The organism is Paraglaciecola sp. 2405UD69-4, from assembly GCF_047525415.1.
Classification (GTDB): Bacteria; Pseudomonadota; Gammaproteobacteria; order Enterobacterales; family Alteromonadaceae; genus Paraglaciecola.
In genome coordinates this window covers 57672-173014 of the sequence record NZ_JBLIXM010000001.1, presented here as the reverse complement: position 1 = coordinate 173014, position 115343 = coordinate 57672, and the positions used below count along the sequence as shown (strand labels likewise).

102 protein-coding genes, 2 tRNA genes and 1 pseudogene (2 of these 105 cut by a window edge) are annotated in these 115343 nt (G+C 40.2%); 46 read left to right on the top strand and 59 right to left on the bottom strand.

Going from position 1 to position 115343, the window contains the following annotated elements:
• A protein-coding gene (locus ACMUMK_RS00785; protein ID WP_289029661.1) for an NYN domain-containing protein crosses the window boundary here: on the bottom strand, positions 1–469 show its 5' portion. The gene continues 239 nt to the left of window position 1, outside the view; 469 of the gene's 708 nt are visible here — the first part of the coding sequence; its start codon is at positions 467–469; the stop codon falls past the left edge of the window.
• Between the two features lie 340 nt (positions 470–809).
• Here ACMUMK_RS00785 and ACMUMK_RS00780 point away from each other — a divergent pair, with 340 nt between their 5' ends.
• The gene (locus ACMUMK_RS00780; protein ID WP_414699227.1) at positions 810–1238 is read left to right on the top strand and encodes a hypothetical protein; all 429 of its coding nucleotides are present in this window, start codon (positions 810–812) and stop codon (positions 1236–1238) included.
• Between the two features lie 56 nt (positions 1239–1294).
• Here the strand turns inward: ACMUMK_RS00780 and ACMUMK_RS00775 are convergent, their stop codons facing one another.
• The 14 genes from ACMUMK_RS00775 to ACMUMK_RS00710 all read right to left on the bottom strand — a co-directional run bounded on the left by ACMUMK_RS00775 (position 1295) and on the right by ACMUMK_RS00710 (position 18423).
• Positions 1295–1594, bottom strand: coding sequence for a hypothetical protein (locus ACMUMK_RS00775; RefSeq protein ID WP_414699226.1), 300 nt, complete (start codon positions 1592–1594; stop codon positions 1295–1297).
• Positions 1595–1750: 156 nt separating this feature from the next.
• Complete coding sequence (locus ACMUMK_RS00770; protein WP_414699225.1) at positions 1751–4837, bottom strand: DUF748 domain-containing protein; 3087 nt, start codon at positions 4835–4837, stop codon at positions 1751–1753.
• 144 nt (positions 4838–4981) lie between these two features.
• Positions 4982–5641, bottom strand: a complete 660-nt coding sequence (gene larB, locus ACMUMK_RS00765; RefSeq protein ID WP_414699224.1) for a nickel pincer cofactor biosynthesis protein LarB — start codon at positions 5639–5641, stop codon at positions 4982–4984.
• Complete coding sequence (locus ACMUMK_RS00760; RefSeq protein ID WP_414699223.1) at positions 5634–6431, bottom strand: hypothetical protein; 798 nt, start codon at positions 6429–6431, stop codon at positions 5634–5636. The genes larB and ACMUMK_RS00760 overlap by 8 nt, the downstream gene beginning before the upstream one ends.
• A 19-nt stretch (positions 6432–6450) precedes the next feature.
• Positions 6451–7713, bottom strand: coding sequence for a LarC family nickel insertion protein (locus ACMUMK_RS00755; protein WP_414699222.1), 1263 nt, complete (start codon positions 7711–7713; stop codon positions 6451–6453).
• 47 nt (positions 7714–7760) lie between these two features.
• The gene (locus ACMUMK_RS00750) at positions 7761–9047 is read right to left on the bottom strand and encodes a lactate racemase domain-containing protein (protein ID WP_414699221.1); all 1287 of its coding nucleotides are present in this window, start codon (positions 9045–9047) and stop codon (positions 7761–7763) included.
• Positions 9044–9529, bottom strand: a complete 486-nt coding sequence (locus ACMUMK_RS00745) for a gluconokinase (RefSeq protein ID WP_414699220.1) — start codon at positions 9527–9529, stop codon at positions 9044–9046. Before ACMUMK_RS00745 ends, ACMUMK_RS00750 begins: the two co-directional genes overlap by 4 nt.
• A gap of 83 nt (positions 9530–9612) precedes the next feature.
• A complete protein-coding gene (locus ACMUMK_RS00740; RefSeq protein WP_414699219.1) occupies positions 9613–11118 on the bottom strand; it encodes a mannitol dehydrogenase family protein in 1506 nt (501 codons plus the stop codon).
• A 377-nt stretch (positions 11119–11495) separates the two neighbouring features.
• Entirely contained in the window at positions 11496–13109 is a 1614-nt protein-coding gene (locus ACMUMK_RS00735) for an ATP-binding cassette domain-containing protein (RefSeq protein WP_414699218.1), read from the bottom strand.
• A complete protein-coding gene (locus ACMUMK_RS00730) occupies positions 13106–14716 on the bottom strand; it encodes an ABC transporter ATP-binding protein/permease (protein ID WP_414699217.1) in 1611 nt (536 codons plus the stop codon). The genes ACMUMK_RS00735 and ACMUMK_RS00730 overlap by 4 nt, the downstream gene beginning before the upstream one ends.
• Complete coding sequence (gene cydX, locus ACMUMK_RS00725) at positions 14716–14844, bottom strand: cytochrome bd-I oxidase subunit CydX (RefSeq protein ID WP_414699216.1); 129 nt, start codon at positions 14842–14844, stop codon at positions 14716–14718. The genes ACMUMK_RS00730 and cydX overlap by 1 nt, the downstream gene beginning before the upstream one ends.
• 12 nt (positions 14845–14856) lie before the next feature.
• Positions 14857–15993, bottom strand: coding sequence for a cytochrome d ubiquinol oxidase subunit II (cydB, locus tag ACMUMK_RS00720; protein WP_414699215.1), 1137 nt, complete (start codon positions 15991–15993; stop codon positions 14857–14859).
• Between the two features lie 2 nt (positions 15994–15995).
• Positions 15996–17576 carry a cytochrome ubiquinol oxidase subunit I gene (locus ACMUMK_RS00715; protein WP_414699214.1) on the bottom strand — a complete coding sequence of 527 codons (1581 nt, stop codon included), beginning with the start codon at positions 17574–17576 and terminating at the stop codon, positions 15996–15998.
• Positions 17577–17805: 229 nt separating this feature from the next.
• Positions 17806–18423 carry a DUF3365 domain-containing protein gene (locus tag ACMUMK_RS00710; protein WP_414699213.1) on the bottom strand — a complete coding sequence of 206 codons (618 nt, stop codon included), beginning with the start codon at positions 18421–18423 and terminating at the stop codon, positions 17806–17808.
• Positions 18424–18634: 211 nt separating this feature from the next.
• Between ACMUMK_RS00710 and ACMUMK_RS00705 the strand changes: the two genes are divergently transcribed.
• A complete protein-coding gene (locus ACMUMK_RS00705) occupies positions 18635–19957 on the top strand; it encodes a sigma-54 interaction domain-containing protein (RefSeq protein WP_414699212.1) in 1323 nt (440 codons plus the stop codon).
• Between the two features lie 7 nt (positions 19958–19964).
• Here ACMUMK_RS00705 and ACMUMK_RS00700 read toward each other — a convergent pair whose 3' ends face one another.
• The 12 genes from ACMUMK_RS00700 to ACMUMK_RS00645 all read right to left on the bottom strand — a co-directional run bounded on the left by ACMUMK_RS00700 (position 19965) and on the right by ACMUMK_RS00645 (position 33982).
• Positions 19965–21206, bottom strand: a complete 1242-nt coding sequence (locus ACMUMK_RS00700) for a malic enzyme-like NAD(P)-binding protein (RefSeq protein WP_414699211.1) — start codon at positions 21204–21206, stop codon at positions 19965–19967.
• A 214-nt stretch (positions 21207–21420) separates the two neighbouring features.
• A complete protein-coding gene (locus ACMUMK_RS00695; protein ID WP_414699210.1) occupies positions 21421–23418 on the bottom strand; it encodes an EAL domain-containing protein in 1998 nt (665 codons plus the stop codon).
• A 329-nt stretch (positions 23419–23747) separates the two neighbouring features.
• Entirely contained in the window at positions 23748–24974 is a 1227-nt protein-coding gene (locus ACMUMK_RS00690) for a DUF58 domain-containing protein (protein WP_414699209.1), read from the bottom strand.
• A 107-nt stretch (positions 24975–25081) separates the two neighbouring features.
• On the bottom strand, positions 25082–26050 hold the full coding sequence (locus tag ACMUMK_RS00685) for an AAA family ATPase (protein ID WP_414699208.1): 969 nt from the start codon (positions 26048–26050) through the stop codon (positions 25082–25084).
• Positions 26047–27204, bottom strand: a complete 1158-nt coding sequence (locus ACMUMK_RS00680) for a DUF4350 domain-containing protein (protein WP_414699207.1) — start codon at positions 27202–27204, stop codon at positions 26047–26049. Before ACMUMK_RS00680 ends, ACMUMK_RS00685 begins: the two co-directional genes overlap by 4 nt.
• Positions 27201–28742 (bottom strand): hypothetical protein, encoded by a 1542-nt coding sequence (locus tag ACMUMK_RS00675; RefSeq protein WP_414699206.1) that lies wholly within the window; start codon positions 28740–28742, stop codon positions 27201–27203. The genes ACMUMK_RS00680 and ACMUMK_RS00675 overlap by 4 nt, the downstream gene beginning before the upstream one ends.
• Positions 28732–29682: a stage II sporulation protein M gene (locus ACMUMK_RS00670; RefSeq protein ID WP_414699205.1), complete on the bottom strand. Its 951-nt coding sequence runs from the start codon at positions 29680–29682 to the stop codon at positions 28732–28734. The genes ACMUMK_RS00675 and ACMUMK_RS00670 overlap by 11 nt, the downstream gene beginning before the upstream one ends.
• On the bottom strand, positions 29679–30356 hold the full coding sequence (locus ACMUMK_RS00665; protein ID WP_414699204.1) for an RDD family protein: 678 nt from the start codon (positions 30354–30356) through the stop codon (positions 29679–29681). The genes ACMUMK_RS00670 and ACMUMK_RS00665 overlap by 4 nt, the downstream gene beginning before the upstream one ends.
• A 15-nt stretch (positions 30357–30371) precedes the next feature.
• Positions 30372–30962: a hypothetical protein gene (locus ACMUMK_RS00660; protein ID WP_414699203.1), complete on the bottom strand. Its 591-nt coding sequence runs from the start codon at positions 30960–30962 to the stop codon at positions 30372–30374.
• A gap of 33 nt (positions 30963–30995) precedes the next feature.
• Positions 30996–31379 carry a hypothetical protein gene (locus tag ACMUMK_RS00655; protein ID WP_414699202.1) on the bottom strand — a complete coding sequence of 128 codons (384 nt, stop codon included), beginning with the start codon at positions 31377–31379 and terminating at the stop codon, positions 30996–30998.
• 134 nt (positions 31380–31513) lie between these two features.
• Positions 31514–31726: a 50S ribosomal protein L31 gene (gene rpmE / locus ACMUMK_RS00650; RefSeq protein ID WP_133468104.1), complete on the bottom strand. Its 213-nt coding sequence runs from the start codon at positions 31724–31726 to the stop codon at positions 31514–31516.
• Positions 31727–31927: 201 nt separating this feature from the next.
• A complete protein-coding gene (locus ACMUMK_RS00645; protein ID WP_414699201.1) occupies positions 31928–33982 on the bottom strand; it encodes an EAL domain-containing protein in 2055 nt (684 codons plus the stop codon).
• Between the two features lie 294 nt (positions 33983–34276).
• Here ACMUMK_RS00645 and priA point away from each other — a divergent pair, with 294 nt between their 5' ends.
• The gene (gene priA, locus ACMUMK_RS00640; RefSeq protein ID WP_414699200.1) at positions 34277–36457 is read left to right on the top strand and encodes a primosomal protein N'; all 2181 of its coding nucleotides are present in this window, start codon (positions 34277–34279) and stop codon (positions 36455–36457) included.
• 152 nt (positions 36458–36609) lie between these two features.
• Entirely contained in the window at positions 36610–37155 is a 546-nt protein-coding gene (locus tag ACMUMK_RS00635) for an SPOR domain-containing protein (RefSeq protein ID WP_414699199.1), read from the top strand.
• Positions 37156–37212: 57 nt separating this feature from the next.
• On the opposite strand, the gene ACMUMK_RS00630 is transcribed toward ACMUMK_RS00635, so the two are convergent.
• The 7 genes from ACMUMK_RS00630 to rutA form a co-directional block, all read right to left on the bottom strand.
• The gene (locus ACMUMK_RS00630; protein ID WP_414699198.1) at positions 37213–38703 is read right to left on the bottom strand and encodes a CoA-acylating methylmalonate-semialdehyde dehydrogenase; all 1491 of its coding nucleotides are present in this window, start codon (positions 38701–38703) and stop codon (positions 37213–37215) included.
• A gap of 144 nt (positions 38704–38847) precedes the next feature.
• Positions 38848–39378, bottom strand: a complete 531-nt coding sequence (locus tag ACMUMK_RS00625; RefSeq protein WP_414699197.1) for a flavin reductase — start codon at positions 39376–39378, stop codon at positions 38848–38850.
• 34 nt (positions 39379–39412) lie between these two features.
• Positions 39413–40003, bottom strand: coding sequence for a malonic semialdehyde reductase (locus tag ACMUMK_RS00620; RefSeq protein WP_414699196.1), 591 nt, complete (start codon positions 40001–40003; stop codon positions 39413–39415).
• A gap of 38 nt (positions 40004–40041) precedes the next feature.
• Positions 40042–40815 (bottom strand): pyrimidine utilization protein D, encoded by a 774-nt coding sequence (gene rutD, locus ACMUMK_RS00615; RefSeq protein ID WP_414699195.1) that lies wholly within the window; start codon positions 40813–40815, stop codon positions 40042–40044.
• Positions 40816–40827: 12 nt separating this feature from the next.
• Positions 40828–41211 (bottom strand): pyrimidine utilization protein C, encoded by a 384-nt coding sequence (rutC, locus tag ACMUMK_RS00610; RefSeq protein ID WP_414699194.1) that lies wholly within the window; start codon positions 41209–41211, stop codon positions 40828–40830.
• A gap of 51 nt (positions 41212–41262) precedes the next feature.
• Positions 41263–41988, bottom strand: a complete 726-nt coding sequence (gene rutB, locus ACMUMK_RS00605) for a pyrimidine utilization protein B (RefSeq protein ID WP_414699193.1) — start codon at positions 41986–41988, stop codon at positions 41263–41265.
• On the bottom strand, positions 41988–43073 hold the full coding sequence (gene rutA, locus ACMUMK_RS00600; RefSeq protein WP_414699192.1) for a pyrimidine utilization protein A: 1086 nt from the start codon (positions 43071–43073) through the stop codon (positions 41988–41990). The genes rutB and rutA overlap by 1 nt, the downstream gene beginning before the upstream one ends.
• Before the next feature lie 310 nt (positions 43074–43383).
• On the opposite strand from rutA, the gene rutR reads away from it, so the two are divergent.
• From rutR to ACMUMK_RS00555, 9 genes are all read left to right on the top strand, one after another.
• A complete protein-coding gene (gene rutR / locus ACMUMK_RS00595) occupies positions 43384–44052 on the top strand; it encodes an HTH-type transcriptional regulator RutR (protein ID WP_414699191.1) in 669 nt (222 codons plus the stop codon).
• A 194-nt stretch (positions 44053–44246) separates the two neighbouring features.
• On the top strand, positions 44247–44771 hold the full coding sequence (gene hslV, locus ACMUMK_RS00590; protein WP_414699190.1) for an ATP-dependent protease subunit HslV: 525 nt from the start codon (positions 44247–44249) through the stop codon (positions 44769–44771).
• A 69-nt stretch (positions 44772–44840) separates the two neighbouring features.
• On the top strand, positions 44841–46172 hold the full coding sequence (gene hslU / locus ACMUMK_RS00585) for an HslU--HslV peptidase ATPase subunit (RefSeq protein ID WP_414699189.1): 1332 nt from the start codon (positions 44841–44843) through the stop codon (positions 46170–46172).
• A 201-nt stretch (positions 46173–46373) separates the two neighbouring features.
• Positions 46374–47741, top strand: a complete 1368-nt coding sequence (locus ACMUMK_RS00580; protein WP_414699188.1) for an N-acetylmuramidase domain-containing protein — start codon at positions 46374–46376, stop codon at positions 47739–47741.
• A gap of 8 nt (positions 47742–47749) precedes the next feature.
• Positions 47750–48178: a 3TM-type holin gene (locus tag ACMUMK_RS00575; RefSeq protein WP_414699187.1), complete on the top strand. Its 429-nt coding sequence runs from the start codon at positions 47750–47752 to the stop codon at positions 48176–48178.
• A 194-nt stretch (positions 48179–48372) separates the two neighbouring features.
• Complete coding sequence (locus ACMUMK_RS00570; RefSeq protein ID WP_414699186.1) at positions 48373–49977, top strand: ABC-F family ATPase; 1605 nt, start codon at positions 48373–48375, stop codon at positions 49975–49977.
• Positions 49978–50136: 159 nt separating this feature from the next.
• A complete protein-coding gene (locus ACMUMK_RS00565) occupies positions 50137–51321 on the top strand; it encodes a pyridoxal phosphate-dependent aminotransferase (RefSeq protein WP_414699185.1) in 1185 nt (394 codons plus the stop codon).
• Positions 51322–51533: 212 nt separating this feature from the next.
• A complete protein-coding gene (locus ACMUMK_RS00560) occupies positions 51534–52208 on the top strand; it encodes a nitroreductase family protein (protein WP_414699184.1) in 675 nt (224 codons plus the stop codon).
• Positions 52208–52924, top strand: coding sequence for a heparin lyase I family protein (locus tag ACMUMK_RS00555; protein ID WP_414699183.1), 717 nt, complete (start codon positions 52208–52210; stop codon positions 52922–52924). The genes ACMUMK_RS00560 and ACMUMK_RS00555 overlap by 1 nt, the downstream gene beginning before the upstream one ends.
• 6 nt (positions 52925–52930) lie before the next feature.
• On the opposite strand, the pseudogene ACMUMK_RS00550 reads toward ACMUMK_RS00555, so the two are convergent.
• Positions 52931–54532 (bottom strand): annotated as a pseudogene (locus ACMUMK_RS00550) (M28 family metallopeptidase).
• 154 nt (positions 54533–54686) lie between these two features.
• Here ACMUMK_RS00550 and ACMUMK_RS00545 point away from each other — a divergent pair.
• Positions 54687–55505, top strand: a complete 819-nt coding sequence (locus ACMUMK_RS00545; protein WP_414699182.1) for a sugar phosphate isomerase/epimerase family protein — start codon at positions 54687–54689, stop codon at positions 55503–55505.
• 27 nt (positions 55506–55532) lie between these two features.
• On the opposite strand, the gene ACMUMK_RS00540 is transcribed toward ACMUMK_RS00545, so the two are convergent.
• From ACMUMK_RS00540 to ACMUMK_RS00520, 5 genes are all read right to left on the bottom strand, one after another.
• Entirely contained in the window at positions 55533–56183 is a 651-nt protein-coding gene (locus tag ACMUMK_RS00540) for a peroxiredoxin-like family protein (protein WP_414699181.1), read from the bottom strand.
• A 335-nt stretch (positions 56184–56518) separates the two neighbouring features.
• The gene (gene dps / locus ACMUMK_RS00535; RefSeq protein ID WP_414699180.1) at positions 56519–57034 is read right to left on the bottom strand and encodes a DNA starvation/stationary phase protection protein Dps; all 516 of its coding nucleotides are present in this window, start codon (positions 57032–57034) and stop codon (positions 56519–56521) included.
• Between the two features lie 460 nt (positions 57035–57494).
• A complete protein-coding gene (locus ACMUMK_RS00530; RefSeq protein ID WP_414699179.1) occupies positions 57495–58136 on the bottom strand; it encodes an OmpA family protein in 642 nt (213 codons plus the stop codon).
• Between the two features lie 205 nt (positions 58137–58341).
• Positions 58342–59430: a DUF748 domain-containing protein gene (locus ACMUMK_RS00525; RefSeq protein ID WP_414699178.1), complete on the bottom strand. Its 1089-nt coding sequence runs from the start codon at positions 59428–59430 to the stop codon at positions 58342–58344.
• 58 nt (positions 59431–59488) lie between these two features.
• Positions 59489–59854, bottom strand: coding sequence for a hypothetical protein (locus tag ACMUMK_RS00520; protein WP_414699177.1), 366 nt, complete (start codon positions 59852–59854; stop codon positions 59489–59491).
• 378 nt (positions 59855–60232) lie between these two features.
• Between ACMUMK_RS00520 and ACMUMK_RS00515 the strand changes: the two genes are divergently transcribed.
• Positions 60233–61429: a serine hydrolase domain-containing protein gene (locus ACMUMK_RS00515; protein ID WP_414699176.1), complete on the top strand. Its 1197-nt coding sequence runs from the start codon at positions 60233–60235 to the stop codon at positions 61427–61429.
• 242 nt (positions 61430–61671) lie between these two features.
• On the opposite strand, the gene ACMUMK_RS00510 is transcribed toward ACMUMK_RS00515, so the two are convergent.
• Positions 61672–62607 carry a DMT family transporter gene (locus tag ACMUMK_RS00510; protein ID WP_414699175.1) on the bottom strand — a complete coding sequence of 312 codons (936 nt, stop codon included), beginning with the start codon at positions 62605–62607 and terminating at the stop codon, positions 61672–61674.
• A 138-nt stretch (positions 62608–62745) separates the two neighbouring features.
• Here ACMUMK_RS00510 and ACMUMK_RS00505 point away from each other — a divergent pair, with 138 nt between their 5' ends.
• Positions 62746–63234 carry an Lrp/AsnC family transcriptional regulator gene (locus ACMUMK_RS00505; protein ID WP_414699174.1) on the top strand — a complete coding sequence of 163 codons (489 nt, stop codon included), beginning with the start codon at positions 62746–62748 and terminating at the stop codon, positions 63232–63234.
• 271 nt (positions 63235–63505) lie between these two features.
• Here ACMUMK_RS00505 and gorA read toward each other — a convergent pair whose 3' ends face one another.
• Positions 63506–64852 (bottom strand): glutathione-disulfide reductase, encoded by a 1347-nt coding sequence (gene gorA / locus ACMUMK_RS00500; protein WP_414699173.1) that lies wholly within the window; start codon positions 64850–64852, stop codon positions 63506–63508.
• Between the two features lie 242 nt (positions 64853–65094).
• Here gorA and prlC point away from each other — a divergent pair, with 242 nt between their 5' ends.
• The 4 genes from prlC (at position 65095) to ACMUMK_RS00480 (ending at position 69919) form a co-directional block, all read left to right on the top strand.
• Complete coding sequence (gene prlC / locus ACMUMK_RS00495) at positions 65095–67134, top strand: oligopeptidase A (protein ID WP_414699172.1); 2040 nt, start codon at positions 65095–65097, stop codon at positions 67132–67134.
• A gap of 106 nt (positions 67135–67240) precedes the next feature.
• Entirely contained in the window at positions 67241–67930 is a 690-nt protein-coding gene (locus ACMUMK_RS00490; RefSeq protein ID WP_414699171.1) for a DNA-3-methyladenine glycosylase I, read from the top strand.
• A gap of 136 nt (positions 67931–68066) precedes the next feature.
• Positions 68067–68855 carry a hypothetical protein gene (locus ACMUMK_RS00485; protein WP_414699170.1) on the top strand — a complete coding sequence of 263 codons (789 nt, stop codon included), beginning with the start codon at positions 68067–68069 and terminating at the stop codon, positions 68853–68855.
• Positions 68856–68911: 56 nt separating this feature from the next.
• Positions 68912–69919, top strand: a complete 1008-nt coding sequence (locus ACMUMK_RS00480; protein ID WP_414699169.1) for a hypothetical protein — start codon at positions 68912–68914, stop codon at positions 69917–69919.
• Between the two features lie 160 nt (positions 69920–70079).
• Here ACMUMK_RS00480 and ACMUMK_RS00475 read toward each other — a convergent pair whose 3' ends face one another.
• Positions 70080–72425 carry a TonB-dependent receptor gene (locus tag ACMUMK_RS00475; protein WP_414699168.1) on the bottom strand — a complete coding sequence of 782 codons (2346 nt, stop codon included), beginning with the start codon at positions 72423–72425 and terminating at the stop codon, positions 70080–70082.
• A gap of 143 nt (positions 72426–72568) precedes the next feature.
• Between ACMUMK_RS00475 and ubiE the strand changes: the two genes are divergently transcribed.
• Genes ubiE through ubiB form a run of 3 tightly spaced genes read left to right on the top strand, consistent with a single transcriptional unit; the run spans position 72569 to position 75646 of the window.
• Positions 72569–73372: a bifunctional demethylmenaquinone methyltransferase/2-methoxy-6-polyprenyl-1,4-benzoquinol methylase UbiE gene (ubiE, locus tag ACMUMK_RS00470; protein ID WP_414700304.1), complete on the top strand. Its 804-nt coding sequence runs from the start codon at positions 72569–72571 to the stop codon at positions 73370–73372.
• 2 nt (positions 73373–73374) lie between these two features.
• Positions 73375–74010: an SCP2 domain-containing protein gene (locus ACMUMK_RS00465; protein ID WP_414699167.1), complete on the top strand. Its 636-nt coding sequence runs from the start codon at positions 73375–73377 to the stop codon at positions 74008–74010.
• 10 nt (positions 74011–74020) lie between these two features.
• Positions 74021–75646 carry a ubiquinone biosynthesis regulatory protein kinase UbiB gene (ubiB, locus tag ACMUMK_RS00460; protein WP_414699166.1) on the top strand — a complete coding sequence of 542 codons (1626 nt, stop codon included), beginning with the start codon at positions 74021–74023 and terminating at the stop codon, positions 75644–75646.
• Between the two features lie 57 nt (positions 75647–75703).
• Here the strand turns inward: ubiB and ACMUMK_RS00455 are convergent, their stop codons facing one another.
• A complete protein-coding gene (locus ACMUMK_RS00455; protein ID WP_414699165.1) occupies positions 75704–76531 on the bottom strand; it encodes a hypothetical protein in 828 nt (275 codons plus the stop codon).
• Between the two features lie 260 nt (positions 76532–76791).
• Here ACMUMK_RS00455 and tatA point away from each other — a divergent pair, with 260 nt between their 5' ends.
• The 7 genes from tatA to hemB are packed head-to-tail and all read left to right on the top strand — an operon-like array spanning position 76792 to position 82287.
• Positions 76792–77043 carry a twin-arginine translocase TatA/TatE family subunit gene (gene tatA, locus ACMUMK_RS00450; protein ID WP_414699164.1) on the top strand — a complete coding sequence of 84 codons (252 nt, stop codon included), beginning with the start codon at positions 76792–76794 and terminating at the stop codon, positions 77041–77043.
• Positions 77043–77342: a Sec-independent protein translocase protein TatB gene (gene tatB / locus ACMUMK_RS00445; protein ID WP_414699163.1), complete on the top strand. Its 300-nt coding sequence runs from the start codon at positions 77043–77045 to the stop codon at positions 77340–77342. The genes tatA and tatB overlap by 1 nt, the downstream gene beginning before the upstream one ends.
• A 5-nt stretch (positions 77343–77347) precedes the next feature.
• A complete protein-coding gene (gene tatC, locus ACMUMK_RS00440) occupies positions 77348–78091 on the top strand; it encodes a twin-arginine translocase subunit TatC (RefSeq protein ID WP_414699162.1) in 744 nt (247 codons plus the stop codon).
• Positions 78088–78585: a hypothetical protein gene (locus tag ACMUMK_RS00435; protein WP_414699161.1), complete on the top strand. Its 498-nt coding sequence runs from the start codon at positions 78088–78090 to the stop codon at positions 78583–78585. Before tatC ends, ACMUMK_RS00435 begins: the two co-directional genes overlap by 4 nt.
• A gap of 3 nt (positions 78586–78588) precedes the next feature.
• Positions 78589–79401, top strand: a complete 813-nt coding sequence (locus tag ACMUMK_RS00430; RefSeq protein WP_414699160.1) for a TatD family hydrolase — start codon at positions 78589–78591, stop codon at positions 79399–79401.
• Entirely contained in the window at positions 79391–81274 is a 1884-nt protein-coding gene (locus tag ACMUMK_RS00425; protein WP_414699159.1) for a diguanylate cyclase, read from the top strand. Before ACMUMK_RS00430 ends, ACMUMK_RS00425 begins: the two co-directional genes overlap by 11 nt.
• A 17-nt stretch (positions 81275–81291) precedes the next feature.
• Entirely contained in the window at positions 81292–82287 is a 996-nt protein-coding gene (gene hemB, locus ACMUMK_RS00420; RefSeq protein ID WP_414699158.1) for a porphobilinogen synthase, read from the top strand.
• 127 nt (positions 82288–82414) lie between these two features.
• On the opposite strand, the gene ACMUMK_RS00415 is transcribed toward hemB, so the two are convergent.
• The 3 genes from ACMUMK_RS00415 to rhlB all read right to left on the bottom strand — a co-directional run bounded on the left by ACMUMK_RS00415 (position 82415) and on the right by rhlB (position 87155).
• Positions 82415–84292 (bottom strand): diguanylate cyclase, encoded by a 1878-nt coding sequence (locus ACMUMK_RS00415; protein ID WP_414699157.1) that lies wholly within the window; start codon positions 84290–84292, stop codon positions 82415–82417.
• Between the two features lie 86 nt (positions 84293–84378).
• The gene (locus tag ACMUMK_RS00410) at positions 84379–85896 is read right to left on the bottom strand and encodes a guanosine-5'-triphosphate,3'-diphosphate pyrophosphatase (protein WP_414699156.1); all 1518 of its coding nucleotides are present in this window, start codon (positions 85894–85896) and stop codon (positions 84379–84381) included.
• Complete coding sequence (gene rhlB, locus ACMUMK_RS00405) at positions 85893–87155, bottom strand: ATP-dependent RNA helicase RhlB (RefSeq protein WP_414699155.1); 1263 nt, start codon at positions 87153–87155, stop codon at positions 85893–85895. The genes ACMUMK_RS00410 and rhlB overlap by 4 nt, the downstream gene beginning before the upstream one ends.
• Before the next feature lie 104 nt (positions 87156–87259).
• Here rhlB and trxA point away from each other — a divergent pair, with 104 nt between their 5' ends.
• From trxA to ACMUMK_RS00380, 5 genes are all read left to right on the top strand, one after another.
• Positions 87260–87586 carry a thioredoxin TrxA gene (trxA, locus tag ACMUMK_RS00400; RefSeq protein ID WP_348172449.1) on the top strand — a complete coding sequence of 109 codons (327 nt, stop codon included), beginning with the start codon at positions 87260–87262 and terminating at the stop codon, positions 87584–87586.
• A 303-nt stretch (positions 87587–87889) separates the two neighbouring features.
• Entirely contained in the window at positions 87890–89155 is a 1266-nt protein-coding gene (gene rho / locus ACMUMK_RS00395) for a transcription termination factor Rho (protein ID WP_348113560.1), read from the top strand.
• A 281-nt stretch (positions 89156–89436) separates the two neighbouring features.
• Positions 89437–89934 (top strand): 5-(carboxyamino)imidazole ribonucleotide mutase, encoded by a 498-nt coding sequence (purE, locus tag ACMUMK_RS00390; RefSeq protein WP_414699154.1) that lies wholly within the window; start codon positions 89437–89439, stop codon positions 89932–89934.
• Positions 89935–89955: 21 nt separating this feature from the next.
• The gene (locus ACMUMK_RS00385) at positions 89956–91104 is read left to right on the top strand and encodes a 5-(carboxyamino)imidazole ribonucleotide synthase (protein WP_414699153.1); all 1149 of its coding nucleotides are present in this window, start codon (positions 89956–89958) and stop codon (positions 91102–91104) included.
• A gap of 128 nt (positions 91105–91232) precedes the next feature.
• A tRNA-Thr gene (locus ACMUMK_RS00380) sits at positions 91233–91308 on the top strand.
• A 137-nt stretch (positions 91309–91445) separates the two neighbouring features.
• Here ACMUMK_RS00380 and prmA read toward each other — a convergent pair.
• Positions 91446–92327 (bottom strand): 50S ribosomal protein L11 methyltransferase, encoded by an 882-nt coding sequence (gene prmA / locus ACMUMK_RS00375; RefSeq protein WP_414699152.1) that lies wholly within the window; start codon positions 92325–92327, stop codon positions 91446–91448.
• 209 nt (positions 92328–92536) lie between these two features.
• On the opposite strand from prmA, the gene ACMUMK_RS00370 reads away from it, so the two are divergent.
• Positions 92537–93847 (top strand): methyl-accepting chemotaxis protein, encoded by a 1311-nt coding sequence (locus ACMUMK_RS00370; protein WP_414699151.1) that lies wholly within the window; start codon positions 92537–92539, stop codon positions 93845–93847.
• Positions 93848–93921: 74 nt separating this feature from the next.
• On the opposite strand, the gene accC is transcribed toward ACMUMK_RS00370, so the two are convergent.
• The 3 genes from accC to aroQ are packed head-to-tail and all read right to left on the bottom strand — an operon-like array spanning position 93922 to position 96230.
• Positions 93922–95271, bottom strand: a complete 1350-nt coding sequence (gene accC / locus ACMUMK_RS00365; protein WP_414699150.1) for an acetyl-CoA carboxylase biotin carboxylase subunit — start codon at positions 95269–95271, stop codon at positions 93922–93924.
• Positions 95272–95284: 13 nt separating this feature from the next.
• Complete coding sequence (gene accB / locus ACMUMK_RS00360) at positions 95285–95749, bottom strand: acetyl-CoA carboxylase biotin carboxyl carrier protein (protein ID WP_414699149.1); 465 nt, start codon at positions 95747–95749, stop codon at positions 95285–95287.
• 46 nt (positions 95750–95795) lie between these two features.
• Positions 95796–96230 (bottom strand): type II 3-dehydroquinate dehydratase, encoded by a 435-nt coding sequence (aroQ, locus tag ACMUMK_RS00355; RefSeq protein ID WP_414699148.1) that lies wholly within the window; start codon positions 96228–96230, stop codon positions 95796–95798.
• Positions 96231–96395: 165 nt separating this feature from the next.
• Here aroQ and ACMUMK_RS00350 point away from each other — a divergent pair, with 165 nt between their 5' ends.
• Both ACMUMK_RS00350 and upp read left to right on the top strand, forming a co-directional pair.
• Positions 96396–96995 (top strand): ACP phosphodiesterase, encoded by a 600-nt coding sequence (locus ACMUMK_RS00350; RefSeq protein WP_414699147.1) that lies wholly within the window; start codon positions 96396–96398, stop codon positions 96993–96995.
• Between the two features lie 12 nt (positions 96996–97007).
• On the top strand, positions 97008–97637 hold the full coding sequence (upp, locus tag ACMUMK_RS00345; RefSeq protein WP_414699146.1) for a uracil phosphoribosyltransferase: 630 nt from the start codon (positions 97008–97010) through the stop codon (positions 97635–97637).
• Positions 97638–97704: 67 nt separating this feature from the next.
• Here upp and ACMUMK_RS00340 read toward each other — a convergent pair whose 3' ends face one another.
• Positions 97705–99501 (bottom strand): protein-disulfide reductase DsbD, encoded by a 1797-nt coding sequence (locus ACMUMK_RS00340; RefSeq protein ID WP_414699145.1) that lies wholly within the window; start codon positions 99499–99501, stop codon positions 97705–97707.
• Positions 99502–99794: 293 nt separating this feature from the next.
• Here ACMUMK_RS00340 and ACMUMK_RS00335 point away from each other — a divergent pair, with 293 nt between their 5' ends.
• The 3 genes from ACMUMK_RS00335 to ACMUMK_RS00325 all read left to right on the top strand — a co-directional run bounded on the left by ACMUMK_RS00335 (position 99795) and on the right by ACMUMK_RS00325 (position 103029).
• On the top strand, positions 99795–100295 hold the full coding sequence (locus ACMUMK_RS00335) for an FxsA family protein (protein WP_414699144.1): 501 nt from the start codon (positions 99795–99797) through the stop codon (positions 100293–100295).
• A 163-nt stretch (positions 100296–100458) separates the two neighbouring features.
• Complete coding sequence (locus ACMUMK_RS00330; protein ID WP_414699143.1) at positions 100459–102633, top strand: glutamine synthetase III; 2175 nt, start codon at positions 100459–100461, stop codon at positions 102631–102633.
• A 120-nt stretch (positions 102634–102753) separates the two neighbouring features.
• A complete protein-coding gene (locus ACMUMK_RS00325; RefSeq protein ID WP_414699142.1) occupies positions 102754–103029 on the top strand; it encodes a peptidylprolyl isomerase in 276 nt (91 codons plus the stop codon).
• 66 nt (positions 103030–103095) lie between these two features.
• Here the strand turns inward: ACMUMK_RS00325 and arcA are convergent, their stop codons facing one another.
• The 6 genes from arcA to ACMUMK_RS00295 all read right to left on the bottom strand — a co-directional run bounded on the left by arcA (position 103096) and on the right by ACMUMK_RS00295 (position 109829).
• The gene (gene arcA / locus ACMUMK_RS00320) at positions 103096–103803 is read right to left on the bottom strand and encodes a two-component system response regulator ArcA (RefSeq protein ID WP_414699141.1); all 708 of its coding nucleotides are present in this window, start codon (positions 103801–103803) and stop codon (positions 103096–103098) included.
• Positions 103804–103950: 147 nt separating this feature from the next.
• Positions 103951–105576 (bottom strand): sensor histidine kinase, encoded by a 1626-nt coding sequence (locus tag ACMUMK_RS00315; RefSeq protein WP_414699140.1) that lies wholly within the window; start codon positions 105574–105576, stop codon positions 103951–103953.
• 184 nt (positions 105577–105760) lie between these two features.
• Complete coding sequence (glgA, locus tag ACMUMK_RS00310; protein WP_414699139.1) at positions 105761–107185, bottom strand: glycogen synthase GlgA; 1425 nt, start codon at positions 107183–107185, stop codon at positions 105761–105763.
• 65 nt (positions 107186–107250) lie between these two features.
• Entirely contained in the window at positions 107251–108276 is a 1026-nt protein-coding gene (locus ACMUMK_RS00305) for a methyltransferase (RefSeq protein ID WP_414699138.1), read from the bottom strand.
• Positions 108276–108995, bottom strand: a complete 720-nt coding sequence (gene trmB, locus ACMUMK_RS00300; protein ID WP_414699137.1) for a tRNA (guanosine(46)-N7)-methyltransferase TrmB — start codon at positions 108993–108995, stop codon at positions 108276–108278. Before trmB ends, ACMUMK_RS00305 begins: the two co-directional genes overlap by 1 nt.
• Positions 108996–109100: 105 nt before the next feature.
• Positions 109101–109829 carry an alpha/beta fold hydrolase gene (locus tag ACMUMK_RS00295; protein WP_414699136.1) on the bottom strand — a complete coding sequence of 243 codons (729 nt, stop codon included), beginning with the start codon at positions 109827–109829 and terminating at the stop codon, positions 109101–109103.
• Between the two features lie 78 nt (positions 109830–109907).
• On the opposite strand from ACMUMK_RS00295, the gene mutY reads away from it, so the two are divergent.
• The 5 genes from mutY to ACMUMK_RS00270 all read left to right on the top strand — a co-directional run bounded on the left by mutY (position 109908) and on the right by ACMUMK_RS00270 (position 115060).
• Entirely contained in the window at positions 109908–110966 is a 1059-nt protein-coding gene (gene mutY / locus ACMUMK_RS00290) for an A/G-specific adenine glycosylase (RefSeq protein WP_414699135.1), read from the top strand.
• Positions 110967–110984: 18 nt separating this feature from the next.
• Positions 110985–111257 (top strand): oxidative damage protection protein, encoded by a 273-nt coding sequence (locus ACMUMK_RS00285; protein WP_414699134.1) that lies wholly within the window; start codon positions 110985–110987, stop codon positions 111255–111257.
• Positions 111258–111422: 165 nt separating this feature from the next.
• Positions 111423–111498, top strand: a tRNA-Phe gene (locus ACMUMK_RS00280).
• A 415-nt stretch (positions 111499–111913) separates the two neighbouring features.
• Positions 111914–112309: a c-type cytochrome gene (locus ACMUMK_RS00275; protein WP_414699133.1), complete on the top strand. Its 396-nt coding sequence runs from the start codon at positions 111914–111916 to the stop codon at positions 112307–112309.
• Positions 112310–112441: 132 nt separating this feature from the next.
• Positions 112442–115060: an EAL domain-containing protein gene (locus ACMUMK_RS00270; protein WP_414699132.1), complete on the top strand. Its 2619-nt coding sequence runs from the start codon at positions 112442–112444 to the stop codon at positions 115058–115060.
• Positions 115061–115082: 22 nt separating this feature from the next.
• On the opposite strand, the gene rep is transcribed toward ACMUMK_RS00270, so the two are convergent.
• Positions 115083–115343, bottom strand: the end of a protein-coding gene (gene rep, locus ACMUMK_RS00265; RefSeq protein WP_414699131.1) for a DNA helicase Rep. Its footprint extends 1755 nt past the window's final position; only the last 261 of its 2016 coding nucleotides appear in the window; the start codon falls outside the window, past its right edge — the gene reads right to left on this strand; it ends in the stop codon at positions 115083–115085.

The following is a 115343-nucleotide window of genomic DNA, read 5'->3' as shown; positions in this document are numbered from 1 at the left end:
TATTTTTAGGGGGTGGCTCGGGTGTATTAACTTGTACAGGTTCTTCGTCAAGAAATAAGAATCTAGAACAACTATTTACAAAAGCAGCGGGGGTTTTGCGCTCTCCAAAACCTATAACAAACTTACCATCAGCCAAGGCTCGGGTAACTAATGGTGTAAAATCACAATCAGAGGATACCAAACAAATAACATCTACTTCTTTGGTATAAAGCACGTCCATAACATCAATGACTAAAGCCATATCAGTAGCATTTTTACCTTTGGTCAAATCGAATTGCTGTATAGGTTGAATTGCAAATTCGTGCAAAACATCTTCCCAAGGCTTAATACATGCGTTTTTCCAATTACCATAAGCTTTACGAATATTGACTACTCCATAACGAGCTAATTCTGAGAGAATTTTGTCAATTTTTTTAGCGGGTGCGTTATCTGCATCGATGAACAATGCAATTTTATCTTTGTCTTTCATATAAAACTAAAGTCCTTTTAAACGAACAAGGAGTTTAGCTTAATAGCAGCGTTAGATTGTAGTGTTGAATAAATACCTAGGTATACCGCGCATTAGTAGGCTTTCAATAAAAACACCTACGAGTCGCAATGATTTACCCCACAGTAAAAACTATTTGAAGCTATTCAATCTAGCGGTAAATCCATGCATACTCGAAGCAGTGATAAGTTTCCCATTCGGTTGGAGTTAGCTAGGCGGAGATCGTAAAAACCAAAGTTGCCGGGATGTTAACAGGTAATGGAATATATACTCCCGAGAAAAGCTAAAGATAACTCACTTTGTAAACATAGAGATGTTCAGTATGCTAAACACACTAAAGCTTGTTGCAGTAGACGAGCATCATACCCAAGGTGTTCTTTACCAAGTTCAAATAGACAATATACCTTTATTAGATATGTTTACTGAATTTGAATCACGTTATTCAAGCAGTATTAATGGTGCATATACCGACACATTAACGACTGATATTATTAAGAATAATCTATCAGAGGTTGGGAAGTGTTTTACACCACTAGCTTGTGATTGTGGTGAATGGGAATGCTGGTTTATCACAGGTGAAGTATTAACCTATGACGAGTTTGTCTGTTGGGGTAAATGGGTTAATCCTTATCGTTCTGACCGAACCCGTAAAGCAGAAGGTATGTTTTGGAGCTACAAAGAATTCCCCGCCATTGTTTTTGAAGCAAAACAATATCAAGATGAAATCAATCGTGTTTTAGGCAACCAATAAAACTCAAACAAGCGCTAATTGCTGAGCTTTAGCAGGGCATAAAATAGTACGCTATATCACCTTCGCCTTTCTAATGCTGGTATATCAAAATAATCATCTGGTGAGAGTGCTTTTAGTTTGGCTTGGGCTTGTTTACGTTCAGTTCGCGCAGCTAGGGTTTCGCCAAACACTTCTAGATGGGCTTTTTCCATTAACTCTGAGCACTCTAAACGGTCAAGAACCCCTAGCATTTCACCTGCTAATAAGACTCCTTCAACTCTATGCTTTTGCTTGGTACCTGGCTTGCCCTGTTTAGTTAAATTAAACACCTGTTTTAATTGCGACTCGCAAAAAGCAACAAACTCTAGTTTATCCATTATGTTCACCTAATAGTCCATCTACCCTATTCACATCAGCATCCTAAAGCATAATGTTATGGCTGTGAAAATAGGATAAATGGGACAAGAACCTCTGTTAGGTTCTGATTTGTTGTAACAAGTTTTGATGGGCGTCGCTTTCAACGCCCCTATCAATCAATTCGCTTTTAATGTTAATTGCACACTGCTTTCATCACTTGTTAAGTGTTGTCGACTATTAAGTAAAAACAACTTGTTTGGGTCGATATTTCCACTGGTTGTTAAATACAATTTTACCGCTTTGGCTCTATCCTCGGCTAGCTTGGCTAATTCATGGCGCGGAATGTTTATTGCGCTTCTTACTTGATTGTACATAGCAATCATTAAAGCTTGCTCTAACTGCTCATCTGCAATGATTTTTTCGCTATCGTCTCCTTGTAACCTTGCCTTTACCTGTTGCTTTTGTTCTTCAACAGTTTGCTTTGTTGTAGTGGTAAATAAGGTTTTTAATGCTTCTGCTATTGGGCCTGTAAGTGGCGCTGTGGAAGAGCTAAACCCCTCTGGTAGCGCTGGTTCTTGAGATAGTTCTAATACTTGCTGTTGTAGTTTTTGCTCTGCGAGTTCATAGGCATCACTTACTTCATTTACAGTACCTTCAATATCCACTTTGAGCTTGGGGCGCTTTGCTAAGGCCGCAGCTAAAGAGTCTAGCGTTTTTGAGGCAGCTTCATCTAGTTCAGCTTTACCGCTAATAAAAGTGACTTTGTTGAGCTCATCTTCACTACCAACTAAATTTGCTAACAAAGAAAAAGGCGATGTTACTGCTTTGGTTATAATGTTTCCTAGGGCTTTGAATATAATTGAACCAAAACCAAAGCTAGGGTTATCTAAATCTCCCGACACCTCCATGCCTAGGTCAATCACTCCGTTGGCGTCTTGCAGTAAGGCAATTGCCAAGGATAAAGGCAGACTCACAGCTTGGTCTGAATTGATTTTACGGCCTAAGGTGAGTTGGTCGATAACCACTTGGTTGTCTCCCACGAGTTGGTTGTTCTCTAGCTGATAATCCACGTTAAGTGACAGTAAGCCTTTGTCTATAAAGTGCCCCATATAGGTGCCTGAATAAGGATTGACTGAGGTAAGTTCAGCGCCATCAACTGAGAAGTTTAAGTCTAGGTATATTTGCTCTATCAGGGGGTTAACTTTACCTTTAAGCAATACTGGTGCGTATCCGTCTATCTTCCCAGCTAAGTTCACATTTGCAGCGGTATCCGCTGTAGAAGAAAGCGAGCTGATCTTACCATTTAAGGTTTCAATTCCTGCCGCAAATGGAGCCCTTAATGAGTTGTCTTCAAAGTAAGTACTGCCGTCATTGATACTTATATCGTCAATTCTAATGGCCATAGCATCGGGTGCTGCTTGTGGTGTTGCAGCGTCTTCTGAGGCTACCTTTGACTCGGTAGCAGTAGAGGAGTTTTGTACCAGTATGTCACTGATGTTAGTTTTTTTGTCTTTGTAAATTATGAACTTGGCAAAGGGCTTGTCTAACTGCACGGTTTCAATTGAAAGTTGATTTTCCATAGACTGATATTGAATACCCTGAATATTAAGGTCTTGCCATTTGAGTAAGGGCTGTTGTTGCAGTCCATCTATCACATTTAAGTTGGCTATATTGGCGTTACCTGTAAAGGTAATTGGGCTGGTAGTGCCGGCTTCGAATGTCCCTGTTAGCCCTGCAATACCATCTTGCAAGCTGGCGTTTACGTAAGGGCGTATATAAGATTGCAGCTGGGCTAAAGCAAACTGTGTCACTTCTACCGAGCCTGCAAGTTGTTCTGAGGCAGGTTTAATCTCACCGTCACTACTAAAAAAGCCTAACGGGGTTTCAGGGTTAGCTTGTGTATCACCACCTACACCTAAATTTAGACTGTACTCGATGGGCACAGTAAGGCTTGAGTCCACTACCCCCGTAGCTGCATTTAATTCAAACACACGCCAATACATAGCATCAGAAACTTGAGTTTCTTTGAGCTGAATATCACCATTTTTTAACGCAAAAGACTGTAAAATTACGCGCCAACTAGACTCACCGTCTTGGCTGCTTGGGGTATTGGTTGCTTGCTCTGGGTCAGAGGTAGCAGGCTTTGCCCCTGCGGTTTGTTCCGCTGCAGGTTTAGAGGGCGTAAACATTGCTTGTAAGTCTAACCCTTGCTCTTCAAAGTTGGCAGCAACCCAAGGCTTATTGATGATGATTTGGTCCACATCAACTTGTTCGGTATCTGTATCTAAACTGAGATTATTTACGTTTACTTCGGCAATTGTAATTCGGGGTTGAGTACCATCAGATATCGCTAAATTAGATAGGGTGACTTGAGCATTATTAGCACGAAAACGCACCCCTTCTTGCCCTTCAGACAAATGGTAATCTGTATAAAAGTCTAATAATCCATCAGTTAATTTAGCCTCGATAACCTCATTTGATAATGGCCATAAGGGGCTAAGGGCGATAGCCGAAAGGGCAATATTACCTTCAATAGCTAAAGGGGATAATTGAACCTGACCAACAAACCCAAGAGTCCCTCCCTCAGCGGTTTCTATTTGAATATCATAATGATTATCTGGAGTGGCCGTATTTTGACCTTGGGTTACTTTAGATATTGCAGCAAGGCTATCAAACTCAGTTAGCTCAAAGGCTAAATCTGGAAATGCTAAGTCTGTAGCAGTAACTGCGTCAGACAGCAGAACCTCACCACCTTTAAGGGCTAAGTTATTCACTTTAAAGTGAGGGAGCTCAGAGCTCTCTTTAGGTGTATCTTGCTGACTTTCACCTGCGCTTAAATGAGCGAGTATGTCAGAAAAGTTAAACTGGGTTAGCTCACCTTCACTCAACCTAGCTATATGCAGGTATGGCTCATCAATGGTGAAGCTTTCTAAGGTTGGAGTGAAATGCAGCAAGGTTTCCCAAAAGCTAACATCAACTTCCAATAAAGCCACCTTAACAAAAAGCTCGTCACTGCTGCTTTCTTTAATAACAAAATTGGACACGCGAGTGCGCAGTAAAAAAGGGTTAATTCTTACCTTTTCAATGGTGACACTGCGCTGCAGTTTATCACTTAATAACTGCGGCAAGTGGGATTGCAAAATCAACGGGGTGATTAAGCCCCAAATTAGCCCATACACCAAATATGCACTAAATAAATAGGTGGTTATTCGCAACCACTTAGGCTGTTTACGAAATGCTGAAACGAAATGTTTAAGAGTCATAATATTGGTTTAACAAATTTGTTAGTAAGGAGTGAGCGGCCAATTGGCTATAGACTGCAGTAGTTATAAAAAGTTGCGAGAATATTTTAAACTGCACTAAATTGCAGATTTTACTGGTTAAAAGCAGTTAACTACCAGCGATTTCTAACCTTTAGTAAACACATTCATTATCTTAATAGCGGCATTGGCAGCACCGAAGCCGTTATCAATATTTACAGTGAGTATCCCTGGTGAGCATGAGGCTAAGGCGCTAGATAATGCGGCTTGGCCACCAGCCGAAACTCCATAACCCACAGATGTGGGTACGGCGATAACTGGCATATCTACCAATCCCGACAGCACACTGAATAAGGCCCCTTCCATTCCAGCAAGAGCAATAACAATCTTATGTTGTTTGATGTCGTCTAACTTCTCAATTAATCGCCATAGCCCGGCAACCCCTAAGTCTGCATAAATTGGTGCACAATAACCATTAAACGCTAAAGTACGCTGAGCTTCTTTGGCAATAGCTAAGTCTGATGTGCCGGCAGAGACGATACATACATCTGACGATCCTTCTTTTGGCTTTACAAAGTTTAAAATGGCGGTTCGTGAGGCTTGATCGTAATCTAATTTTTCTTGAAAGGAGCTAGGCAACACTTGCCACTGCTCAGTGGTCATCCGAGTGAATAACACTGAAGATTTCTGCAAAATATTGTATTCAATAATAGCTGCTAAATCTGCGTCGCTCTTACTATTGCAAAAAACCGCTTCGGCTATGCCTGTTCTTGATTTTCTGTCTTTATCCCAAACGAAACTATCCATGGGTGACTCCATTAATAAAAGCCGAGCCTTTCTGGTAGCTGCGAATACCTGAGAAAACCCTACCATCTCGGGCGCATAAAGTAGCTAGACGATCAGATAGCTGCTCGAGAACTTCGCTGTCTGGCATGGTATCAATTTCTAGGTAAGTACCTTGATGAGTGATGCGGCAACGAACGTTCTTCACCTCAGGTAAAGCTTGGCGGGTGGACTCTTCAACTTGGTTAATAAAGCCTAAGTCGCCTGCATCAATTTTAATACCGGTTTCTACCCTACTGGCTAAACAGGGCTGGGCTGGTAGAGCGTGAATATCTGACAAGCCGTAAAACTTGGCAATAGCATAAATGTCTGACTTATTTATGTTTGTTGCAACATAAGGATGTTGTACGTTTTGCTCTTTTGCGGCTTCAAGGCCTGGTCTGTAATCGTCTAAATCATCAAGGTTTGTCCCTGAAAAAACCATACCTTGACTACATTCAGCAATTCTTGTGTACAGGTTGCTTTTGCAGTAATAGCAACGATTTACAGGGTTGTTAAGGTAGTTGTCATCGTCAAACTCCCCGGCGTCTATTACCTCTAAATCCCAATTGTAGATCTGTGCGTAATGTTTCACCCTTTGAAAAGCAGCTTGGGGTACGGCGGGGGAAAACGCATGTACAGATTTGACCTTTGCCTTAGAAAAGCGGTTGGCAAGGTAGGCTAACAACATGCTATCTATTCCGCCACTTACGGCGATGGAAAAAGATTCAAATTGATCGAAATAGGCTGTGAGTTTGTCTACTTTTAGCTGCATTAATTTTACTACCTCTAATCTAAGACAATTCTGTCTTGTATTTATGCATGCGCCGCTCGTGCAAACTAGCTAAAGAGATCAACTCATCATGTTCAATTTTTTTAGTATCGGTTTGATTAGGACGACTCACACGTTTAAATGATTGCCCTGCATCGCTCACTAGCTCACGCTTTAGCATAGCTCTGGTTTCAAAACGATAACGTAAACCTATAGTTGTGGTTTGAATAAAACAATAATCGATAACATCTTGATAATGCTTACAATTTGCCATTATTCTAAGAGACTCCATAGCGCGATTTTTTTTGCCTCTTACTGTGTGTACCACAACATCAATCACCCCTTGATGCTTGCGAAGTAAATCAACAGATAGTCCTAGCTCTTCACCTGTCATATCGTCAACATCAAACTCAATGACCACTAATGTGTCTTGCTCTCTATTATCGCTGAGACAATCGAATGACATAGCCCTTAGAATATTTGGCATGCCTGGGAATACTTTCGTCCCTAACCCATAACCCGTTGCTTGCAAGCTTCCTTGGGGTTTTACAGTTAAGACGTTTTTATCTGATAAATAACGCAAAATAGCTGCGCCTGTTGGCGTGATACGCTCACCCTGAATACCATCGTCAAAAAACTCAAAATCTATCAAAATTTCTGCGGTAGCTGGGGCTGGCACTGGGATTAAACCATGTTGAGTATTCACCAAACCGCCCCCTAATGGCAGTTTTGAAATACTCCAAGAACAGCTTGATAAGGCATCTAATATTACTGCACTGGCAATCACATCCATTAACGAATCCCAGTCTGCCAGTTCATGAAAGTGAACCTCATCTAAAGACTTAGCATGTATTTTTGCCTCTGCTTTGGCAATGATAGTCAGTAAATCGATGGCAACTTGTATGACTTCTTTACTTAACCCACTGTTTTTTAGTAATTCACATAAGTAAATATAAGTAGTGTGTTTATGTCCGTGAGAAGCATCTGAGGCTTGGTGGTGATCGTGATGATGCCCAGCATTATGGTCGTGAGAATGGGTATGCTCTTTAGTATCACTTGAAGCACTAACTTGCTGCGCCTGCAGTCTAAAGCGTTTACCGCTAATGCCAGAGTTTATACCCTCAAACAGCTCAGCTTGCCCGGCTTCATCAGGTAATACAGAGGCTAACGCCCCAAGCACTGGCGCAATTAAATCATCAAACATATCTAACATGGCCGATATAAACATATCACCGGCAATGCCACCTACTATATCTAGATGAATATGTGCGTTTTCAGTCTTCATAGGTATGAATTAGCCTTTAATTAGCAAAATAAAATAGCAGCAACACACTAACTATTAAAGGTTTCTTCTGTTGCCCACAAACCTAAAGCAGGATTGCTAACATAAAAAACTTCTTCGCCATCATCTAGGGTATTCCAGCCATTTTTGAGATTTTCGATTGGGTAGCGCTTTACCATTTCATCATAATGACAGTATTGATAATTAACCGACTCTACCTCTTGTTGCGTTAACCCATCACCTGGGCAATACGTCACTTTAAAGCGGTTATTAGTGGTACCGTGAATTAAATGCGCTGCAGCAGACAAGTTACTGGCAAGTTCGGGATTTTGCTGCACGGCTTCTAGGGTTTCATCTGTGGTTTTGTAACCATAAGTTCTTATTAGCTTATCTATCGCTAAGTCTTCACCAAAACGATGTAAAGCTGGCGCTAAAACGATTAACTCGCCGTCATCGGCCATAGCCATACGAGTACGGTAAATAGCCTTATTACCTAACCAAGTGGTTTTAAACTCCGCAGGCTCTAAAAATACGATAGCTTTTTTAATAGGTTTAGATAACAGGTTTAAGTTTAGTTTTTGACTAAGCTCACAAGCGGCTTCATAGGTCTCATTTTGGTTACCACAATACACCCCTTGCAGCGCTAACTTGTCATCCTTTTTACCCAGTACAGTTAAAATAAACTCAATAGGTAAGTGCCGTAAAAATGTATCAAAGCCTTCGTTTAAGGCTTTTCTTACTGGGGTAGAGGTGCGCCCCATTATTCGCTCCATACCATACACAGCCCCCAAGTAATGGGACTTATGGATAGTGTCTTGGCCACCTACACCCACTAAAATATTTTTAGTGTAGTTAGCCATTCCAATTACTTCATGGGGGACGATTTGCCCTACAGATATAATCAAATCCCAAGTACCGTCTAGTAATAATTTGTTTACCGCCACTTCCATGGTGCAATCTAACTTACCTTCAGATAATTCGCCTATACGCTCCTTTGAGATCTCCCCAAGCACTTCCACGTCTGTGCGCCAAAAGTGGGGTAAAAATCTGTCTTTGGGAATGTCAGTGCCAAACATGCTATCAATTTCACCGTTCGACATAGGTTCATGAGTGCCAAGAGCCGGCAGAAAGAAAATCTCTGCTTGGTCTTTTAATTGTTCATAAAGGTAGCTTGAGATAAATCCAGCCTTTGAATAAAAACGCGTAATGTCTGGGGGTAAAATTAGAATCTTTTTAGCATCACTGGCTTTTTGAGCAATAAAATTATCAATAATCTGTCTTAAATCATCGTCAGAAATTGTTTGCTCTGTATCAACATGGTGAATTGGGTAGCTCATTTTTGTATTGCCTTTAAAATTTGCGAAATAATCTCAGAAACAGTGTTTTTCAATAACACGGTAATAGCATCTTGTGGTGGCTCTAAGGTATTCAATTGACTATCTAATAAGGATTCTGGCATGAAGTGGTTATCTCTACTTTTCATACGAGCAGTTAAGGTAGCCTTATCGCCTTTCAAATAAACAAAACGCACTGTGTTTTCAGTAGTTGATGACAAAATATCACGGTAGCTTTGCTTTAACGCAGAACAAGCTAACACCGCGCCACCAGCAGATTCCCAATCGACTATATTATTGGCAAGCAAAGTCAGCCATGGTTTACGATCATCATCTGTAAGGGGAGTACCGCTTGCCATTTTGGCAACACTCTCTGGAAAGTGAAAATCATCAGCGTCATAAAATGGTAAAGACAGTTGCTCAGCCAACTCTTTTCCTATGGTTGATTTTCCACAACCACTCACACCCATCACAATATAAATCATAAAAAAACCTATCCACCTAAAATCAAATTGAAATATAACTAGATTACAACCATTTAAAGAGAATCTTACACGACCTAAGGCCACTACTCTTCGGCAAGATTTAGTCGTTCCAAAAGCTTAACTAAAGCGGCTTTCGCTCCCAACTCAAGTATAAGGGCAACCCAGTACCTAAGGCTTTCTTTAAACTCCGGATAATCCTGCAGACTTTCAGGGAAAATACTATGCACACTTAAATAGGCATCAATGAGCTCATCGAGATTATTGGCATATTGTTTGTAAATACTCGCAAGTTGTTCTGCCCGAGGATCTTGCACTTCAATTGCTACGCCGCTTTCATTAACCCCCATTGTGTACCTAAGCCACCCTGCGATTGCAAAACTCAAAGCGTCGAATGCTTGGTTGTTTTTTAGCTTATATTCCACCGTATGCAACAAACGCTGTGGCACTTTTTGTGAGCCATCCATAGCAATTTGATAGGTGCGGTGGTGTAACTCAGGATTAGAAAATCGTAGTAATAAGTCATCACAATATTTTTGTAAGTCTAACCCTTCAGGGGCCACAATAGTGGGGGCTATTTCAACCTTCATTAGATGGGTTAAAAAGCGGGTTAATTCTGGATTTTCCATGACTTGATGTACGAAATCTAAGCCTGTGAGGTAACCTACATACGCCAAAGAAGAATGGGCACCATTTAGTAAACGCAGTTTTGCATTTTCATAGGCATCGACATCCTTAACAATATTGACCCCAACTTTTTGCCACGCTGGGCGCTTACCTACAAAGTTATCTTCAATAACCCACTGGCTGAAACGTTCTGTTTTTACCATGGCTAAATCATGGTACCCGTATCGTTGGGGAAACATGTCAATATCATCGGCGGTTGTGGCAGGTACTATGCGATCTATCATAGTATTTGGGAACTTAACTTGTGCCTTTATCCAATCAGCTAATGCAGGCTCTATGCTCCCAGCAAACTGTAATACGACTTTAGCGAGGGTTTTACCATTACTCGGTAAATTGTCACAACTTAAAACAGTGAAGGCAGGCAAAGCGTGGTCGCGCCTAAACTTAAGAGCTGACACAATAAAACCAATAGCAGTTTTAGGTGAGTCTAAATTAGCTAAATCATGCTGAATATCTGGGTTTTGTAGGTCAAGATCTCCACTTACCACATCATGACAATAGCCTTTTTCAGTTACCGTTAACGACACAATTTGTGTAGTTTCTGCGGCCATTACATCTAATACTGCTTGTGGGTTTTCTGGAGCAACCAGTACATCTTCAATGGCACTTACCAAGAAGCGGTTGCTGCCACTGGCATCGCTTTCAATAACATTATAAAAACAGTTTTGTGGTACGAGTTGATCACGCACAGTTGCACTACGCAGCGACACCCCAACAATTGACCAAATATCCTCTGCAGCTTTAGCAGCAAATCCATTCACATTATTTGTATAAACAGCCTGATGGGCGCGGTGAAAAGCGCCAATTCCTAGGTGTACAATTTTTGCTGAAGCTTTTTGAGTGCGCAGCGATTCTCCGCTGTATTTTTCGGTAACAATTGCATTGTTAAGTCGCTTAAATTGCATAGTGAGTAACCATTTTTTAAAAGTAAAATTAAATGTTGAAAGCGGATCCGCTAAAGTATACGCCAAGTCCACATGAAGTTGGTGGGCCCAAGGCTTGGATTTCTAGATGTTTGACCACTGAATTTATTTCCCAAGCTTTATAAACCCAGCTTCCTTGCTAGCAAAAATGTACAAAAAGCTAAACCGTTTTATGTTTTCTAGAATATCATGAAAAAGGGAGAGTAGGTCGAGCTTTGCCTATGAAGATATGCAACGGGGTATTTAGGTTTGAAGTAATAGGGAATCACATTCCTTCTACGTACCTATAAAATATCAAAGCAATAGCTTGAGTCTGCCTTTAATATTTATTTTGTGAACTGCCTAAAAGCCTAGTGATTTTATAGACTAGGGTTAGCCTGGTTATTGTGGCTAGTTTTAGCACTCGAGCCCTCAGACTCTAAGGAGCAACACTTCTGAATAAAAAGCCCTTTGGGCAATATGTGTGTGGCTACAAACACGATTTTTTCATTAGCAAGGTGATTTATTATCTTGCTCACTCGCGCAATATTTTCAGCATCTAGGGATTCAAAAGGCTCATCTAAAAGCAGTAAGTTGGCATGACTTAATAAAGCACGGGCTAAACCTAAACGTTTCTTCTCTCCCCCTGACAAAGGTCTACCATTTTCACCCAGCCATTGGTCTAAATTATCAAGGGAGTGTAAACCCACCTCCTTTAATACTTCTCGGATTTTGGCATCAGAAGCCTTTAAGTTAGCAACCTGAAGATTAGCTCTAACCGTGTCTGATAATACATATGGAAACTGCTCAAGGTAAACTGCATCCGATAACAACCCATGCTGACTTGACTTGGTGCGAGTAGCAAACGCTACCTCCCGCGAGCCATGAAAATCAATCAAGCCCGCTAAGGCTTGCAAAAATCTGCTTTTTCCAGCCCCAGAACTACCCACTAATACATTAACACCACCTTTATCAAAGCGGGCTGAGGTCTCGCACATATTGGTATTTATAGGCTGGAAATTAACTACCTCTATTACATTTATTGGATTTGAAATAACCGATAAATGTTGTGAATTTTCAATGGAGGTTTGTATTTCTTTTTTAGCTTCAATATAACTTGCAAGTTGCTTTTGATTAGCAAAAGCTGGAGTTAACCAATCATTTAAAGACAGAATGAGTATTGGTATTACAATAAACTCTGCGCTACCTATATATTGACCTGAATACTGGCTTAGCAGAGTTATCAGTAGCCCCAAGCCACATAAAATCAATAGAAATGAAGCATTCCTAACTTGCCTTTGCTGAAAGGCTTCAAGCGCTCTTAGCTTTTTTAAACTTGGTGAATTGTCATTATAGCTTTGCATCAAATGCCAAATAGGCGCGGCTTCGATATGTTGCAAAATAGCAAATTGCGCTTGTTTTTTAGCTGCAACAATACTAGCACTCACCTTGATCATTGCGATGAGTAACCCCAAATAGATACTCATAAATATCCCTGTAAAAATAAGTACCCCTTGGGTTAGCGGCGCAATCCAAAACAGCGCAACAAGGTTAAGCATGGCCAAGGACAGTGATATTCCAGCATTTTGCCCAACCCAAGCAATCCAAATTGAGGCCACATCTTCACTGTGATGATGCAGAGCATCTAGAGATTGCTCTCTAGACATAGAAACATTGTTTTCTAAACCAGCGAAAATTTTCAATCGCAACGCCGCTAATTTGTTTAATAGATGGTTATGACCCACCAGCATACTGAAATACCCAGAAGCGATACGTAAGATAGCTAAGGCACGTATTACTACTGCAGGTAGCATATAGTTAAATCCTAACCCAGCTATACTGCACGCTGCGATAAACCAAGACGCGACAATTAATATGGCAAGTCCTGTAGCAAAATGAATTAACATCAGCAACAAGGTAGCCAACAGCTTTAAGCCTTGGGGCTTGGTATTTACCTCGGCTTTTGAGGCACAGTTTGCTGAGGTTTCTGTCATTGTATTTCCTTAATTTCACCATGGTTAACCTTCCAACTACGGTTAAACCAAGTGTCTGGAAGCACTTTATGAGATGCCCAAATAACCGTTTTGTGTTGTAATTTTTGATGGATGAGGTTGGCTATTTCTTGGTGTTGCTCAAGAGTAAGGTGGGCAGTAGGTTCATCTAATAAAATGACATCTTTAGGTTTTAGTAATACCCGAGCTAAAGCTAGACGCTGAGCTTCGCCGCCAGATAAAGCGGGGCAATCTCCTAACTCTGTTTCTAAGCCATTAGGTAGCTTGTTTAGCCAGTGATTCAAGCCGACTTGATGCAAAACATCCATCATGTCTTGCTCGGCAACAGACAAATCACCTAAATGTAAATTAAAAGCAACAGACTTATCTAAAACTACAGCTTGTTGTGATAACAAGGCTATCTCACCAGATAACTGGTGTGATGCTGCTCTAAATCCCATTAAAGCCTCAAGTAGTACCGTTTTGCCTTGTCCAGAATTCCCTTGTAAAGATACCCAATCACCGGGTGCTATGGTTAACTTGCTAGCATGCAAGCTAGGCTCACTAACATTAAAGTTTAGCCATGCTAAACCAGTAAAAGTAGCCTCGTTACCCAACGGCTTGTAATCATCAAACAGTTGGGCAAACCTTTCTGCACTGGCCTCGGCTTTTGCTTTTTGATGATAAAAGCGCCCTAACGCACGTAACTCTGCAAACAACAAAGGTGCAGTTAATAGCATAAACAAGCCTTGCTCTAACCCAATGTCAGGGCCAATGTTTATTTCACCTAACATTGAGAAACCAATAAATACGGCGACCAAGGCAATCGCAATAGTGGCAAAGAAATCTAAAACGGTTGTTGATAAGAAGGCGATAGACACAACACTCATAGTTTTACGATTTACAATATTACTCGCATCATTGAGCCTTTTTAATTGATCTTGATGCTGACCGCTGGTGGTAATCAATGTCAGCGCCTTTAGGCGGTCCGAAAACATATCACCCAGACGCTCTAAGGCAATAAAGTGTTTACGATGCAGGGCTGCTGCACCCTTGCCCACCAAAACCATAAACACAGGAATCAAGGGCATAGTCACGCATAAGATAATGGCAATCACATAATTGATTGGAAAGATAACCAATAAAGCCACCACAGGAGCAATAACTGAAAGCCACTTTTGTACACTGTACTGAATTACATAATTAGCAATATCAGTAATATTATTGAGCAGTAATTGCTGCCAATAAGTAGCTGAATGTTGGCGCGTAATGGCCATGTGTTTGTTTTTGAAAACCCCATGGACGCGGTTTTCTAACTCAGTCTCAATTTCATATTTACCAAGGCTTTGCAAGTGATCAGCAAGCCATATCAAGCATACCCAAACTAATGCAGCACAAGCCAAAGGTACAAGCTGTGTTGCCGATAAACTTTGTTGCTCAACAATCACCAAATGCATGGCTTTAGAGAACCACCAAAACACTGCAATTTGAGCAATAAGTTGAAAGAAGCGCACCAATAACACTTTTACTTGGCTTGGGCGCATCTCTTTTGAAATACACCGCAGCCATGTTTGGGCTCCTTGCTCTGGAGTTATTGATGCACTGCTCATTAGTCTTCGTCTTTCGAGTCTAAATCGTTAAGACGGTCCATATCTTCTGTTGCTTCTAACCACATGGCATTAATAATGCCAAAGGAACAAGCTAACAAAACCCCTAAGATCCAAGTGAAATACCACATTTATCAACTCCTTTAATAAAGTACATGAGACTTATTTAAGTCTGCTTGCTTAATGCGACCACGCATTACCCAAAACCCATAAGCGGTATAACTGAGCACTATAGGGACAAAAATACAGGCCACAAAAAACATAGTGTTTAAGGTCAACTGTGAGGAAGTAGCATCCCATATAGTTAAGCTTGCACTTGGCATGATGCTACTAGGCATCAAAAACGGAAACATAGTAAAACCTGCAGTTAAAATAATGCCCGTAATTGCCAAAGCACTGGCTACAAAGGCCCAGCCACTGCGCCCTATATATGAAGCAAAAGCGCAGCTAAGGGCAGCACCTATTCCCAATACCGGAGCCACTATCATCCAAGGATATGTTTGATAATTGTTAAACCAAGCACCACTTACAACTTCAACGGTTTTAGTAAGCGGGTTACTGGTGGCATAACTATCAACAGCAGAGGTAATCACGTATCCATCAACACCTATAGCGAGATAAATACCAGCGAGTGCAAACAAACCTGCTGTGGCAATGGACAAATATATAGATACTATTTGAGTGCGCTTATGCAAAGGGCCATCAGTTTTAAGTAGTAACCAACTAGCCCCATGGTTAAGTAACATGGCTACCGACACTAAACCACTTAGTAAAGCAAAGGGGGTTAATAACCCAAAGAAGTTGCCTTTATAGGTAGACATTAAGGCATCATCATATTCAAACGGCACACCCTGCAACAAATTGCCAAAGGCTACACCAAATATGAGCGCCGGAATAAAACCACCAGCAAATAAGGCCCAGTCCCACGCTAAGCGCCACTTCTTGTGGGGTAACTTAGCGCGGTATTCAAACCCAAGTGGGCGCATCCATAATGCGATTAAGGTTAAGGCTAGGGCCACATAAAACCCTGAAAATGCCGTAGCATATATCATAGGCCAAGCTGCAAATATGGCACCACCAGCTGTGATAAACCACACTTGGTTTCCATCCCAGTGGGGGCCAATAGTGTTTATCATAATCCGGCGTTCTTGGTCTGTTTTACCTACTAAAGTAAGAAGCGCCCCTACACCTAAATCAAAACCATCTGTAACGGCAAAGCCAATTAGCAACACACCAACTAAAATCCACCATACGACGCGAAGAAATTCGTAATCAATCATGATTATGCTCCTTGAGTTTCAGAGTTCATAACGGAAGCCTCTTCGAGGGCTTGCTCAGCCTCTGCAAAGGTTTGTGAAGGCCCCTTTTTGGCATACTTCTGCATTAGGTAGTAGGCAATTACAAACATCACAAAATAGAAGGCCGTGTAAGCAACAAGGGTAAATATGACCTCCCCAACGCTTAAGTTAGAAACAGACGTATGCACTGGCAGTATTTCAGCAATAGACCAAGGCTGCCTACCATATTCAGCTACAAACCAACCAGCCTCACACGCAATCCACGGCAATGGCAAACTCCAAAGTGCCGCTTTTAACAGCCAACGGGGCTTAGTTATTTGATGTTTAGTGGAGTAGTAAAAAGACAAAGCAAAAACGATTAACATGGCAAAGCCTGCCGCCACCATGATCCTAAAGCTCCAAAACAAAGGCGCTACCGGGGGAATACTGTAATCAACTGCCTTTGTGATAGCCTCGTCACTTGGGTTAGTAACGTCATCTGTAAAGGGCTGCAGCAACATGGCATAACCTAAATCATCTTTATGTTGTTCAAATATACTGCGCTCGACCTCAGAAGCTTCGCCAGAACGCACTTTATCTAGTAAGGCGTAAGCTTTGATCCCTGACAAGATACGCTCACGATTAAGTACCTTATGCTCCTGTAATCCCATCACCTCTTCATCAAGAGAGCGAGTGGCAATAATTCCCATGGCATAGGGGATTTGAATGGCGTAATCGACTGTTTCTGTTTCATCATTGGGGATCCCAAAAATGGTAAAATCCGCTGGAGCTTCTTGGGTTTCGTATTCGGCTTCAACTGCCGCTAGTTTCACCTGCTGAACATCCCCTAGCTCGTAGCCACTTTCATCACCTAAAATAATCACAGAGATAACCGACGCCAAACCAAAGCCAGAGGCAATTGCAAAAGAGCGCCTTGCAAAGGCAATATCACGACCTTTCAGTAAGTAATATGCAGAGATAGCTAACACAAAGACAGCGGCAGTCACGTAACCAGCAGAGACTGTGTGTACAAACTTAACTTGTGCAACAGGGTTAAACACCACCTCACTAAAGCTTGTCATTTCCATGCGCATGGACTCAAAGTTAAATTCAGAGCCAACAGGGTGTTGCATCCAGCCATTTGCAATCAAAATCCACAAAGCTGAAAAATTCGAACCGATTGCCACTAACCAAGTTGCCATAAGGTGTTTGACCTTAGACATTTTATCCCAGCCAAAGAAGAACAAACCCACAAAGGTAGACTCAAGGAAGAAGGCCATCAAACCTTCAATGGCCAAAGGCGCACCAAAGATATCCCCCACATAATGAGAATAGTAAGACCAATTCATCCCAAACTGGAATTCCATAGTTAAACCAGTGGCTACACCTATGGCAAAGTTAATACCAAACAACTTGCCCCAAAACTTGGTCATCTGTTTGTAGATTTCTTTACCCGTCAAAACATACACAGATTCCATAATCGCCAGCATAAAAGTCATGCCTAAGGTCAATGGAACAAATATGAAATGAAACATGGCAGTCATAGCAAATTGTAATCGAGATAACTCGACTAACGTTTCGTTCATACCGTTTCTCCTAAAGTGTGCTTGTTAAAAAATAACAAATTGAAAGTATTTTGGATGAGACTTTGCATTAGGTATGCCAAATTCAAAATCAGCGTTAAGAACCTGATTTTAATGGGCTTTTGATGGTACAAGGTTGATCTAGATCAATAAGCAAAAAATAACCACTGCCATTTTTGACAGTGGGCACTAATACTTTAGTTGCAGTGGTTATTCGGCAAAGAATGGGAAGTTATTCAGTGATGGATTTAGTTAATGAGAAGGCCCCACGAATATCACCTAGCCTAAAGCCCGTAGCTACATCTTCAGGATATTGGGTAGTAATTGTTTGTTGCAGTGTTTTATCAACTGAGACTCCATGACATACCAAGCAAATTTGCCCGGTTGGGATCGCTTTCATGTAGCTAAAAGTATCTTGAGTTTGTTGGCTCGTTTCAAGCTTGCCTGCCGGTACGCCTTGTTTAAATAAAGCGTCGAACTGGTTTAAGCTTTCTCGTTCCCAGTCTGATGGCTGGTTATCGGTATTACGCACTTTTAAACTGGTACGTGACACCTGCCAACCGCCTGTCGATAAATTTTTCGCTATCTGCGGAGCTTGCTCTTTGCAAACATTAACACCATTTTCGAACCCACCTGTTTGAATAGCACCAACAAGCGCTTGCTTTAAAGTGGTAGAAAATACTTTTATTTTCTCCTTAGCTTCATTCTCAAGCTGTTTATTAACAAAAACTTCTTGTGACACATTATCTATATGGATTGCCAATTCTGATGGCCTAACTTCCGAATAACTAGCTGTACTTAGTAATAACAAAGTCAAAGGTAATGATTTTGTCTTTAAATGCGCTTTCATAAACTATGAGCTCCAGGGTTAGGGTGTTTGGGTATACTAATTCTATAAATATTAGCAACTAACTCAGACAACAAACAAAACACATGCCATCTCAACTACAGCACCACACAATAGGTAACCAATTGATTTATATAATGAATAAATTTAAATCACATGACCAAAGCTAAATTATTTGTAATTACTGTCAAATTTGGCAAAGTAACAGACAGAAATGACAGTGAAAAATATTTTAAGTATGAATATTTCTATCGTGCAATCGATGATCAACGCAATTGAAAACCCTGCTATTTTTATCAATACCGAATACAAAATTTTAGCGGTCAACCAAGCTTATAGAGATACTTACGACATCGAAGTAACACTCGGTAATAGTCATTGTTATCAGATATCTCACCAGCATGAACAACCCTGTGACAAACATGGTGAAGACTGTCCTATGCAAGCGTGTATAACCACAAAGAGAAGTAGCAGTGCGGTGCATATTCACAATACCGCACGGGGCAAAACGTACTGCGATATTTTAATGAGGCCTGTAAAAGATGAAAATAACATCACAATAGGTTTTTTAGAAATATTAGACCGCATAAATTTTGCTTCAACTGAGTCTGAATCTAACAAAATGATAGGGTCTTCAGCTTCTTTCAAAGCCATGCTAGCCAAGATAAGTCGCGCCGCAAAGTCAGAAATATCTGTACTTTTACATGGCGAAACGGGTACCGGAAAAGAGTTAGTAGCTAACGCCCTACATGAGTCCAGCAGCAGAGCAAACAAACCTTTTGTGATAATTGAGTGTACAGGCTTAAATGAGAATTTATTTGAGTCAGAGCTATTTGGTCATGAGAAAGGCGCTTTCACTGGGGCAACTCACACTAAAAAAGGCCTGATTGAAATTGCTAACGGAGGCACAGTCTTTTTTGACGAAATTGCAGATGTCCCTTTGGCGATGCAAGTTAAATTGCTGAGGCTACTTGAGACCCAATGTTACCGAACAGTAGGAGGAGTAAAACAACACAAAGTAGACTTCCGATTAATCTGTGCTAGCCATCATAATTTACTTGATTTAGTGCAAGAGGGAAGATTCAGAAAGGACTTATATTACCGTATAGCAGGCTTTACTATAACCCTACCCTCATTAGCTACTCGCCAAGAAGACATCCCTTCTCTTGCAAAACATTTTTTAAACAAGTCTGACTCCTGCCATAAAGCCTTTTCTGATAAAGCATTAGGTAAACTTAGTCGTTACCCTTTCCCTGGAAATATCCGTGAACTGAAAAATATTGTGGAGCAATCTGCGCTAATGGCTAATGAAGACATGATTAATGTTGAAGATATACCGGAATATGTTTTTGAAGAAAACACAAAACGAATAGCTGCAACCGAAAAGTTGGTGACAATAGACCAAGCAGAGAAAACCTACCTAAGCCACATTTGTGAAACACAAAGCTTACCTATAGACGAGCTATCTAAGAAGTTGGGCGTTAGCACTCGTACCTTGTATCGAAAACTTAAGAAGTACGACATTAAATATGAATAATCCCAAGCTATATATAACTATCTGGAAGCTTCTCAATCGCAGCAACGCCCGAATCAATGGCCGCTTGAGCCACTGCTTTGGCAACTCGTTGTAACAGCCTAGGGTCCATGGGTTTGGGGATAATGTAATCTTTGCCAAAGGTTAGGCTGTCTAGATTACTGGCTGCTAGTACTTCTTTTGGTACCGGTTCTTTAGCAATTAATCGAATCGCGTCTACAGCTGCAATTTTCATTTCGTCGTTTATTTGTGAAGCCCTTACATCTAGTGCACCACGGAAAATAAACGGGAAGCAAAGCACGTTATTCACTTGGTTGGGGTAATCAGAGCGGCCTGTTGCCATGATTAGGTCATCTCGTACTGAGTGGGCTAACTCCGGTTTAATTTCAGGATCTGGGTTGGAACAAGCAAATACAATAGGGTTAGCTGCCATCAACTTTAACCCATCTGCTGGCAACAAATTTGGACCTGATACACCAACAAAGACATCGGCATTGTCTAGTGCATCTTCTAAGGTGCGCTTGTCAGTATTATTTGCAAATAATTTTTTATGATAGGTCAAATCGTCTCTTCGGGTATGGATAACACCTTTACGGTCAAGCATATAGATATGCTCCCGCTGGGCGCCACATTTGACTAATAACTCCATACAGGCTGTAGCGGCTGCACCGGCTCCTAAACACACTATTATGGCTTCACCAATGTTTTTCCCTTGTACCTCTAAGGCGTTCAACATACCTGCTGCAGTTACAATGGCGGTACCATGCTGATCATCGTGAAACACAGGAATATTACATCGTTCTATTAATGCTTGCTCTATTTCAAAACACTCTGGGGCCTTTATATCTTCCAGGTTAATACCACCAAAGGTATCAGCAATATTGGCGACGGTATCAATAAATTCAGCAGTCGTTTTGTGGGTCACTTCTATATCTATTGAGTCAATATTTGCAAAGCGCTTAAACAATAAGGCCTTCCCTTCCATAACAGGTTTAGAAGCGAGGGGGCCTAAGTTACCTAGGCCTAAAATAGCGGTGCCATTAGAGATAACAGCCACTAAATTACCTTTAGCAGTATATTCAAATGCAGCATTTGAATCGGCTGCAATCTCCCTTACGGGCTCTGCAACACCTGGACTATACGCTAACGCCAAATCTGTCACACTTTGAGCAGGCTTAGTTACTTCAATGGATATTTTTCCGGGAGTCGGTTTAGCATGGTAATCAAGTGCCTGCTGGCGAAAATCAGACATATTTTTCTAAGTCCTTACAAACGATTAAAACGTAAAATATAAACTAGTAACCTAAACAGTATTAAGGGATTACAGTCATAGTTAGCATCACAAAAAGCATTTACAATAATGTAACATGGTTAGCATTAAGTTAATGTTAATTAGGGCTAAATTGATTTGAATACTTAGTATTGATGTAAAAAATACTCACAGAGTATCAGCTCTTAAAGCTTAATTAGGCTGCATCGTAAGCTAATTGAGCTAAATTTGCAGGCTTAGAAAACAAGAATCCCTCCATTTGGTCACAACCTGTCGCAGCTAGAAACTCTACTTGCTCTCGGGTTTCTACCCCATCAGCACACACTTGAATGCCAAGCTGTTTAGCGGCTTTCACTATGGTTTTCACTACTAGTGTAGAGCGCTTAGAAAGCAAAAGATTGTCAATAAGCTGTTTATCGATTCTTATTGTGTTGAGCTCTAAATTGCACAGATACCCTAAGGCAGAATACCCATGACCAACATTATCTAAACCAATACCCACACCAATTTCTTTTAGTTTTTTAAGAAATTCACAAGCAGACTGATAATGGTATAGATATTCCAGCTCAGACAACTTAAATTCAATATTGGCAGGATTAATTTGGTAATAAGCAAGGGTTTTGCTTACCGAGTCAACAAAGTGACTACTTTTGAAGTTAGCAGCTGACAAAGTAATAGAAACTACTAGATTAGGATCTGAAAATTGCTGAATAAGAGGTAAGTCTTGGCAAACTGTAGCTAGTACCCACTCATTAATGACTGAGCTTTTTCCATTTTGGTTAGCAACCAGCATAAACTCACTCTCGGGCACAACGCCCAAGGTTTTGCTATTCCAATGCACAGACAAATCATAGCCAACTAGGACTTCTTCTTTTGAAATCCTAGATTGATAACTTAACCTAAACTCTTCGTTAGCAATTGCATCCTCAATAGAAGCAGCTATGAGTAAATTCCGCTTACTATCTTTCATCATATTGGGAGTAAACATGGTATGTATATTCGTCCCTAAAACTTTAGAGCGATACATAGCAATATCAGCATTTTTAGTTAATTCGCTTAAATTATAATTTGAATCAGATGCCTTAGCTGTCCCTATACTCACAGTTACTTCAAGGCCTTTTTTGTTAACAGTAAAAGGCTTGCAAAAATCTTTTGTTAATCGCTCTACAATATTATGAAGCATAGCGTCAGTGGGTTGACTGTTAAGTAATATTAAAAAGTTTGCTTCATCTAAACGAGCAATAATATCCCCTTCTCGTAAAAGGCTTTTAACTCGTTTACACACTTTAGCAAGTAACTGATCTCCAGCTTCTTGTCCGCAAGCATGATAAACCCCTTTTATTCCTTCCAACTCAAAAGACACAAGTACTGTATCTTGGTTATTGCGCATTACCTTCAACAGTTCTATTCGTAACAGCTCCATAAAAAACTGCCGATTGGGAAACCCAGTTAACCTGTCAAAATTAGCGAATTTCTCGGTGTTTTTCTGCTGTTCTTTCAATGCTTTTGTGAGCTCTCTACTTTTATTACACTCACTATTGAGTGTTTGTAACATTGAATTGAGGCTTTCATTTAGCTCAACTAACTCTCTCTTATCCAAAGTGTCAATTTCAATAGACGGCTCTTTTTTTGACTCTACTCGTTTCGCAAACCTAGCAAGCAATGCTAAAGGTTGTAATAACTTACCTTGAATGGAAAACCCAAAAGCCACAAAAAATATGACTAAAATCATCATTATGGGTAACGCCTGTAGTAACAAATTTCTGGTGTTTGTATTCAGTACTTTGGCGCTATCGCTTACAACCACTATATGATGGTTTAAAAAAACACCTTCCGTGATAACGGTAACGATCAGCATATTGTGATTAATAAATTGAGGTACCCCGATAGGGACGGATTGAGACGCGTTTTTATAATCAAAAGGGTCTACAGCATTAAAGTCTAAACCATCCTTTACAAAAGACGTTTTCAGCTCCCACTTAGCATCGTAAAAAGCTGCATAAGTGATATTTGCAAACTTATCTAAGGAGCTAAATACTTTACTCCCATTTTGTTGAGCCCTGAAAGAATTTGCATCTACTTGGGTTAGCTCTTGCTCCATAAAAGCCGCAGCTAACCTTAACTCACTTGATAAAGAGTCTATAGATATTCGTTTATTCTCGTAAATAGATATAGAAAGAGCGATACAAGACATAACAACAAGTACAAAAGTGAGATAAACAGTAGTAGTACTCTTAATGGAGGAAAAAAACATCATCAAGTCCAAAAAGTGAAATGGAAGAAAAAGAAATAACTTAACCTTAAATTAACATAAAATAAACAACTTAACGCTATTTAGGTTATTTTTATTCACCAAGGGCATAGGTATTCAAGATAAGTCAAAGTGTGGAGGCCATGCCAGTGATATTATTTGTCATGGTTTCTACTTAAAAATTGATTAGGTGGATAAAGTAAGCCTATACACTTTTTAGTTTTTTGTGATTAATTTCTATTGGGTATCTGCAAGCAACTAAAAAATGAACCTTAAAGTAAGCCTGCTTTTTTAACGCTCAAATAAGTGTTGATTACATTTGAAGTAAGTTGTGTAGCAGGGGCATGAACACATATCACCCCTTGTTTTTTAAGGCGCTTAAAATTGTGCTCAATTGACTGATTTAAAACCTGTGCAGAGCTATACATTAAGGCCTGCTCAAAATTATCTACAGGTTCATTAAGGGTGGTTTCGTAAATAGGCTCCGAAATACTAATAACGGCCACTAAGTGTTTCTTTTGAATAATTTTCACCGCAGCCAACAAGTCAGAAAAATCTTCATCTCGCAAACAGCTCACGAGTAAAATAAGCGCCCTTTTAGGCTGCTTTAACAATAAATCCTGTGCCGCTTTAACATAGTCACTGGCAATTTTTTGAGGGTATAAATCGTAAAAGTGGTGCAATATTTTACTCACACTTTGCACGCCTTTCATTTGCCCTAACCAACGGGTTTCACTACCAAAGCTTTGTAAACTTAAGCTGTCACCATTTTTGAGTGCTGAATGAGACAACAAAATAAGCGAATTTAGCGCATGATCAAAGTAGGTCATATCATCATCATGAACACGCATTCTTTGCCCAGCATCGAGCATAATCATTACATGCTGGTTTTTTTCTTCCTGAAATTCTTTAGAGATCAGCTTATTAAAGCGACTAGTGGCACGCCAATCAATTTGCTTTAAGCTTTCGCCCTCGCGATACTCCCTAAGCTGCCTAAAGTCCATTCCTGAGCCACGTAAATTAAACTTCTTCAGGCCCGCTTGGGAGAGGTTAATATTGCCATTTAGACCAGCCATATTCTGAATAGCTAAAAAGTTGGGATAGACTTTTACGTTAGACTCGTTTTCACAAAGCCACGAAAACTGCCAATACCCTAAACTAGACACAAGCCGAAACTCAGTAAAAGATAGGCATGCTAAGCCTCTTTTCTGGGGTTTAACTTTATACTCAAGTTGCAAGGTTTCTTGTGGCTGGATTTGCAGTTCATGGAGCTCAGTAAGCAAACTCCAATCTTCAGGAAAGTGTTCTTCTACATCAAAATTAAAGGCTAACCTATCGTTATTGGTAATCTCAATTTTAACGGTATGCTCGCAGTTAACAGATAAGCTTTGGGGAATATTACGTCTACTTGATAAAATGGGGCGTCTACGACTAAAAATCCAATCAACAGTGATAACAACAGCCACCAAGGAGACTAGCAGGTATGGCAATATGCTCAACTGAGGAATGTCCCAAAAATATCCAACTGTAGGCAGCAAGATACTCAAAAAACAGACTATAAAAAGCTGTCGTAATAATTTTTGGCTCGGTCTACACCCCTTTCGTATCATTGTCTTGGTGCTGGTACTTTGGCAATAATGTCATTTAACACTTGTTCTGTATTGACTCCTGATATTTCTAGCTCAGCTGACAAAATAATTCTATGTCTAAGTACCGGAAAAACCATAGCCTTGATGTGATCAGGTAAAACAAAGCCACTACCTTGCATCAAAGCATAAACTTTAGCTGTTTGAATAAGCGCGATACTCGCCCGCACCCCAGCGCCATGGGCGACGCCTTGCCACTCCCTAGATGCTCTTACTAAAGAAACAGCATACTCAACGATTTTTTCATCTACCAAAACATTAGAAGCGATATCTTGAAGCGACAAAATATCTTCAGCACTCAAAACACTATTGATTGCCTCAACATTATGATTATTTGCGGTCACCCCCTGGGTTAGAGCAATTTCAGCTGTTAGATCTGGGTACTCCACCTGCACCTTCATCATAAAACGGTCAAGCTCAGCCTCAGGTAATGGGTAAGTGCCTTCGTTATCAATGGGGTTTTGGGTCGCTAAAACCATGAATGGTCTATCTAAACTGTAGCTTTCCCCATCCAAGGTAATCTGATGTTCTTGCATAACTTCTAATAAAGCAGCTTGGGTTTTTGCTGGTGCTCGGTTGATTTCATCTGCCAGTAACAAGTTAGTAAAAGCAGGTCCTTTACGCAGTACAAACTTACCGCTTGATACGTCTAGCATAGAGTGACCGGTTACATCAGCAGGCATTAAATCAGGTGTAAATTGCACCCGCTTGTAATTGAGGCTGATGCTTTGCGCCAATGCCCTAATTAACAAAGTTTTGCCTAACCCAGGTACGCCTTCAATCAACACATGACCGCCCGCTAAGAATGCGATAATTACTTGTTCTAATACAGTATCTTGGCCTATCAATATTTGGCTTACATTTTGTTTTAGCAAAGCAATTTTTTGTGTTGCCTGCTGCAAAATATCGTTATCTAAGGTGTCACTCATAACATCTTCCTGAGTTGTTGCAGCCCCTTGATACAGTGGCTGTATTGGTTTTGATTTAGTTCTTTTTGATCAAACATAAGTTGTTCAATCGTCGCGGTTGGCCAGCCAGATAGCTCTTCTAACAGGAGCACTATTTTCTGTTGGTCTGTGCTATTGGTATTGGGCCATTTTTGATTGATTCGTTGTAAAATAGTATTTCGTACTTGAGTTAACATGGTTAGTTGTTGACCTTGCTGCCAATAGTGATTACCGGCCACACGAATATGCTCAGAAAAACGAGAGTTATCAGTTTGATATCCAGCAGACACACTGCCAAACCGCTTTCCAAAATGCCATATGGCTAAAAGGATCAATACACACACTAACCAAATGAATAATGGTGCATGACCATAAAGCAAGGTAAACCAGTGGGGCTGTTCTACAGGCTTAAACAAATAAACAGTATCAGACTCCTCTAACAGACCCAGCATTAATATGGCGTTATCATACTCGTCAATTTGCCAGTTATTCCAAATTTGGACATCTGTCATTAGGGTAACTAACCCTTCTCCTTTATCAAATTGAACAAAGGTGTAACCCTCCTCATTGCTGACAGAATAAAAAGGTTCGAGCTCTTCAGGAAAGGTGATCCGATAAATACTCTCTAAGCTTACTTCAATGGGGTCTCCGTGGGGGTCGTTCATAGAGCTAATTTGCTGCTCATACTCAGAATAAAGGCTTGATTCATCGCCAACCCAGTCCACACCTATACCCAATTGTTGAATCAAGGCATTGGCTCTATGACTATCAGATTGGTCACTTGCATTAACTGATACAATCAAAAAGCCCCCCTGCTCTACCCAGTCCAGCAAGCTTGAAGCTAGTGATGAGGAAATTGCAGCCTCTGCATCCGCCAAAATCACAGTATCTTCTATTTTAGGTGTAATACCGTTATCTTCCTTGGAATACAGGCGCTGATAATCTTGCTCAAACACCATAGTCACATCATGGGTTTCTAGCAGCTTTTGAGTAGCTAAAAAGGGTTGTTGTCTCACTTCTTTGCTTTCAGCGACATCCTTTTCTTTATCGTAAAACTCGATACTTTTAACGACATAAACTGTGACAATTAAGGCCAGCAAAACCAACAAAATAGATTTTAGGTGTCCTTGATTCATGGGGTTTCACCTACTTCTACAGTTAGAAACACTTGCTGCCACTGTGTACACAACTCAGCCATTTTTTCAGCATTTGGCCATCTATGGGCCCAGGCTAAATCAATCCATAATTGAATTAGGCTGGTCATAAAAAGCAAGCTTTCACCCTGAACTTTAGACCTAATCTCAGCCAAACATTCTAGTTCTGTCATGGATTCAGTAAGACTTAAATCATGCTTTTTATATAAGTAGGTTAAACTGCTGACTAGTAACAAAGACAAAACTTGGCGATAGGCTTGCTGCTCTAACAATGCATTTAACTCAGCCGGGATATCACTAGGCAAGCCTTGCTGCTTTTCGTGACGGCTAAATGCAGGCAAGTCTACTTTTTGCTTTTTAAGATCGACTTTAATATTAAGAAGTTTAGCTAACTGGTGTCGGCTCAACCATAACAACCACCCAATGATTGAGATAAACAATACCCACAAAATAACTTCAGCAAACTTGGCTATCACAGCAAAGATTCCCATCCAGTCACTAAGGTCTGCTGGCTCTTCAGGCTCTGAAGACTCCCACTTCCATCCCGTCCAGCGCCAGTCTCTCACCATCTCTTTATTGTGAAATGGAGGGCCTGCCAGTATCTCTTGTAAGCTTTCTTTAATCGCGGTGTGCTTTTTAAGAGCTTCTTCTGATAGTTGAGGCTCTTCTAAGTCTGTGGCCACTTGCTCCACTGCTTGTTCAACATCAGAGGCTTGCGCATATGCAACTGGAGTATCACCTGTGTACCCCATTAACCCCACAACCAAAACAGCAAGCAGACTTGTTTGTTTAGCTGACCACCTATTACGTATCTTTTTTAAACCAATCTCAATATCCCAGCCTTCTAATAGGATCCTTCGATTCAAATAGGCAGCAAACCCTCCACCTATAAACAAAGGGGCAACCACCACTAGGCCAAGGTACCAACAAAAATTATAGGCAATCAAAATAATATTGGACTCAGACCAAATCAATTCGCTTAAATTCCACTCAAACCCCAGAGGCATCAGCATATTCACCAGTATAAGCAGACCCAAGGTGATGAATAGCTCCCAGTGCAGACAAATAAGCAACCACCAATAACTATTATCATCAGTGGTTTGATGCAATAACCGCAGCCGAGCTTTGCGCTTTTCACCTCTTAAACCTTCCAGCTGAGCGACAGGTAAATCAAAGCCTCGACTTGGAGATAAACGTTGCCAAGTTATACTAGATAACCAATAGACCTTAATTTGTGAGGGCCAGGCTTTTAAGGCATCGACTACCGAAACTTGTTGACCAAAAACTTGGCGGCTATGTATATACAATAATCCCCTTTCAAACCAAGGCTTTAATAACCACAAAAGGTACACGCCATATTCAGGACTGAGTAAGGTGAATAACATAAAAAATGGGAGCGTGCTACACAGCATGAATCCATATAAAGGCCACCACCACTGCATGGCCATTCTGCAACCTAAATCAAAGGACTTCCAACTATTACGAGGATGGGTATCTATGGCTAAAGCTTCAATTTTCATTTGGCGCTCGCCTAAATACGTACACTAAAACCCAAACCCAGCAAAAGCCACCGACAGCATATTTCACATAATTTGGAATAGAATGACTAGACGACCAAAATGCTTCGATAAAAGCAGCAATGACTAACATCAAAAATGAACCAAAAATTAAAGGAAATACCTTTTTTGCAGAAGCCTTCATAGCATGTATACGGCTTAATTTTTTAGGTGCAATTAAGCTGTAGCCAATCACAGTGCCTGCTGCCGCTGATATAACAATAGCCGTTAACTCAAAAGCCCCATGGGTAATCACAAAGGAGAAAAACGTATCCTGATAACCTATATTTACTATATGGGCACTCACCACGCCAAAATATAAGGCATTAAAGAGTAAAATATATAGGGCACCAAAACCTAATAACAAGCCGCCAACAAAGGATTGAAAGGCAATAGATATGTTATTAAAGATGTAATAGCCAAACATAATGAAATCACTATCAGATGCTCTTTCTTCTTCAAAGCGCGAATCACTGGGATCATACATTTCTTCTAATTGCACAACTTGAGCATTCGGTAACACATTGCGAATAAACTCAGGCTCCAAGAAGGTAATACCAAACATCAGTAAGGCCACACCATAAAAAAGAATATGGGCCCAAATAATATAAAACCGAAACTCGGTAAGTTGTGCTGGGAAAGTATGTTTCACAAACACCATCAAAGGCATCAAAATACGATTATGAGGCTTATAAAGCTGTTGCTGACCTAACAATAACAACTGGTTTAAATGACTAATTAAAGCAGGACTGTAATGGCGGCTTTTTGCGATGGATAGGTCATGGGTTAATTGCCTGAACATTTTAGGTAAATCATGCTCATCGGAGACTTCAGAAGACTCAAGTAGCTCTTTAAATAACTGCCAGTCTTGCTGTTTTAACTGAATAAAGTCATTCTGCCTCATACTTTACCCACTAAACCTGCGGCCATGGCTTTTAATTTAATCACGGCTTCTTCACCGCGACACTCAAGCATAGGCTCAAGTTGATTAGCCAGTTCCTGTAAGCGCTCTTCGCTAAAGCTGTGACTTCGCTCTGCGTAAGCCACTATAGTTTGTTGTTCCTCTAAGGTAAGTGAAAGGGTGATTTGCGGCAGTTCATCCACAGTAAAATGCTCCACTTTACTGGGCGTATCTTGATACACCACCATAGTACCCGCCACATGGTCACCTATACGTTTAAATTGCTTAGAACATAAAATGGCAACAAAACCACTAAGATAAGCGAAAGGAAGAATATCTATACTTCTAAACAAATTCCGAAGCATTGAGCCCGGCAACGTAATAGGGAGGCCATTGTCATACACCACAACTAAGCCAAAGTACTTTTTACCTGGAGTGGCCCCCCTGTATATCTCAAATAACACAGGGTAAAACCACTCTATACAAAACAGCAAAATGAAAAACAGGCCCTGCCCCATATTGCCGGTAAACTGTAAGGCCATGGATGCTGCAAACAAAACCACGCCTCGTATCAATAAATCAACCACAAAGGCCATAGTGCGAACGCCTATACCGGCTGGCGTCAACATAATATCGATCCCTTCAGGGGTTTCTAGGGCATAGCGGTTGTCTATCATATTAAGGCTAACGTTCTAAGCTGCAGGCAACATCAAGCCAACAACCATTAGCCCCCAAAAAGCGACACCGATAAGCGTAAACACCCAGTTAGCTGCACCAAACTTTTTATTGGTTATACCTTCTGGATCATCATTTAAAATGTTGGCTGTCTTTTGTACAACAAGCATAGGGATAACTGAAGTTAACCCAAAAATGATCCAAAAAAGGCTGTCAAACAACAGGTTTTCAGATATTGAAGGCAGGTGTTCGCTAGCATTTTGCAAAATTTGTAGCACGATATAATACACCGCCAATGGGCCAGCCATCCAAGCTGCTTTAACCGATTTATGGTCTGCTTCATTTTTAATAGTAGAAAATAACGAGTAAACAAAGAACACCTGAAATATTGCACGAAGTACCGGTAAACAGTCGCGATTAGCATTCAACTTTTGTGCTGTCCAATGCTTATAAAACCAATAAAAGCTATACAAATTTAAGGTACAAACAGATAACACAACCATTTTACTGATAGCGGTTGTAAAAAACTCAGGCTTGGCTTCTTCACTATCGTTGGGATTAACTATAAGTTCTGCTTCTGGGGCTTTGTAGATATCATCAGTAGACAAACTAGATTCCTTTTAAAGTATTAAATTTCGGGGTTAAGCTGCAAGTGTCGGGATCAAAATTGCTGCTAATATGCCTATCAAGAAAAAGCCCAGCACTATTAATACTCCCCAAAAAGACCACTTACCTTGCACCCTTTGAAACTCTTCAACACTTTCCCACTTTTTGTTCTGCCACGCCCACTCACGACCTTTAAAACCCAAAACTACAGCCATAATAAAACCAACATAAGGAATTAAGGCGATCAAACCAATCCAAGTAGCATTGCCAAGAGACCAAATCCAACTAAGTAGAAATGCCCCCCAACTCCAACCTTTAACACCATCTGGCAGTGGATGGCCTTTCCCCATTCCAGAATTATTTTCAACTTCAGTATGTAAATTCGCATCAGGGGCAGTATAGACGTTCGACTCAGACAAAAGAGATTCCTTATATATTCAATTTAACTGTATCTGGTTAGCGACTATGACATTATTTTTATGAGATTTAAACAGGCACAAAAAAGGCGCTATTTAAGCGCCTTTCTTTTTAGTCTTCTCAGACTACAAACATTTTACTTCTTTTTAAGACCAGCAAAGCGTTTGTTAAACTTATCAACACGGCCGCCCGTGTCTACGTTACGTTGCTTACCAGTGTAAAACGGGTGGCAAGAAGAACATACGTCTAAGTTAAGTTCTTTTTTCAAAGTAGAACGTACTTTAATTACGTTGCCACAAGAACAGTTTGCTGTCATTTCCTGGTAATCAGGATGGATACCTTCTTTCATGGGTTACCTCTTCGTCAGGCCGTATCGCTATCCAACCCGAAGTTGAACACCATACGAAAATTAAATAAAAACTTTACGTCATAGCGCAAAGTGGCGCGCATATTAATGGAAGGGGCTGAAGTGATCAAGATATTTGTTGTTTTTATCAGCAACAAACAGCAGCATATATTGAATGTTAGCTCCCTTAATTCCTTTTAAAGCTTATTTATCAAATTGCTTCTTTAAGTCCGGTAAGCTTGTGGGTTTAGAAAATAAATATCCTTGCAGTTGATGGCAACCATGGGCTATTAAATAGTCCGCCTGTTGTCTTGTTTCCACTCCTTCTGCACACACTTGCAATTTCAGCTGCTTCGCCATTTGAATTATTGTTGAAGTGATTAAAGTACTTCTTTTAGAGACACATAGATGATCAACAAACTGCTTATCAATTTTCAGGGTGTTTAATTCAATCTTGGTTAAATACCCTAGGGAAGAATACCCAGATCCAAAATCATCTAATGCAATGGAGCAACCCATCTCACGTAATTGAGATATAAACTGATTGGCTAACTCAAAGTTTTCTAAATAAGCAGACTCGGTAACTTCAAACTCTATATTGCAGGTATTAACCTTATATTTAGAAAACATCTCTTTAATGTAATCAACCAAAGCAATATTTTTAATATCAAAGGCAGATAAATTTAGAGATACAACCACTTGATTACTATGCATAGCTAAAATTTTCTCTAGCTCTATACAGACTCTTTTAATTACCCACTTAGTGATGGATAACACCTTGCCGCTGTGCTCTGCAATGGGAATAAACTCTGCAGGAGACACAATTCCCATTGTGTCACTGTTCCATCTGATTAAGGCTTCGTAACCTACAATTTTTCCATCAGAATTGACCTTGCCTTGATAATGAATACTGAATTCATCATTTTTAATTGCGTTTGCGATGGAGTTAGCAATGAGTAAGCGCCGCTTATTCTCTTCCATCATCTCAGGAATAAATAAAGTATGCCTGCTTCGGCCCTCTATTTTGGACCTATACATAGCAGTGTCAGCATTACTAATAAACTCACTTACATCAAAATTTGAATCACTTGCCTTAGCTATACCAACACTGACACCAATTTGCATTTCCCATGTTTGGATTTCAAATGGCACATTTAACGTTCTCACTAACCTTTCGGAAATATCAAACAACTCAAGTTCATTTGGCTCATTATGAAGTAAAATAAGAAACTCATCTCCACCTAAGCGAGAGACTAAATCCCCTTCCCTGAGGCACAACTTAGTGCGCCGACATACTTCCATTAACACCAAGTCTCCAATTTCATGGCCAAAGGAATCGTTAACGCCTTTGAAGCCGTCCAAATCAAAATACATGAGTATTAAGTTTTTCTTAGAGCGCTTTGCTACTGCCAACTCTCTTTTTAAGGTTTCCATAAAAAATTGGCGATTAGGTAATTCGGTTAATGTGTCAAAGTTAGCTAGCTTTTCCATGGCCTGCTGCTGCAACATTAATTTTTCAGTGTGTTCTTTATTCTTTTGGGTTTCTTGATTGATGGTTTCCATCATTTGATTGAGGTCAGAGCTTAATGAAGCAACTTCTCGCTTCCCTTCAATATTAATTTTTAACGAGTAATCATGGGTTTCTTGAATTTTTTGAGCAATATCTGATAAACGAGTGAGGGGATCAAACAACCTTCTTTGTATTCCAAATAAGATACTAATCACAACAACTAAGACGAATAGTGATATTGGCAACACCTGTTGCAGCAGTTTAGCTTTGCTTTTTTCTAACGGGCCATTGGTATCAAGGACAATACACAGATACCCCTGAGGGAAGCGCTCATCACCAACCAGCTTAATTGCAACCAACTCACCTTCGCTTACATATACCCCAGGAGGCTTGCCTTCAAACTTGTGAGACAAAACACTCGGAGCCTGCTTTTTTGGCAACGCAGCTTTACCATAGTAGTTTTGTAGGGGTTGCCAGCGCTGATCATAAATAGAGGCATGTTTAACGTTATTATATCTATCTAACCTAAGTAAAAGTGTAGCAAGCTCAAACTCATCAGGCTGATCAGCCATTAAGGAAAGCAAATCACTGGACATATTTTCTGAAAGAGCGTCTAAATCACCTTTTACAGACTCAAAATACAGTTTTTCATGTTCTTGAAGTGCAAAATATAAAGTCGCTAGGCTAACAATACATATTGCTACCACTGATATTGATATGATGGTGTTTTTAATTGTTTTAAAAAACATAACTAACCCTTAAGTACCGACCCCCAGTATATTCCTTAATCACATCACAAGAATTAGTACTTTCGTCTAGCAAGACCCCCCCCTCAGACTTACACTATAAAACACTGTATTAGATCACAATTATTCTATTCTGTTACAGCCAGCATAAATTGCAAGTTACCCAAATCGCTAACTTTAATAACCTACCTAAAACTATTTCACATGTTAAGATTTACCAATAGTCTGAGCAGTGACTTTAGTAATATGAGTGTTCACTCTTAACTTTAATTTGAATACGGAGCCCATCCTCACCTAATGCATATATTGCACATCGCTCTTCCAATTCCTAAACGAAGATTATTTGATTACATCTGTGAAACTGAGAAGCCTCCCATAGGTACTCGAGTGCGTGTACCTTTTGGACCTCGTAAGCTAATTGGTGTGGTTTGGAAAGTATCTTCAAAATCAGAATGGGATGTATCTAAGTTAAAGCCCATAGAAGAAATAATTGATGACACTCCCGTTCTTAACAAAACCTTACTGAAACTATGTCACTGGTTAACCCACTATTACAAACATCCAATAGGTGACGTCGTACAAACAGCATTGCCTGTTGCTTTAAGAAAAGGTGAATCTAGCTTACCTAAACCCATTACTTTTATTCAAACGAATGCCAAAGGGGCTGAGCTTGATATTGCAGAGTTATCAAGAGCGCCAAAACAACAAAAATTACTTTCAAAGTTACAAGAAGAAGAACTTCCAAAATCTATCGCTAGAACCGACTTTGGCGCCCCTGCTATTAAATCACTATTGGATAAAGGGTTAATAGAAACCCTAGAAAAACAGCCAAAATACCAAAGCAACTGGCAACAAGAGCTTAAGATACAAGACAAACCTCTAGCTAATGTTGAGCAAGCGGTTGCCATTAGTTGTATCGAAGCAGCAATTGGCCAATATAGTAGCTTTTTATTAGAAGGGATAACCGGAAGTGGAAAGACAGAAGTTTACCTTCAAGCTATTGAGTCTGTTTTAAAACAAGGTAAACAAGTTTTAATTTTAGTACCAGAAATCGGACTCACACCACAAACTGTACATCGTTTTAAGTACCGCTTTGGGATTGACGTAGGCGTTTTACATTCAGGGCTGACTAATCCAGAACGATTACAGGTATGGCAGCAAAGTGCCAAAGGCCAGCTAGGTATAGTGATTGGCACCCGCTCAGCCATTTTTACTCCTATGCTAAACCCAGGTTTATTAATCGTCGATGAAGAGCATGATGCGTCTTACAAACAACAAGATGGCTTACGTTACCATGCCAGAGATTTAGCTGTGGTTCGCGCCCATGAAGAAAACATCCCTTTAGTTTTAGGTACTGCAACCCCAGCCTTAGAAACCTTAAACAATGCCTTAACCGGTAAATATCAGCATCTTAAATTACAACAGCGCGCTGGCAATGCCTCAGTGGCAAGCCAACATGTATTTGATATCCGCCAACAACCTATTCGTTTTGGCTTAGCCCAAGGAATGCTAGATAGAATCAAGCAACACTTAGAGCAAGGCAATCAAGTGATGTTGTTTATAAACCGCCGCGGTTACGCCCCTGCGCTGACCTGTCATCAATGTGGCTTTATTGAACAATGTAAACGCTGTGACAAACCTTACACGCTTCACAAACAACTACATAAACTGCAATGCCACCATTGCGGCAGTGCTAAATCCATCCCTAAACATTGCCAGCACTGTCACAGTGAAGAGTTAACATCAATTGGCGTAGGAACAGAACAACTAGAGCACGGCCTCGCAGAGTATTTCCCTAACTACAGTAGCATTCGCATTGATAGTGATAGTGCAAGGGGTAAAAACAAACTAGATAAAATGCTGAACAGCATCAACAATAACGAACATCAAATTCTAATAGGCACACAAATTTTGTCCAAAGGACATCATTTTCCTAACGTTACACTCGTGCTGATATTAGATATTGACGGTGCTCTTTTTAGTGCTGATTATCGGGCTGCAGAGCATTTAGCCCAGTTAATCACTCAAGTCGCAGGAAGGGCTGGGCGGGCAGAGAAGCCCGGCGAAATGTGGTTACAAACCCACGACCCAGCGCATCCATTACTGCAAGACTTAATTAATAATGGCTATGGGCATTTTGCTAGGTATGCCTTACTCGAAAGGCAACATGCCGCCCTTCCCCCTTACACTTTTCAAGGGCTATTTAAAGCCCAAGCTAACAGCGCACAACTTGCCCATGAATTTTTAGCCCAAGTAAGACACTTTTTCGATCACTCAGAAAACGTATTTTGTATTGGCCCCATTCCTTCTTTAATGGAAAAGCGGCAAGGTCAGTACCGCATGCAATTAGTGCTTCAAAGTTCGCAGCGCAGTCACTTGCAACATGCCCTTGGACAACATATCTTGCAAATAGAGAATTTACCGCTTGCTAGCAAGGTACGCTGGTCACTAGATATTGATCCGCAAGATTTTAGCTAGCCTAAATTCTTATCGGAATATTGGTTAATTCGAAACTCAAACTAAGCCATTTAAGTGTCACATAAAAATAATAAAGATACTGATTGAGGAAAATGCCAGTAAAGGTAAAATAATACGTCGTTTCTCTCCCTGTTTTCGGATATATCAGTTTCATGGCTCCTAAAGATTACGTGGCCCGCGGCCGTAATAAAAAACCAGCTCCTCCGCCTCCTAAAGCTTCATTACCTTGGTTAAGAATTATCATCACTCTTAGCCTGCTAGGGTTATTTGCTTATTTTTTATGGAGTATTAAGGGTAAAGCACCAGATACTGAGGCCGAGATTGACACTAGCTCTCAGACGCAAATCGCCGAAAACGGTGAAGCGCTACCCGAAATACCTGAAGAAGAATGGGAGTTTATTAAAACCCTGCCAGAATATACGGTAGAGATTGAGCAGCAAGAACAAGAGCAACCCATTGTTAAAAGGCTAATGCAATGTGGTTCATTTCGAAAAGAACACCAAGCCCAAGAGCTCAAGGCTAAAATTGCGTTTCAAGGTTTAGAGGCCCAAGTGCGCTCCAGCAAAGGATCTTCCGGTGTGTGGTATAGGGTAATTTTAGGTCCTTATGACAGCAAGCGCTTAGCCGAAAAAGACCGCCATACCTTACAAAGAGCCAAAATCATTGGCTGTAAAATTTGGAACTGGAATTTAAATTAGTAAATAAAAAGCAGCACACTCAGTGTGCTGCTTAAGATAAACCATTTTCAGTATTCGTTAGCTAGGAAAGGCGAAGCTCACCCCTTCACGTACACCGCTTGACGGCCACCTTTGGGTGATGGTTTTACGCTTAGTATAAAACCTTACACCATCTGGGCCATAGGCGTGTAAATCACCAAACAATGAACGCTTCCAACCACCAAAACTATGGTAAGCCACAGGCACAGGTAAAGGCACGTTAATTCCCACCATTCCCACTTGAATATTGTCTGAAAAGTAGCGAGCAGCCTCGCCGTCACGGGTAAAGATACAGGTACCGTTACCGTACTCATGGTCGTCAATTAATTGCATAGCTTGCTGCATCGTATCTACGCGGATAACTTGTAACACAGGACCAAATATCTCAGCCTTGTAACTGTCCATATCTTGAGTCACGCCATCAATTAAGGTAGCGCCGATAAAGAAGCCATTGTCAAAACCTTCGACTTTAGCGTTTCGGCCATCGACTACAATTTTAGCCCCTTGTTGCTCTGCGCTGGTCAAATAGCCACTTACCTTGTCTCTGTGCTGGCAACTAATCAGGGGTCCAAAATCATTGCTAGAGTCGGTGTAAGCACCCACCTTAAGACCCGTCATCGCCTGTTTCATTTTGTCTACTAGGGTATCCCCTGCTTTATCGCCAACAGCCACAACAACAGACAAAGCCATACAGCGCTCACCAGACGATCCAAATGCAGCTCCTAATAACTGATTAACCGTGTTGTCCATATCCGCATCAGGCATCACAATAGCGTGGTTTTTAGCGCCACCTAACGCTTGGCAACGTTTACCCGCAGCATTAGCTGTGGTGTAAATATATTCTGCAATTGGCGTAGAGCCAACAAAGCTCACAGCTTTTACTGTGGGGTTAGTCAGCAACTCATCTACGGCTTCTTTATCACCGTTTACCACGTTCATTACGCCATCAGGCAAACCTGCTTCTTTCAATAACTGTGCTATAAACAGGGTAGAACTCGGTGCCCTTTCAGAAGGCTTAAGCACAAAAGTATTACCGCAAACTATGGCTAGAGGAAACATCCATAAGGGCACCATAGCGGGGAAATTAAAAGGAGTAATTCCCGTTACCACACCTAAAGGTTGAAACTCACTCCAAGAATCAATGTTCGGCCCCACATTCTTACTATGCTCCCCTTTTAATAATTGAGGTGCGCCGCATGCAAACTCCACATTCTCGATACCTCTTTGGATCTCACCTGCAGCATCATGGCTAATTTTACCGTGCTCTTGACCAATCAACTCGGCAATATGTTCAGCGTTGTCTTCAAGCAACTGCTTGAACTTAAACATAACTCTGGCCCGTTTTAGCACAGGAGTATTTCGCCATTCAGGATACGCTGCTTGAGCGGTATCGATTGCCTCTTGAACAGTTTTTGCTGATGCCAGCAGCACTTGTTTCTCAACTTTCCCCGTTGCAGGGTTAGTTACATCTTGGGTGCGCCCAGCTGGGGTTACAATTTGGCCCTTTATAAAATGTCCAATTGTTGTCATATTTTTTCCTCAAACACAGCTCTACCGACTACAAAAATATAGCCTTTGGTAAGCTGTGTGGTCTTAATTATAAAATGGAGGTTACTGGCTATTCTTGTTTTTGGTTTTATGTGAATCACCTGCAACCATTGCAATTAAATCAACTTAATCATTTTCTTGGGTTAGGTGGTGATAGCCTCTTTGATAATAAACTAGAGCCCCTGCCTGCTCTTTTTGCTTAATGCCTACAACCTCACAAATAATGACATCGTGGGTGGCCACACTTTTCATTTCTACAATATTGCAATCAAAGGATACTGCGGCTTCTTCTAATACCGGTGAGCCTGTGACTAAGGTTTCCCACGAACCCTCAGCAAAACGCTCAGACATAAGGGCTTTACCACCAAATAAATTTGATAAGTTATCTTGGCCAGCATCTAAAGTATTTACCACTAAACTTTTGGCGTTCTCAAAGGCTTTGTAAACTGATGCGCCACGGTTCAAACACACCAATAAAGTAGGAGGATTGTCACTAACACTACAAACTGCCGTAGCTGTAAAGCCTGCTTTATTTTGTTCTGAACCGGTGGTAACAACACTGACAGTGCCAGGTAAGGCAGACATGCCTTGTCTAAATTCATCTCCAGAAACACACTGCGCTGTGTTCTCTAGTATCACTTCTTTTAATGCGCTCATGGTTACTGAGTCTCCTAGCTTAAATATGTTTGAGTTAAATGATTTTACAAGCTTGCTCGAAGGCTAAGCGAGGTAGGCGTTTATGGACTTTTTCACTGTCGCCATAACCAAGGTTAATCAAAAAATTAACCTTCCATGTGCTGTCTGCGAAAAACGTCTCATTTAATAACTTAGGATTAAAGCCAGACATAGCGCCGCAATCTAACCCCAAAGCACGAGCCGCACTGATTAAATATGCACCCTGTAATGAGCTATTACGCATGGCTGTTTCATAGGCAGCTTCTGGGCTACCCGTAAACCAACTTTTAGCATCAGCATAAGGAAACAAAGTCGGTAGCTCTTCATAAAACTCTTCATCAAAAGCAACAATCACTGTGCAAGGCGCTGTCATAGTTTTATCTAAATTACCGCTTGATATAGAAGGTTTTAGTTTTTCTTTGCCCTCGGCAGAAGTAACAAATACAAAACGAGCAGGGCTACAGTTAGCCGATGTAGAGCCTAACTTAACCATGTCATATAATTGTGTTAGCAGAGCCTCTGGAATAGGCTTATCTTGCCAATGCGAGTGGGTGTGGGCATCGTAAAAAAGTTGCGACAGTGCAGCATCGTCTAAAGGTGTTGTCATGGTTGTTGTTCCAAAAGTCGTTTATTGAATTTAAAAAATTAATTGGTTAAAAATGTCAGCAATTTATCGTTGAATACATCTGGGGTGGTAACCGTACAAGCATGCCCTCCATATTCATAAACCGCCAACTCTGCATTGGGCAATAAATCAGCAAGTACTTGAGATCTTTGCCAAGGCACCAGCATGTCGTCTTTGTTAGCAACCACTAAAGTAGGAGTGCTAATGCTTGCTATATCAGCCTCTATATTAAACTCGCTCAAGGCTTGGATCCTTGCCAATAAGTTTTGCTTATCAGGGAAGGACTCCAGCATGTGCTGCTCTTCTTGTTCGAGCATTTGGATGTTATTCATGATCCAATTTGGTGGATATAAAAACAAAGCTTGCGCCTGTAAATACATTTCAGGGGGGCTGTTATCCAATAAAGACTTTCTGACTCTAAAGCAGCGTAAACTATGCTCGTTTGGGCTACTCCAAGCATTGACCAATACCATACTTTGAAAAAGCGCTGGCCGTTCAACAGCAATTTGCAACCCCACTAAGCCACCTAATGCATGGCCCACAAAATGGCAATCGCTCACATCGATACTATCTAAAAGCGCCAGTAATTCCGTTGCCATTGATTGAATAGAGTAACCACTAGGCAAAACTCCTGGACTGCGACCAGTACCATTTTGGTCATAGACAATCACCCTAAAACTACTTTCTAAGGCTGGTAGTTGTGCTTTCCAAAAGAGTGCAGAGCCCCCTAATCCAGAGCTCAAAACAACAGTCGGCGCATCTGGATGATCAGAGCCAAGTATTTCAAAATACATGTTTAAGCCTTATTAACCTATATGAGCAATACTTGCTATTTCGACTAGTGCACCCGGTTTTACCAAACCACACTGAATACAGTAGCGAGCTGGTTTTTCACCAGGAAAATACTCAGCGTATACTTTATTCAAGGCTGGATAATCATCCCAATTTGTTAGCATTATGGTATTAAATGTTACGTCATCCATAGTGCCACCAGCGGCTTCAACCACTCCTTTAATGGTTTCAAGTACATGGCGAGTTTGCGCTTCTGCATCACCAACATGCACAACATTATTGTCTTTATCAAAAGCTAAGGTACCCGACACATACAAAATATTATCAGCCATTGAACCTGGTACATAAGGAGCAAGAGGTTTACCTGTACCCGGTGGAATAATCGATGTTTTACTCATATTAATTACCTTTATTGTTGATATTGAAAGTGCTTAAGTGCTTTGTGCTAACTAAGCGAGTACTTCACAGAATTCTTCAACGCTAGACACCCAGCCAAAGAAAGTTGCGATATTAAAAAGAGCCGACTCTTGAATCATGTCCGACCCTGCCTGATAAGTTGCATCCGCTAAGACAACGCCAAAATACTCTAAGAAGAAACCATCTCGTAAGGTTGACTCAACACAGACATTGGTAGCGATACCGGTAAATACTAAATTACGGATCCCGCGACTACGCATCATGCTATCTAGGTTAGTGTTGAAGAATCCGCTGTAGCGAGTTTTAGGAATAACAATATCCCCTTCTTGTGGGGTTAGCTCGTCTACGAGCTCGTAATCCCAAGTACCTTTGGCTAAGAGTGTGCCCATAAGCTCTGGGTTTTTACGCATGGTTTTTAAAGCGTTAGATTTATACCAATTTGGCGACCCTGGGCCACCTGCTTCAGCATATTTGTTGTCCCAACCATTTTGAAAGAACACAATAGGCATGTTAGCTTTTCTAGCCGCGGCAATCGCTTTAGCAGTTTGCGCAATAACAGGGCCTGTGCTTGAGATATCAAAGCCAGCCTTGTCTAGATAGCCATTTTTACTGGCGTAAGCGTTTTGCATATCAACCACAATTAGGGCGGTTTCAGTGGTGTTTAAAGCCAATGGCTCTGGCTTGGCTGGCAATATAACTTCATTGGGCTTATCGCCCTTGCAGTAACCTGCAACGGCTAATTCTGTAATTTCAGACATTATTCAGCTACCCCAGCTTTGATATGTTGACGAGATTTCATAAGTGGCTGAATTTTTTGACCGTAATCATCCATACCTTGAATAAAATCATCAAAGGTCAGCAATACACCTTCACATCCTGGAACCGTATCAATTTCATCTAACATGGCAGCAACCGAGGCATAAGAACCCACTAACGTACCCATATTTAGATTAACCGCTGATGTAGGATCAGTCATATCTCGAATATTAGTATCTTTGCCTGACTTTTTATCTGCCGCGCCTTGCTCAGTCATCCAATCTAAAGCAGATTGATCTTTACCGTCTTTATACATTTGCCACTTAGCCATGGCTTTTTCATCAGTTTCATCAGCAATAACCATGATTAATACCACCGAACCAACTTTGCGGCCTTTTGCATCTGCCACAACTTTTAAACGCTCTGCCGTAGGGGCAAACGCAGTTGGCGTGTTTACGCCTTTTCCAAAACAAAAGTTGTAATCTGCATGTTCAGCTGAGAATTCCATACCTGCTGTACTTTGACCTGCACAGATAATAGGGATCTTTGATTCAGGCATAGGCTTCATACGGCAATCATCCATTTTGAAATGTTCGCCTTTAAAATCACTACTTCCTGTTTCCCACAACTCTTTACACACTTTTATGTACTCACCTAAGTATTCGTAGCGGTTAGAGAAAAACTCATCTCCGGGCCACATACCCATTTGTGAATACTCTGGACGTTGCCAACCCGTAATTAGGTTTACACCAAAACGACCATGAGAAATTGAATCAATAGTCGCAGCCATTCTAGCCACAATTGCCGGTGGCATCACTAAGGTGGCTGCAGTTGCATATAATTTTATTTTTGATGTGACCGCAGCTAAGCCGGCCATAAGAGTGAAAGACTCTAAGTTGTAATCCCAAAACTCAGTGTCGCCACCAAACCCTCTTAACTTAATCATTGATAAAGCAAAGTCCATGTCGTACTGCTCTGCTTTTTTCACCACCTCTTTATTCAAATCAAAACTAGGTTTGAATTGAGGTGAAGTCTTTGAAATTAACCAGCCATTGTTACCAATTGGAATAAATACGCCTACGTCCACTATTGCCTCACTTATTTTTTGGTTATTTTTATTACATGGAACTAAGTAAATTTGTTAGCAACAAAGTCACAGTTACAAACTGCTTATTTGTCAAACAATAACTTGACATAGCACATTTCAGACCAAATGGTAAAAAATTATAAATAACAACAAGATAGCTTCAAACCACAAAACAATTTGGACCAAACGGTCCAATATGTTGCGTGATAATCGTGCAGCACCGCACAAAAAAAAGGCAGATGAGAAAGCCTAGATTATTTTAATTAGGAATATTAGAATTCAATGGAGCCAATAAAAGGATTCACCTACCTTGTCAGCGCAAAAAATAACAGCCAATTCAAATACATCCCAAGCATTAGGCGGCACAACTAAACGTAGTCGAGCAAAACTGGATAAAGAGAATGCCATTATGCAGGCTGCTCTAGAGTTGTTTTCTCGTCATGGAGTAAAAGGCACCCGAGTGGAAAAAATAGCTGCTTTGGCTAAGGTATCTAAAACCAACTTACTCTATTATTTCAATAGTAAAGAGCAGCTCTACATAGCAGTCATGCAAAGACTATTACAGGTTTGGCTGGCGCCTTTGGCGAGCTTTAATGAGGATCAAGATCCCATAGAAACCATCAAAGATTACATTAGAGTTAAATTGGAATTATCTAGGGACAACCCTGCCGAGTCTCGATTGTTTTGTATGGAAATGCTTCACGGAGCGCCCTTGCTAGAAGAACAGCTAAGATCTCCACTAAAAGAATTAGTTGATTCAAAAGCCTCGGTTATTAATGCTTGGATCGCTGCAGGAAAGCTAGCACCAATTGACCCTTACCATTTGATTTTTAGTATATGGTCAACCACTCAACACTATGCAGATTTTCGTGTGCAAATTGAATCTATTACAGACAAAAACCTAGATGATCCTGCCTTTTTTAAGAGCACACTTAGCAACCTACAAAATATCATTCTGCAGGGTGTGCACCCCAATTAAGCTAAACTTGGTAAAGGTAGCACCATAGTAGCGACTCCTTACAACACCTTGGATACTTGAAAAAAATCCAATGCTCCCCACATCTAATCCATCTGGCAGCGTTTTAAATTATTAAAGCGCCATAGCCCACTCTTAGCCCTAACAACCATTATTAGCTTAACCCATGGTTGTTAAGAGATATCGAAGGAATTTTTGTGACTACAATTGTATCTGTACGCCGTAATAACCAAGTCGTTATTGCTGGTGATGGTCAAGTTTCACTTGGCAACACTGTAATGAAAGGCAACGCCAAAAAAGTACGCCGTTTGTACCATAATAAAGTACTGGCAGGCTTTGCTGGAGGCACAGCTGATGCCTTCACTTTATTTGAACGTTTTGAATCTAAACTAGAAATTCATCAAGGTAACTTAACTCGTGCAGCGGTTGAACTTGCCAAAGATTGGCGCAGCGATCGCGCTCTGCGTAAGCTTGAAGCGCTATTAGCAGTGGCAGATGAAACCGCCTCTTTTATCATTACCGGAAACGGTGATGTGGTGCAGCCAGAGAATGACTTAATTGCCATTGGTTCAGGTGGAAACTTCGCGCAAGCTTCAGCAATGGCATTACTTGCAAATACAGAGTTATCAGCAAAAGAGATTGCAGAAAAAAGTTTGACCATAGCTGGGGATATTTGTGTATTCACCAATCACAGCCAAACCATCGAAACTATTGATTATTAAAGATCAGCCAAAAACAAAATTTTAAGAGCCACGCTTCAAAAGTCGCTCAGTTTATATAAGGTTTACACTATGTCAGAAATGACCCCAAGAGAAATTGTTCACGAGCTGGACAGACATATTATCGGTCAACAAGATGCTAAACGTGCAGTATCTATCGCGTTACGTAACAGATGGCGAAGAATGCAGCTTGAGCCAGAACTTCGTCAAGAAGTGACCCCTAAAAATATCCTAATGATAGGTCCTACTGGTGTGGGTAAAACCGAAATTGCGCGCCGCCTAGCAAAGCTCGCCAACGCCCCCTTTATTAAGGTTGAAGCCACAAAATTTACAGAAGTAGGTTATGTGGGTAAAGAAGTGGAAACCATCATCCGAGACTTGGCTGATATCGCCGTTAAGATGACCAAAGAACAAGCTACGCAAAAAGTGAAATTTCGAGCTGAAGAAAACGCAGAAGAGCGTATTTTAGACGCCCTATTGCCACCACCCGAAAACGCCTTCGGTGAAAAAGAAGAGCCACAAGACAAAGGCACTAGACAAGTTTTCCGTAAAAAATTACGAGAAGGTCAGCTAGACGATAAAGAAATCGAGCTAGATTTTGCAGCACCACAAGTTGGTGTAGAAATCATGGCGCCTCCTGGCATGGAAGAAATGACTAACCAGCTTCAAGGTATGTTTCAAAACCTATCAGGTAAAGAGAAGAAAAAGAAAAAGCTTAAGGTAAAAGAAGCCTTTAAGTTATTAATCGAAGAAGAAGCCAGCAAGCTGGTTAACCAAGAAGACTTAAAGCAAACCGCTATTGAATCATTAGAACAAAATGGCATAGTTTTCATCGATGAAATTGACAAAATTTGTAAGCGAGAAGGCACTACAAGCGGAGGCGATGTATCCCGAGAAGGTGTACAACGTGATTTATTACCCTTAGTAGAAGGCTCAACGGTTTCAACTAAACATGGCATGGTAAAAACCGACCATATCTTGTTTGTTGCTTCTGGTGCATTCCAAATGAGCAAGCCATCAGATTTGATCCCCGAATTACAAGGTCGATTACCTATTCGCGTCGAGTTATCTGCTCTTACTGCAGAAGATTTTGTACGTATATTGACTGAACCAAATGCTTCTTTGACCGAACAATATGTTGCCTTACTTAAAACGGAAGGGGTTAACGTAACCTTTTCTACAGACGGCATAGAGCACATAGCTAAAGCAGCTTGGCAAGTTAATGAGCGTACAGAAAACATTGGAGCTAGACGCTTGCACACAGTTATGGAGCGTTTGATGGAAGAGATATCTTACGATGCCTCTGAAAGAAACGGTGAAGCAATAACCATAGACGCTAAGTACGTAACCGATCATCTAGATATGTTAGTAGAAGACGAAGACCTAAGTCGTTTTATTCTTTAAAGATTTCCTTTATTAACAAAAGCCCTTGTTTTCAGATAAAACAGGGGCTTTTTTTTGCAAACCAAGCCAGCCTTTCAGATTCACAGCTTCATAAAACTCCCCCAAACTAGTTTACATCTAAGTAAATGCCCTTCTTTATTGAATTTATTGAAACTACCTCTAATATTTACAGTGGACATATTACTAAAAGGACTTAATAAGATGTTAGCAGCCGTGACCCCTTCACTTCTGAATGTACGCAGTATGCCAACCCCAAGCTCAGCTATTTTAGGCCAGTTAACCCAAGGCATGGTCATAAAGGGTGAAGCGCCCATAGACAATTGGATACAGTTTACTTACCAAAATACCTTTGGGTTTATCTCAGCCCACTATCTACAACCAATCAATGATCTAGCCAAACTAACAGGCACAGTAAATACCGATCGCCTAAACGTTCGTGCCGCGCCATCAGCAAGTGCTAAATATTTAGCCACTTTGAACCGCGGAGCTTCAGTAAAAACCTTAGCCTTTGTGAATGATTGGCTAGAAATTGAATTTAATGGCGACACTGCATATGTAGCTTCCGCATACGTAGACTTAGTCTATGTCTCAACTGGTTATTACGCCAAAGTCACTGCTGATTTACTCAATGTACGAGCAGCACCTTTTCGAACAGCCAATTTATTTGGACAACTAGCCCAAGGTGAAACAATTTGGGTAGAAGGGAAACAAAAAAGTTGGAGCCAGATTCGCTTCAATGGCAATAGAGGATACGTGGCCTGTGAATATATCACCAAAATTGAAAGCCAAGAACCTGACCCTTTAATAATTCAAGACTCAGACTACTCCCCCATACCTAAGAGCAACAATAACCAAGACTTATCAAGATTAACCCCAACCACAATCCTAACTGTTACAGGTTCCAATGAGCAACGAAATGCAGCGGCAACATGGAATAAATGGGGGGCGCTATTACAATCACTTAGCACCCAAAAAGAGCTAGATGTGGCCTGTGCTCTCGCCGTACTATGCGTAGAAAGTTCAGGTAAAGGATTCGAACAAAACAACAGTGATCGCATGATCATCCGCTTTGAAAATCATAAGTTTTGGGGCTACTGGGGCAAGTATCATCCGCAACAATATCGGCAACATTTTCGCTACAGCGATGAAAAAGTATGGCAAGGCCACCAGTGGAGGCGAGAACCAACAAGTGAATGGGTAAGTTTTCATGGTCGCCAAACGAGCGAATGGCAAGTATTTGAATTTGCTCGGCAACTTGATGAAAAATCCGCCATGCTATCGATAAGCATGGGTGCACCACAAATAATGGGGTTTCATTTTGAACGGATTGGATATCAATCCGTTATAGAAATGTTCAACGCCTTCTCTAGTAACATCCAAGGCCAAATTAATGGCCTGTTCGATTTCTTTTCGCCCAGAATGCTAGGGTATTTAAGAGATCTGTCATTTACAGAATTTGCAGGTATGTATAACGGCTCAGGGCAAAAACAAGTTTACGGCGACAAAATACAAAAACACTACGCAGCATTTAGAAAAATGATGCCAAATCTAGACAAAACACTTTCCTAGGAGGAAATATGAACGTTTTTTCTTTCATCAGTAATATTTTTGAACCAGCAGTAAAGTTAATAGATGAAGTACACACCAGCACAGAAGAAAAACTACAGCTGCAAAGTCAAATAAAAGCAGTTGAAAACGAGCTTCTAGCTAAGGTGATAGACTATGAAAATCAATTACTCAAAAGTAAAACAGACATAATTACAGCAGAAGCCACGGGGCAATCGTGGATGCAGCGTAATTGGCGCCCTATTACCATGCTGACATTTTTAGCCTTAGTGGTATTTGATAGCTTTGGCTGGTTGCCCAACCCATTGGCCAAAGAAGCTTGGACCTTATTACAAATTGGCTTAGGTGGTTATGTGGCTGGCCGCTCTGCGGAAAAGATGACCCAACAATATTTAAAGGCACGACCTGCCGAGCCTAAGAACGACGCCGCAAAAGGGTAAGAGTATCAGTCAGTGGCAATATTTTTTTGCCACTGACAAACTTAATGATTCAAGCCCCCCTTTCTATTACTGCTCAAAAAACGCTCTAACCAACTCGACTTTTAACACGCACTTCCGTATGATGCGCGCCTTTGTTTACACGACAGCTGTTCGTGTAGGCCCATCTATTTACTTTATCTCTGGACGACACACTTTTGATTTCTACTGCAAATATCACCATGCAATTTGGCGCTGAGCCATTGTTTGAAAACATATCAGCCAAATTTGGCGACGGCAATCGCTACGGGCTTATTGGTGCCAACGGATGTGGAAAATCAACCTTTATGAAAATCCTCACTGGGGAATTAGTTCCCAGTGCCGGTAATGTGTCTATTACCCCAGGAGACAAGGTAGGTACCCTTAGTCAAGATCAGTTCGCTTTTGAAAAATTCACTGTTGTCGATACCGTGATAATGGGTGACACCAAGCTTTGGAAAATAAAGCAAGAGCGAGACGAAATCTATGCTAAGCCAGAAATGAGCGAAGCAGACGGTATGCATGTAGCCGAGCTCGAAACCCAATTTGCAGAGATGGATGGTTACACAGCAGAAGCAAGGGCCGGAGACCTTTTAATAGAAGCAGGCATTGAAGAAGATTTTCACTTTGGTTTAATGTCACAAATTCCCCCAGGGAAAAAGCTCAGAGTATTACTTGCTCAAGCACTGTTTGCTGATCCAGACATACTATTATTGGATGAGCCTACCAACAACTTGGACATTTACACCATTAATTGGTTAGCTGAAGTACTTAACCAACGTAAATGCACCATGATCATTATTTCGCACGATCGTCACTTCTTAAACTCAGTATGTACCCACATGGCTGATATTGATTATGGCGAGTTACGCATATATCCGGGTAACTACGAAGCCTACCAAGCTGCATCATCGTTAATACAAGAACAATTATTAACAGAAAACGCCAAGAAAAGTGCCGAAATGGATGAATTACAAGCCTTTGTTGACCGTTTTTCAGCCAACGCCTCAAAAGCAAAGCAGGCCAGCTCTCGTGCTAGACGCCTTGAAAAAATTACCTTAGATGAAGTGAAGTCCTCTAGTCGTCGCACCCCTAGAATAGTCTTAAAACAACATAAAAAGCTGCATCGCCAAGCCTTAATCCTTGAGCAATTTGGCCATGGTTACGACGATAACCTGCTATTTAAAGATGGCGAGCTTATCCTAGAAGCCGGAGCCAAACTTGCGGTAATTGGAGAAAACGGTGTGGGCAAAACCACCTTTCTGCGTTGCCTAGTTAATGAACTCGAAGCTAAAGAAGGTGTTGTTAAATGGTCTGAAAACGCATCCATAGGTTATTGCCCACAAGACAGCACAACTGATTTTGCAGAAGACTTAACTTTATTCGATTGGATGTCACAGTGGCGCACCCCAAAACACGATGACTTAGCTGTCAGAGCAATGCTAGGCAGCCTACTTTTTAGTGCAGATGATTTTAACAAAAAGGCAAAGGTTTGCTCAGGTGGTGAGAAGAACCGCTTATTGTTTGGTAAGTTAATGATGTCTGATATTAATGTACTGATAATGGACGAGCCTACCAACCATATGGATATGGAAGCTATCGAAGCCCTTAACAATGCCTTAAAGAAATTCGACGGTACCCTGATTTTTGTAAGCCACGACAGGCAATTTGTATCATCACTAGCCACAAGAGTTATTGAAATCAAAGAGCAAGAAGTCATTAACTTCCAAGGTACCTATAACGAATATCTAGCAAGCCGAGAAGAAGCCAAAGCTAGAGCCTAAACTAAATATGGGGTGCACTGCTCACCCCACCCAACACCGGTAATAATTTTATACCATAAGTTTTTCTTAGTGCCCCCATAGCTTTTATATTGGCCCATTGCATAGCTCACAAATACTAATTAGTCTAGGCTCCCAGTATTTTTACAGACAGAGTGGCCGATGAACCAAGATAACAAAAACAACCCTTTAATCGATTCTTCACGCCGTAATTGGCTTAAGTCCGTTGGAATAGGTGCCAGTGCTGTTGCCTTGTCATCTTGTGTTAGCTCAAGTGTTAAAGAGCTTAGCGCTGCAGGAATGAAGACTGACCATTTCCCAACCGCTACGCCTAACGTAAATGACGGTTTGGTTCGCTTATCATCAAATGAAAATGCGTTCGGCCCTTCAGCAAAAGCTGTTGAAGCAATGAAAGGTGAATTGTTTAATCTTGGTCGCTATGCCGATGCCACTGTAGATGTACTTATTAAAAAGATTGCCACTCAAGAAGGCGTATCTGAAGACCAAATTATTGTTACTAACGGCTCATCTCCAATTTTGTTTGGTTATGCAGACTGGATTGTTAAAAATGGTGGCAAATTAGTTACCTCAATGGCGACATACGAAGGTATACCTCGCGGTGCTAAATTCATGGGTGCTGATGTGACTTTTGTACCATTAGACGCGGACATGAATTTTGATTTAGATGCCATCGAAGCTGCAGTGACAGACGACACCACAGCTGTTTATGTTTGTAACCCAAATAACCCAACAGGAACAGTAGTTGATGCCGCTAAATTAACTGCATTTGCTAAGCGTGTATCTAAGAGATGTCAGGTTTTCATTGATGAAGCTTACATCGAAATGACAGATGCATATCCAGCTAACGTTCAATCTAAACTTGTAGCTGATGGTTACAACGTAGTAGTTTGCCGTACATTCTCTAAAATCCATGCCATGGCAGGTCAACGCTTAGGGTATGCAATTATGCCTGCTGAACAAGCTAAGTCTATGGGCCGCTTATTACGTATGGGTGGGGTTAACTACCTAGGATTAGTTGCTGGTATGGCGAGTATGGACGATCACGATAACTTAAATACAATGCGTGAGCGCGTAAAAGTTGAACGTCTTAAATTAACAACAGCCGCTGAAGAGCTTGGCCGACCGTATGCGAAAAACCCACAAGGTAACTTCATTTATATGGATACCGGCATGCCTCATGATGAGTTTGCAGCCAAAATGAAAGCATTGAAAATCAAAGTGGTTGGCAGAACTTGGCCTGGTTACGATACTTGGTCACGGATCAGTGTTGGTACACCATCAGAAACAGATGCATGTGTTTTAGCATTAAAGGCCGTTTACGCTTAGACCGACTTACAATAATAATAATATACCTTCATATAGACCCGAGTAGAGCTAGCAATAGATATACTGAGGTCTACATGAAACACTGCAGCCCAGTCACATTTGACTGGGCTTTTTTTATTCTCAGTATTGAGTTTAAGACTCGCAACTACCATGGTGAATACAACAAAACTTGATAACATAGCCACATATGACAATCCAATGGCCTTCAAGTAATGCAAAACCATAACGCCTCTCCCCTAAATGACTTTATTGAATATCCACCAGCAGAAATGCTACAGCGTTCAGAGCAGTTTTATGCAGATATAAAACGTCGTCATAGCATTCGCCAATTTAGCAGTCGTCCCGTTGATAAAGCTATTATTGAAAATTGCTTAAAAGCTGCAGGTACCGCACCTAATGGCGCAAACCATCAGCCTTGGCACTTTACTGCAATACACTCACCAGAAATAAAAAAACAAGTTCGAGAACAAGCAGAAGCCCACGAACGAGGCTTTTATGAAGGCAGAGCAGGAGAAGAATGGTTAGGCGCTTTAAAGCCATTAGGCACAGACGCAAACAAGCCTTATCTTGAACACGCCCCTTGGTTGATTGCCATTTTTAGTCAGAAAACCAAAGAGTCAGAAGCCGGTCAAAAACAAAATAACTACTATGTACACGAGTCAGTGGGTATCGCCACAGGGTTTCTTATCAATGCTCTACACCATTCGGGTTTAGTCACCCTTACCCACACACCAAAGCCCATGAGTTTTTTATCGAAAATTTGCAAGCGTCCAGACAACGAGCGCCCCTATATGTTGTTAGTTGTGGGATACCCAGCAACCGATGCAACCGTGCCTCTCCATGCTTTGAATAAAAAACCGCTAGATGAAATAGCAAGTTTCATGTAATGACAAATAAACGGCTCTACGCTTATGCGCCACTTTTATTTTCAAGCTTTAGTATGGCTTGTCCAAATTGGCAGGCCAGCACTACAAACAACCAAATATCCGGATGGGATCATCAGTTAAACCCACAAAATATAAGAGTCGTAAGTGATCCTAAAGGTAGTGATGCCAGGGTTGTAAACTTGACCATCACAGAAAATTCAACTTGGCCTAATGGACATACTAGGGCTGAAGTAAAGCATGATGGTTGCGCGACACACGAAGGTGAAAATACATATTTTTCTTGGGAGTTTTATCTAGAGGAACCCATCAAACGCTTTAATCATATAGCCTACTGGGAAACCGCCCACAGCTACCAACAAAGCATGGGATTTTACCTAACACCAAAAATAGAGAACGGAAAGTCCATTACAGAATTGGCATTTTTTAGTAACCAACCTCACCCCAATGTCCATTGGCAAACCATACTTCAAGTAGGTAAGTGGCATAAAATAGCCATGGCAATTACTTGGTCAGAGAAAAAAGAAAACGGCAAAATTAGCTTATGGTTCAATGGGCAAAAAGTAGTGACTCAGCTAGCCGCTAAAACCAAACCAGACACTCACCCTTTATTTATTCAACTTGGCCTTCACAGAAACCAATCAGAAGCACCAATTGATTCTATTTATATACGCAAGGCTAAAGAAACGACTTCATTAGCCTTACTATTGAATAAATAAAGCTAATTAATTCGCTAGATCCGCTTCTCGGGTCGTTTTAAAATCCGATGCCATTTTCCATTTAGGCCAATCCCTAGAATTTGCTAAGGTAGCGGTAATATCTACCATCAATTCTATATCTTGCTTCACACCACCAAGTGACCAATCGCTGGAGTAGTCATCTGCTGCTTTATGATATTTATGGGCAATATAATCTGGGTCAGTATCACCTAAACTCATAAACAACAGGCTTGGTACACCTTGCTTAGCCATTGAAAAATGGTCAGAGCGGAAAAACAAACCATTTTGAGGGCGAGGGTCAAGCTTTACCCTACGATTTTATTTAGCAGTTGCAGCAGCAAGGTAGTCTTCCATTTCTGATAAGCCATCACCGTATTGCAGAATGTAATCCACCTCATCAAGGACATTCATGCCATCAATGTTAACTAAAGCGACCATATCTTTGGTAGCTATAATCTCACCTTTAGAAAACTGTTCAGAGCCAATTAAACCAGTTTCTTCTGCAGTAAAGTTGATAAACAAGATAGACCGCTCAAAAGGGTTAACCTTATGCTTGGCCATTAATATTCTAGCCATTTCTAAAGTGCCCGCAGTACCCGATGCGTTATCAACCGCGCCGTTATAGATAATGTCTCCACTAGGCGTTTTCTTAGTACCAAAGTGGTCCCAGTGGGCCCCTACCAGTAAATATTCGTTGGGATACTTACTTCCCTCAATTTTGGCAATGACATTATGAGAGGTTGCGTGGCTTATGGTATTTTTAAGGGTCAAATTAACATTTTGCTTTAAGGTAACGGCACGAAAGCGTTTACTTAAGGCTTGCTTCTTAAGAGCTTGATAATCAAGGTCAGACTGTTTAAAAATGTCCTCGGTAGCCGCCAATTGTAACCAGCCCATTATGGGCAACTTAGAGGCATTATCAGATGCATCAACAAGTGTATATTTGCTGCCTGTATTAGAGCTTTCTACCACACTCCAAGGGTAAGCTGCAGGGGCGGTTTCATGTACTATCAAGACTGCTTTTGCACCTTGGCGAGCAGCTTCTTCATATTTGTAAGTCCAGCGACCATAGTAGGTCATGGCATTGCCTGTAAATATCTCTGGGTTTTGTGTGGCAAATCCTGGGTCATTCACAAGGACGATGACGGTTTTACCTTTAACATCGACATCAGCATAGTCGTTCCAATTGTACTCTGGAGCATTAATGCCATACCCCACAAATACCAAAGGTGTGTTATCTAATTCTATTTTTTCTGTAATTTGCTCAGTACGAGCCGTAAAGTCTGAGCCAGAAGCGAAAGTTAAATTACCAACTTGCAAGGTCATATTTTGATCTGGAGTAATCTGCGCCATAGGCACAGCTTGATAATAATGCCCTAAAGCCGATTCGCCAACTTTATTGGGGTTAGCCCCAACAAGCCCCATTTTTTGGTACTCGGTTGCCAAATACTCAATCGTAAGGGCTTCACCCTCGGTTAAAGGTCCGCGGCCTGCAAACTTATCAGAAGCCAACACTTTAATATGTTCAGCAACCAAAGGTAAATCAACCGAAAAATGCTCTTTGGGGTCTGCAAAAACAGTAAAATTAATAAGTAAAAAAGATAGCATGAATAAAGACTTAAGACGTAAACCAATAAAGCGGAAAAAGAGTATAGGTGACATTTATAGAATCTCTTAATTATAATAGGGTAAGTTTATCGCACTTGCCTATACACTTCTAAATAAACCGCACCTACCTTACACATTTGATCACGAGACATACATGAAGCTAAATTTCCATAAATCATTCTGGGAAGCCCCCTGCACCACCGAACAGGATTTACACCAATTACTCGAACGAACCCATAGAGATGGGTATCAAGGCACTGAGTTATTTTTACCTTTTTTTGACTTTGATGCTGAATTGACATTGGCAGCCCATCGCCAACATTCCTTAAACATTATTACCGGAATAGCCACAGAGGGCAGCAACTTAGCAGAGCATCTTAGAAGTATGGAGCGGCAGGTTGAAAAAGCCATGTCATTTAATCCTATACTCATTAACAGTCATACCGGCCGTGATATTTTTAGCCTAGAAGACAATCTAGTACTGTTTGAGCATGCTTTAGAGTTAGAGCAAAAATTCGATATTTGCATCACCCACGAAACCCATAGGTTTAGACCTACCTTCAGCACATTTGATACAGAAAAAATCGTCGCTGCATTGCCTGAGCTAAAATTGAATTTAGACATTAGCCATTGGATGGTGGTTCACGAATCCGATCTAAATGACCAATTAGCCCGGTTAAAGAAAATTTTTCCTCAGGTTCATCATATTCATGCCCGAGTGGGATTTGAAGAGGGGCCTCAGGTAACTAACCCACAAGACCCTCTATGGAAAAGCCATGTAGATAACCATGTGAAGTTATGGCAAAGCGTCATAGATTTCGCTAAAAAACGCAATCAAGAAGACTTTACTATCACCCCAGAGTTTGGGCCATTTCCCTACGCCCATGTGCAGCCCCAATCACATCAACCTCTAGCTGATATTTGGGAAGCCAATAACTTTATGCGTAAGCACCTACAAGACAGATTGAGTTAAGCAACTCAATCTGTCTTAAGGCCAAGATTAACTTAATGTTTTAAGCTGCTCGATAACATCTTCTGGCTCGGAACGGTTGCGATAATCAACATCAACAAAACGCCACACAATATCGCCCGCTTGGTTAATAATAAATGTCGCAGGGATAGGTAAAATACTGCCGTTACCGTTATTAATTTTTTCTAAATCTAACCCTCTGTCCTTTTTCATATGCTCGGTTAGTACTTCAGGTACTTGCCATGCCACACCAAAGGCCTCAGCTAATTTTGCATCTTGGTCAGATAAAACCGGAAATGTCAGCTCTTGCTTTTCAACAATACTTAATGACTCGTCTGGCACTTGGGCACTAATAGCCACGAGCTCAGCATTTAGCCCGTGAATTTCTGCTAAGCGCTGACTCAAGGCTCTAAGCTGCAGGTTACAATAAGGGCACCAACTGCCACGGTAAAAGGTCACCACTAGGGCGCCATTTGCTAATAAGTCACTAGACTTCACTTGCTTGCCATTGGCATCAGGTAAATCAAAACTTGGTGCTTTACTACCAACCGCTAAAGCACTATCACCTTGTTTAAACGCTACAGCATCCGCTAAAAGTTTATCTACCTTTTGAGCGAACTCAGGGTTACCTTGGCGGGTTTTATCCATCTGCGCATCTGTTTGACTTCTAAGACTTGTCATTTTTCAACCTAATCAATTATATAGAGGGGATATACTTAAGTTCCCATGAAACACGTATCCAGAAAAACTCATAGTCTGATTTTTCACAGCAGCTAGAGTCGAACACTTATTACTAGATATTGTGTTATAGCACCGTGATTTAAAGGTCATATTAAATATTTATGGACCAGTGCGTTATATGTGACCTATTAGTAACTAAATAAATTCCCTAGCTGAATGAATAAGCAAAACTACTTTTACCCCTCTGCCAAATAGACAAAAAAGTCCCCAACCAAGAACTAACTTTTTATGGGGACAGCACAGAGACAAACTTAATTGAAGAGTAAAGACTTAAATTAAGAGTGGTTCAACTCACCATTTGCAGACTCAAGGTGAGCCCTAACAAACCATTGAAACTGCTCTAACTCTGCCAATTGACCGGTAATAATATCTTCAGATACCGGGTCGATGTCGGCTAAAGCATCGATAGCTTTACGGTGATCTTTGTTAATGCCTATGTAGACATTATCTAAGGCTGACAAATGCTCATTAACCAAAGCTTTACCTAATGCATACTCTTCCCACGAACGTCTATCAACGATTGATTTTGGGGTGCCTACAGGTACTCCGCCTAAGGTTGCGATGCGTTCAGCTAAGGTATCGGTCATTTCTCTAACACTTGCTACCTGAGGGTCTAACATTTCATGGACACTAATGAAGTTAGGCCCCACTACATTCCAATGAATATGCTTAAGGGTAAGCTGCAAGTCAATTAGGGCCACCATTCTGTCTTCTAGCGCGCTAATGGCTTGTTGCGACGAATCATCACTCACACTTGGGGCTGTGAATTTTGCTACTTTTGAAGAATTCATGTTTACTCCTGTAATTTTGTTCTTGGTGAACTTTTTCACTCAAGGGTTAAATCTCACAGTTAAGACTGCAATCCTTGTACCTAATCACAAAATAAATATAAATCACTGTTTTAATTGACTTTTTATAACTTTATTGGTGGAAATATTTTCCATATAAAGCTAAAGCACTGAAATATTTACACCTTAGTATGAGCTATTTACAGTATTGCAGAGCTACTTAAATTCGTGCGATTTGTGGTTCAGTTGCTTAAGGGGGTTATAGGTTCTCTAAAACATGCTTGTATAATCAGAGGGCACTTTGGGCGAAACCGATACTAAGACAGTGCTTTAGTTAGGAAATTAGTAGGTATTGTTTAAGGCATTAAAAACTTAATGCCTTAATAACAAAGCTTTTCACTCGGCAGTTGCCGTTTAAATTTCCTTAAATTACAACTGACCTAGTAGGCTTATTTAATTGAACTTAGCTATCACTAACAGGGATGATATTTAGCTCAACTCGTCTATTTTGCTGTCGCGTAGCTTCTGTGTCATTGCTTGCTATAGGGTCAGTCTCACCCATTCCCAATGTACGAAGTCGTTGGGACTCAACACTTTTTTGTTCTAAGTATCCTGCTACGCTATTCGCTCTATTTTCTGATAACTGCTGGTTAAATTGACTATTACCCACTGAATCAGTGTGACCCTCTATGCTGAGCTTAGTTTTGTCATACTTTTTAAGGATTAATGCCACATCATCCAACACCGGATAAAACGCAGAGCTAATACTGGCGCTCCCCGTATCAAAGGTAAAATTGCCCGGCATGATCAACTTTAACTGGTCGCCTTCTCTAACCACACTCACATTGGTATCAGCCAACTCTTGTTCAAATTCTTGCTCTTGCTTATCCATATAAGAACCAATTGCCGTACCAGCTATGGCGCCAAGTGCTGCGCCCCATACATACCTGCTTTTGTCATTATCTCCTGTACCTTTACCTACCAAAGCACCCACTGCAGCACCTATGCCTGCTCCTTTTTGAGTATTAGTTGATGATGCACAACCGGTAACTAGTGCCAGACTTAAAGATGTGACTAATAGGGTCTTTTTTGTGAATATTTGCATACTTATTTCCTGTATTGACTCAATCAATAAGCTTGATTGCAATAATCAGTCCCTAATAGGCCCCTACCCCAACAAAACAAAAAACCGTTTAAAAACATAAAGTTAAAAAGTTAGCAGGGTAAATACAGAAGTAGTGCAATTAAAATAAGTAAGCTTTACAAAGAAACTGTGAAGAAAACACACAGTTAGCTAATTGACTAAATAGCTAGTTTGATTCTGAGTCTTGAGACAGGCTAATTGACTCGTCAACTGAAATTTCATATTCATTAACAAAGGCGTTATGAAACAAGGAGCGAATTGCATCAAAAGTTGAAATTTGAGTGTTATCTATTGTACCTTCAATGGGCACATTGATAGCAATTAGATTCTTAGCGTCGCTCTCGAATATACTGGCTAAACCGTCTACCAATCCTTCAAAAATCCCAGTGAATAAACCGTCATCGTCTTGATTAATATCTTGCTCCCAACTAAACACGTTAGCGTCATATATACCTGCTTTGACATAACCTTGTACTTCACCGTTTAGCGATGAAATCTCAATTGCTGCATCTATATCGCCTTGCTCAACATCAACAGGGGCATAGAAATCTATGAATTTATCTATGCTCACAACAGGCAACTTCTGCATGCTAAAATCAATATCGAAAGTAGGCAGTGCAGTATCAGGATTTACTGATCCCGCCAAGTTAGCGTTAGCAATACCCATAATATCTGCAGTTAATTGAAAGCTTGCCACTTTATTACCCGAGAATGCCCGAGAGTTGGTAATATTGAGAATTTCACCTTCAACATTTTCTAAATACGTTCGGTTTTTACTGATCTTATCTATATTGAATAACTCAGCTTTAGAGTCAGTGACTACCACCTTGTCTATGCTAATTGGGCTGGCAAAATTAATTAAGGTTAACCAAGTATCAGCCTGAGTGGCCTCCTCTTGTATGCTGTTCTCTTGGTTAGCTTGATCAATAAAAACAAAGGATGCTTGGTCAATGTATACCTCGGCCACTATGTCTCCATGGAATAACCCAGACCACAAGATTGATAAATCTACAGTCTTGGCATACACACTGGGTTGGTCTTGATTAGGCTGCAAATAAAGGGTTAATCCATTTAACTGATAAGCGCCACGAAACAGCGCTAAATCAACATCTTGCACATAACCGCTAATGCCTTCTACCTCTTCTAATTGTTGGTTAATAAGGTCCTTTACTATATAGGGCGCTGCTACTCTAGCCCCCACAATTACAAGCACTAGAGAAAACAACAAAACAGGCATTTTAGTAAAGACTTTCATTCAAAAACTCTTATTTAATTAAATTAATAGGCGTGGCTAAAGAGCGAGCAATATACTGCTATGAACCAATAACACCTGGAAAACCAGAATGCGGAGGTAAGGATAACAATTGGTTGGCTATGGCTAACTCGTATTTTGCAGCCTCAGACACACCGTTATTTAAGTATCTTGAAGCATTTTTAAGGCGCTTTAGCAGCTGCTGGTATCGCAATTGAGATGCAATGTTTGGATCAGATGCCAACGTGTTTTGTGCAGCATTACGCAAACCTTCAACCTCTACAAATAAATGCTCATGTTTAGCTCCACTAAAATCGGCCCTTACATAATTATCTATCTGTTGCACTTCGTTATAAACAAGGGGGCTAGCACCAACCACACCCACTGCAAAGGTACCGGCTAATAGGGTTTTAGTAATCATATTCATAGTGACTCTGCCTCTAAGGTTTAAACATTAATGCACTTAAAATGCGTACATTGAATTTACTAACCTTATTGCAGACGCTATGCCAGTAAGTGTTGAGCCAATTTTTGCAGCAGTAAATTTTAATTATTATTTAAATTCAATTACTTAAAAAATTGGAGGTTATATTTTTAACTACCGAATTTGGCTAACCCAAAAGTGACTTGTGTAATTTTTACGAATATGATGAAAATGATACAAGGGAAATAAAACCATGAGACTTAAAAATATAATGGGTATTATGCGTCCCTAAAATCTAGTTTCAAAAGTGATAGAAAATGGCGTGTAGCCACTAAATTTACACTACAATCCATCACTAAAATTTTTAACAGGGGACTGAATATGAAAACAGGGACAAAGTGGTCACTCAGAGTTTTTTTAACACTGATAATTGTTACAGCAATTGCATGGTGGGCAATAGGCCCAGATTGGCGTGCTTTTTTGGCAGATCCACCTAAAGATACAAGAATTCTTTTTTGGAGCCAAAGTCAACGTGATCAGGGCTTTAAGCTACTCGATCAATTGCCTTGGTTAGTAAAATCTCGCGAAATCACGCCTAGTGAAAATGTCAGACCTTTACCAAAGGGAGATGGAATTTCATTAAGCCAAGATATTAACGCCTTTTTCGAAGAGCAAAATTTATCTGGCGCATTAATATTACACAAAGGCAAAATACGTTACGAAAAGTACGGTTTAGGGCACTCTCCAGACAAGCGTTGGACTAGTTTTTCAGTGGCCAAGTCCTTTACTTCAAGCTTGGTGGGAATAGCCTTAAAAGAGGGGCATATAACAAGCCTTAACGACAAAGTCTCTGAGTATATTGTTGGCCTAAAAGGCTCAGCCTATGACGATGTCACAATTGAACAATTACTCACAATGACATCAGGCGTTGCTTGGAACGAAAGTTACACTGACCCAAACTCAGACGTATCACAATTTAACTTGCACCAAGCTGAAGATGGCTTACCAAATATTGTTAGTTACATGCGCCAACTTAAAAGAGCCCACCAGCCTGGTGAAAAATGGCATTACTCTACTGGTGAAACCAACTTAATAGGAATTTTAGTTGAACAAGCAACAGGCCGTCATCTTGCGGATTATCTGACTGAAAAAATTTGGCAACCCTTTGGAATGGAAAACAAAGCAAGCTGGTTATTAGGCGCAGACGGTTACGAAATTTCAGGTTGTTGTATTCAAGCCAGTTTACGTGACTTTGCACGTTATGGTTTGTTTATATTAGAAGGAGGGATCATAAACGGTGAGTCGGTTTTCCCCGATGACTGGTTAGCAAAAGCCACAAATAAGCACACTGATTTTGGTATAGACGGCAAGGGTTACGGATATCAATGGTGGACCTTTGATGACGGCAGCTTTACCGCCAGAGGTATTTTTGGGCAAACCATTTTCATCGACCCTAAGCTAGAATTAGTCATAGCTTTCAACGGCAATTGGCTCAACGCCAGTGATCCTATATTAAATAAAAAACGCTTTAACTTTATTGACCTAATAAGGGCATCAATAGATGCAGAAACCAATTAAAAAATACATTTAATTTATGTGTTTATTGAAATAACTCAACTTACTCGGCTCAAGGTATGAGCCGAGCAACCCACCCTAATCGCCTCACAAACAAGTAAAGAATATCTAGGCGCTTATTACACTAGAAAAACCAAAGTGCAACCGTCAATGATGGCGCATATTTAACAAAACAGACATGTTAATTCTGTAATTACCCTACATCGTTCCAAACGATGACAACAAACAACAGCATGCTACCCTCTTTATTTCTTTGCACTGGTGATAACGAACAAAATCCCACTACAAATCATCAATGCGCCAGCTACTAATGGGAAAGTCAGGGCTTCACCTAAGAATAGACTTGAAAATAGCAACCCAGTTACGGGTACACCAAGCATGGAAGTTGATACAAAGGTACCGGGCAGTCGCCTACTCGCACTATTCACTGCACAAAAGCAAAATGCCGTGGCCAATGGACCTAAGTAGAGACCAATTACCCAAAGGTCAACGCTACCATCTCCAGTAAACGGACCTTCCATCCAATAGGCCAGAAAAATTAAAGGAATCGTTGCTGTAAGCATTTGCCAAGGGGCCAATTGAAAAGCCGAAGCGGCTGATTTTGAATGGCGTAAATGAATAATACACAAGCTCCAACAAAGAGCTGCTATAAGCAATAATCCATTTGCTATTAAAAGGGTTGAGTTGCTCCAATCAAAGCTAAAAGGATTAAACAAAGTGATCACACCAGTTAACCCAAGTATAACACCTAACCATTGTTTTACCGATAGCGTTTCGCGAAAGAATGCCACAGATAAAGGTAGCACCCACAATGTAGTTGTATATGCAAGGATAGCAGAGCGCCCTGCATCAACTTGTGTCATGGCAATGGAACCGAGTACAGTAAATACCATCATTTGTATTAGGCCAATACTAAATATTAATGGCAGGTCCTGTTTTTTAGGTATATACAGGCTGTTAGTTACTAACTGGAAAAGGAAAAGTGTTGAGCCACCCAATGCAAATCGCGTCATAGAAAACCAGACCGGCGTAATATGATTTAGACCTTCCTTCATAACAGGCCAGTTTCCTCCCCACACGATAATTGCCACAAATAGAAAACACAATGCTTTAGTCCTAGGAGAAAGCAAAGAGATGCTCCAACGGGTTTCGGTATAATTCGATGTAATAACTTTTGACATTGTGAACTCGTATGCGCTGGGTAATGACATAGAAATAGGTTACCTAAAACCACACAGAAAGAGTTTCCTTTTTTTATCGAATAAACACTATTTTCAGTATATATTATCTATTAAAACAAATTTTACAGGGCAATTTTCATGGTTAAGCTGGATAATAAAGATATATCCATCCTCAACAACCTTCAAGTGAACAGTAATATCACAAATGCTGAACTAGCTAACTTAGTGAACTTGTCAGCAACGCCATGTTTTAATCGGGTAAAACGACTCGAAGAAATGGGGATTTTGAATGGCAAGGTCTCGCTTGTCTCGGCTAAGAAACTTGGATTGAATGTGAATGTATTTATTCATATACGCTTGAAAAAGCAGGATGAAGAATCACTTGAATTGTTTGAATCGGCCATCGAAAAATGTCAAGAAGTGATGGAGTGTTATCTTATGACAGGTGACGAAGACTATTTACTGCGAGTATTAGTACCCGATATTCATGCGTTAGAGACGTTAATATTAACTCGACTGACAAAAATCCCAGGCGTTGAAAATATTCGCTCTAGCTTTGCACTCAAGCAGGTGAGATATAAAACTGCCTTGCCACTACCTGAGCAAGGTTTAACGCTTAATTTTTAGCCTCAGCGGTTAATTTGGTGAGCCCACTGAGCGAGCAGAGGCTTTACATTATCAGAATAGGCAAGCGTAAGACTTTTCACAGAGTTTTATGTGATGTGTTTAAGTTATTAAATAACCATCACATCAGGTTAAATAATGAAGGATGAGTTCAAACCATTTTATTTAACCCCATATATGAGGTTATTTAACAATAACAACCATACTAATCTCCGATAAAACTAATCAATAGTATAAAGCAGGCTAGTATGGTTTACATTTTCCAGACTAATAACTACATAGTGACGAACTCTTCACCCGATGTTGGGTGAATTGCCACACAAGCATCAAAGTCTGCTTTGGTTGCGCCCATTTTCATTGCTACACCAAAACCTTGCAAGATTTCGTCCATACCAAAACCAATACCGTGTATACCCACTACTTTTTGGTTTTCACCAGCACAAACTAACTTCATGCGCGTCATTTGACGGTGCTTAGTGACCGCTGTGTACATAGCAGCAAAACCAGACTTAAATACTGTGATGTTATCTTCACCGTATTCTGCTTTAGCTTCTGCTTCACTTAGCCCCATAGTGCCAATTGGCGGGTGACTAAATACCACTGTAGGTATTAGGCTGTAATCCATGTGGGCATCGGTTTGGCCGTTAAACAAACGCTCTGACAACAAACGGCCAGATTTAACAGCAACAGGGGTAAGCTCAACATAACCTATGTTGTCGCCTACTGCATATACACCTTCAACGTTAGTATTTTGATATTTATCAACCTTGATATAACCGCGGTCATCTAGCTCAACACCAATTTTGTCTAAGCCAATTTTGGCTGTCGCAGGTTCACGGCCTATGGCCCAGATAACGCAATCGGTTTCGATTTTATCGCCACTTTCAAACTCAATGGTAAGCGAACCATCAGCATTTTTAAGTACTTGAGTAGGGGTTGCATGGGTATGAAGAGTGGGGCCATCTTGCTCCATTAACTCTACTAATGTTTCAGACAGCATAGTGTCAAAGTTACGCAGTGGCGCATGTTTACGCACCACTAAATCTGTTTTAGTACCAAGGGCATGCATTACACCAGCAAGCTCTACTGCGATATAACCAGCACCCACTACTACAGCACGTTTAGGCTGTTCGGCTAGTTCAAAAAAGCCATTTGAGTCTATGCCTAAATCAGCACCAGGAATATTTGGCTGTACTGGGCGGCCGCCTGTAGCGATTAGTATATGATCAGCGGTATATTGCTTACCGTCTACTTCAACTGTGTTTTTATCAACAAAAGTGGCAAAACCTTTAATTAGGGTTACACCATTTTTTTCAAAACCACCGCCGTAACTTCCGTGAATACGCTTGATATAAGCTTCACGGCTATCTACTAAGGTTTTCCAGTCAAACTTATTCACTGTTACGTCAAAGCCATAGTCTGGCGCATATAAATTAATAGCTTCTGCTACATGGGCACCAAACCACATAACTTTTTTAGGTACACAACCCACGTTAACGCAAGTGCCACCTATGGCAACAGCTTCTATTACCGCGGCCTTTTTGCCGTGTTTAGCTGCGCGATTTGCCGATGCAATTCCACCGCTACCGCCACCAATACATATAAAATCAAAATCTGCCATAAGTCTGCCTTAGTAAAAATAGTAAATAGAAGATAATGCCTATTAGAAAAAATTAACACCGTATTTTCTCAATTAATGTAATCGAGTAAATCAATGTAGGCATACATATCTTTAGAAAGACCTTATTAAAACAAATTAATTGCACAGAGTTAAAATTTTCTAATGGGATAAGTGCTCTGCTATTGAGATTTAATGTAACCAACCCAACCTTTATAATTAAATTAACGTAAAAAGACCTTTTTATGACGAACCCAATAAACGATTTATCTGGCCTGCCTCAATTTTCTGCCATTAAACCTGAGCACATTCAACCAGCCATCGAAGAAGCGATTGCTGCCTGTAAGACTAAAATTTCTGATTTACTCAGCCAAGACAATTACAGCTGGGATAGCCTAGTGGCACCGATTGAAGAAATTGATGATGAGCTAAGCCGTAAGTGGTCTCCTGTGTCGCACATGAATTCAGTGGTAAGTAACGATGCACTTCGTGAAGCACACGATGCATGTTTACCAGCGTTATCAGAGTACGGAACTTGGGTGGGGCAAAATGCCGACCTTTACAATGCCTACTGCCAAATTGAAGCAAGCACTGAATTTGCTGATTTGTCAGAAGCTCAGCAAAAGGTTATTACCCAAGCAATCCGTGACTTTAAGCTTTCGGGTGTAGCTTTAGACGAAGACAAAAAAGCCCGTTATGCTGAAGTAAAAAGTCGTTTATCAGATTTAGGCTCGACCTTTAGCAACAATGTGATGGATGCCACCTTAGGCTGGCAAAAACATATCACTGATAAAGCAGAACTTGCTGGGTTACCTGAGTCTGCGTTAGGTGCAGCAAAACAATTAGCCGAAAGCAAAGAGCTTGATGGCTGGGTATTTACCTTAGACATACCGAGTTATTTACCGGTTTTAACCTACGCAGACAACCGCGAGCTACGTGAAGAAATGTATCGCGCCTATACCACTAGAGCCTCTGAACAAGGGCCAAATGCTGGCAAATGGGACAACACAGAGATAATCAACGAAACCCTAACCTTACGCCAAGAACTATCTAAACTACTTGGGTTTGAGCACTTTGCTGAATACTCACTTGCTAGCAAGATGGCCAACTCTAGTGAGCAGGTAAATGGATTTTTATTAGACTTGGCGAATCGCTCAAAACCACAAGCTCAGCAAGACATTGACACCCTTAACAGTTATGCCCAAGAGCATTTTCAAGCAGGTGAATTACAGGCTTGGGACTTTGCTTATTACAGCGAAAAACTAAAAGAGCAAACTTACAAAATATCTGACGAGCAGCTGCGCCCATACTTTCCCGAAAGCACGGTAGTAAAAGGCTTGTTCGAAGTAATATCAAGGCTATACAAGCTAACGGTCACCGAGCGTGAAGGCGTTGACACTTGGCATAAAGATGTGCGTTTTTACGATATAAAAGACGAGTCAGGCGAGCTAAGAGGCAGCTTTTACCTAGACTTATACGCACGTGAGAAAAAACGCGGCGGCGCTTGGATGGACGAATGCCAAGTACGCAGGCAAAAACTAGACGGTACTCAGCAGTTTCCTGTTGCCTACCTAACCTGTAACTTTAGTGGCCCAGTAGGTGACAAGCCTGCACTATTTACCCACGATGAAGTCGTCACTTTATTCCATGAGTTTGGCCACGGTATTCACCACATGCTTACCAAAATCAATGTGGGCGGTGTATCAGGCATAAACGGCGTAGCATGGGATGCAGTTGAGCTACCTAGTCAGTTTTTAGAAAACTGGTGCTGGCAACCAGAAGCACTTAGCTTTATATCTGGTCACTATGAAACCGGCGAGCCACTACCTCAAACACTATTAGACAATATGTTAGCTGCCCGTAACTTCCAGTCGGCTATGCAAATGTTGCGTCAGCTAGAATTTAGTATTTTTGATTTTAGCCTGCACGAAAACTTTGTAAATGCAGAGCAAACCAATGTGCAAGCATGGTTAGACCAAGTTCGCGAGCAAGTAGCAGTACTAACCCCGCCTAGCTTTAACCGCTTCCAAAACAGTTTTGGGCACATATTTGCAGGTGGCTACGCAGCGGGTTATTACAGCTACAAGTGGGCAGAAGTGTTGTCGTCTGATGCCTTTAGCCGTTTTGAAGAAGAAGGTATTTTTAACCAGCAAACCGGACAGGACTTTTTACACAACATCCTAGAAATGGGCGGCAGTAAAGAGCCGATGGAGTTATTTGTGGCCTTTAGAGGACGTGAACCAGAAGTAGATGCATTATTACGTCACTCTGGTATTGCTGCCTAATGTAGCTAAACGCTAACTCTAAAAAACACCAACTTGCACCACTATGTAAACTTAATTTTATGTAGTGGTGTATACCCTGTTACTGCCCCCAAATATAAATTACACCATGCAAAATTTAGAAAAATTTAAAGACATATACCAGCGAGCCTGCGAACGAAAAGGTGGCCCCAAAGTACTAGAGGCCATGTTAGCAAAACCTTTAACGCCTGCAGAATTACAGCAAATAGGCGACGACCGCTTTTTAGCCGAGTTTACCCAAAAGGTATTTCAATCTGGTTTTGTGTGGCGTGTTGTAAGAAACAAATGGCCAGACTTTGAACGTGCATTTTTTGGGTTTGAGATAGAAAAAGTACTACTCATACCTGATGAAATGTTAGAAAAAAAGGCCGCAGACCCCAGCATCATTCGCAACTTCACTAAGGTGAAAACCATACGCGACAATGCACAAATGATTGACACTGTAGCCCGCGAGCACGGCAGCTTTGCTAAATTTGTAGCTAACTGGCCAACAGATGACATTATTGGTTTATGGGCATTTTTGAAAAAAAACGGCGCTCGCTTAGGTGGAAATACTGGCCCCTATGGTTTACGGGCTATAGGTAAAGATACCTTTTTACTCACCAATGATATTGTCGGCTACTTTACCCAAAGAGGCATAATCTCAGGCTCAGCCCAATCAAAACGCTCACTAACCGCGATACAACAATCCTTCAATGAGTTACAACAACAAAGTGGCCGTTCTTTACAAGAATTAAGCTTAATTATATCCAGAAGCGTTGGGGATAATATTCTCTAGCAAGCGACAAGCAAATTAAAGCTTGTTGGCCTGTGGGTAATTAAATGGACGTACTCGTGTAAGTATTTTATCTTGGTGTATCTGTAAAATTCGGCGTAGCTAATATACTTCATGCTCACAAAAGGTAAGTTTAACCATGCGCAATAAGGAATATCTGTTATTGGTTCAGGAGGGGCATTTAACGCGCTCTGCCTTGATTGGTGGATTAAATTCAATTAGACAATCAAATATTGACGATAATAAGCGAGGGCTCTTTTATTCAGGTCTTTTTGAACTTGCGACAGGTTTTGAAAGGCTTATGAAAATAGTATTTATCCTAGATTATAAAATAAATAATGACTTCAAAAACCCGAGTGATAAGCAATTAAGAAGTTTTTCGCACGATACTAAAAACCTATTTGTAAAATGTGCTGAGTTAGCTTTGAAATACAACTTAAAAAATGAGCTAATTTTGAATGATCGCCAGACAAAAATACTAAATGTACTGTCTTCTTTTGGAAAAGGGTCACGATACTATAACTTAACAGAGTTAGCTGAAGGTAATAATAAAATTGATCCTATAGCGCAATGGCTTGATGTGATTGACGATCATACCTTGGAACTTCGAAACGATGTGAGAGAAAGATTACAGCAAGTTGCTCTTTCACAAGGTAAGCCAAACTCTTGGTGTCAGAATATAACTGGAGAGCCTGTAACAACTATCGATTATCATTATTATATGCTCACAACTGAGAAAGCTAACCCTCATATAATTTGGTCAGTAATAGATATGTTAAGACCGTTTTATAGTATGTTGCATGAACAAGTTAGAACTCTTCATGATAAATGGAATCAAGAAGAAAACATTCCATTTATGTGCGATTTTTTTCCATTTTTCCTTACGCATAAAAATGTCGTTTTAAAAAGAAAGCGATGGGCTCTGTAAGCTGAAAGTAAATATTGACATCAAAGAATAAAAACTGGCTTATTCAAGAGTAAAAAATGAATCCGAAACATCCAAAATATATAGGTATTATTCTCGGCGTCCTTTACGGTTTATCCCTCAGGCTTTTGTGGGAAATCGAAGCCTTTCGAGATCTGGGTCGAGTAGTGACAGTCTCATTTACCTTTTTTGTACCCTTTGTAATCGGATTTATCCGTATTCACTTTGAATGTAAGGTCAGTCCTAACCTCACGGTTAGCAAAATGATTACATTATCTTGGCAGCCTATTTTCTTTTTCCTATTGGCTACAGTGATCACTCTATTAGAGGGAAGCATATGTATAGCGATGGCATTACCCGCGTTTATGTTTTTTTCTAGTCTGGGCGGCGTAGCTGCAGGCTATTTAAATAGATATTTTACTAAAAAACGTAACGCGACTTTAATGTCAGTAGTATTATTTCCAATTTTGATCTCGCCAATTGAAACAAATTTTATAGCGTTAACTAAAACCTATACAGTTGAAAACAGTATCACTATTTATGCTTCTCCAAGTGTCGTTTGGAAACAGCTTGGAGAGGTTGAGTTAATTCAGCCAGATGAGCTGGATATAACACTGACTTCACTGATCGGCGTTCCAAAACCAATTAGGGCAAGCATGAGCGCAGATGGAGTTGGGGCTGTACGAACTAGTGAATGGGAAAAGGGAGTAATATTTAGGGAAGTTATTACTTCTTGGAAGCCAGAAAGAGAGATGACCTACTCCTTTGATATCGATCCTGAAGCAATCCCAGACGACGTATTAGATAAGCACATTAAGCTTGGGGGTGAATACTTCTCACCTTTAAATGGCGGGTACTACTTATCGACAGACCATAATGGCAATACCGTTTTAACGTTGAAAACTAGATTAGTAGACAATACTAACTTTGGCTTTTATTCCCGTATTTGGGGGGAATTAATCTTTAAAGACTTTCATAATTCGCTGTTAAAACTAATGAAATCTAGAGCCGAGCAATTTACTCATGATAAGTTAATCCAGCAAGGTGTCGTAAACCTTGGCACTTAATAGGCATTGAGTATCAAATAAAAAAACTATGCTTAAATTCCAAAATTAAGCTCTGTAATATCTATTTTTTATCATTCATTACATAAAAGGGCTGTATTCTATTCGTTTCTCACATGAGGCCGGCCCTGCAATTTAAGACCGACCTTATATTATTTACCTCTTAAAAATTATGGCTATACGTAACTTGCACACTTCTTGGTAATTCTGGAAATACCAAGGTAGAGCCAAAGTAACCGCCTTCAAACACTGGTCGCCAATTTTTTTCATCGGTTAAGTTTTGAACTTCAAAACGTAGCTTAGCATGCTGGCTTAATGCCACTGTGGTGCTGGCATTTATGGTGATTTGATCACGTATTAACACTGTGGCTAAGTAGTCTAACGGGTAGCTTTTGCTGTAAATAGCAGTGGCTGATACATCCCAATAGTCAAATATATTCCAACCTGCGTTTAAAGATACGGTTTGCTCCGGTATGCCCTGCACTCTTTGGTTTGACGGTTCAAAGCCTGCAAAATTTGGCGCCCCTATGCCTGTACCTACAATAATCTCTGGGCGGGAGTTATCAAAGGCATCAGCTACTTGCTGTGAATCTTGAAAACTAGCAGAGTCGTCGTAGCGGGCATCTAGGTAGCTATAACCTAAGGTAGCCCAAAGGTTTTGCCCTTGGTACACCACTTGCCCTTCGAAACCTTTTGCCACAATACCTGAATTACTGCCATCTCTGTTACGTAGGCTGCGGGTTTGCTCAAAAATTGAAGCATCGGCATACCAAGGGTTTTGAGCTGGCGCATATTTAATGCCCACTTCAAATAACTCGTTTTCTGTTTCGAAGTTTAAAGGGTTAATTTGATTGTCTGCCCCTAGTGCCGTACCACCAGCTAGGCTGTTAGAGGTGGCTTCGCTATAGCTGTAACTGGCATAAGTCACTAGGTCTTCTTGCAACTTAAAATTAGCACTTAGTGAGCCTGAATACAGCCATGTATTGTAGGTATCACGGGCGGCTATTTGCCCTTGTGGGGCAATCGCATCTTGGGCTTTTACATCGTAATAGTCTGCGCGCACGCCAACATTGGTACTCAGGCGTTCAGTCCAGTCACTTTGTTGTTCAGCAAACACTCCGCTTTGCCATGTTGTGGAGTCGGTGGTATCAGAGGTTGAAAAGTCGTTAATACCATCGCCATCTACATCATAGTTTGCACCAGGAGACACAAACACACCTGGACGCAACTCAACTAACCTAGCCTGTTGGGCTTCAGTTAAGGGAATACGGCGCTGCTCTAATGTGCCTAGTAAATCAATGGGCAAATCAGCTTCTGTGGTGAACTGGCTGTAACCTAATACATCGTTATAACGAATATCCACACCCCAAGTGGTTTGCTGCTGCGGGCTCCAGACAGAGTTTATTTCAATTCTATTTTGCGCAGTTTTAGCGCCATCTACAATTTCTACAAAGCTATTTTGGGCAATTTCTTCACGGTCTAAATATTGAAAATAACTACGATTAGTCAAGCTATGTACGCTATTCAATTGCCGTTCGTAAGTACTATGAAATAAATACGTCTGCACATTGTTTATGTTGTCAGGGTCGGTCAACACTGTACTTCTCGAAATAGGTACTTCGCCTGTTGGCGATACTACTGCAAATGCCCCAGGAACTTCTGAACCATTAGGTTGCACGCCTTGGCCTGTTATATATAAACCATGGTCTATTAAATTTTGAGTGGGCCGGTTAATACCAGCGTTGTCAGCAAAGTCCACGTTGTAATATTCAAAGCTTACATCCCAGCTCGACTTAGCATCAGGCAATAAGCGATATGCGACAAATACATCTTCACTTTTGTAATCACCAAAATCATAAAAGCTGCCGTTGTCGATTAATTCAATACTCACACGGGCACCGCTTTTACCTTCTTCTATTGCTTTATCTATGTCCAATTTTCCACTGTAGTGGTCCCAACTCCCTGCACTAACTTGCAAACTAACATCACTGCCCGTTAAGCCTGCGGTTTTATTTTTTAAGTTTACAAACCCGCCATTACGCTGGGTTGTACCAAGCAATACAGACGGCGCTCCTTTAACTATGTCTATTTGCCCTACGCTGTTAAAGGATAATGGAATACCAAACCCATTATTCCCCCCTTGTCGCCTGAGTCCCTGTTGGAACACCTCTCCCAGCTGGCCACGAATTGTAGGTAAACTTGGCGCACCAAAACCACTGGCAGCATAAGTATTAGGCACAAGTACAAGGACATCTTGCAAATCGTCTATTGATAACTGCTCAAGCATATCTTCAGAAATAGATGTAAGGGTGCGGGATATCTCGGTTATTTGCTTATCTTTACCAAAAGGACCATCCACAATTGTATCTTTTGGAGATACGATTAACGATGAAGCAGACTGGCCTGCAACGGTTATATGCTCAACATCATTATTTGACTCTTGAGCAGTTACGGCAAACGCCATGGATAAGCTAATACTAATGCTTAGGCTGTGTTGTCTGATAGACATGTTAATCCTCTCGATATTGATTCGAGCTTAAAGACCTAGTCACGACACATTTTATTACAACTAACTCAGACGTAAGCCATTTTTTCTGTTTGCTGATGGATTTATTAGGTAGAATAATGAGTGAACATTCTAAAGGAAACGCTATGACTCCCCAGAGCCACAATGCCGAGCAAGATAACAACCAAAAACCGCCAGTAGAGGCGCTGCCAAATACAACTCACTTTGGTTTTAAACAAGTAGAAACCGACCAAAAAGTAAATATGGTGAAAGATGTATTTCAATCCGTGGCCGCAAAATATGACATTATGAATGATGTTATGTCTTTGGGTATTCATAGATTATGGAAGCGTTACACCATAGATTGTAGTGGCGTTAGAGCTGGGCACAAAGTATTAGATTTAGCCGGTGGCACAGGTGATTTAACAGCTAAGTTTTCAAGAATAGTAGGCGAATCAGGGCAGGTCATTCTAGCTGATATCAATGACGCCATGCTCAAAGTTGGCCGCGAAAAGCTCAGAGACAAAGGCATTGTTGGTAATGTTGAATATGTACAAGCTAATGCTGAAGAATTGCCCTTCCCCGATAACAGTTTTGACATCATTACTATTGCCTTTGGCCTTAGAAACGTAACCGACAAAGACAAAGCCTTAGCATCTATGTATCGCGTACTTAAACCCGGTGGCAGATTATTAGTGTTAGAGTTTTCAAAACCTACCCACGACATGCTAAATAAAGCTTACGATATGTATTCATTCCATTTACTACCAAAAATTGGGCAACTAGTGGCAAATGATGCAGATAGCTACCAATATTTGGCTGAGTCTATTCGTATGCACCCAGAGCAAGAAGTATTAAAAGAGATGATGGAAAACGTAGGATTTGAACAAACCACTTATACTAATTTAACAGGTGGTATCGTAGCCTTGCACCGCGGTTTTAAGTTTTAGTTATGCCTATTGCACAGTTACTTACATCAGGGGTTGAACTTGGGTTTAATCAACTACTAAAGCTCGACCCAGATAGCCAAGCACGGCTAGCTAAATTGAGTGGAAAGTCGCTGCAGGTTTCAGTAAAAGAATTACCCTTTCCATTATTGTTTAACTTTTCTGAACAAGTTGAAGTAGGCGCGGTAATAGAAAGCAACGAACATAATCAAGCCCCAGACTGTTTAATAGAATTAGACCTTAATACGCTTCCTAAACTACAAGATAGCAGTCAATTAACTCAGCTTATCCAACAAAAAAAATTGTCGCTCATTGGTGATATCTATATCGCGCAAACCTTTGGAGACTTAATTAAAGAGTTAGACATTGATTGGGAAGAGCAGCTATCAAAATACACAGGTGATGTGGTAGCCCACCAAACCTTTAGCAGTGCAAAATCACTGTTTTCCCAAGCTAAACAAGAGCTAGACCGAGCGGCAAATAATTTGGGACACCGTATGACCCAAGCAGACTCAATAGCCGTAACACCTATCGAAGTAGCCTTGTTTAGTGACCAAGTTAGCGACTTACGCAGCGATGCAGAACGTTTACAAGCCAGACTTCAAAGGTTAGAACAATCCCTAGACGACTCCAAAGGATAAATACCCCAAGGTGAGAATTTTACGCTTTTACCAAATTAACAAGGTCATGTTAGAGCATGGCTTAGATGAGTTAATCCCTCGCAAATGGCTACCTTGGTATGCAAAATTAGGAAGAGCGTGTCTATTTTGGCTACGCAACAAACACCCTGACAAATCACAAGGGGTTAGAGTTCGTCTTGCGTTACAAACCCTTGGGCCAGTTTTCATTAAATTTGGGCAAATGTTATCTACCCGCAAAGACTTACTAGCCGATGACATAGCCAACGAATTAACAATTTTACAAGATCAAGTTCAGCCCTTCGATAGTGACATAGCCCAAAACATTATTTGCCAATCTTTAGGCATTAAAGATGTTAGCGAAATATTCAGTTCTTTCGAGAGTAAGCCTTTAGCATCAGCATCTATTGCACAAGTCCATGCAGCTAGACTCAAAGATGGCGACAAAGATGTAGTCGTTAAGGTTATTCGACCTAACATAAAGTCTCTTATCCAGTCTGATATTGAGCTAATGCAAACGGCTGCAGCGGTTCTTCAGAAGTTATTACCTGATGGTAAGCGCTTACGCCCAGTAGAGGTGATTGCAGAGTACGAGCGTACCATAATTGACGAGCTAGACTTAATGCACGAAGCCGCTAACGGCATTCAGTTTAAGGTAAACTTTGAAAACTCACCTGCCCTGTATGTACCTACTATTTACGGAGACTATAGCCGTAAAAGTGTCATGGTTATGGAACGTATTTACGGCACGCCTATCTCTGACATTGAGCAGCTTAGAGCCCGTAACACTAATATGAAACGCCTAGCTGAACGGGGTGTTGAGGTATTTTTCACTCAGGTTTTTCGCGATAGCTTTTTCCATGCAGATATGCATCCGGGCAATATTTTTGTATCTACTGTTAATCCTGACGATCCTCAATATATCACGATAGATTTTGGAATAGTGGGGACACTAAATAGTGAAGACAAACGTTACTTAGCCGAAAACTTCATCGCCTTTTTCAATCGTAATTACCGCAAAGTAGCTCAGCTACACGTAGACTCTGGCTGGGTTCCATCAGATACCGACATTGACGATTTTGAAGCCTCTATCCGTAAAGTGTGTGAGCCTATTTTCCAAAAGCCATTGGCTGAAATCGAATTTAGTAATGTGTTGTTGCAACTGTTCAACACTGCCCGTCGCTTCAATATGATCATTCAGCCGCAACTGGTTTTATTACAAAAAACTTTGTTATACATAGAAGGTCTTGGGCGTCAGCTTTATCCACAATTAGATCTTTGGCAAACAGCTAAGCCATTTTTAGAAAACTGGATGAAAGAGCAAATTGGCATCAAAGCCATGTATCAAAAAATATCTACCAATTTGCCTTTTTGGTCTGAAAAAATGCCAGAAATGCCAGACTTGATTTACGATTCGTTAAAGCAAATCAAAACCCTACCAGAGCAGCAAAGACAAGAATTTGAGCGGCAACAACTGGCAGCTAAACGTCAGCATACCAGCTCACAATTGATGATGATGGGTGCAACCTTTATTTTGGTTGCCTCATTGCTACCCATTTATTTACAGCCATGGTGGCCAAGTGCTGTGTGCGCAGTAATAGGGCTGGCTAGTTGGGCTATGGCGTGGCGTAGCAAGTAATTTAGTGCTAGATCACAATGCAGTCAGCAGTGCTGCTAACTGCAAATGTATTTATACTTAGTTAGACTGGCCAAAGAAACCTTCAACTCTTAATGCCAAGCCATAAGACGCCGAAAAGTGCTCATCTCTGCGCCATAATATAAATGGCTCTACCTCATAAAATAGCCAAGTTCTTAAGGTGTTTTTTCGCCACCGCATACTGACTAGGTATTCTTCTACTCGATAATTAGGGCGACTAAACCCTTCAACGTAAAAACCGGTAATAAGGGCATTATGCTCACTAAATTGCGTTAACTTTTGTAAGCTATGTAGCCAGCGCCAGTCATTGGTTCTGTCTCTAAAATAGTAATGATTATTAAACCTAAACATAGACTTAGCCGTGGCTTTGTAGCCAAGCTGCCACGAAAAGTCCGCCCCTAAACCATCACGGCTATATAAATAAGCCGATGTTTCCCACCGCAAACTTGTTTTATCTGATAATGAGAGCGCATTTCGGTAACTGCTTTTTGCAAAGGGTTGTAGCCGCCTACCAATGCCGATTCTGTGGGATAAACCGCTACCTGGGGTTCGCTGCCAACGTAAAGCCAGACTTACTCTGTGCCTTTCTCGAATGTTGTCATTCCTGTCACTTAATAAATTATCGTCAGGAGACTCATCATCATAGTCAGATAAAACTACATCTACGCGATTTTTCAGGTTGGGTAACTTTACTCTTAATTTGAATCTTGGGCTTACTTCACTGAAGTCTCTACTTCTAGGCTCCCACCCAAGCCTTATTCGGGCTTCGCCATTCGCTTTTTCGTTAGTATCAAAATCTTCTAAGGCAAAAAAATTATCAAACCATAAGACACTATCGTTTACTGAAGATGCAATGTTCCGATGCATTGTATCTAGCCAAGGATAATCAAGATCCTGCTCTTGGGCACTGACTTTGCAACAGATTAAGGCCAAACAAAGGACACAAATATTTTTTTTAATCACACATTTTCTCAATAAAAGATGTACACCATGTGACTTCAAAGTTGATATTTAGTGTAACCATTTATTGCATAAATGACCAAACAAGGATTTTGTGCTATCAAATCCAGTGACCTTTTCATTTAGCTACGTATAATAGGGTGAGATAAGTCTTAAGGAGTCTATTTATGTTTGGTATTAGTCCCATGCAGTTGGGGATCATCTTAGTAATCGTTATTTTGTTATTTGGCACAAAGAAATTACGTGGCATGGGTGGCGATTTAGGTTCAGCACTTAAAGGCTTTAAGAAAGCAATGAGTGACGACGATAAAGAAAAAGACGCTGACTTTGTTGCTAACGAAAAAGTAGAGAACAAAACAAGCGAGTCAGCTGACAACACAGTAAAACAAACAAAAAGTGAACAAAAAGAGCACAATTAATGTTTGATATTGGCTTTTTTGAAATACTCTTTATTGCTGTAATTGCGCTAGTGGTGTTAGGTCCTGAAAGGTTACCTGGTGCCATACGCTCTACTTTAAAAACAGTTCGCGGCATTAAAGGTATGGCCAATGGCTTTCGTCAAGAAGTTGAACAACAATTTAAAATTCATGAACTCCACGAAAACCTAAAAAAAGCTGAAGAGCAAAATTTAGAAAACCTATCTCCGGAGTTACAAGAATCTGTCAACGAATTACGCGACGCCGCAAAATCCGTACAAAAACCCTATTCTAAAGAGTAATAAGAATGGCCGACCCAAATAGCTTGGTTACCCACCTAATTGAGCTTAGAAGCCGCGTATTAAAAGCATTTTTAAGCGTATTCTTTGTATTTTTATGCCTAGTATATTTCGCTCAAGATCTATATTTATGGATTGCGACTCCCTTACAAGAAGCCTTGCCAGATAACGCGCAAATGATAGCAACCGATGTTGCTTCTTCGTTTTTTGCCCCCTTTAAGCTCACCATGGTGTTATCTTTTTTTATCGCCATACCTATGGTGCTTTATCAAATTTGGGGCTTTATTGCTCCTGGGCTTTATAAAAATGAAAAGCGATTAATTGCACCATTGCTCTTCTCTAGCACCTTGCTTTTTTATTTAGGGATGGCCTTTGCTTACTACGTTGTTTTTCCCTTGGCCTTTGCTTTTTTTACCAGTGTTATCCCCGAAGGCATAGTCAATAATACTGATATAAGTAGCTACTTAAACTTTGTGTTAAAGATATTTTTTGCATTTGGTTTATCATTCGAAATTCCCATAGCCATAGTGTTAATGTGTTGGACTGGCATGACTACACCAGACTCACTTAGAGAAAAACGCCCTTATGTCATTGTGGGAGTATTTGTACTTGGCATGCTACTTACTCCGCCAGATATCATTTCACAAACACTACTAGCTATCCCAATGTGGATATTATTTGAGTGTGGCGTAATTGTAGGCAGCATTTACACACGTAAAAACAAAGAAGACACGCCAGAGGAACAAATATGAAGTGGTTAACACCATTTGCAGCGACGCTATTTTTGGTAAGCTTTACAGCTTCAAGTAGTGACTTAATCAATGCTCTACAAGAATGTAAGCAAGTTGAAAATTCACTAGCAAGACTGCAGTGTTTTGATAAGGCCAGTCAAACTTTACCGCCTTATCCAGCACCAAGCTCTGACAAACTCGCAACACACTCAGAGCCTGAAAAACCTAAACAAGAAGTGGCAAAGTTCAGTGAAAGTGATTTTGGTTTAGAACATAAGAAAAACTTGGGAGAGCTTGCTGAAACAATCCTTGCCACTATCGCGACTATCCAAAAAGATGCTCACAAAAAGCTTATTTTCACGTTTGAAAATGGACAGGTATGGAAACAAACAGATAGCGATCGTTTTCGTGCAAAGCAAGGAGACAAAGTATTAGTTAAACGTGGCCTTCTTAACTCATTTTATCTAAGTAAAGCGAATAGCAATAAACGTATCAGAGTTACTCGAGTCAAATAACCTATGAGCTTAGTCGATATTGGCGTTAACCTAACTGATAAAAGGCTAGAAAGAACCGCTGTCATCGAACGAGCTATTAACGCTAGTGTTAGTAAAATGATTGTTACAGGCTCCTCTTTAGAAAGTAGTAAAGAAGCCCGTACAATTAGCACACAGTACCAGAACACCCTTTATTGTACCGCTGGCGTGCACCCACACCACGCAAAAGAATATACCGAACAGACAACAACAGAACTAAGGGCCTTAACTGCTCATCCTGAGGTGGTAGCGATTGGAGAATGCGGCTTAGACTTTAATCGAAACTTTTCAACGCCTACTGAACAACTCTATGCATTTGAGCAACAGTTACAGCTTGCCTGCGACTTAAAACTCCCTGTTTTTTTGCATGAACGAGATGCCTTTGACGAGCAAATAAAACTATTGAAGCAATATCGTACTGGCTTAGTAGGTGGCGTTGCTCATTGTTTTACAGGTAGTTCAGAGCAAATGGCTGCATACCTAGACTTAGATTTATATATAGGTATAACAGGATGGTTTTGTGATCCCAAACGAGGGCAGGCACTAAGAGAAGCGATACCGTCCCTCCCTTTGAAAAACCTACTATTAGAAACCGATGCGCCATACCTTCGTCCAAAGGGGCTAGCAAATAATCGCAAACTAGATAAAGGGAATAATGAGCCAGCCTATTTACCGTATATTGCAGCAGAATTAGCTAACTTGATGGAAATCGAACAACAGGAGTTGCAACAAGCTAGCTATTACAACACCTGCAAATTGTTCCCTAAAATAGAGGCAGGTATAGAAAGTGAGTACTAACAAGATAGTTACAATGCTATCTAACAACCTCGCTATTTTAGCTGCTGCTATTTGTTGCATACTGATATTCATTGGCGCTAGTGGCCTAATCAACAATCATGGCAGAAACCAAGCTCAAGTCACTAATTTTTCCTATTATGTTGACGCAACACACCAAGCCAAGATTGAGAATATACTTAAGCTCCCTCCCCAAAATTGGCAACTCAGTGATTCTGGTATTTATTCCCCTGCATTTTCAGACAATATACATTGGTTAAAATTTACAACAAAAAATTTAGAGCCTAGCAAAAATTGGCTATTAGAAATTGATAACCCTTTGCTGAATGATGTAAATCTTTGGTTTATTCAAAAAAATGAAATAATAAGCCACTCAAACACGGGTGACGGCCATTTATTCAAGCAACGGCCCGTTTTACATGAAAAATTTATATTCCCTATTCCTGAGTCCTCAGAGCCAATAGACGTGTACATTAGCGCCAAGTCTACTGGAGCCTCACGCTTACCCATCTACCTTTGGCCAAATGACGCTTATTTAAACCATGAAACTCAAAATACCCTAGTAATGGGTGTGTTTATTGGCTTGTTATTGACTATGGGGTTGTGTAGTTTATTTTATTTTATTGCCACTAAAACCTTATCATTTTTAATTTACACAGGCTGTGTTGTCAGTGTAGTGCTAACTATCACTACTCTACACGGGTTAACCTTCAGATATATCTGGTACAACTCTCCTATTTTTCAGCAATATGCGGCAGTTATTTTTGCGTCATGTTTAGTGTGCTTTTCAACTGTATTTTGTGATCAATTACTCAGCGTAAAAAAATACAGCCCATGGCTAAGTAAAATACTTAGGGCCATTGCATTAATAGTAATTTTAGGTGCGGCGCTTAGCTTTTTCATACCTATGCCCATATTTATTAGTGTGTTTTTATCAATGACATTAATAAGTGGCGTAATAGTATTGTTTACAGGTATATGGCTCTGGAAAAAAGGCTCTACCGTTGCCCACTATTACACGCTTAGTTGGTTTGTACTGTACCTTATTGGCTTAGCTGTTGGCTTGGACAGTGCAAACGTGGTGAACTTTAGTTTATCTCCAGCTCACTTTTTGATGTTAGGGGCAACGCTTGAAACAATATTTTTAGCGCTTATTTTAATTATTAGCTACAACAAACAGAAACAGGCCGAACTTAGTAGGCAAGCTCAACTTTTAGATATAGAGCGACAAAACCGCAGTACAGAGCAGCAAGTATTAGAGCAACAAAAGTCGGCTACCGAAGAGCTTGAGTACAAAGTACAAGAGCGAACGTTAGAACTAGAAATCACCTTAAGAGAACTCTCAGAGAAAAACCAAGAACTTGAGAAAAAGAACACTTTAGATGCACTTACGGGTATTAGAAATCGCAGTTACTTCGACAAAAAATACCTAGCAGAGCTTCGTAGAAGCAAGCGTGAGCAAACTTATCTGTCTATCGTTATGGTAGATATAGATCACTTTAAGCAAGTTAATGACATACACGGGCATTTAATGGGTGACGAATGTATAAAGGCTGTGGCTACTATATTAAAAGCCGCCCTAAAAAGGCCCAGTGATACAGTATGTAGGTATGGCGGTGAAGAGTTTGCAATGATACTGCCTAATACTGATTTAGAAGGGGCATTAGCGTTAATTGAAAAAATTCGTATTGATATATCACGGACAGATATTTTACTAAATGAAACCAGTGTAAAGGTCACAGTCAGTGCCGGTATAGGTACTGCAAAAGCACAAGTATCAATGGATGAAAATAGTATTCTGGCAATAGCAGATGAACAATTATACAAGGCTAAAAATGCTGGCCGTAATCAAACATTAGGCAGCTATTTACCTTAATTTACATAGGAACAAATATGTTTGAACAATTCCCTCAAAGCCGCATGCGTCGACTTCGCAAGCAATCGTCAACTCGCCAGTTAGTCGCCGAGAACCAACTTTCAACAAATGATCTAATATACCCAATGTTCGTTTTAGAGGGTGAAAATCAAAAAGAAACTGTCCCCTCGATGCCTGGGGTTGAGCGCATGTCTATAGATTTATTAGTCGCGGAAGCAAAAGAGCTTCACGACCTTGGTATTCGAGGAATAGCTTTATTTCCCGTTACACCACTAGACGCAAAATCACTATGTGCCAGCGAAGCTTTTAACCCTCAAGGGCTAGCACAACGAGCTGTTAGAGCCTTAAAAGCGGCTGTACCTGATATCGCCATAATCACTGATGTCGCATTGGATCCCTTCACGTCTCATGGCCAAGATGGCTTGATAGATGAGTCTGGGTACGTACTCAATGACGAAACCATAGAGGTACTAGTGAAACAAGCCTTATCACATGCAGAAGCAGGGGCTGATATTGTGGCACCTTCAGACATGATGGACGGACGCATTGGTGAAATTCGACGTGCACTTGAAGAGCAAGGTTTTATCAATACTTGTATCATGGCTTATTCAGCAAAATACGCTTCTAGTTACTACGGGCCCTTTAGAGATGCTGTTGGCTCTGCTGGCAACATCAAAGGTGGCGACAAGAAAAGCTACCAAATGGATCCTGCAAATTCAGACGAAGCATTAAGAGAAATTGCGCTGGATTTACAGGAAGGGGCTGACATGGTTATGGTTAAGCCCGGCATGCCTTATTTAGACATAGTAAGACGCTGTAAAGATGAATTCAAAGTACCCACCTTTGCCTATCAAGTGAGTGGTGAATACGCCATGCATAAAGCTGCGTTTGCAAATGGGTGGCTCAATGAAGAACAAGTTATTCTTGAATCATTACTCGCCTTTAAACGAGCTGGAGCAGATGGGATTCTAACTTATTTTGCGAAGCAAGCGGCGCAACTGTTGCGAAGTTAAAAAACAGCTTTATATCCTGCAATAAGGTTGAACATGGCGCTGCATACTAAATATACTTTTGAAGCTTATATGCAGCGCGCAACATTAGATTACCCAGTAACTAAATAGCCCTCGTAAAAAAGGTTTGTTAACTTTGAATACAGTTTCGCCCTAAGTGTTTACCTTTGTACAAGGCATTATCGGCGCGTTTAAATAAGGATTCGAAGGTGTCTTCTTTTCGAAGCTCTGCAACGCCACCGGTAATGGTCACTGGCACATCAGTTCCACCTTCATTTACCTTCATATGTTCGATGGCAAGCCTGAGTTTCTCAGCGATTTGCAATGCACCTGCCAGATCAGTTTTAGGTAACAAAACTAAGAACTCCTCGCCGCCCCACCTGGCCAACTTATCTTGTTTTCTAATCTGGTTTTTTATTGTTTTAGATCCCATAACTAAAACTAAATCACCTAGATCATGTCCATAAGAGTCGTTTATATACTTAAAGTTGTCGAAGTCGTACAAAATAACGCAACTAGACTCACTGCTTCTTTGCACATTATCAAAGGCTTGCTCTAAATAATCTTGTACCCCATATCGATTTAGTAAGCCGGTTAGTTTGTCGAAACGAGCGAGTTTATTTAATTCTATATTGGCAAGTTCTAACTCTTTGGTACGCAACTGAACTTTTTGCTCTAACTCTGCGCCCAGAGCTTTTAACTCAGAGTTACTTTGCTGTAGCTCCTTCGATAAGGTCTCATTACTTGTCAAAATATTGCTGAAGCGACGAATAATGATATAACTCTGACATATGATAAAGCCCACAATCCCTATGCTAAAAAAGTTACCCGTATCAATTACACCATTGGTGTAGAGCATGTCATTGATAGCAAAAGTTGCCAAAATAAAGCAGCTAAACGCCATCATCTTAGCGGTAGGTTGTTTTGCTATATTTGCCTTCACCATATTGGTCATAATGTACAAAATGACTATAAGGCAAAATACTTGATATCCAGTTAGCGAATAATCAACAAAACGTGTGGGGCTGACAATCACAAATAAAGAAAAGCCAATCCCAATAACATAAAAAAGCCTAGATATTGTTTGACTAAATATATTGGGGAAACACAAATGCATAAAGTACAAGACATTAATCACCCCCAGATAAAATGTCAGGTAATTTAATTTAAGTGCTAAGGCATAATCTATTGAGAAATGTTGCAAAGTAAAGTGCATATGCTGGGCAGTAAACTCTCGCACAAGGAACATCAAACAAAGGCAAACAAACGCTAATGATATTTTTTCACTCGGCCTAAAATAATACTGAATTAAATAAAATGCAGTTGTTACGACTAGCGCTCCAATAATAAACATACTTAAGGCAACTAAATCTCGTTGCTCCGCATATAGACGTTCAACGTCGCCGATAACTATTGGAGCCCACAGACCTCCCCAAGATGCATGAAAGTTTGAGACTTGTATTGTGATAGTTAGGTGCTCTGAGCCTTTGGGTAAATTTACAATAGTTGGATAAAATCCAGGCTTGCCTTCATCTATATGAGTCGCTACTACTCCACCACTAGCCATAAGCTTGTCATTAATAAACAGTTTATAAGCAGATTGTACTCTCGGAATTTTAATGGCTAAATCTAAATCACTGTTAGGCACTGTCAACTTAAGGAAATATGTACCATAGCCAATTGCAGTATTACCTTTAACTTCGTGCAAAGACCAACCGCCAGAGCCTTCAATTAAAGTAGGGGCTTGGAGTTGCAAAGGGATATCTTTCGGCTCTAGTAAGCGACCTTCATAAAAAGTCCACTTCCCCCCGAGTGTAATGCTTGTTTCATTGGTAAAATAATGATTGTGAAGGGTAATTTCGCCTTCTTTGGCGAGCAGGTGACTGGGCTTTAGTGCAACACCAAAATGGAGGGTCAAAGCGATAAAAATAACTAACGTTATTAGAAATAAAATAACTGATAATACTTTGGAGGGCAGCTTCTGACCTTCTAACCTCAGTGTAATCATAAACGCTATAAATCCCTATGTAGCAGAGTAAAGAATGATAAACCTACAAAATAACTAAAAGGAAATTAAGTATCCTATATATACGATCAAAGACATTCTAATACCCAACCTACTTTGTGCTGTTGCCACTTTTCATTAGCCAACTCAGCATCAATTAAAGGATGCGACTTCAACCAACCTGCAGGGAAAGTTAACACCCATTTCTCATCTGAGACTTCCAGTTTGTACTTTGCCAGTACCTTATCTTTTCTACGGATAGATAATATACAAGCTAAGCGCAAAATTCGAAGCAATATCAATAAAGTATGACGCACATCAGTATGATATGCATCAAACAAGCTGAGATCTATACCTTGTCTATGACTTTGAACTAAGGCTTTTACCCCAGACTGTTGTTGCTTGGTATATCCAATCATAGGCAAATAACTCAATATATATGCGCCATGAAGATGATGTTGTTTATAGTCTATGTGTAAGCCAATCTCATGCAACATTGCGGCTGCTATCAATATTGCTTCAGAGTCTATACTTCCAATATCTAGTTGACGTTGCACTTGTTTGAAAAGGTTTATCGATAAGTTTTTCACTCTATCAGCGTGATTTGCTTCAATATGAAAATGCTCAATATTTTGCTCTAGAGTTTGTAGTCTGCGGTCATTTTGTTGCATGTTATCCAACATGCCATAAATAAGCCCTTCTCGAAGTGCCCCTCCAGAAATTTGCATTTCCTGAATACTGAGCTCTTCAAACAAGGCAATTAATATTGCTAAACCACTAGGGAAAATCGCTCTTCTAGACTCGGTTAACCCTTCGATACTGAGTAAATCAAGCGAGCCACAGTCTATACACTGCTGTTGTAAGTTATATAAATAATCTAAACGAATAGAGTCACTGATACCCTGAGTAACCAAGATTTCAGTAATGGCCTGAGGTGTGCCTGATGCCCCTAGGCATTGCAGCCAATTAAAATGTATAAAGTCATTTTTAACTGGCGCTAACTCTAGTTTAGCGGCACTAATTGCCTGTTCAAAATTACTCGCTGTAATTTCGCCACCAATAAAATAGCGCTCTTTGAAGGTTACGCAGCCCATATTGAGACTTTCGAGGTGAATTGGCGTCATATCATTGCCAACAATGACTTCAGTACTTGCGCCACCAATATCAATAACTAAGGTATTGCCTTGATTCGCAGAAGTATAAGCAACCCCCAAATAGATTTGCCTAGCTTCCTCTTTGCCGTCAATTACATCTAATTTATGGTGTAATATTTTTTGTGCTTTTTTAACAAATACATCTGCATTAGTGGCTAATCTTAACGTTGCAGTTCCAACCACTTTAATATTTGATAAAGGTATATCTTGCAGGCGTTCGGCAAACATTTCTAAGCATTTCCAGCCGCGATCTAAACTGTCTTGATCAAGCTGCATATTTTCATCTAATCCCGCAGCTAAACGTACTTTTTGCTTTACCTTACCTATGATTTGAACACTTCCAGCCGACACGCGAACAATTACCATATGAAAGCTGTTCGACCCTAAATCGACTGCTGCATATAATTGTTCTGGTTGTTTAAATGGCGCGGTGACTTCAGTGTTATTGTTCATCTATGCTGCTTATTTCTGGGTCCTGTATGTCTTTTTTGAGTGCTGCGGCCATTTTGCATACGTTTTTTAAATCTTGGTTTAGGAGGCGCAACGTCCCTAATTAAATCATTTGGGTTGTATTCAGTTACAGGAATAGAGTGTTGTACATACTCTTCAATTGCCGGCAAATTAAGAGAATACTTTTCACAAGCAAAACTAATGGAGCTTCCACTTTGGCCAGCTCGGCCAGTACGGCCAATACGATGCACGTAATCTTCAGCATCATCAGGTAAGTCATAATTAAAAACATGGCTAACAGAGGAAATATGTAACCCTCTAGCCGCAACGTCTGTTGCCACTAAAATATCAATATTTCCAGAAGTAAAGTTTTCTAATATTTTTAAGCGCTTGTTCTGTGGAACATCGCCGCTTAGCAGGCCTACCCTATGATTATCAGCTTCTAACCAATCAGCAACTCGCTCACAACTATGTTTAGTATTCGCAAATACTATGGCTTTTTCGGGCCATTCTTCTTCCATTAAAGTTAACAGTAAGTAGGGTTTGTCTTCATCAGAGGGATAAAACAGTTCTTCTTTTACTCTCTCAGCAGTTTTTCGTTCAGGCTCTATTTGCACATGGGTTGGGTTATCCATATGCTCATAAGCTAGTTCTTGCACTCGATAAGATAAAGTAGCTGAGAACAACATGCTTAATCGGTCAGTTGGTTTTGGCATTCTATTAAACAAATAACGAATGTCTTTAATAAAGCCCAGATCGAACATTCTGTCTGCTTCATCTAGCACCGCAACCTGAATACCTTCTAGAGAGAAAATGTTCTGTTTGTAGTAGTCAATGATACGGCCAGTGGTACCAATGATAATATCAACACCTTCTTGAAGCTTTTCCCGTTGACTTTGGTAACCTTCACCCCCATAAATGAGACCTAGGGTTAAACCCGTGTGCTGACTTAGTAATTCTGCGTCATTAAAAATTTGCACAGCCAGCTCACGAGTAGGTGCCATAATAATAGCCCGAGGCTGACGCTTTGAGTTTTTAGGGTTAGAAAGTAAGTAGTGAAAAGTAGCAACCAAGAAAGCAATGGTTTTACCTGTTCCAGTTTGCGCCTGACCGGCGATATCGTTACCTTCAAGTAAAGGAGGTAAACTCAAAGCTTGGATTGGGGTACATTGGTTAAAGTTAGCAGCAGAAAGTGCTTTTATAACCTGCGGATTAATCGGCAAGTCTGAAAAATGTGTATCGGTTAAATGTGTTGTTTGCATAGCTTATAGCTTATCATTGCTTGCATTAAAAACCAGTTTCTATATAACAATCATAACCGCGCTGATTTTTATTACAGCGACAGAAAAAAATTACGGAGAAAAAAATGAGCGACAAAATTATCCAGTTGTCTGACGATAGTTTCGAGGCCGATGTTATCAATGCTGCGGGTCCTGTATTAGTTGATTTTTGGGCAGAATGGTGTGGCCCATGTAAAATGATTGCGCCGATTCTGCATGAAATTGCTGATGAATTTGACGGCAAAGTAACAGTTGGCAAGCTGAATGTCGATGAAAATAACGAAACGCCACCTAAATACGGCATCAGAGGTATACCTACCCTATTGCTTTTTAAAGGCGGTAGTGTAGCAGCCACTAAAGTAGGCGCTTTGTCTAAGACACAACTTTTAGAGTTTTTAAACGACAATATTTAATGTCTACTCAGAAACACTATATATTTAAAAAGCTCAATTGATATTGAGCTTTTTTCTATTGCTACGTATGAATAAACACGGAACCATGAAATTACCCCGTGAAATCTACGCTAGAAACCCATTTAAAACGTCATTATTCATACAATTTGCTAGACTAAGTTAAAATTTGGTGCTAACTTTTGAAGTGTTCACAGCTGAACAGACCAAGACTTCGCTCAAATCAGAGACGTAATAAAGTAAAAACCTTTGACTCACTCAACACAATTAGCTTGTAACAAGCTGTTATCATAAAGACCCACCAATATGAATTTAACTGAACTTAAGAATAAACCGATCAGTGAACTTGTAAAACTAGCGGAAGAAATGAAGCTAGAAAACATGGCTCGTGCTCGCAAACAAGACATAATCTTCTCAATACTTAAATCACATGCAAAAAGCGGAGAAGATATTTTTGGAAACGGAGTACTAGAGATACTTCAAGACGGCTTCGGATTCTTACGTTCAAATGATTCTTCATATTTGGCAGGACCTGATGATATATATGTATCACCGAGTCAAATTAGACGTTTTAATTTACGTACCGGCGACACCATATCTGGGAAAATTCGCCCCCCCAAAGATAGCGAGCGGTATTTTGCATTATTAAAAATTAACGAAGTTAACTTCGACCGTCCAGAAAGCTCACGCAACAAAATATTATTCGAAAACCTTACCCCTTTACATGCCAACGAACGTTTAACAATGGAACGTGGTAATGGCAGTAGCGAAGACATAACTGCCAGGGTATTAGACTTAGCGTCACCTATAGGCCGAGGCCAACGTGGCTTAATAGTCGCTCCACCTAAAGCAGGTAAAACACTGTTACTTCAGAACATCGCTCAATCTATTGCAGCTAATCATCCAGAATGTTTGTTAATGGTATTACTTATTGACGAGCGCCCTGAAGAAGTAACCGAAATGCAACGCCTAGTACGTGGTGAAGTTGTGGCATCTACCTTTGATGAGCCTGCTAGCCGACATGTTCAAGTTGCTGAAATGGTAATCGAGAAGGCCAAGCGCTTGGTAGAGCACAAAAAAGACGTTGTTATTTTATTAGACTCTATTACTCGTTTAGCACGTGCCTATAACACTGTTATTCCATCTTCAGGCAAGGTACTTACAGGTGGTGTAGACGCCAACGCTTTACACAAACCTAAACGCTTTTTTGGTGCGGCTCGTAACATTGAAGAAGGCGGCAGCTTAACCATAATCGCTACAGCCCTAATTGATACAGGCTCAAAAATGGATGAGGTTATCTACGAAGAGTTTAAGGGTACAGGTAATATGGAATTACATCTGAACCGGAAAATTGCTGAAAAACGTGTATTCCCAGCTATTGATTACAACCGCTCTGGTACTCGCCGTGAAGAGTTACTTACGACTCAAGACGAGTTACAAAAAATGTGGATATTACGCAAAATTGTACATGAAATGTCTGAAATTGACGCAATGGAATTTTTAATTGGTAAGTTATCAATGACCAAAACTAATGATGAATTCTTTACCGCAATGCGCAGACAAAAAAGCTAAAACCCAATAAGTAATAATAAAGAATCCGCTTCAGGTAACTGCAAGCGGATTTTTTTATGGCCCAAGTACAGAGTTTGCTAATTTATAAAAATACCTATTCTTGCAAGCGATGGTTTATAGAGAATCAATCAAAGTAGAATTGAATCCTTATATCAGTAAGGTTTCTAACGCCTTAGTGATACGGTACAATGCCGCTTCTAAGAATTTGAGCTTTTAGTCGGCTGCTAACTATGAAATTAGAGGCCGTATATACAACACAGTAACTGTTAAGTGAGAAAATTATGTCAAAAGTAGCCATAGTTATGGGCTCAAAATCAGACTGGCCTACTATGCAGCAGGCAGCCTTAATGTTAGAAAAGCTAGGAGTGGACTACACAGCAAAAGTTGTTTCTGCACACCGCACACCCAATTTGCTGACAGAATTCGCTGAACAAGCTGCTGATGAAGGATTTTCAGTCATCATTGGTGGCGCAGGTGGTGCAGCGCATCTACCCGGTATGATAGCAGCGCACACCCACCTCCCCGTCTTCGGTGTCCCTGTTCGTTCAAGCCAGTTAAACGGTATTGACTCACTATTATCTATAGTTCAAATGCCTAAGGGTGTTGCAGTTGGTACATTAGCCATTGGTGAAGCTGGTGCTGCAAATGCGGGCTTACTTGCCGCTCAAATAGTCGCTTTGCACGACAAAGATGTAGCAGAGGCAGTGAAAACGTTTAGGGCGGAACAAACCTCTACAGTCTTAGCGCAAGACGAGCTAACTTTACCTGCAGATAAATAAACAAACCTAGAGAAGAACCCCATGAGTATATTGGTACTTGGCTCAGGCCAACTCGCTAGAATGATGGCTCTTTCAGCCTACCCACTTGGAATAAGTGTACAAGCGGTTGATGTGGCTGATAATAAAATTGTCGACCCTGTCACCAAACAAGTTATCAATAATACTCTTGAAAAGCTCATTGAAGAAGTAGATGCCATTACTGTTGAGTTTGAACATATACCTGAAGACCTGCTGCAATTAGTCCACAGCAGCGGCAAGCTTAAACCCAGTATCGAAGCAATTTTAGCTGGGGCTGATCGTGTTCGTGAAAAAAAGCTCTTAGAAAAGTTAAATGTGGCTAATTGCCCCTTCCAGATAGTAACGGAAGTGGAGCAACTAGATGCAGCCGTAGCTACCTTAGGTGATAAGTTAATAATCAAGGCTAGCCGTGATGGCTACGATGGTTATGGTCAATGGCGTCTTCACGACAAGGCAGATCTCCCTGAGTTGAAAGAACAACTTTCTAAATTAGATCTCAATAAAGTGCCTTTAGTGGTTGAGAAAATGCTTAAGTTTGACCGCGAATTATCTTTAGTAGCGGTAAGAAATGCCAGCGGCGACATAGCTTATTACCCCCTAGCAGAAAACTTACATCATCAAGGGCAATTACATGTATCTGTAGCGCCAGCTCCCCATGTAAGCCTTGAGCTTACAGAGCAAGCGCAAACCATCTTTAATAAGTTAGCAGAGTCACTTGATTATGTGGGCGTGTTAGCAGTTGAGTTTTTTCAACTTGGAGAGCAACTGCTAGTCAACGAGATAGCCCCTAGAGTTCACAACTCTGGACATTGGACCATGCATGGTGCTGATACCTGTCAGTTTGAAAATCACATCCGTGCGGTAGAAGGCTTACCTTTAGGCTCAACTAAAACCATGTCTACTACAGCTATGATCAATATTATTGGCTGCAAAGACTTCGCCAGAGAAATGTTAAGCATATCTGGTTGCCACATGCACTGGTATGGTAAAACCCCTAGAGCAAAAAGAAAGATGGGACATTTCAATCTATGTGCCGAAGATTACATAGGACTTGGCCACTCAATGCTGGCACTTTCAAAGTATGTACCGGAAGAACATTTTCCAATGCTGAAAGATGAAGCCCAAAGATTGATTGAATTACAGGCAAAATAAAACTAAAACCAGTAAATATTTGACATCAATCTATTTGTGAATAGAATAGCGCTCGCTTTAGGGCTTAGCTGTATATTTACAGTTATACCAACAACCTTAAAGTAGCGTCACTATGTAAAGAAAACAGTGCCGACTTAGCTCAGTTGGTAGAGCAACTGACTTGTAATCAGTAGGTCACCAGTTCGACTCCGGTAGTCGGCACCATTTTCTCCCACTAAATCTTCGATACAAATTACCGAACTATGTTAGCTCTGATTTCTGAAGAGGCATTAGCACCCTCCCCTAGCAATAACAGCTGCAAGCATTCAGATTAACCCTGAACACTTTGCTGTTATAAATAGTTATTTCTTTCGAATACCAGAAACCCTTGCCCACTCTCCATCTATAGCTATTGGCTCCATATCAAAATCCTGACTGTATAAGTCGTTAATTTCTTGTGCTTGATTATCCAAAATACCAGACAGTACTAACTTTCCACCCGGCCTACAGTAGGCGGTAATCACTGCTCTAAGCTCTCTGAGTGGCCCAGCTAGAATATTCGCAAGTACCACATCAGCTAAAAGCTGGGGTTGGTTTTCAGGAAGGTAAAGCTCTATCTGTTCCCCAACTTGATTGCGGTTAGCGTTATCTTGACTAGCTAACAGTGCTTGAGGGTCTATATCAATGCCTACTACCCTTTTAGCACCTAACTTTAATGCGGCAATACCCAAGATCCCTGAGCCACATCCAAAATCAACCACCAGAGACTCTGAAAGCTCTAAACTATCGAGCCACTTTAAGCATAAGCTGGTTGTGGGGTGAGTACCTGTACCAAAGGCTAGCCCTGGGTCTAACATTACATTTACTGCATTTGGATTTGGAACATCACGCCAGCTAGGGCATATCCATAAACGTTCACCGAACTGCATAGGATGAAAATTCTCCATCCATTCCCTTTCCCAATCTTTATCTTCTAATTGGTCTAACTTGTGGTTAAAACCTTTTCCTAATACTTTGGATTTTTCGAGCCGCTTTATAACTGTCGCCATGTCATGCTCTGCATCATAAAGACCGATAACTTGCGTGTCAGGCCAAAGTAGCACTTCCCCCGGCTTAGGCTCGTACATAGGGGTATCTTTAGCATCTACAAAAGTGACTGCTTGAGCACCATTAGCTGAAAGCATGTCACCTATTTGCTCGGCAAATTCTGCTTGATGGTTTATTTTTAATTGGATCCAAGGCATAGTAAAAATCTTTAAAATGTAATTACTGCTTAGTATACCATTAGTCTACTCACCTATTGTAAATAGCAATTAAGCTTATTTAAATACACCTACTGATAGAGATTTTCAGCGGTAAGTAAAATGTGCAATATTTATACAACTATAGTTTAATACGCATGCCGTACAGAGCCTGCTAACATGTAATATAAAGTTATATGGAGCCGAAACTCATGTGGTTAACTAAGAAAAGAGTAGAATTAGAAAACAAATTACTTCAAAAAGAAGCTGAATTAAGTACTCAGAACTCTATGATTGAAGCCCTCTCCACATCCATGGCGATGATAGAGTTTACACCTGACGGGTACATTCTTACCGCAAATCAAAATTTTGTCGACACTGTGGAGTATTCCCTAGATCAAATCATAGGTAAGCACCATAAAATGTTTTGTAAACCAGGGCTGGTCAACTCTGATGAGTATAGAGAATTCTGGCAAAGGTTGGAAAAGGGAGAAGCTTTTAATGGCGAATTTGAGCGCATTACCAAATCAGGAAAAAGCATATGCTTAGCGGCCAGTTACTGCCCTGTAATTAACGACGCTGGAAAAATTGAAAAAGTCGTTAAAATTGCCTCTGATGTAACGGATACTGTCACCTCTATGCGAGAGTTAAAAAGCATGGCCAACTCTGTATCTCGCTCGATGGCTGTAATAGAATTCAACTTAGACGGCACAATCATAAGATGTAATGAGAACTTTTCAGCCTCAACTGGATATACCGAACAAGAGTTAATTGGAAAGCACCATAGGATGTTTTGTACCCAAGAATACGCCAATTCTAGCCAGTACAAGGACATGTGGGTTCAATTGAATCAAGGACAATTTTTATCTGGAAAATTTGAGCGGGTTGATAAACATAACCAACCACTCTGGTTACAGGCTACCTACAATCCCATGTTCGATTCTGACAACAAAGTTTTCAAGATTGTTAAGTTTGCAACTAACATAACAGACACTGTCACAACCTCTGCGAGTTCCACCCAAATGGCTTATGAGTCTTTGACGAACACTGATGGTGTATCTCAAAAGGGATTAGGCATCGTAAATGATGCTATACATGCAATGTCAAAGGTATCTGATGGTCTAGAGTCTGCTGCTCAAAGTATACAATCGTTAAGCAATCAGTCAGATCAAATTAGTGAAATAGTGAATACAATTACTGCGATTGCAGACCAGACTAATTTGCTAGCATTAAATGCAGCGATTGAAGCGGCTAGAGCAGGCGAACAAGGCAGAGGTTTTGCTGTCGTTGCCGATGAGGTCCGCCAATTAGCAGCACGCACTAGTAAATCAACTGCTGAAATTGATGGTGTCGTAAAAGAAAATAATGCACTTGCGTCAGATGCAGTGAAATCGATGGAAACTGTAGTTGAAAACTCTAAGTCAGGAATAGAGTTAGTAGAACAAACCGGCACAGCAATCGATGAAATTAGCAGTAATACTAAAAAAATTCTCAAAGAAATAGAGTCACAATTAAGTACTTAATTGAGAGAGTATTGATAATCACCAATAAAAATGGGGCTATAAAGCCCCATTTTTAATACATTAAGATAGTAAGCTTAGTGCCCACCCATACCTAGTTTTTTCTCTAGGTAATGGATATTTGCGCCACCAGCAGCAAAGTGCTCATCAGCCATAATGCTTTTTTGTAAATCGACATTAGTTTTAATTCCACCAATTACCAACTCATCCAAAGCTAAACGCATTCTTGCAATGGCTACTTCTCTGGTTTCACCATAAGTAATAAGTTTACCTATCATAGAGTCGTAATAAGGAGGCACGCTATACCCTGCATATATATGAGAGTCCCAACGAATACCTAAGCCACCTGGTGGATGAAATTTTGTAATTTTACCTGGGCTAGGAATGAAGGTTTCTGAGTCTTCTGCATTTATTCTGCACTCAATTGCGTGGCCCTTCACTTCAATTTGGTCTTGGGTAATAGTCAATTTTTGACCCGAAGCAACACGTAGTTGCTCTTTTATCAAGTCTACACCGGTAATCATTTCAGATACTGGATGCTCTACCTGAATACGAGTATTCATTTCTATGAAGTAGAATTCTCCATTTTCAAAAAGGAACTCAAACGTACCCGCGCCACGATAATTAATATCAATACAAGCTTGGCAACATCTCGCGCCAATAGCCGCTCGCATTTCAGGCGTGATCCCTGGAGCCGGCGCTTCTTCTACTACTTTTTGATGGCGACGTTGCATTGAACAGTCACGCTCACCTAAATGGATAGCATTACCTTGCCCGTCAGCTAATACTTGAATTTCAACGTGGCGAGGATTTTCAAGGAATTTCTCCATGTAGACCACATCATTATTAAATGCAGCACCGGCTTCGCTCTTAGTCATCTCAATTGAAGAAATAAGCTCTTCTTCACTACGTACAACTCGCATTCCACGACCACCACCGCCACCTGCAGCTTTTACAATGATTGGATATCCTATGCCTCTAGCAAGCTCCTTATTACGAGCTTCATCAGTGCCAAGTGGACCATCAGAACCAGGCACACATGGAACGCCCGCTGCTTTCATTGATTTTATAGCTGAAACTTTATCACCCATTAAATTAATGGTGTCTGCCTTAGGACCAATAAATACAAAACCACTTTTTTCAACGGCTTCAGCAAAGTCAGCATTTTCAGCTAAAAACCCATAACCTGGGTGTATAGCTTCTGCATCTGTTACTTCAGCGGCAGCAATAATTCTTGGAATGTTCAAATAGCTTTCAGTAGCAGACGCTTTACCGATACAAATGGTCTCATCTGCAAGTAGTACATGCTTCAATGACTCATCAGCAGTAGAGTGAACAGCGACAGTTTTAATGCCCAATTCTTTACATGCTCGTAGAATTCGCAGCGCGATTTCACCACGATTTGCAATAAGGACTTTCTTTAACATTGTCATTAACCTTTTATTCAATCACAAACATAGGTTGATCGAATTCTACAGGCTCTTGGTTTTCAACTAGAATTTGCTTAACAACCCCAGCCTTATCAGATTCAATTTGGTTCATCATTTTCATGGCTTCAATGATACAAAGGGTGTCACCAACATTAACTTTTTGGCCCACTTCAACATATGCACTGGCAGTTGGTGAAGATGAACGATAGAAGGTTCCAACCATAGGAGAACAAACAGTATGACCACTTACAGCTGGCGCAGCTTCAGGAGAGGCGGCAACTGGAGCTGGCGCTGCGGCAGCAGGAGCCGGCGCTGGTGTTGCTACTACTGGAGCTGGTGCATATTGAACTGGCGCAGCGGCAGCACTACCACCAACCTGAATTCTTACAGACTCTTCACCTTCAGTAATTTCTAGTTCAGATATTCCTGACTCTTCAACCAGTTCAATCAATTTTTTAATTTTACGTATATCCATTTTTCTCTCTCTAATAGACGAGTCGACCCATAAATTGGGTTAACAATTATTTAGTTAAATATTTTTTAGCTGCTGCAATAGCAAACTCATATCCTTGTGAGCCCAAACCACAAATTACCCCTTGAGCAATATCGGAAAGGTAGGAGTGCTTTCTAAACGCCTCCCTTGCGTGCACATTCGATAGGTGCACTTCTATAAATGGGATAGACACACTTAATAATGCATCTCTCAAGGCAATGCTGGTATGGGTATACGCCCCAGGATTAATAATAATAAAATCAATGTTACCGTAGGCCTTGTGTACTGTATCAATTAACTCATGCTCCGCATTAGATTGCACATGAGTTAAACTAAGTCCCTCTGACTCAGCAAGCCCATCTAATCTTTGGCTTATTTGTTGTAGATTTTCTGAGCCATATGTCTCAGGCTCTCTAGTGCCCAACATATTTAAGTTAGGCCCATTAATAACTAATAAGTTCACTAGCTGCTCATTTTGCGTACAATTAATGTACAAGAATTGAATGTATCGGACCATTATAGAGCGTAAATAGAAATTAGCAGCAAAATACTGGTCTTATCTGCGAAGTTTACTGCAAAGTTTATAAAATTTGTGTTTTTATTATTCATAAATTAAGGTTGCCAAATTATGAACTATATTGCCCATATTCATTTAGCTGATTACACAGCTACCAGCTTAGTAGGAAACTTTTTAGGGGATTTTGTTCGTGGCACTCAACTAGATCATTTACCCGCAGAAATCGAAAAAGGCATTCGCTTACACCGCAGTGTTGACTCGTTTACGGATGCCCATCCGGTAGTTATTCATCTAAAACAACAGTTCAATGGGAAACTACGACGAATGTCTGGGGTCATAATAGATATATATTTTGATTATTTGTTAATGACCAAATGGAACGACTTTTCCACAACTAGTAATGAACAACTTTTTACGCAGTTTTATAAAGAGCTCGAGCATTTCTCTGTACCAATCTCGCCAGCTTTCCATAGGCAAGCACAGCGATTGGTCGAGTACCGCTGGCTAAATCAATATTCAAATCCGGAAGCTTGCTTTCAAGCATTTTCGTCCATAGAGTCGAGACTGAACAATAAAATACAGTTTGCTGAGCAAGCCTGGTGTTTTCTTCAACAACACCATAATTTATTTGCAAGAAAATTCGCAGAGTTCTACCCCAGCTTAATAGAACATGGAGTAAACTTTGTAAAATCATACCAAGACAGTAATTAAGAGATATCCATAATGGCAATAAAAGAAATTAAGCACCCTCTCATTCAACATAAATTAAGCCTAATGCGCAAGCGAGGAATTAGCAGTAAAGATTTTAGAGAGCTGGCCAGTGAAGTGGGTAATTTACTAACTTACGAAGCCACTAGAGACTTAGAAACCGAACAAACCACTATAACAGCTTGGGATGGGCAACAACTAAAGGCTCAAAAAATAAAAGGTAAAAAGATTACTGTTGTACCTATTTTAAGAGCGGGTTTGGGAATGTTAGATGGGGTATTACAACTTATTCCTAACGCAAAAATTAGTGTGGTGGGCTTATATAGAGATGAAGAAACCCTCAAGCCAGTTGCTTATTTCGATAAAGTTGTAAAAGACATCAAAATACGTACTGCGCTTATTGTTGATCCCATGTTAGCAACCGGTGGTACGCTTATTGCCACTATCGACTTACTAAAGCAAAAAGGTTGTACCGATATAATGGGACTGTTCTTAGTTGCAGCCCCAGAGGGATTAGCAGCATTAGAAGCTGCACATCCAGATATAGATATTTACACAGCATCAATAGACGAAAAGCTAAATGAGCAAGGCTATATACTTCCAGGGCTAGGAGATGCTGGAGATAAAATATTTGGAACCCGTTAAGCGCGGTTAATTAGCATGGTGTTAGATATTTACTATAAAATCAGGTAACTATCTAACATCTCGTTGATTAGAAAATCCTAGTTACATGCTGCTCAAAAGCATTTGCTTTCATAAAACCAGTCACTCTTGACGAACTCAACTCTTCTCCATCTAGACCAAAAAATAGAATAGATGGTAACCCTAAAACTGCAAAGTGCTCCTGAAATGCCAAGTTAGTTTCGTTAACATCAGTCAGATCTATTTGTATCCACACTGTATTACTTAGCGCATTGGTTACACCTGGGTCTGTGAAGGTATACTTCTCAAACTCTTTACAAGCCACACACCAATCAGCATAAAGGTCTAACATAACTGTCTTTCCTTTACTGTTAGCGGCAGCTAACTCTGTTTTAAAGTCTTCAAGACTAGTAACTTGCGTAAACTTTACATGTGATATTTTCTTAGCTGAAATTTGACCAACTGCTCCATTGAAAAAATAACCGCTCACAGTTTGATATCCATAAGTAGCTGATACAAACAAACCAACAAAAATTATAAACGCTCTTACTCCTTTGAAAAAAGACGCCGCGGTTGTTTGATTCATCACATAAAAATAAGTAAAACTAGCTAACCCTAGTAGTGACCAAGCTATATCTGTAGCTACATGTGTCACTAAGCGCTCAACAAACATTATTGCAACTGCTAGCATCATAAACCCAAATGCTACTTTAACTATGTTCATCCAGTGGCCTGCTTTAGGTAGTAACTTGCCGCCTGTGATACCGAATAAAATTAAGGGTATTCCCATACCGAGACTTAATACATACAAAGCACTAAAACCTAAGACAAGGTCACCACTTTGAGCAATATATAATAAAATTCCAGTTAGTGGTGCTGTTGTACATGGTGAGGCAACTAGGCCCGAAATAGCCCCCATTACGAGTACACCCAAATAACTACCACTGGTTTGTTTGTTACTCATTGCATTTAGCTTTTCTTGCCAAGAAGATGGCAGCTGCAACTCATAAGCTCCAAACATCACAACAGCTAACAATATAAAGATTACAATCAGAGTTATAAGAATTGCGGGATGTTGTAAGCTAGCTTGAAATTGGACCCCAGCAGAAGCCACGGCTAGCCCTAACAATGAGTATGTAAGCGCCATACCTTGAACGTAAACAAATGAAAGACTGAAGGCTCTAGATGTACTCATACTGGTACCCTGACCAATAACAATACCAGATAAAATCGGGTACATAGGAAACACACAAGGCGTAAATGCTAAGCCAATGCCTAATCCCAAAAATATCAATAAAGTCCAAAATAAGCTTTGGTCACCTGACAGTAAGCTAGCAAGTTCAAATTGCTCAGAAACAACTGGACTGCCAGAATTATTGCCACCATCAACTGCTGAGTTATTAACTTCATTAGCAATAACACTTTCTAAAAACACTTCTTTGGTGGCTGGAGGATAACAAAGACCAGCATCTGCACAGCCTTGATAGCGAATTTTTACAACTCCATCTTTGGATGCAGAAATTATAGGGTATTGGACTTCTAATTCGCCACGAAACACATCAGACAATCCAAAAAACTCATCTTCTACTTGCACTGCATCAGGAAACTCAGGCTCCCCTAATTCAGTCTGTTTTAATGCGGTTTTAAACTGCTTTTTATACAGATAATAGTCATCAGCAATATTCCACTTCAGTATTAACTGGCCATTTTTTTGTTCAAAGTCGAATTGAAAAGCTTCGTCTACTTTCAAGAATTCTGGCTCATTGGCAAATAAATCAGCTAAAGGATCAACTGATTGGGCAAAGATATTCACAGAGAATAAGCCCAGCATAAATAATAAGACAAACCGATTAGCGACTAACTTCATGAAAAACTCTTTTTAATTAAACTAAAATAAGGACAACACATATGTTGTTAATATCCCCAAGAAAAACAACTAAACTTAAAAATATACAGTAAAAAACAAAGCCTTTGCTTAAAGACCTTAATCTTAATTAACGTATTTCAGCGTTTCTTAAATTATCTGATTCAAGTAAAAGCAATACTTTGTAACAAAGAGGCTCTTGGTTTATCTCAAGCTGAGCCCATTATAATAACAAATACAAAAACTCTAGTATCAGTTAAAATAATACTTGGGTATACCATACAAAAGAGGCATTTTTGGCTAAGTTATTTCTACTTTTTGCAATATTACCTATTGCTGAAATCGCTATATTAATCAATGTTGGAGAACTAATAGGAGGCTGGTACACAGTAGCCATAGTTATTCTCACTGCTTTTATAGGAGCACGATTAGTTAGGCAGCAAGGCTTAACTACGCTAACTCAAGCACAACAAAAAATGCAAACGGGCATTATGCCTGGGCAAGAGATGGCTGAAGGCTTACTTCTGGCGATAGCTGGCGTGCTGTTAGTTACCCCAGGATTTATTACTGATATTTTAGGCTTGTTATTAACCTTACCTATGACAAGGCCAATTATTGCTAGTAGTTTACTAAAGCGAGTAATTGTAAACACTGCGAACCCTTCTTTTCATAGTGGATTTCAACAATCCCAACACACAAAGCAAGAGTCAGAAGACATCATTGAAGGTGAGTTTGAGCGAAAGGATCCGCCATCAAACCACCAAAGGTTGAAGGATGATACAAACAAGCATGACTAAGTTAAATACGTTAGTCATTTGTTAATTTAAGTTGAGCTCAACTCCCCCTTCTCAAACGCTTGTGGCCTGATACCTGCTTTACCATCCTCAGATTTAGTATGTTTTACTTTAAAAAAATAAGGTAAACCCCTACACCCCTTTAAAGACACACTGAGGAATAGATATGAGTGGATTAACATCTCGTAAAAACGCTATAGTTGAAATTACCAACCGCGCACCTAAAGCGTGCAAAACACCAGAGCCATTGAACAAAATTTGGGCGACTGATGTTTTCGGCTTAGCAGCCATGGAAGAAGCCTTATCAAAAAACGCTTTTAAAGCTATCAAAAAAACCGTGCAAACGGGTGCCCCCCTTGATACAGCTACCGCAGATGTTGTCGCTGCAGCAATGAAAGACTGGGCTATCGCCAAGGGTGTTAAGTTTTTCTCGCATATCTTTTATCCAATGACCAATATCACTGCTGAAAAGCATGATGGGTTTATCATCACAAATTCAGACGGCGGAGCTATCACCGAATTCACCGGCAGCCTGTTGATAAAAGGAGAACCTGATGGGTCTTCTTTCCCTAATGGTAGCTTGCGTATGACAAATGCAGCCCGTGGTTACACAGCTTGGGATCCTACTAGCCCAGCCTATGTAATGAAGACTGCTAATGGCGCAACCTTGATGATCCCAAGTGTGTTTATGTCTTGGACCGGTGAAGCTCTAGATAAGAAAATCCCTCTGTTACGTTCAAACAAAGCAATGGATAAAGCCGCTCAAAAAGTACTAAGTTTAATGGGTGAAACAGAAATCGCTACACTCAACTCTAGCTGCGGGGCTGAGCAAGAATACTTTTTAGTAGATGAACATTTTGCTAATGCTCGTCCTGATTTAGTACTAGCTGGCCGTACCTTATTTGGTGCCGCTCCAGCTAAAGGCCAGCAGTTTGATGATCATTACTTTGGCGCAATCCCTGAGCGAGTTCAGGTCTTTATGCAAGACTTTGAAGACAAGCTATATAGAATGGGGATCCCAGCTAAAACTCACCATAACGAAGTAGCGCCAGGGCAATTCGAAATTGCTCCTTATTTCGAAGCTGCCAACGTAGCTGCTGATCACCAACAGTTACTAATGACCTTAATGAAGAGCACGGCTAAAGAACATGGCTTCTTATGTCTTTTACACGAAAAGCCTTTTGCAGGTGTAAATGGTTCTGGTAAACACGTTAACTGGTCAGTTGGCAATGCTACTCAAGGTAACTTACTAGACCCAGGCAGCACGCCTCACGACAACTTAAACTTCTTATTATTCTGTGGTGCTGTAATTCGAGGCGTACACAAATACGGGCCATTATTAAGAGCTGTGATTGCATCTGCTGCCAATGACCATCGTTTAGGTGCTAACGAAGCGCCACCAGCAATATTATCTGTATATCTAGGCACGCAATTAGAAAGTGTGTTCAATGATATAAAAGAAGGTAAATTACTTGAGAAAGCGAAAGGCGGGTTAATGGATCTTGGCTTATCTCAAATTCTTTCTTTTGAACGAGATCCTGGTGACCGTAACCGAACTTCACCATTTGCATTTACCGGTAACCGTTTTGAATTTAGAGCAGTAGGCTCATCTCAGTCAGTGTCGGGGCCATTAGTGGCTATGAACACTATGTTGGCAGACTCACTAAACTGGATTGCTGACAAACTAGAAGCGGTCTTAAACAAAGGCGAAGACAAAACGGCAGCCGTTATTACTGTTTTACAAGAGCTAATGGAAGAGCATGGTAACGTAATCTTCGGTGGTGACGGTTATTCAAGTGAATGGCATAAAGCAGCTGTTGAAGAGCGTGGCTTGAAAAACATTCCAACCACTGCTGATGCTTTACCTGCGTTTAAAGACGAGTCAGTTGTTAAATTATTTGAATCAACTGGCGTTCTTTCACCTGCTGAGCTCGCAAGTCGCTTTGAGGTTTATGCAGAGCAGTACATTCTTTCTATCGAAGTAGAAGCCAAGTTAGTTGTAGGTATGGCTAGCACTAGAATATACCCAGCAACCATTGAGTACTTAAATAGTTTATCTAGCACAGCAAGCAACCTTAGTAAGTTGAATATAACGATTAGTCACAATAGCATTGACGAAATCGCCACTGAAACGGACGCTATGATGGCAGCAGTACGCAAGCTTAAAGAAGCATTAGAAGTTGAAGAGTTTGACACGGTTGAAGACCACTTAAACTACTGTGCAGGCACGTTATGTCCACTAATGTTAGAAGTTCGTACTCATGCAGACGCTCTAGAGCTTGTAGTCTCTGACGACTTATGGCCTCTACCTAAGTATCAAGAAATGTTATTTATCAAATAATCTAAATATAGATTTCAAATCTAAAAGAAAAAGAGCGTGAGCTCTTTTTCTTTTTTTAGCGCTCTCACCTGATAAACTAGCCAAACTTAATTCACCTTCAAATACCTGCGGATAAACGCCATGAAAGCATGCGCCTGCCATATTCTTGTTAAAGACCAAGCACTAGCTGAAAAACTTAAGTTGCAACTTCAAAAGGGCGGAGATTTTCATTCGTTAGCAAAAAAGCACTCTATTTGCCCATCAGGTAAAAAAGGAGGAGATCTTGGAGAGTTTAGCCCTGGCTCAATGGTTAAGGCTTTTGACAATGTTGTATTTAAAAAAGAAATTTTAACCGTGCACGGACCCGTTAAAACTAAATTTGGATATCACCTAATTAAAACCTTATATAGAAACTAAAAGCTATTTTTAGGCAATAAAAAAGCTCCTAAAAGGAGCTTTAAAAATTTTAAGATTAAGCTATTGCTATGAGTCTACAGAGCCACAGAAACGATAACCTTCACCATGAATAGTTACAATTAAATCATCTGCATTCACTTCTGATTCAAAGTGCTTACGAATACGACGTATAGTCACATCTACAGTACGGTCATTAGGACGTAATTCACGGCCTGTCATTTCCATTATCAATTGTTCCCGAGTGAGTATTTTACCTGGGTTGTTAAGGAATAAATGTAACGCTCTAAATTCACTACGTGGTAAACGGAACTCTTTTGTACTTGGAGAAATCAGACTGCGGCTATCGCCATCTAATGTCCAACCATTAAAGCTAACTCTACTAGGTAGATCATCATCTTCACTACTACTAGTGGTTCTAGTTAATAAATTTCTCGCTCTGATGGTTAACTCACGAGGGTTAAATGGCTTAGTTAAATAATCGTCTGCACCAATTTCTAACCCTAAAATACGATCTACATCGTTGTCTCTACCGGTTAAAAATATCAATCCAATATTCTTACGGCCACGAACTTCTCGTGCCAATATCAAACCGTTTTTACCAGGAAGGTTAATATCCATAATGACTAAATTGATAGTGTTATTTTCAAAGAAGTCATGCATTTGTTCACCGTTCTCGGCTTCGAATACATTGTACCCTTCTGCTTCGAACAAGCTTTTTAAAGTGGTACGAGTAACAACTTCGTCTTCGACAATTAATACATTAGGAGTCTGCATGATTCGGGCCTAGTTAAAAATTTGTGTAAAAGTTTATCAGAAAATATCTAAAAATCAGTAGCATATTTACATATTAAGTAAAATATATCGCATTTATATAAACTAAAAAGGCGTATTTCAATATTTATTCAAAGGCATTATCAATTTTTACTTTGAGTTGACCAATTTAACCGGAAAAACGATGCTAAAGTAGACACCATGACCTTCTTCACTACTTACAGAAATAGTGCCGTTTAAGGCTTGAGTCACTAAATTGTAAACAAGATGCATTCCTAGCCCACTCCCGCCTTGGCCTCTTTTAGTGGTAACAAAGGGATCAAATATTTTCTTGCGTATATGCTCTGGTATACCTTTTCCGTTATCAACGAACTCAATTTTGACTTTGGTATTCTCAATTAGTTCTATTTTGATATTAATATTTCCCTCATCCATCCCTTCAAATCCATGAATGATTGAGTTCATTATTAGATTAATCATAATTTGATTAATAGGCCCTGCTTTGGATTCAACCACAAGGTCCTCAACACAATCGATATACACCTTATGGGGTGTTTTTTTAAGGGTAGGTCCCATTGAAATTAATATTTCGTTCATCAGGCTACTGAATGCAAAAACCCGACTACTTTCTGATGACTGGTCTACCGCAACCTGCTTGAAACTAGAGATTAATTCTGCTGCTCTATTTAAGTTTCTATAAATAATATTTAGGTTTTCTTCACCTTCATTTATAAACCTCGATAAAGTACTAGCCTTTAATGTTTTACCTTCAAAGGCAACTCGCATCTCGCCTAGCCTGTCCAACATCATGGTTGACGCCGTCACTCCCAACCCTATAGGTGTATTAACCTCATGGGCAACTCCCGCAACCATATCCCCCAAGGAAGCCATCTTTTCATTTTGTACAATCTGCCTTTGAAATTGATGTAATTGCTCTAAGGTTTGAATAAGCTCAGCATTTGCTTCTTTAAGTGCCAAGGTACGCTGCTGTACTTTCCCTTCTAGACTGACATTTAACTTTAGTAACTCAGCTTCTGCTTGTGCCTGTTTTTCCATATGCTCTTGTGTATTGAACAACATGCCATTAAAAGCGTTACCCAGAATATCTAGCTCTTTAATACCATGGCTATCAACTCTACTTGAGTAGTCTTTGGTTCTGGATATACGTTGTACTAGTTTCACCATATCTTCGATTGGTAACGCAATGGAGTTCTGTAATTTAAGAATTAATAGAAAACACACCACTAGACAAAATACAACCACACCAACAGTGATAGAAATAGACTGGCTAATAAGCATATCTAAAGCTGCGACCGACGATCGAATATAAACATAGCCAATCAAGTCACCATCTAAATTTATAGGCCTTACTACTTCGATAACATCAAGGGACATTTGTGGTAAAAACAACTCATTAACTTGCGTATATTTAGGCCTTACAGGAGCGATACCAGCTTTATTGAAGCTAGCCAAAAATGTCATTTCCGGCTCACTATTTACCTTGTAAACATGTACGTTTTCTATCGTAGGAGCTAATGCCAATGCAGCTAATAATTGTTGTAATACAATGTCATTTTCTTCAACAACAAATGGTATGGCTTGATGACCAATTACTTCAGCTGTAACAACAACATTTTCTTCTATGGTCTTTTGGTAGGTGGTAATTTGACTGTATAAATGAACTGCCGATGAAAAAAGAAGAGACAATGAGGTAATTGTCAAAACTACCCATAAAATCAGGCGTTTAATTGAAAAAACAGTTTTATCTACAAACATATTAGCCTTATTTAGTTCCTAAATTAACAAAAGACACGATTGAGTCTCTGATAAGCCCTAAAAACTGCATTCATTAAAACCATTAAATACACTTTTAGGGAAAAAGTTTATTAGGCTTTTGACTTATACCTACCCATTTATAGTTACCTAAACCGCCATTTTAACAAGCAAAAAATTCACAATACTATAGAGCCTCTAGATACAGTTCCTCATATTGCTTAGCTGCACCTTCCCATGTAAAGCGGCTTAACATGGCTTTCTTTTGGGTAGATTCAAACGCCTCTGGCATCTCATAGTAAAATAACAAAGCCCGTTGAACACAAGCAAGTAAAGCCTCTGGACTAGGCTCAGCAAAAACAAAACCGGTAGCAGACTCTGGATCATCCGCCCAATCTGTCACTGTATCTTTTAAGCCTCCTACCGCCCTCACTATTGGCAAGGTACCGTAGGCTAAGCTATACATTTGATTCAAACCACAAGGCTCAAACAGTGAAGGCATTAGAAAGAAATCGCTACCAGCTTCTATCATATGGGCTGTACGAACACTAAAATCCTCAATGAATGCAAACTTAGACTGGTGTTTTTCTGCAGCTGTTCGTAATGCTTGGCTAATTTCTGGGTCCCCAGTGCCAATTATAATTAATTGGAATTGATGACGTAACAATAGCTCAAGTACCGGCATAAGAAAGGCAAAACCTTTTTGCTCAGTTAATCTACATACCATACCAATAATAGGAATGTTTTTATCCTCAGGTAAACCGACTTGCTGTTGCAAATCTCTTTTACAATGCTGTTTACCAGTTAAATCTGTATGGTCATAATTTTTAGCGATATTAGTATCAGTAGTAGGATCCCACTGAGTATAGTCACAGCCATTTAAGATGCCAGACACATCATTTCGCCTGCGATTAAACTCCTCATATAAATAATGAGAGCCCAAGGGTGATAACAGCTCTTGCGCATAATTAGGGCTAACAGCATTGATTTTATTAGCGTAACGGATTCCCATTTTCACAAAATTAAGAGCATCACCATCAAGCTGGCTATGCAATTGATAGTGAGGTTGTAAATAGCTTATTTCACTAAATTTGTGAGTCCCTTGATAAGCACCATTGTGAATTGTAAAAACAGTTTTAGCATGTGCAAAAAAGCCACTATCATCAATACTCACAAAGTATGGCGTCAAAGCCGTATGCCAATCATTACAATGAATAATGTTAGGTTGAAAGCCTACAGCTTTTGCAGTCTGCAGTGCAGCATTAGCAAAAAAAGCAAACCGCTCTGCGTTATCATGATAGGCATGGTAACTGTCTGTATATAAGCCTTTTCGATCAAAAAATTCTGGGTAGTCAACAGCCAAGACCTGAACATTTTCTATATGAATTTCTTTAACAGCAAATTCATAACCTTTGTTCCCAGAAAATAAAACTTGTCGTTCACAATAATCAGGCGCATTAAACCTATGAGCAAGTTGCTGATAATAAGGCATCACTATAATGACTTCATGGCCTAGTGCTTTTAAAGCTAAAGGCAAGGACTTACCTACATCAGCCAAGCCACCAGTTTTGACTAAATCTTCAACTTCTGAAACAACAAATAATATTTTCATAGTGATAACTAACCCTTTACTGAATGATTAAATCTTACTTCCATTTGCTTAAAGCAAGTCAAAGGTTATTTCACCCGACTACAAAGATACACACTGAACTGTGTAGTTTGTTTTATCAAGGTAACCAATTTAAAGCGTTTTTCAAGTAATTCAGAGTACCGCAAAAATTTATTGGCGACTAAATTTAACGAGCCATCTTGAACCAAATATTGCTTAATTTGAGAAATGAAGGTTTCTGAAACAGAATAATCAGTTTGAATACCTGTATGAAAAGGGGGATTTGTAAACACACTTACAAACTTACCTTGAAGTTCAGAAAGCCCATTAGATGCAACCACTTCAACTTCTAGATTATTCAACCGGGCACTTTCTTTTGAACAATGTATGGCTAACGCACTAACATCAGACATAACAACTTTGCTTTTAGGGTTTTTCATTCCAAGAAAACAGCCAATGACACCTGCCCCACAGCCAAAATCAAGGATTCGCCCATTAGGCACCTCGATGTCGCTATTTAAGAGTATTTTAGTGCCGTTATCGACTGCACCATGATTAAAAACCCCAGGCAATGAACAAACTTTATACTGCACTCCTGCTTCTGATATATCGAATGTTTTTTGCCATGACTGTAATTCAAAGGGCTTTATCTCTTTATCAACCTTTGCAGCATATAAAGCACAATGCCTGGCTGAATCAATTTTATTCACTTGAGTACTTACTGTTTCCAATAGCTTTGCAGCGCTTTTTACGCCGCCTTTATTCTCACCTACAAGTAGTAAGTCTCCGTCAGCTTTAAGACAAGCAGCAACATTTGCAATCAACATTTTGGCCTGATCTTTTGATTTAGGCATGTAAATAACAGCACCATCAAACTTTGCATCTGTCGGATAAGAAGCAGCAAAAAGGTGGGAACTAGAACGATCTTGAGCACTACTGGTTTGATAAACATCAAAATACTGATGAAATACATGCAGTTCAGAAGAATCTAATTGAGTGCTTATATGGCTATCTGTGGGGTTCACTAACAACCACTTGCCTGTTTGAAACACATCTTGACTGCGCATTAGCAGCTGACTTGGGGCAGATAACATTAGGATTCTCTCTCAAACATCAAATCCCAAACTCCGTGGCCAAGCCTGTGGCCACGTTGTTCAAACTTAGTAAGTGGCCTTTGGTCAGGACGTGGTACATAATCACTGGTTGCTGATTGATTCTTAAAGCCCTCAGCTTGTGACATAACCTCTAACATATGTTCAGCATAGTTTTCCCAATCCGTTGCCATATGAAATACCCCACCTATGGCCAACTTAGTTCTCAATTTTTGTACAAACTCACTTTGAACAATACGCCTTTTGTGATGGCGTGTTTTATGCCAAGGGTCTGGAAAAAACAATTGCACTCGAGCCAAACTATTATCTGCTACGCAATCAGCCAATATCTCAACAGCATCATGTTCAAACACCCTTAAATTAGTGACGTTCTGCTCTGCAGCCTCATTTAAACATGCTCCTACTCCTGGCCTGTGCACTTCTATACCAACAAAGTCTTTTTCTGGCTCATTAGCAGCCATTTCAACCAGAGATTTCCCCATTCCAAAGCCTATTTCTAAAACGACTGGGGCTTTTCGACCAAAAACGTCAGAAAAATCTAAAGCACCAGCGCTATGCTCCAATCCCATGGTTGGCCAGTACTGCTCAATTGCTCTGGCTTGTCCTTGTGTAAGCCGCCCTTCGCGTTTTACAAAACTTTGTATTTTTCGGATATAAACGCCTGATTTTGCGGCTTCTTCTTCAGACTTAAATTGACTCATGTGTGATTCTCTTATTCAAAAAACAATTAGCTGTTCTAATTCAGCACTTTAATGTGGCGCATTATCCTTTGCCAGTAAAGGATTGCAAGGTTTCAGCAGTAAATATCACGCAATCAAATTGATTAAATTACGAGCTAGGAGTTGAGGCTGTTCAAGTGGCACCATATGACCTGCATTCTGTACTATGTGAAGATCAGCAAATGCCAAATTGCCTACTGATTGTTTTAGCTCCTCAAGGTTAACCAAATGATCTTGCTCGCCCACAATAAAGTGGGTTTTAAAGCCACACTTAGATAATTGTGGTAACAGGTTTTTTCTTTGCCCCGTAGCAATAAGATGCGCTTCTAAAACCCCGCTCCCAAGGTCCTCCTCCATTTCTGTTACTATGCCCTTAAGTAATTCGTCATCTTGATTTACTTCATGAAAATACTTAGCTATGTGCTTATCAGTAGAACCTTTGAATTGTTTATTTTGAATTAACTTTAAAGTGTGCTGACGTTGTTTTATTGCCGCCTCTGGTAAGGCATTACAACTACTGCCAATTAGAGTTAAAGAAGCTACTCGTCCTTTGTTTTCAATGGCAGATAATGCTGCAATATAGCCCCCCATAGAATAACCCACTAGGTGAACAGGCTCGTCAAAGTAATCAAAGCGATCATTACTTAGCATTTGCATATGTTCAAGGTTTTGGGCCCACTGCAAAGGTACGAATGCCCTTTTAGGTATATCTAAATATTGCCAACAAGGAGTGAATATACGTTCATCACATAAGGTACCCGGATAGAATATTACAGGCTGGTCGATTAGGTGTGGAGAAACATTAGAGTTTGACAAGGGACTCTCGATTGAACTTTTTATTATAGATTAAGGTATTATCCGGTAAATCCCATAAGAACAACAGTCGATAATTCCGTGTCCCCAAATAGTAGTCAGTCATTTAGTCAAAGCATACTAGCCTGGTTTGATAAACATGGTCGTAAAAATTTACCTTGGCAAATAGCAAAAACACCATACACAGTGTGGGTGTCAGAAATTATGCTACAACAAACCCAAGTTAAAACAGTGATCCCTTATTACAAGCGTTTTATGGAACGCTTCCCCGATGTTTTGAGCCTAGCGAATGCACCTCAAGATGAAGTCCTGCATCTTTGGACCGGTTTAGGGTACTACGCTCGCGCTAGAAATTTACAAAAGGCAGCCCAAGTTATTCGCGACAAGCACCAAGGTAAATTTCCTGAAATACTAGAACAAGTAGTCGCTTTACCTGGAATAGGACGCTCAACAGCGGGTGCAATATTATCCTTAGCGTGTCAACAAAATCACAGCATTCTAGATGGCAATGTAAAACGAGTACTTGCCCGTTATTTTTCTATAGATGGCTGGCCTGGTAATAAAAAGGTTGAAACTGAATTATGGCAATACGCTGACAAACTCACTCCCACAATAAGAACTGGGGATTACACCCAAGCCATGATGGATATGGGGGCAACCTTATGTACTCGTAGTAAACCAAAGTGCGATGACTGCCCAGTACAAACTAGCTGTTTAGCCTATATACAAGGTAGACAAACTGAACTGCCCCACAAAAAGCCCAAGAAAGCTATTCCGGTAAAATCTACTTTTATGCTTATTCCCATGTGGCAAAAACAGGTCTTAGTCTATAAACGCCCTCCAAGTGGTTTATGGGGAGGCCTTTGGGGCTTTTATGAAATAGACACTATCGACAAAGTAGTAGACTTCACCACTCGCATGGATTTAGGCAAGGTCCAAAAACAAAACCTCGAAGCTTTTCGCCATACCTTTAGTCATTTCCATCTGGATATCCAACCTGTTGTTTTACATCTAAAACAACAGCCTACGAGCAGAATTATGGAAGACTCTCAAATTTGGTTTGACTTAACACAACCACAAAATTTAGGATTAGCCGCGCCAACTAAGAAACTATTTAGTACAATTGGCGCATCATTTTAATTACATATGTAGAGCATTATGAGCAGAACTGTATTTTGTCAACGCATGCAAAAAGAAACCGATGGCTTAGATTTTCAACTTTACCCAGGAGAGCTAGGGAAAAAAATATTTGAAAATATAGGTAAAGAAGCTTGGGCTGAATGGCAAAAAAAACAAACCATGCTAATAAATGAAAATAAGTTAAACATGATGGAACCCACTGACAGAGCATTTTTGGAAACCCAAATGCAAGGTTTCTTATTTGAAGGCAAAGAACCAAACATAGAGGGCTATGTACCACCTAACAAGTAGTGCCACTAAAAATATCACCGCACATTGCATTTTTTACACTCAATCTGCTTAAACAATACACAATATAAAAAAATACCGGAAAAAGGGGTTGACTTGAAACCCTTAAATCCGTTTAATACGCACCCACAGCGACACAGGTACACTTTAGAGTGAACTGTTAGTGACGCCTCGATAGCTCAGTTGGTAGAGCAGCGGATTGAAAATCCGCGTGTCCCTGGTTCGATCCCGGGTCGAGGCACCATTATTCCAAGAGCCCTGCATGAAAATGCGGGGCTTTTTTGTTTTACCGTTGAATACTTTTTCTAAGCTAAGATAAAAGTTAATATTTTCATAATTTCAAACAACATCATTTAACAACCAAAGTTTATCGCCTAGGCTATCAAAATAAGCATCAAGGCCACTGCCATAAAATAGTCTTCAATCGAGTCCCTATAGCCTTTAAATAACTCAGCTCATTGGCTCATAAGTCATTGAACACATAATATTAATCAGCTTTTGAGCACTGTTATTTCTTAAACACCCCTTTAATAGGCCAATGTAGAGACAAAATTCACTAAATCCTTAGGAATATTTTTTCTAAATGGTTGTTCATAAAACATTAGTGGTTATAATCTCCTACAGTTTTTAAGGTTAATACGCCTGATTTGGAGAATTCTGTGAAATTTAAAGTTTTTTTATGCACCTGTGTAAGTGTTCTTAGTTTTTTTAGTGCTCAAGCTCAAGACATGACCGAAGATGAAATTAAAGCCCGTATCCAACCTGTAGGTAAAGTACATGTTGCTGGCGCAAAAGCAGAAACAGCCTCAACTGGCCCTCGTTCAGGTGCTGACATATATGCAAAAACCTGTGTTGCCTGTCACAGCGTTGGTGTTTTAGGAGCGCCTAAATTTCAAAACGCTGCAGATTGGTCTCCTCGTTTAGAAAAAGGCTTTGATACTATTTGGCAAAATGCTCTTAATGGAATAGGTGGAATGCCTGCCAAAGGAACATGTAGTGACTGCTCTGATGATGAAATCAAAGCCGCCATTGAGCATATGATTGAAGGTATATAAATAAATAGTTTTTACACAAATATTGTACAAATTAAGGCCACCTTAGGGTGGTCTTTTTGATCTGAATAGTTTACTTTTGATAATTGTCCAAACATGTATTAAACATCAAACTAAGCTTATTAATAAAATCGAATGATTTCCGAAAATGTCGCCACCGAATTGTCGTTAGAAGAGCTGCGTGAGCTTGTTCCTCAACTACAACAAATTACCAAGAAATATAAGCGCTCTGAAAGAATTCAGAAGTCGCTATTTGATATTTCCGAATTGGCCAGTTCGATTAATGAGTTATCTAATTTATACCCCGCCATACATGAAATAGTTAGCGGCTTTATGCCCGCTAAAAGCTTCTTTGTTGCTTTTTATGAAGAAGAACATGAGCAAATAGACTTTGTTTATTTTGTGGATGAGTTTGACGAACAAGTGATTAAAAAGGTATCAGCTGAAGACTTGAAAAATAGTCTTACGGGCCACCTGTTACGTACCGGTGAACACCTATTTTTAACCAGAGAAAATCGTCACAACTTGCTGCAAAGTATGTCGATTAAAGATCTAGGAGCTGACTCTGTAGATTGGATAGGTGTACCACTAAAGCGAGGTGCACAAGTAGTTGGCGCCATAGTCGTACAAAGTTACGACGAATCAGAACGCTATACCCAAGAAGATTTAGAGCTACTATTGTTCGTATCACAACATGTAGTGAATTGTTTAGACCGAGTAAAAAGCCGTGAGTTAACAGAAAAAACAATTCGCAAACGAACCAAACAATTACGACAAATTAATGAAGAATTACAAGAAGAAATAAGTGAAAGACAAAAAGTAGAGGCATTACAACAAGCTCTTTTTGAAATATCCGAGTTGTCCGCTTCAATTGAAGGCAATATGGATGACTTTTATCGAACAATACACGAGATCCTCTCTCGCTTAATTGGTGCCCCTAATTGCTATATTGCGTTAGTTGAGCGTAATAAAAACCTTCTACATTTTCCCTATTACAAAGACAAGGTCAATCCTCAAATACAGTCACGCCCAATCGGCCTCGGGGTAACTGAATATATTATTAGAAATGGTAGCGCAGAGTTAATTGATAAGACCAAAGTGCAACAGCTTGTCGAAAATAATGAAATTTCAGCGGAAATAGCCAATAGCATTAGTAAAGAAATGACGTCTTTGATCGGCGTCCCTTTAGTCGTTGATGGCATTATTATGGGCGTTATTGCGGTTCAAAGTTATGGTAACGAAAAAACCTATAACCTCAAAGATTTAGAGTTTTTACGTTACATTTCTCATCATATAGCCGTTGCTTTAGAGCGAAAGAAATATTCAGAGGATATCCAAGCATACAACCAACGCCTTGCCCAAGAAGTAAAAGAGCGTACAGAAGAGTTGCATGCCACTAATCTAAACTTACAAAAACAAATAGAAGAACGTAAGCAAGCACAATTAAAACTAGAGCACGATGCCCATCATGACTCTCTAACGGGCCTTGCGAATCGAGCTCTCTTTAATTCTCGATTAGATTTAGCCCTTGCCAGTAAAAAGCGATATGTATCTCATAACTATGCAGTGATATTTATTGATTTAGATAGGTTTAAGCAAATTAATGACTCTTTGGGCCACTACGCTGGAGATGAATTTTTAAAAGAAGTGGCGAGGCGCATAAACGCTTGTATCCGAGGCCACGATTTATTAGCACGCTTAGGTGGTGATGAATTTGTAGTGCTATTTGATAATTTTGAAACAGCTACAGATATTGAAGAAATTTCTGCAAGGATCATCAATTCTATTGCTCAACCATTTAATATTGACAATAAGGACGTTTATTCGGGAGCAAGTATAGGTATTGCTTTAATAGAGAACGGCTATCAAAAATCAGACGAAGTGTTGAGAGATGCTGATGCAGCCATGTATCAAGCAAAATCTCTTGGCCGCGGTCGTTACATTATTTTTGACAAAACCATGCGTAAACAATTACTAGAGGAACTAGAGATAGAAAGCGCCTTTAGAAAAGTGCTTAATGCAGACGGGTTTGAGAGCTATTCACAAACTGTATTTAATTTGCAGACCAAGGATGAAATTTATGACGAATGTTATATTCGCTGGGAGCATCCAACCTTAGGTCGCATTAAACGAGGGCAGTACTTTCAAATAGCAGAGCAATGTAGCCTTACAGTTGAAATGGATAAATTTATGCTTAACAAAGCATGCGACATTCTGCGCTACTGGGCTGCAAATAATCAAGATATTAACCACCAAAGAAAAGTAGCTATAAATCTTTCTATACACCACTTAACGCAACCATCAATGGCAAAAGACTTAGTTGAGTATATAAAATGCTCGGGGATCTCGCCTAATAAACTAGTGTTTGAGTTTGATGAAAACGCCCTTAACCGTAGCTCTCAATTTTTTCTACCAGCAATTAAAATATTAAAACGAGCAGGTATTACATTAGTATTAGATAACTTTGGCAGTGGCCTTGCTTCTTTAAGTTACCTATACACCTACCCTTTCGATTATGTAAAAGTTGATCACCTTTTTGTGAAAAGCTTGCCCCGTTCAGAGCGAAACCTGAAGCTTATCCAATCTTTAAAAGCTATATCTGGGCATTTACACTTTAAGCTTATTGCTGAAGGCATTAATACTGAAGAACAATACCAAGCATTATTAAATGCAGAGTGTGAACTTGGACAAGGAAAGTACCTAGAAGCTTCGCGCAAAATCGATATAGATCAAAACCTAGACAAGGCTGTGTAACTTTATTCAGATAAATATCACTTTATTTATTAGCCATCATACTACGTAAATTCGCGATACCCATTTGTGATTTTTTTTGACGCTCTTCTGCCGATACCTTAACCTTTTTATCTTGCCACACTAAATCATCTTGCGGCAACTCATACAAGAAGCGACTAGGCTCTGGGTTAATCACTTCACCATACTGTCTGCGCTCTTTTACCAAGGTCATAAATAATTCCCTTTGGGCACGTGTAATACCTACGTAAGCCAAGCGTCTCTCTTCATCAATATTATCTTCATC

Coding starts and splice junctions, on each gene's coding strand:
- ACMUMK_RS00780 (WP_414699227.1), top strand. CDS start 810: ATGCTAAACACACTAAAGCTTGTTGCAGTAGACGAGCATCATACCCAA.
- ACMUMK_RS00775 (WP_414699226.1), bottom strand. CDS start 1,594: ATGGATAAACTAGAGTTTGTTGCTTTTTGCGAGTCGCAATTAAAACAG.
- ACMUMK_RS00770 (WP_414699225.1), bottom strand. CDS start 4,837: ATGACTCTTAAACATTTCGTTTCAGCATTTCGTAAACAGCCTAAGTGG.
- larB (WP_414699224.1), bottom strand. CDS start 5,641: ATGGATAGTTTCGTTTGGGATAAAGACAGAAAATCAAGAACAGGCATA.
- ACMUMK_RS00760 (WP_414699223.1), bottom strand. CDS start 6,431: ATGCAGCTAAAAGTAGACAAACTCACAGCCTATTTCGATCAATTTGAA.
- ACMUMK_RS00755 (WP_414699222.1), bottom strand. CDS start 7,713: ATGAAGACTGAAAACGCACATATTCATCTAGATATAGTAGGTGGCATT.
- ACMUMK_RS00750 (WP_414699221.1), bottom strand. CDS start 9,047: ATGAGCTACCCAATTCACCATGTTGATACAGAGCAAACAATTTCTGAC.
- ACMUMK_RS00745 (WP_414699220.1), bottom strand. CDS start 9,529: ATGATTTATATTGTGATGGGTGTGAGTGGTTGTGGAAAATCAACCATA.
- ACMUMK_RS00740 (WP_414699219.1), bottom strand. CDS start 11,118: ATGCAATTTAAGCGACTTAACAATGCAATTGTTACCGAAAAATACAGC.
- ACMUMK_RS00735 (WP_414699218.1), bottom strand. CDS start 13,109: ATGACAGAAACCTCAGCAAACTGTGCCTCAAAAGCCGAGGTAAATACC.
- ACMUMK_RS00730 (WP_414699217.1), bottom strand. CDS start 14,716: ATGAGCAGTGCATCAATAACTCCAGAGCAAGGAGCCCAAACATGGCTG.
- cydX (WP_414699216.1), bottom strand. CDS start 14,844: ATGTGGTATTTCACTTGGATCTTAGGGGTTTTGTTAGCTTGTTCCTTT.
- cydB (WP_414699215.1), bottom strand. CDS start 15,993: ATGATTGATTACGAATTTCTTCGCGTCGTATGGTGGATTTTAGTTGGT.
- ACMUMK_RS00715 (WP_414699214.1), bottom strand. CDS start 17,576: ATGAACGAAACGTTAGTCGAGTTATCTCGATTACAATTTGCTATGACT.
- ACMUMK_RS00710 (WP_414699213.1), bottom strand. CDS start 18,423: ATGAAAGCGCATTTAAAGACAAAATCATTACCTTTGACTTTGTTATTA.
- ACMUMK_RS00705 (WP_414699212.1), top strand. CDS start 18,635: ATGACAGTGAAAAATATTTTAAGTATGAATATTTCTATCGTGCAATCG.
- ACMUMK_RS00700 (WP_414699211.1), bottom strand. CDS start 21,206: ATGTCTGATTTTCGCCAGCAGGCACTTGATTACCATGCTAAACCGACT.
- ACMUMK_RS00695 (WP_414699210.1), bottom strand. CDS start 23,418: ATGTCTTGTATCGCTCTTTCTATATCTATTTACGAGAATAAACGAATA.
- ACMUMK_RS00685 (WP_414699208.1), bottom strand. CDS start 26,050: ATGAGTGACACCTTAGATAACGATATTTTGCAGCAGGCAACACAAAAA.
- ACMUMK_RS00680 (WP_414699207.1), bottom strand. CDS start 27,204: ATGAATCAAGGACACCTAAAATCTATTTTGTTGGTTTTGCTGGCCTTA.
- ACMUMK_RS00675 (WP_414699206.1), bottom strand. CDS start 28,742: ATGAAAATTGAAGCTTTAGCCATAGATACCCATCCTCGTAATAGTTGG.
- ACMUMK_RS00670 (WP_414699205.1), bottom strand. CDS start 29,682: ATGAGGCAGAATGACTTTATTCAGTTAAAACAGCAAGACTGGCAGTTA.
- ACMUMK_RS00665 (WP_414699204.1), bottom strand. CDS start 30,356: ATGATAGACAACCGCTATGCCCTAGAAACCCCTGAAGGGATCGATATT.
- rpmE (WP_133468104.1), bottom strand. CDS start 31,726: ATGAAAGAAGGTATCCATCCTGATTACCAGGAAATGACAGCAAACTGT.
- ACMUMK_RS00645 (WP_414699201.1), bottom strand. CDS start 33,982: ATGTTTTTTAAAACAATTAAAAACACCATCATATCAATATCAGTGGTA.
- priA (WP_414699200.1), top strand. CDS start 34,277: ATGCATATATTGCACATCGCTCTTCCAATTCCTAAACGAAGATTATTT.
- ACMUMK_RS00635 (WP_414699199.1), top strand. CDS start 36,610: ATGGCTCCTAAAGATTACGTGGCCCGCGGCCGTAATAAAAAACCAGCT.
- ACMUMK_RS00630 (WP_414699198.1), bottom strand. CDS start 38,703: ATGACAACAATTGGACATTTTATAAAGGGCCAAATTGTAACCCCAGCT.
- ACMUMK_RS00625 (WP_414699197.1), bottom strand. CDS start 39,378: ATGAGCGCATTAAAAGAAGTGATACTAGAGAACACAGCGCAGTGTGTT.
- ACMUMK_RS00620 (WP_414699196.1), bottom strand. CDS start 40,003: ATGACAACACCTTTAGACGATGCTGCACTGTCGCAACTTTTTTACGAT.
- rutD (WP_414699195.1), bottom strand. CDS start 40,815: ATGTATTTTGAAATACTTGGCTCTGATCATCCAGATGCGCCGACTGTT.
- rutC (WP_414699194.1), bottom strand. CDS start 41,211: ATGAGTAAAACATCGATTATTCCACCGGGTACAGGTAAACCTCTTGCT.
- rutB (WP_414699193.1), bottom strand. CDS start 41,988: ATGTCTGAAATTACAGAATTAGCCGTTGCAGGTTACTGCAAGGGCGAT.
- hslU (WP_414699189.1), top strand. CDS start 44,841: ATGTCAGAAATGACCCCAAGAGAAATTGTTCACGAGCTGGACAGACAT.
- ACMUMK_RS00580 (WP_414699188.1), top strand. CDS start 46,374: ATGTTAGCAGCCGTGACCCCTTCACTTCTGAATGTACGCAGTATGCCA.
- ACMUMK_RS00575 (WP_414699187.1), top strand. CDS start 47,750: ATGAACGTTTTTTCTTTCATCAGTAATATTTTTGAACCAGCAGTAAAG.
- ACMUMK_RS00565 (WP_414699185.1), top strand. CDS start 50,137: ATGAACCAAGATAACAAAAACAACCCTTTAATCGATTCTTCACGCCGT.
- ACMUMK_RS00560 (WP_414699184.1), top strand. CDS start 51,534: ATGCAAAACCATAACGCCTCTCCCCTAAATGACTTTATTGAATATCCA.
- ACMUMK_RS00555 (WP_414699183.1), top strand. CDS start 52,208: ATGACAAATAAACGGCTCTACGCTTATGCGCCACTTTTATTTTCAAGC.
- ACMUMK_RS00545 (WP_414699182.1), top strand. CDS start 54,687: ATGAAGCTAAATTTCCATAAATCATTCTGGGAAGCCCCCTGCACCACC.
- ACMUMK_RS00540 (WP_414699181.1), bottom strand. CDS start 56,183: ATGACAAGTCTTAGAAGTCAAACAGATGCGCAGATGGATAAAACCCGC.
- dps (WP_414699180.1), bottom strand. CDS start 57,034: ATGAATTCTTCAAAAGTAGCAAAATTCACAGCCCCAAGTGTGAGTGAT.
- ACMUMK_RS00530 (WP_414699179.1), bottom strand. CDS start 58,136: ATGCAAATATTCACAAAAAAGACCCTATTAGTCACATCTTTAAGTCTG.
- ACMUMK_RS00525 (WP_414699178.1), bottom strand. CDS start 59,430: ATGAAAGTCTTTACTAAAATGCCTGTTTTGTTGTTTTCTCTAGTGCTT.
- ACMUMK_RS00520 (WP_414699177.1), bottom strand. CDS start 59,854: ATGAATATGATTACTAAAACCCTATTAGCCGGTACCTTTGCAGTGGGT.
- ACMUMK_RS00515 (WP_414699176.1), top strand. CDS start 60,233: ATGAAAACAGGGACAAAGTGGTCACTCAGAGTTTTTTTAACACTGATA.
- ACMUMK_RS00510 (WP_414699175.1), bottom strand. CDS start 62,607: ATGTCAAAAGTTATTACATCGAATTATACCGAAACCCGTTGGAGCATC.
- ACMUMK_RS00505 (WP_414699174.1), top strand. CDS start 62,746: ATGGTTAAGCTGGATAATAAAGATATATCCATCCTCAACAACCTTCAA.
- gorA (WP_414699173.1), bottom strand. CDS start 64,852: ATGGCAGATTTTGATTTTATATGTATTGGTGGCGGTAGCGGTGGAATT.
- prlC (WP_414699172.1), top strand. CDS start 65,095: ATGACGAACCCAATAAACGATTTATCTGGCCTGCCTCAATTTTCTGCC.
- ACMUMK_RS00490 (WP_414699171.1), top strand. CDS start 67,241: ATGCAAAATTTAGAAAAATTTAAAGACATATACCAGCGAGCCTGCGAA.
- ACMUMK_RS00485 (WP_414699170.1), top strand. CDS start 68,067: ATGCGCAATAAGGAATATCTGTTATTGGTTCAGGAGGGGCATTTAACG.
- ACMUMK_RS00480 (WP_414699169.1), top strand. CDS start 68,912: ATGAATCCGAAACATCCAAAATATATAGGTATTATTCTCGGCGTCCTT.
- ACMUMK_RS00475 (WP_414699168.1), bottom strand. CDS start 72,425: ATGTCTATCAGACAACACAGCCTAAGCATTAGTATTAGCTTATCCATG.
- ubiE (WP_414700304.1), top strand. CDS start 72,569: ATGACTCCCCAGAGCCACAATGCCGAGCAAGATAACAACCAAAAACCG.
- ACMUMK_RS00465 (WP_414699167.1), top strand. CDS start 73,375: ATGCCTATTGCACAGTTACTTACATCAGGGGTTGAACTTGGGTTTAAT.
- ACMUMK_RS00455 (WP_414699165.1), bottom strand. CDS start 76,531: ATGCATCGGAACATTGCATCTTCAGTAAACGATAGTGTCTTATGGTTT.
- tatA (WP_414699164.1), top strand. CDS start 76,792: ATGTTTGGTATTAGTCCCATGCAGTTGGGGATCATCTTAGTAATCGTT.
- tatB (WP_414699163.1), top strand. CDS start 77,043: ATGTTTGATATTGGCTTTTTTGAAATACTCTTTATTGCTGTAATTGCG.
- tatC (WP_414699162.1), top strand. CDS start 77,348: ATGGCCGACCCAAATAGCTTGGTTACCCACCTAATTGAGCTTAGAAGC.
- ACMUMK_RS00435 (WP_414699161.1), top strand. CDS start 78,088: ATGAAGTGGTTAACACCATTTGCAGCGACGCTATTTTTGGTAAGCTTT.
- ACMUMK_RS00430 (WP_414699160.1), top strand. CDS start 78,589: ATGAGCTTAGTCGATATTGGCGTTAACCTAACTGATAAAAGGCTAGAA.
- hemB (WP_414699158.1), top strand. CDS start 81,292: ATGTTTGAACAATTCCCTCAAAGCCGCATGCGTCGACTTCGCAAGCAA.
- ACMUMK_RS00415 (WP_414699157.1), bottom strand. CDS start 84,292: ATGATTACACTGAGGTTAGAAGGTCAGAAGCTGCCCTCCAAAGTATTA.
- ACMUMK_RS00410 (WP_414699156.1), bottom strand. CDS start 85,896: ATGAACAATAACACTGAAGTCACCGCGCCATTTAAACAACCAGAACAA.
- rhlB (WP_414699155.1), bottom strand. CDS start 87,155: ATGCAAACAACACATTTAACCGATACACATTTTTCAGACTTGCCGATT.
- trxA (WP_348172449.1), top strand. CDS start 87,260: ATGAGCGACAAAATTATCCAGTTGTCTGACGATAGTTTCGAGGCCGAT.
- rho (WP_348113560.1), top strand. CDS start 87,890: ATGAATTTAACTGAACTTAAGAATAAACCGATCAGTGAACTTGTAAAA.
- purE (WP_414699154.1), top strand. CDS start 89,437: ATGTCAAAAGTAGCCATAGTTATGGGCTCAAAATCAGACTGGCCTACT.
- ACMUMK_RS00385 (WP_414699153.1), top strand. CDS start 89,956: ATGAGTATATTGGTACTTGGCTCAGGCCAACTCGCTAGAATGATGGCT.
- prmA (WP_414699152.1), bottom strand. CDS start 92,327: ATGCCTTGGATCCAATTAAAAATAAACCATCAAGCAGAATTTGCCGAG.
- ACMUMK_RS00370 (WP_414699151.1), top strand. CDS start 92,537: ATGTGGTTAACTAAGAAAAGAGTAGAATTAGAAAACAAATTACTTCAA.
- accC (WP_414699150.1), bottom strand. CDS start 95,271: ATGTTAAAGAAAGTCCTTATTGCAAATCGTGGTGAAATCGCGCTGCGA.
- accB (WP_414699149.1), bottom strand. CDS start 95,749: ATGGATATACGTAAAATTAAAAAATTGATTGAACTGGTTGAAGAGTCA.
- ACMUMK_RS00350 (WP_414699147.1), top strand. CDS start 96,396: ATGAACTATATTGCCCATATTCATTTAGCTGATTACACAGCTACCAGC.
- upp (WP_414699146.1), top strand. CDS start 97,008: ATGGCAATAAAAGAAATTAAGCACCCTCTCATTCAACATAAATTAAGC.
- ACMUMK_RS00340 (WP_414699145.1), bottom strand. CDS start 99,501: ATGAAGTTAGTCGCTAATCGGTTTGTCTTATTATTTATGCTGGGCTTA.
- ACMUMK_RS00330 (WP_414699143.1), top strand. CDS start 100,459: ATGAGTGGATTAACATCTCGTAAAAACGCTATAGTTGAAATTACCAAC.
- ACMUMK_RS00325 (WP_414699142.1), top strand. CDS start 102,754: ATGAAAGCATGCGCCTGCCATATTCTTGTTAAAGACCAAGCACTAGCT.
- arcA (WP_414699141.1), bottom strand. CDS start 103,803: ATGCAGACTCCTAATGTATTAATTGTCGAAGACGAAGTTGTTACTCGT.
- ACMUMK_RS00315 (WP_414699140.1), bottom strand. CDS start 105,576: ATGTTTGTAGATAAAACTGTTTTTTCAATTAAACGCCTGATTTTATGG.
- glgA (WP_414699139.1), bottom strand. CDS start 107,185: ATGAAAATATTATTTGTTGTTTCAGAAGTTGAAGATTTAGTCAAAACT.
- ACMUMK_RS00305 (WP_414699138.1), bottom strand. CDS start 108,276: ATGTTATCTGCCCCAAGTCAGCTGCTAATGCGCAGTCAAGATGTGTTT.
- trmB (WP_414699137.1), bottom strand. CDS start 108,995: ATGAGTCAATTTAAGTCTGAAGAAGAAGCCGCAAAATCAGGCGTTTAT.
- ACMUMK_RS00285 (WP_414699134.1), top strand. CDS start 110,985: ATGAGCAGAACTGTATTTTGTCAACGCATGCAAAAAGAAACCGATGGC.
- ACMUMK_RS00270 (WP_414699132.1), top strand. CDS start 112,442: ATGATTTCCGAAAATGTCGCCACCGAATTGTCGTTAGAAGAGCTGCGT.